99 protein-coding genes (1 of these 99 running past the window's edge) are annotated in these 115343 nt (G+C 63.7%); 25 read left to right on the forward strand and 74 right to left on the reverse strand.

Annotated features, from left to right (window positions below; all coding sequences use genetic code 11):
• Positions 1-484: 484 nt before the first annotated feature.
• The 5 genes from groL to HMPREF1023_RS05455 all read right to left on the reverse strand — a co-directional run bounded on the left by groL (position 485) and on the right by HMPREF1023_RS05455 (position 6453).
• Entirely contained in the window at positions 485-2122 is a 1638-nt protein-coding gene (gene groL / locus HMPREF1023_RS05435) for a chaperonin GroEL (protein WP_009305183.1), read from the reverse strand.
• A 177-nt stretch (positions 2123-2299) separates the two neighbouring features.
• The gene (gene groES, locus HMPREF1023_RS05440; protein ID WP_009305184.1) at positions 2300-2587 is read right to left on the reverse strand and encodes a co-chaperone GroES; all 288 of its coding nucleotides are present in this window, start codon (positions 2585-2587) and stop codon (positions 2300-2302) included.
• 266 nt (positions 2588-2853) lie between these two features.
• Positions 2854-3540 carry a response regulator transcription factor gene (locus HMPREF1023_RS05445; protein WP_009305185.1) on the reverse strand — a complete coding sequence of 229 codons (687 nt, stop codon included), beginning with the start codon at positions 3538-3540 and terminating at the stop codon, positions 2854-2856.
• On the reverse strand, positions 3541-4782 hold the full coding sequence (locus tag HMPREF1023_RS05450; RefSeq protein WP_114516499.1) for a sensor histidine kinase: 1242 nt from the start codon (positions 4780-4782) through the stop codon (positions 3541-3543). It lies immediately after the preceding gene.
• Positions 4783-4869: 87 nt separating this feature from the next.
• Positions 4870-6453, reverse strand: coding sequence for a helix-turn-helix transcriptional regulator (locus HMPREF1023_RS05455; RefSeq protein WP_050784811.1), 1584 nt, complete (start codon positions 6451-6453; stop codon positions 4870-4872).
• 178 nt (positions 6454-6631) lie between these two features.
• Here HMPREF1023_RS05455 and HMPREF1023_RS05460 point away from each other — a divergent pair, with 178 nt between their 5' ends.
• Positions 6632-8128, forward strand: coding sequence for an FAD-dependent oxidoreductase (locus HMPREF1023_RS05460; protein WP_009305188.1), 1497 nt, complete (start codon positions 6632-6634; stop codon positions 8126-8128).
• Positions 8129-8191: 63 nt separating this feature from the next.
• Here the strand turns inward: HMPREF1023_RS05460 and HMPREF1023_RS05465 are convergent, their stop codons facing one another.
• From HMPREF1023_RS05465 to HMPREF1023_RS05510, 10 genes are all read right to left on the reverse strand, one after another.
• A complete protein-coding gene (locus HMPREF1023_RS05465) occupies positions 8192-9823 on the reverse strand; it encodes an FAD-dependent oxidoreductase (protein ID WP_009305189.1) in 1632 nt (543 codons plus the stop codon).
• 204 nt (positions 9824-10027) lie between these two features.
• Positions 10028-11563, reverse strand: a complete 1536-nt coding sequence (locus tag HMPREF1023_RS05470; RefSeq protein ID WP_009305190.1) for an FAD-dependent oxidoreductase — start codon at positions 11561-11563, stop codon at positions 10028-10030.
• 159 nt (positions 11564-11722) lie between these two features.
• Positions 11723-12565, reverse strand: coding sequence for an NAD(+) synthase (gene nadE / locus HMPREF1023_RS05475; RefSeq protein ID WP_009305191.1), 843 nt, complete (start codon positions 12563-12565; stop codon positions 11723-11725).
• Between the two features lie 198 nt (positions 12566-12763).
• The gene (gene hypB, locus HMPREF1023_RS05480) at positions 12764-13414 is read right to left on the reverse strand and encodes a hydrogenase nickel incorporation protein HypB (RefSeq protein ID WP_009305192.1); all 651 of its coding nucleotides are present in this window, start codon (positions 13412-13414) and stop codon (positions 12764-12766) included.
• Between the two features lie 2 nt (positions 13415-13416).
• Positions 13417-13788 carry a hydrogenase maturation nickel metallochaperone HypA gene (hypA, locus tag HMPREF1023_RS05485; RefSeq protein ID WP_009305193.1) on the reverse strand — a complete coding sequence of 124 codons (372 nt, stop codon included), beginning with the start codon at positions 13786-13788 and terminating at the stop codon, positions 13417-13419.
• Positions 13789-13944: 156 nt separating this feature from the next.
• Positions 13945-14775 carry a twin-arginine translocase subunit TatC gene (gene tatC, locus HMPREF1023_RS05490; RefSeq protein WP_009305194.1) on the reverse strand — a complete coding sequence of 277 codons (831 nt, stop codon included), beginning with the start codon at positions 14773-14775 and terminating at the stop codon, positions 13945-13947.
• 3 nt (positions 14776-14778) lie between these two features.
• Positions 14779-15516 (reverse strand): twin-arginine translocase TatA/TatE family subunit, encoded by a 738-nt coding sequence (locus tag HMPREF1023_RS05495; RefSeq protein ID WP_009305195.1) that lies wholly within the window; start codon positions 15514-15516, stop codon positions 14779-14781.
• A gap of 198 nt (positions 15517-15714) precedes the next feature.
• Entirely contained in the window at positions 15715-15915 is a 201-nt protein-coding gene (locus HMPREF1023_RS05500) for a hypothetical protein (protein WP_009305196.1), read from the reverse strand.
• 3 nt (positions 15916-15918) lie between these two features.
• Positions 15919-17274, reverse strand: a complete 1356-nt coding sequence (locus tag HMPREF1023_RS05505) for an amidohydrolase family protein (protein WP_009305197.1) — start codon at positions 17272-17274, stop codon at positions 15919-15921.
• Between the two features lie 137 nt (positions 17275-17411).
• Positions 17412-19562 (reverse strand): UvrD-helicase domain-containing protein, encoded by a 2151-nt coding sequence (locus HMPREF1023_RS05510; RefSeq protein WP_009305198.1) that lies wholly within the window; start codon positions 19560-19562, stop codon positions 17412-17414.
• Between the two features lie 154 nt (positions 19563-19716).
• Between HMPREF1023_RS05510 and HMPREF1023_RS05515 the strand changes: the two genes are divergently transcribed.
• The 3 genes from HMPREF1023_RS05515 (at position 19717) to HMPREF1023_RS05525 (ending at position 21278) form a co-directional block, all read left to right on the forward strand.
• On the forward strand, positions 19717-20463 hold the full coding sequence (locus HMPREF1023_RS05515) for a class I SAM-dependent methyltransferase (protein ID WP_009305199.1): 747 nt from the start codon (positions 19717-19719) through the stop codon (positions 20461-20463).
• Positions 20464-20700: 237 nt separating this feature from the next.
• Positions 20701-20988, forward strand: a complete 288-nt coding sequence (locus HMPREF1023_RS05520) for a GMP synthase (protein WP_226844386.1) — start codon at positions 20701-20703, stop codon at positions 20986-20988.
• Complete coding sequence (locus HMPREF1023_RS05525; RefSeq protein WP_009305201.1) at positions 20976-21278, forward strand: hypothetical protein; 303 nt, start codon at positions 20976-20978, stop codon at positions 21276-21278. Before HMPREF1023_RS05520 ends, HMPREF1023_RS05525 begins: the two co-directional genes overlap by 13 nt.
• Positions 21279-21330: 52 nt before the next feature.
• On the opposite strand, the gene HMPREF1023_RS05530 is transcribed toward HMPREF1023_RS05525, so the two are convergent.
• Both HMPREF1023_RS05530 and HMPREF1023_RS05535 read right to left on the reverse strand, forming a co-directional pair.
• A complete protein-coding gene (locus HMPREF1023_RS05530) occupies positions 21331-21696 on the reverse strand; it encodes a hypothetical protein (RefSeq protein ID WP_009305202.1) in 366 nt (121 codons plus the stop codon).
• Positions 21693-22250 (reverse strand): helix-turn-helix transcriptional regulator, encoded by a 558-nt coding sequence (locus HMPREF1023_RS05535; protein ID WP_226844389.1) that lies wholly within the window; start codon positions 22248-22250, stop codon positions 21693-21695. Before HMPREF1023_RS05535 ends, HMPREF1023_RS05530 begins: the two co-directional genes overlap by 4 nt.
• A 610-nt stretch (positions 22251-22860) precedes the next feature.
• Between HMPREF1023_RS05535 and HMPREF1023_RS05540 the strand changes: the two genes are divergently transcribed.
• Positions 22861-24237 (forward strand): helix-turn-helix domain-containing protein, encoded by a 1377-nt coding sequence (locus HMPREF1023_RS05540; RefSeq protein WP_009305204.1) that lies wholly within the window; start codon positions 22861-22863, stop codon positions 24235-24237.
• An 80-nt stretch (positions 24238-24317) separates the two neighbouring features.
• Here the strand turns inward: HMPREF1023_RS05540 and HMPREF1023_RS05545 are convergent, their stop codons facing one another.
• From HMPREF1023_RS05545 to tsaE, 9 genes are all read right to left on the reverse strand, one after another.
• A complete protein-coding gene (locus tag HMPREF1023_RS05545; protein ID WP_009305205.1) occupies positions 24318-25025 on the reverse strand; it encodes a response regulator in 708 nt (235 codons plus the stop codon).
• A complete protein-coding gene (locus HMPREF1023_RS05550) occupies positions 25018-27798 on the reverse strand; it encodes a sensor histidine kinase KdpD (protein ID WP_009305206.1) in 2781 nt (926 codons plus the stop codon). The genes HMPREF1023_RS05545 and HMPREF1023_RS05550 overlap by 8 nt, the downstream gene beginning before the upstream one ends.
• Positions 27799-27829: 31 nt before the next feature.
• Positions 27830-28444 carry a K(+)-transporting ATPase subunit C gene (kdpC, locus tag HMPREF1023_RS05555; RefSeq protein WP_009305207.1) on the reverse strand — a complete coding sequence of 205 codons (615 nt, stop codon included), beginning with the start codon at positions 28442-28444 and terminating at the stop codon, positions 27830-27832.
• A gap of 17 nt (positions 28445-28461) precedes the next feature.
• Complete coding sequence (gene kdpB / locus HMPREF1023_RS05560) at positions 28462-30588, reverse strand: potassium-transporting ATPase subunit KdpB (RefSeq protein WP_009305208.1); 2127 nt, start codon at positions 30586-30588, stop codon at positions 28462-28464.
• 49 nt (positions 30589-30637) lie between these two features.
• Positions 30638-32413, reverse strand: a complete 1776-nt coding sequence (gene kdpA, locus HMPREF1023_RS05565; RefSeq protein WP_009305209.1) for a potassium-transporting ATPase subunit KdpA — start codon at positions 32411-32413, stop codon at positions 30638-30640.
• A 261-nt stretch (positions 32414-32674) separates the two neighbouring features.
• Positions 32675-32998: a type II toxin-antitoxin system HicB family antitoxin gene (locus HMPREF1023_RS05570; protein WP_009305210.1), complete on the reverse strand. Its 324-nt coding sequence runs from the start codon at positions 32996-32998 to the stop codon at positions 32675-32677.
• A 1-nt stretch (position 32999) separates the two neighbouring features.
• The gene (locus tag HMPREF1023_RS05575; RefSeq protein WP_035578820.1) at positions 33000-33248 is read right to left on the reverse strand and encodes a toxin HicA; all 249 of its coding nucleotides are present in this window, start codon (positions 33246-33248) and stop codon (positions 33000-33002) included.
• Between the two features lie 219 nt (positions 33249-33467).
• A complete protein-coding gene (tsaD, locus tag HMPREF1023_RS05580; protein ID WP_009305212.1) occupies positions 33468-36143 on the reverse strand; it encodes a tRNA (adenosine(37)-N6)-threonylcarbamoyltransferase complex transferase subunit TsaD in 2676 nt (891 codons plus the stop codon).
• Positions 36140-36634 carry a tRNA (adenosine(37)-N6)-threonylcarbamoyltransferase complex ATPase subunit type 1 TsaE gene (tsaE, locus tag HMPREF1023_RS05585; protein ID WP_009305213.1) on the reverse strand — a complete coding sequence of 165 codons (495 nt, stop codon included), beginning with the start codon at positions 36632-36634 and terminating at the stop codon, positions 36140-36142. The genes tsaD and tsaE overlap by 4 nt, the downstream gene beginning before the upstream one ends.
• Before the next feature lie 176 nt (positions 36635-36810).
• On the opposite strand from tsaE, the gene HMPREF1023_RS05590 reads away from it, so the two are divergent.
• Positions 36811-37887: a Xaa-Pro peptidase family protein gene (locus tag HMPREF1023_RS05590; RefSeq protein ID WP_009305214.1), complete on the forward strand. Its 1077-nt coding sequence runs from the start codon at positions 36811-36813 to the stop codon at positions 37885-37887.
• Between the two features lie 392 nt (positions 37888-38279).
• On the opposite strand, the gene HMPREF1023_RS05595 is transcribed toward HMPREF1023_RS05590, so the two are convergent.
• The 9 genes from HMPREF1023_RS05595 to HMPREF1023_RS05635 form a co-directional block, all read right to left on the reverse strand.
• Entirely contained in the window at positions 38280-38801 is a 522-nt protein-coding gene (locus tag HMPREF1023_RS05595; RefSeq protein WP_009305215.1) for a 4Fe-4S dicluster domain-containing protein, read from the reverse strand.
• The gene (locus tag HMPREF1023_RS05600; protein WP_009305216.1) at positions 38801-39427 is read right to left on the reverse strand and encodes a 4Fe-4S dicluster domain-containing protein; all 627 of its coding nucleotides are present in this window, start codon (positions 39425-39427) and stop codon (positions 38801-38803) included. The genes HMPREF1023_RS05595 and HMPREF1023_RS05600 overlap by 1 nt, the downstream gene beginning before the upstream one ends.
• Positions 39424-41850, reverse strand: coding sequence for a formate dehydrogenase subunit alpha (gene fdhF / locus HMPREF1023_RS05605; protein ID WP_009305217.1), 2427 nt, complete (start codon positions 41848-41850; stop codon positions 39424-39426). The genes HMPREF1023_RS05600 and fdhF overlap by 4 nt, the downstream gene beginning before the upstream one ends.
• Before the next feature lie 4 nt (positions 41851-41854).
• Complete coding sequence (locus HMPREF1023_RS05610) at positions 41855-42421, reverse strand: 4Fe-4S dicluster domain-containing protein (RefSeq protein WP_227111352.1); 567 nt, start codon at positions 42419-42421, stop codon at positions 41855-41857.
• Positions 42422-42499: 78 nt separating this feature from the next.
• Complete coding sequence (locus tag HMPREF1023_RS05615) at positions 42500-43369, reverse strand: bifunctional 5,10-methylenetetrahydrofolate dehydrogenase/5,10-methenyltetrahydrofolate cyclohydrolase (protein ID WP_009305220.1); 870 nt, start codon at positions 43367-43369, stop codon at positions 42500-42502.
• Positions 43370-43406: 37 nt separating this feature from the next.
• The gene (locus HMPREF1023_RS05620; RefSeq protein WP_009305221.1) at positions 43407-44018 is read right to left on the reverse strand and encodes a cyclodeaminase/cyclohydrolase family protein; all 612 of its coding nucleotides are present in this window, start codon (positions 44016-44018) and stop codon (positions 43407-43409) included.
• A 128-nt stretch (positions 44019-44146) separates the two neighbouring features.
• A complete protein-coding gene (locus HMPREF1023_RS05625) occupies positions 44147-44806 on the reverse strand; it encodes a hypothetical protein (protein ID WP_009305222.1) in 660 nt (219 codons plus the stop codon).
• Between the two features lie 244 nt (positions 44807-45050).
• The gene (locus tag HMPREF1023_RS05630; protein ID WP_009305223.1) at positions 45051-46718 is read right to left on the reverse strand and encodes a formate--tetrahydrofolate ligase; all 1668 of its coding nucleotides are present in this window, start codon (positions 46716-46718) and stop codon (positions 45051-45053) included.
• Positions 46719-47005: 287 nt separating this feature from the next.
• Positions 47006-47788, reverse strand: coding sequence for a type III pantothenate kinase (locus HMPREF1023_RS05635; protein WP_009305224.1), 783 nt, complete (start codon positions 47786-47788; stop codon positions 47006-47008).
• Between the two features lie 124 nt (positions 47789-47912).
• Between HMPREF1023_RS05635 and HMPREF1023_RS05640 the strand changes: the two genes are divergently transcribed.
• Positions 47913-48608, forward strand: a complete 696-nt coding sequence (locus HMPREF1023_RS05640) for a response regulator transcription factor (protein WP_009305225.1) — start codon at positions 47913-47915, stop codon at positions 48606-48608.
• A 230-nt stretch (positions 48609-48838) separates the two neighbouring features.
• A complete protein-coding gene (locus HMPREF1023_RS05645) occupies positions 48839-49636 on the forward strand; it encodes a cell wall metabolism sensor histidine kinase WalK (RefSeq protein ID WP_226844391.1) in 798 nt (265 codons plus the stop codon).
• A gap of 92 nt (positions 49637-49728) precedes the next feature.
• Here HMPREF1023_RS05645 and HMPREF1023_RS05650 read toward each other — a convergent pair whose 3' ends face one another.
• Complete coding sequence (locus HMPREF1023_RS05650) at positions 49729-50220, reverse strand: HsmA family protein (RefSeq protein WP_009305227.1); 492 nt, start codon at positions 50218-50220, stop codon at positions 49729-49731.
• A 191-nt stretch (positions 50221-50411) separates the two neighbouring features.
• Here HMPREF1023_RS05650 and HMPREF1023_RS05655 point away from each other — a divergent pair, with 191 nt between their 5' ends.
• The 3 genes from HMPREF1023_RS05655 to HMPREF1023_RS05665 are packed head-to-tail and all read left to right on the forward strand — an operon-like array spanning position 50412 to position 51636.
• On the forward strand, positions 50412-50990 hold the full coding sequence (locus HMPREF1023_RS05655; protein ID WP_009305228.1) for a TetR/AcrR family transcriptional regulator: 579 nt from the start codon (positions 50412-50414) through the stop codon (positions 50988-50990).
• A 30-nt stretch (positions 50991-51020) separates the two neighbouring features.
• Positions 51021-51308 (forward strand): nucleotidyltransferase family protein, encoded by a 288-nt coding sequence (locus HMPREF1023_RS05660; protein ID WP_009305229.1) that lies wholly within the window; start codon positions 51021-51023, stop codon positions 51306-51308.
• On the forward strand, positions 51298-51636 hold the full coding sequence (locus HMPREF1023_RS05665; protein ID WP_009305231.1) for a DUF86 domain-containing protein: 339 nt from the start codon (positions 51298-51300) through the stop codon (positions 51634-51636). Before HMPREF1023_RS05660 ends, HMPREF1023_RS05665 begins: the two co-directional genes overlap by 11 nt.
• Before the next feature lie 81 nt (positions 51637-51717).
• Here the strand turns inward: HMPREF1023_RS05665 and HMPREF1023_RS05670 are convergent, their stop codons facing one another.
• From HMPREF1023_RS05670 to rpoN, 4 genes are all read right to left on the reverse strand, one after another.
• Positions 51718-52635, reverse strand: a complete 918-nt coding sequence (locus HMPREF1023_RS05670; protein WP_009305233.1) for an electron transfer flavoprotein subunit alpha/FixB family protein — start codon at positions 52633-52635, stop codon at positions 51718-51720.
• 10 nt (positions 52636-52645) lie between these two features.
• On the reverse strand, positions 52646-53413 hold the full coding sequence (fixA, locus tag HMPREF1023_RS05675) for a putative electron transfer flavoprotein FixA (RefSeq protein ID WP_009305235.1): 768 nt from the start codon (positions 53411-53413) through the stop codon (positions 52646-52648).
• Between the two features lie 78 nt (positions 53414-53491).
• Positions 53492-55534, reverse strand: a complete 2043-nt coding sequence (locus HMPREF1023_RS05680) for a sigma-54-dependent Fis family transcriptional regulator (RefSeq protein ID WP_009305236.1) — start codon at positions 55532-55534, stop codon at positions 53492-53494.
• 30 nt (positions 55535-55564) lie between these two features.
• Positions 55565-56986, reverse strand: coding sequence for an RNA polymerase factor sigma-54 (gene rpoN / locus HMPREF1023_RS05685; RefSeq protein ID WP_009305237.1), 1422 nt, complete (start codon positions 56984-56986; stop codon positions 55565-55567).
• A gap of 196 nt (positions 56987-57182) precedes the next feature.
• Between rpoN and HMPREF1023_RS05690 the strand changes: the two genes are divergently transcribed.
• Complete coding sequence (locus HMPREF1023_RS05690; protein ID WP_009305238.1) at positions 57183-57611, forward strand: GNAT family N-acetyltransferase; 429 nt, start codon at positions 57183-57185, stop codon at positions 57609-57611.
• A gap of 49 nt (positions 57612-57660) precedes the next feature.
• Here the strand turns inward: HMPREF1023_RS05690 and HMPREF1023_RS05695 are convergent, their stop codons facing one another.
• The 7 genes from HMPREF1023_RS05695 to HMPREF1023_RS05725 form a co-directional block, all read right to left on the reverse strand.
• Positions 57661-58458: a TIGR03084 family metal-binding protein gene (locus tag HMPREF1023_RS05695; RefSeq protein WP_009305239.1), complete on the reverse strand. Its 798-nt coding sequence runs from the start codon at positions 58456-58458 to the stop codon at positions 57661-57663.
• 13 nt (positions 58459-58471) lie between these two features.
• Positions 58472-59647 carry an acyl-CoA dehydrogenase gene (locus HMPREF1023_RS05700; RefSeq protein WP_009305240.1) on the reverse strand — a complete coding sequence of 392 codons (1176 nt, stop codon included), beginning with the start codon at positions 59645-59647 and terminating at the stop codon, positions 58472-58474.
• Positions 59648-59674: 27 nt separating this feature from the next.
• Positions 59675-62263, reverse strand: coding sequence for an AMP-binding protein (locus tag HMPREF1023_RS05705; RefSeq protein WP_009305241.1), 2589 nt, complete (start codon positions 62261-62263; stop codon positions 59675-59677).
• Between the two features lie 21 nt (positions 62264-62284).
• The gene (locus HMPREF1023_RS05710) at positions 62285-63139 is read right to left on the reverse strand and encodes an enoyl-CoA hydratase/isomerase family protein (protein ID WP_009305242.1); all 855 of its coding nucleotides are present in this window, start codon (positions 63137-63139) and stop codon (positions 62285-62287) included.
• A 14-nt stretch (positions 63140-63153) separates the two neighbouring features.
• Positions 63154-65250 (reverse strand): FAD-dependent oxidoreductase, encoded by a 2097-nt coding sequence (locus HMPREF1023_RS05715; RefSeq protein WP_009305243.1) that lies wholly within the window; start codon positions 65248-65250, stop codon positions 63154-63156.
• Between the two features lie 103 nt (positions 65251-65353).
• The gene (locus tag HMPREF1023_RS05720) at positions 65354-66619 is read right to left on the reverse strand and encodes an MFS transporter (RefSeq protein WP_009305244.1); all 1266 of its coding nucleotides are present in this window, start codon (positions 66617-66619) and stop codon (positions 65354-65356) included.
• Between the two features lie 223 nt (positions 66620-66842).
• On the reverse strand, positions 66843-68084 hold the full coding sequence (locus tag HMPREF1023_RS05725; RefSeq protein ID WP_009305245.1) for a CaiB/BaiF CoA-transferase family protein: 1242 nt from the start codon (positions 68082-68084) through the stop codon (positions 66843-66845).
• A 130-nt stretch (positions 68085-68214) separates the two neighbouring features.
• On the opposite strand from HMPREF1023_RS05725, the gene HMPREF1023_RS05730 reads away from it, so the two are divergent.
• Entirely contained in the window at positions 68215-68976 is a 762-nt protein-coding gene (locus HMPREF1023_RS05730) for an Hsp70 family protein (RefSeq protein ID WP_009305246.1), read from the forward strand.
• A gap of 301 nt (positions 68977-69277) precedes the next feature.
• Here the strand turns inward: HMPREF1023_RS05730 and HMPREF1023_RS05735 are convergent, their stop codons facing one another.
• Positions 69278-70552 (reverse strand): MFS transporter, encoded by a 1275-nt coding sequence (locus tag HMPREF1023_RS05735; RefSeq protein ID WP_035578657.1) that lies wholly within the window; start codon positions 70550-70552, stop codon positions 69278-69280.
• Between the two features lie 152 nt (positions 70553-70704).
• Entirely contained in the window at positions 70705-71949 is a 1245-nt protein-coding gene (locus HMPREF1023_RS05740) for a CoA transferase (RefSeq protein ID WP_009305248.1), read from the reverse strand.
• Between the two features lie 259 nt (positions 71950-72208).
• On the opposite strand from HMPREF1023_RS05740, the gene HMPREF1023_RS05745 reads away from it, so the two are divergent.
• Together HMPREF1023_RS05745 and HMPREF1023_RS05750 are read left to right on the forward strand one after the other, a co-directional pair.
• A complete protein-coding gene (locus HMPREF1023_RS05745) occupies positions 72209-73015 on the forward strand; it encodes a gamma-glutamyl-gamma-aminobutyrate hydrolase family protein (RefSeq protein WP_009305249.1) in 807 nt (268 codons plus the stop codon).
• Positions 73016-73378: 363 nt separating this feature from the next.
• Entirely contained in the window at positions 73379-74491 is a 1113-nt protein-coding gene (locus HMPREF1023_RS05750) for a 3-oxoacyl-ACP synthase III family protein (RefSeq protein WP_009305250.1), read from the forward strand.
• Between the two features lie 113 nt (positions 74492-74604).
• Here the strand turns inward: HMPREF1023_RS05750 and HMPREF1023_RS05755 are convergent, their stop codons facing one another.
• Entirely contained in the window at positions 74605-75198 is a 594-nt protein-coding gene (locus HMPREF1023_RS05755; protein WP_009305251.1) for a biotin transporter BioY, read from the reverse strand.
• 124 nt (positions 75199-75322) lie between these two features.
• The gene (locus HMPREF1023_RS05760; RefSeq protein ID WP_009305252.1) at positions 75323-76831 is read right to left on the reverse strand and encodes an MATE family efflux transporter; all 1509 of its coding nucleotides are present in this window, start codon (positions 76829-76831) and stop codon (positions 75323-75325) included.
• 162 nt (positions 76832-76993) lie between these two features.
• On the opposite strand from HMPREF1023_RS05760, the gene HMPREF1023_RS05765 reads away from it, so the two are divergent.
• Positions 76994-77791: a MerR family transcriptional regulator gene (locus tag HMPREF1023_RS05765; RefSeq protein ID WP_009609047.1), complete on the forward strand. Its 798-nt coding sequence runs from the start codon at positions 76994-76996 to the stop codon at positions 77789-77791.
• 71 nt (positions 77792-77862) lie between these two features.
• Here the strand turns inward: HMPREF1023_RS05765 and HMPREF1023_RS05770 are convergent, their stop codons facing one another.
• The 7 genes from HMPREF1023_RS05770 to HMPREF1023_RS05800 all read right to left on the reverse strand — a co-directional run bounded on the left by HMPREF1023_RS05770 (position 77863) and on the right by HMPREF1023_RS05800 (position 86397).
• Positions 77863-78231 (reverse strand): cytochrome c3 family protein, encoded by a 369-nt coding sequence (locus HMPREF1023_RS05770; protein ID WP_009609084.1) that lies wholly within the window; start codon positions 78229-78231, stop codon positions 77863-77865.
• Entirely contained in the window at positions 78228-79958 is a 1731-nt protein-coding gene (locus tag HMPREF1023_RS05775) for an FAD-binding protein (protein WP_009305255.1), read from the reverse strand. The genes HMPREF1023_RS05770 and HMPREF1023_RS05775 overlap by 4 nt, the downstream gene beginning before the upstream one ends.
• 130 nt (positions 79959-80088) lie before the next feature.
• Positions 80089-81120 (reverse strand): biotin--[acetyl-CoA-carboxylase] ligase, encoded by a 1032-nt coding sequence (locus HMPREF1023_RS05780; RefSeq protein ID WP_255346933.1) that lies wholly within the window; start codon positions 81118-81120, stop codon positions 80089-80091.
• On the reverse strand, positions 81117-82424 hold the full coding sequence (gene folP, locus HMPREF1023_RS05785; protein WP_009305257.1) for a dihydropteroate synthase: 1308 nt from the start codon (positions 82422-82424) through the stop codon (positions 81117-81119). The genes HMPREF1023_RS05780 and folP overlap by 4 nt, the downstream gene beginning before the upstream one ends.
• Entirely contained in the window at positions 82421-84673 is a 2253-nt protein-coding gene (gene ftsH / locus HMPREF1023_RS05790; RefSeq protein WP_009609060.1) for an ATP-dependent zinc metalloprotease FtsH, read from the reverse strand. The genes folP and ftsH overlap by 4 nt, the downstream gene beginning before the upstream one ends.
• Positions 84674-84821: 148 nt before the next feature.
• Entirely contained in the window at positions 84822-85364 is a 543-nt protein-coding gene (gene hpt / locus HMPREF1023_RS05795) for a hypoxanthine phosphoribosyltransferase (RefSeq protein WP_009305259.1), read from the reverse strand.
• A 355-nt stretch (positions 85365-85719) separates the two neighbouring features.
• Complete coding sequence (locus HMPREF1023_RS05800; protein ID WP_009305260.1) at positions 85720-86397, reverse strand: nucleoside triphosphate pyrophosphatase; 678 nt, start codon at positions 86395-86397, stop codon at positions 85720-85722.
• A gap of 313 nt (positions 86398-86710) precedes the next feature.
• On the opposite strand from HMPREF1023_RS05800, the gene HMPREF1023_RS05805 reads away from it, so the two are divergent.
• Both HMPREF1023_RS05805 and HMPREF1023_RS05810 read left to right on the forward strand, forming a co-directional pair.
• Positions 86711-87094, forward strand: coding sequence for a helix-turn-helix domain-containing protein (locus HMPREF1023_RS05805; RefSeq protein WP_009305261.1), 384 nt, complete (start codon positions 86711-86713; stop codon positions 87092-87094).
• The gene (locus HMPREF1023_RS05810) at positions 87094-87708 is read left to right on the forward strand and encodes a zeta toxin family protein (RefSeq protein WP_009305262.1); all 615 of its coding nucleotides are present in this window, start codon (positions 87094-87096) and stop codon (positions 87706-87708) included. The genes HMPREF1023_RS05805 and HMPREF1023_RS05810 overlap by 1 nt, the downstream gene beginning before the upstream one ends.
• 6 nt (positions 87709-87714) lie before the next feature.
• On the opposite strand, the gene tilS is transcribed toward HMPREF1023_RS05810, so the two are convergent.
• Genes tilS through HMPREF1023_RS05830 form a run of 4 tightly spaced genes read right to left on the reverse strand, consistent with a single transcriptional unit; the run spans position 87715 to position 93428 of the window.
• Complete coding sequence (gene tilS / locus HMPREF1023_RS05815; RefSeq protein ID WP_009305263.1) at positions 87715-88830, reverse strand: tRNA lysidine(34) synthetase TilS; 1116 nt, start codon at positions 88828-88830, stop codon at positions 87715-87717.
• Complete coding sequence (locus tag HMPREF1023_RS05820; protein WP_009305264.1) at positions 88830-91487, reverse strand: EAL domain-containing protein; 2658 nt, start codon at positions 91485-91487, stop codon at positions 88830-88832. The genes tilS and HMPREF1023_RS05820 overlap by 1 nt, the downstream gene beginning before the upstream one ends.
• On the reverse strand, positions 91484-92800 hold the full coding sequence (rlmD, locus tag HMPREF1023_RS05825; RefSeq protein ID WP_050784812.1) for a 23S rRNA (uracil(1939)-C(5))-methyltransferase RlmD: 1317 nt from the start codon (positions 92798-92800) through the stop codon (positions 91484-91486). Before rlmD ends, HMPREF1023_RS05820 begins: the two co-directional genes overlap by 4 nt.
• Positions 92778-93428, reverse strand: a complete 651-nt coding sequence (locus tag HMPREF1023_RS05830) for a GntR family transcriptional regulator (protein ID WP_009305266.1) — start codon at positions 93426-93428, stop codon at positions 92778-92780. The genes rlmD and HMPREF1023_RS05830 overlap by 23 nt, the downstream gene beginning before the upstream one ends.
• A 377-nt stretch (positions 93429-93805) precedes the next feature.
• Here HMPREF1023_RS05830 and HMPREF1023_RS05835 point away from each other — a divergent pair, with 377 nt between their 5' ends.
• The 5 genes from HMPREF1023_RS05835 to HMPREF1023_RS05855 all read left to right on the forward strand — a co-directional run bounded on the left by HMPREF1023_RS05835 (position 93806) and on the right by HMPREF1023_RS05855 (position 98336).
• Positions 93806-94582, forward strand: a complete 777-nt coding sequence (locus HMPREF1023_RS05835; protein ID WP_009305267.1) for a dimethylarginine dimethylaminohydrolase family protein — start codon at positions 93806-93808, stop codon at positions 94580-94582.
• 300 nt (positions 94583-94882) lie between these two features.
• Positions 94883-96385 (forward strand): basic amino acid/polyamine antiporter, encoded by a 1503-nt coding sequence (locus HMPREF1023_RS05840; protein ID WP_009305268.1) that lies wholly within the window; start codon positions 94883-94885, stop codon positions 96383-96385.
• Between the two features lie 153 nt (positions 96386-96538).
• Complete coding sequence (locus HMPREF1023_RS05845; RefSeq protein ID WP_009305269.1) at positions 96539-96907, forward strand: phage holin family protein; 369 nt, start codon at positions 96539-96541, stop codon at positions 96905-96907.
• Positions 96908-97128: 221 nt separating this feature from the next.
• Positions 97129-97632 (forward strand): CidA/LrgA family protein, encoded by a 504-nt coding sequence (locus HMPREF1023_RS05850; protein WP_009305270.1) that lies wholly within the window; start codon positions 97129-97131, stop codon positions 97630-97632.
• A gap of 5 nt (positions 97633-97637) precedes the next feature.
• Positions 97638-98336: an LrgB family protein gene (locus HMPREF1023_RS05855; RefSeq protein ID WP_009305271.1), complete on the forward strand. Its 699-nt coding sequence runs from the start codon at positions 97638-97640 to the stop codon at positions 98334-98336.
• 571 nt (positions 98337-98907) lie between these two features.
• Here HMPREF1023_RS05855 and HMPREF1023_RS05860 read toward each other — a convergent pair.
• The 3 genes from HMPREF1023_RS05860 to HMPREF1023_RS05870 form a co-directional block, all read right to left on the reverse strand.
• Positions 98908-100080 (reverse strand): iron-containing alcohol dehydrogenase, encoded by a 1173-nt coding sequence (locus HMPREF1023_RS05860; RefSeq protein ID WP_009305272.1) that lies wholly within the window; start codon positions 100078-100080, stop codon positions 98908-98910.
• A gap of 109 nt (positions 100081-100189) precedes the next feature.
• Complete coding sequence (locus tag HMPREF1023_RS05865) at positions 100190-100984, reverse strand: ZIP family metal transporter (RefSeq protein ID WP_009305273.1); 795 nt, start codon at positions 100982-100984, stop codon at positions 100190-100192.
• 561 nt (positions 100985-101545) lie between these two features.
• A complete protein-coding gene (locus HMPREF1023_RS05870) occupies positions 101546-103297 on the reverse strand; it encodes an FAD-dependent oxidoreductase (RefSeq protein ID WP_009305274.1) in 1752 nt (583 codons plus the stop codon).
• A gap of 201 nt (positions 103298-103498) precedes the next feature.
• Between HMPREF1023_RS05870 and HMPREF1023_RS05875 the strand changes: the two genes are divergently transcribed.
• Positions 103499-104386 (forward strand): LysR family transcriptional regulator, encoded by an 888-nt coding sequence (locus HMPREF1023_RS05875; protein ID WP_009305275.1) that lies wholly within the window; start codon positions 103499-103501, stop codon positions 104384-104386.
• Positions 104387-104441: 55 nt separating this feature from the next.
• On the opposite strand, the gene HMPREF1023_RS05880 is transcribed toward HMPREF1023_RS05875, so the two are convergent.
• The 7 genes from HMPREF1023_RS05880 to HMPREF1023_RS05910 form a co-directional block, all read right to left on the reverse strand.
• The gene (locus tag HMPREF1023_RS05880; RefSeq protein WP_009305276.1) at positions 104442-104960 is read right to left on the reverse strand and encodes a ferritin; all 519 of its coding nucleotides are present in this window, start codon (positions 104958-104960) and stop codon (positions 104442-104444) included.
• 150 nt (positions 104961-105110) lie between these two features.
• Complete coding sequence (locus HMPREF1023_RS05885; protein ID WP_009305277.1) at positions 105111-106307, reverse strand: hypothetical protein; 1197 nt, start codon at positions 106305-106307, stop codon at positions 105111-105113.
• Positions 106308-106535: 228 nt separating this feature from the next.
• The gene (gene nrfD / locus HMPREF1023_RS05890; protein WP_009305278.1) at positions 106536-107429 is read right to left on the reverse strand and encodes an NrfD/PsrC family molybdoenzyme membrane anchor subunit; all 894 of its coding nucleotides are present in this window, start codon (positions 107427-107429) and stop codon (positions 106536-106538) included.
• Positions 107430-107435: 6 nt separating this feature from the next.
• Positions 107436-107978: a 4Fe-4S dicluster domain-containing protein gene (locus tag HMPREF1023_RS05895; protein WP_009305279.1), complete on the reverse strand. Its 543-nt coding sequence runs from the start codon at positions 107976-107978 to the stop codon at positions 107436-107438.
• Positions 107978-110179: a molybdopterin-dependent oxidoreductase gene (locus tag HMPREF1023_RS05900; protein WP_009305280.1), complete on the reverse strand. Its 2202-nt coding sequence runs from the start codon at positions 110177-110179 to the stop codon at positions 107978-107980. Before HMPREF1023_RS05900 ends, HMPREF1023_RS05895 begins: the two co-directional genes overlap by 1 nt.
• Positions 110180-110193: 14 nt before the next feature.
• Positions 110194-110928 carry a molecular chaperone TorD family protein gene (locus tag HMPREF1023_RS05905; protein WP_009305281.1) on the reverse strand — a complete coding sequence of 245 codons (735 nt, stop codon included), beginning with the start codon at positions 110926-110928 and terminating at the stop codon, positions 110194-110196.
• 80 nt (positions 110929-111008) lie between these two features.
• A complete protein-coding gene (locus HMPREF1023_RS05910; RefSeq protein ID WP_009305282.1) occupies positions 111009-111770 on the reverse strand; it encodes a ferredoxin-like protein in 762 nt (253 codons plus the stop codon).
• 382 nt (positions 111771-112152) lie between these two features.
• On the opposite strand from HMPREF1023_RS05910, the gene HMPREF1023_RS05915 reads away from it, so the two are divergent.
• Positions 112153-114282: an aldehyde ferredoxin oxidoreductase gene (locus HMPREF1023_RS05915; RefSeq protein WP_009305283.1), complete on the forward strand. Its 2130-nt coding sequence runs from the start codon at positions 112153-112155 to the stop codon at positions 114280-114282.
• A gap of 126 nt (positions 114283-114408) precedes the next feature.
• Here the strand turns inward: HMPREF1023_RS05915 and HMPREF1023_RS05920 are convergent, their stop codons facing one another.
• Positions 114409-115002, reverse strand: a complete 594-nt coding sequence (locus tag HMPREF1023_RS05920; protein WP_009305284.1) for an iron-sulfur cluster assembly scaffold protein — start codon at positions 115000-115002, stop codon at positions 114409-114411.
• A gap of 97 nt (positions 115003-115099) precedes the next feature.
• Positions 115100-115343: the 3' portion of a hypothetical protein gene (locus tag HMPREF1023_RS05925; RefSeq protein WP_009305285.1), read on the reverse strand. 755 nt of this gene lie beyond the right edge of the window; 244 of the gene's 999 nt are visible here — the last part of the coding sequence; the start codon falls outside the window, past its right edge — the gene reads right to left on this strand; its stop codon occupies positions 115100-115102.

Here is a 115343-nt window from a genome sequence, read left to right on the forward strand (position 1 = left end):
GGCGCCCCTCCCGGGGCCCCGTCGCTTTCGGTTCCACCCGAAGCGCAAGGAGATATATTACGCGTCCGTTGCCCCGCCGTCAAGAACTTTTTTCGAGATTCTCGGACTTTTTTTCCCGGCGCCTTCCGGCGCCGGGGGGCCGCGGGGCCCCGCCGCCGCCCTCCCCCTCTCCCGCGGAGAAGGCAGCCCGAGCATGTTACCCGCTTCCGGCCCCGGGCGCAAGGGGGCATTTTCGAAAAGCTCGGAAAAGCTCGCTCAGAACGGCCCGGGGCGAGAGGGCGTGCGGCGCGAGGAGGGCGCATCCCCGTGCCGGCGGCACGCTCCAGAAGGCGTGCGGGCGCCGTCTGGCCGACGATGCCGCGACCGTCCTGTTTTGGGCCGGGACGATCGCCCTCATTCCCTCATATACAGCAAAGCGGGACGACCGATGGTCGCCCCGCCTTCCGAGTTATGGTTGACGCTACACGTTACCGCAAGCCGCAGCTTACATCATGCCGCCCATGCCACCGCCGGCACCGGCCATAGCCGCCAGAGCCGCCGGATCCGGATCCTTCGGGATCTCGTTGATGGTGGCCTCGGTGATGAGGATGAGAGCCGCGACGGAGGCCGCAGACTGCAGAGCCGTGCGGGTGACCTTCACCGGGTCGTTGACGCCCATCTCGATCATGTTGCCGTACTCGCCGTTGGCGCAGTTCAGGCCTTCGCCCGTAGCCATGCCCTTGACGCGCTCGACTACGACGCTGCCCTCGAAGCCGGCGTTCTGCGCGATAGCGCGCATCGGAGCTTCGAGCGCCTTGCGGATGATGGCGACGCCGACCTCTTCGTCCTTGTCGGCCGCTTCCACCTTGTCGAGCGCGGGCAGAGCGCCCACCAGAGCCACGCCGCCGCCGGCGACGATGCCCTCTTCGACCGCCGCGCGGGTCGCCTGCAGGGCGTCCTCGATGCGGGACTTCTTCTCCTTGAGCTCGGACTCGGTCGCAGCGCCCACCTTGAGCACCGCCACGCCGCCGGACAGCTTCGCCAGGCGCTCCTGGAGCTTCTCGCGGTCGAAGTCGGAGTCGACGCGCTCGAGCTCGGCCTTGATCTGACCGATGCGATCGTCGATGGCCTTTTTGTCGCCGGCGCCGTCCACGATGAGGGCGGAGTCCTTCGTGACCTTGACCGTCTTGGCATGGCCCAGCATGTCGATGCGGGCGTCGGCCATGGTCATGCCGAAGTCCTTGTCGATGACCTGCGCGCCCGTGACGGCGGCGATGTCCTCGAGGATGCGCTTGCGGCGATCGCCGAAGCCGGGAGCCTTGATGGCGACGCAGTTGAACGTGCCGCGCAGCTTGTTCAGCAGGATGGTGGCCAGCGCTTCGCCCTCGACGTCCTCGGCAACGATGAACAGCGGACGACCGGACTTCATGATCTCCTCCAGCAGGGGCACCATGTCCTGGATGTTGGTGACCTTCTGGTCGGTGAGGAGGATGTAGGGATCGCTGAGGACGGCCTCCATCTTCTCCATGTCGGTGGCCATGTACGGCGAGATGTAGCCGCGCTCGTACTGCATGCCCTCGACGATGTCCATGTCGATGCCGAACGTCTGGCTCTCCTCGACGGAGATGGCGCCGTCCTTGCCCACGGCATCCATGGCCTCGGCGATCTTCTCGCCGATCTCGGCGTCGCCGGCGGAAATGGTGCCGACGTTCGCGATCTGCTCCTTGGTGGAGACGGGGGTGGCGTCGGCCTTGATGGCCTCGACCACGGCGTCGGTGGCCTTCTGGATGCCGCGACGGATGCCCAGGGCATCGGCGCCGGCGGTCACGTTGCGCAGGCCCTCGGACACGATGACGTCAGCCAGCAGCGTGGCCGTCGTGGTGCCGTCGCCGGCGACGTCGTTCGTCTTCACGGCCACTTCGCGAACCAGCTGGGCGCCCATGTTCTCGATGGGGTCCTCGAGCTCGACTTCCTTGGCCACGGTTACGCCGTCGTTCGTGATCAGCGGAGCACCGTAGGATTTCTCCAGCGCCACGTAACGGCCCTTGGGCCCGAGCGTCACCTTGACGGCGTCGGCCAGCTTGTTGACGCCGGCAGCAAGCGCGCTGCGCGCGTCGGCTTCGAACTTAATCTCTTTAGCCATATTGCTCATATCCTTTCAACCTGACGGCTTTTCGTGGCGGCCTCCTAGCCGCTCAGAACCCGGGAGCTTTCGCACACGGCCAATAAGGCCGCTTAGCTCAAGCACCCGGAACCTTCGTGGCTATGAGCCTCACCACGAAAACCCTGCTATTACCAACGTTGAATCAACCGGCGCCTTTTATGCAAACACAGCGTAGAGGTCGTCACCGCGGAGGATCAGCACGTCCTCGCCTTCGACGTTGATCTCGGTGCCGCCGAACTTGCCGTACACGACCTTGTCGCCGACCTTCACGGGAACGGGAACGAGGTTGCCGTCCTTGTCGAGCTTGCCCTCGCCCACGGCCAGAACGGTACCGCTCTGGGGCTTTTCCTTCGCCTCCGTCGCGAGGAACAGACCCGAAGCGGTGGTCTCCTCAGCCTCGTCCTGCTTGACGATAACGCGATCACCCAGAGGTTTCAAATTCATAACGTTGCCTTCCTTTCGTCCGACGTATGCACGAACCCGTTTGTCGCATGTTCGCTATTTAACCACTCAGCAGTGGTGACTGCTAGCACTCATCGGTAACGAGTGCTAAACACTGCGTTATCATAGCATCATCAACACTGAATGCAAGGGCATTCAAAGAAATCTGAGCGCTCGTGACTGAGATTTTGCGCAATCGTCAAACGATCATCACAATTTACTCGAGTCGCCGTTTGGCATGCGGCATCAGTTCGCTTGCCACCGAACGGCTACCGGATGCCTGGCCTTACGAGGCCGCCTTCGTAGGCTCGGACAACGAGCTGGGCGCGGTCGTGGGCATCGAGTTTCGCCATGATACGGGCCAGGTGCGTTTTCACCGTGGCGGGCGAGATGAACAGCTCGGAACCTATTTCGTCATTCGTGAAACCTCGCGCAACCAGGGCGAGGATCTCGCGCTCGCGGTCGGTAAGAGTGCGTAGACCGGCCGCAACGGCTGCAGCACCGCCGAGCGAAGCCGGCCGTGCAGCGACGAACGTCTCTATAAGGCGGCGCGTGATAGAGGGCTCGATGAGTGCATCGCCCTGGGCGACGACGCGCACCGCGGAAGCGATCTCGTCGGGCTCGGCATCTTTGAGCAAAAAGCCGCTGGCCCCGGCGGCCAAAGCATCGTACACGTATTCGTCCAGATCGAACGTCGTGAGGATGAGCACATGCACGTTTTCAAGCGCGGCATCGTCGCGGATGGCGCGCGTGGCCTCGATGCCGTTCATACGCGGCATCCGAATGTCCATGAGCACCACGTCGGGATGCAGCCGCGACGCCAGTTCCACCGCTTCATGGCCATCGCGCGCCTCGCCTACCACGTCGATGCCGTCGTACGACATCAGTATGAGCTTGAAACCGCTGCGGACGAGATCTTGATCGTCCGCCACCAGCACCCGCACGCGCTCTTCCACTTACGCCTCCGCTCCCTTCATCGGCAAGCAGGCAACCACGCGGAAGCCGCCGCCGGCTCGATCGCCCGCCGAAAACGTGCCGCCCAACAGGTGCACGCGCTCGGCCATGCCGGCAATGCCGTGCCCCTCTCCGTCGACAGCCTGGGGCAGCGCGCCCGATGCGGCCGCGGACGCCGAGAGCCCGCACCCGACGCCATCGTCTTCCACCACCAAGCGCGCCCGTCCGTCCTCGACGGCCAGGCGGATGAGCGCCTTGCGCGCACCAGCATGACGCACGATGTTCGTAGCAGCCTCGCGGGCGATGCCGAACAACGCCATGTCCACGTGGGCCGGCACGTCCGCACGACAGTAGGCGGCCGCGTCGAGCGTGGTTTCGATTCCGGCGTTTCCGAGGTAGGCACGCAAATCGTCCAACCGCTCGGTGCCGGACGTCGGCGACGTTTCGGCCGCGTCATCGCCGCAGCGCAGCACGCCGATCATGCTGCGAATGTCAGCGAGCGCGCCTTTCGCAGTGGTGCGCACGGCGGAGATAGCCTCCTTCGCCGCGGCGGGATCGCGATCGATCATGCGCTCGGCAGCCGCCGCCTGAATGCTGACCGCCGACAGCGAATGCGCCGTGATGTCGTGGACTTCGCGCGCGATGCGCACGCGCTCCTCCTCCACACGCCGAGCCGCCTCTTCCTCGCGGGTGCGCTCGGCTTCGGCAGCGCGATCCTCGGTGGCCTTTACGTAGGCGCGATGCGTTCGATACGCATAGCCAGCCAAGCCGGCGGCCACCGCGAGCACAATATTCTGGAAACGCGTGAACAGCACCATGTTGGCCGTGGCGGCATGGGCATCGGTGAACAGAAGGCCGGCCACCGCTAGAAGTACCGCCGCGACCGTCTCGACACGACCGCGCTCGCTGGCGATGGTGTACAGGGCGACCACCGGGCCCACGATGGTGAGCGAGAACCCGTTGAACGCGTTCTGCAAACCCAGAAACGACACGAGGCAGAACAGGAACACGGGCCACGGGAACCTACGGCGCACGACGAGCGGCAACGTGGTGACCGCCAGCGCTACGAACACCTGCACGTTAGGCACCACGTTCACCATGCCGAGATACTGGCGCAGCGCCAGATCGGGAATCACGATGGACGAAGCGGCCAACATGAGCTGCACGCAGCCGAACAGGAACGCCGCTGCCGTTACCGCGACATCGAACCCCCAATCCTTGGGACCCATCGGTCGGTTGTTCATCAGAAAGGTATCCATGACCCCATACTACGCGACCCGCCCGAGGCGCGCCATACCCCAGCCGATGTATGTTCGCCCGATGGCGACCTTTCAACGCTCCAGAAGGTCAAGCAGTTCCTGGCGCGTGTGCACGTCGAGCTTGGAATAGATGTTGCGCACATGGCTGCGCACCGTGTTCTCGGTGACGAACAGCGCGTCGGCGATGTACGCCTTCGTCCTGCCACGTGCAAGGTAGACGAGGATCTCGGCCTCACGCTCGGTCAAGCCCCCTTCCCGGGCGACGCTTGCACAGCACGCGTCAAGCGTCGAGTCGATCTCGGGCACCGAAACCGAATCGGTTCCAACCGCGCTCTCGTTCGGCGCATCGGCAGAAGCCTCTTCGGCGCGTCGTCGCTTGCGGTCGCGCGAGAAGAACACGAGCGCCATGCACAGAGCATACAGCACCACGACGATGATCACGAGATAGCGCATCGTATGCTCGGCCTCGTCGCCCGGACCGCCGCCGGCGACCCCGGCCGCGTACCCCGACAACAGCGTCACGGCCAGGCATACGCGCGCGACGCCCATGGCCACGCCCATCAGCACGTAGGGCGATACCTTGCGCGTCTGTGCCGCCTCGGCGATAAGATAGGTGATGAGCAGCGCGACGAAGTAGTAGCTGCCGAGCAACAGCATGGAGAACACCAGGTTGTAGCGCTCGCTGAGAAACGGCAGGAACACCAGCATGGCCGCGAGCACGGGCATGACCACACGCGATACCGTGGACACCTTGGGGATGCGATGCGCAACGAACACGATGAAGCAGAACACGACGATTGCGCCCACAATGGCCGCAGCCGACACAGCTCCCGAGCCCTCGAAATCGATGGATCCCGCCAGCATGAAGCTGTTGAGCAACCCGATGACGGCTTCCAGCACGAAAAACGCCACCAGCGAGTCGCCCAACTCCAAAAACGCATCGCGATACGCGCCCCATCGAGCCCGCAAGGAAGTTTTCGAAGAAAGCGCTTCGGCAGGTTCGGCGGATACCGTTTCGGCGATCGGCCGTTCGTTATGCGTTTCCACCTCGCAGGAAGCGGCCCGCAACCGACGGCGCACGAACCACGCGCACAGACCCGAAACGAGCAGCAAAACGCAGCTCGAACGCATCTGGACGTCTCCGGGCAACGGAGATAGCACCGAGGAAACCACCACGTTCAGCAACATGCCGAGCGCAATCTGCACCACGATGGAGCTGGGCCGGCTCGCCGAGAGCACCTCGATCCAGAACAGCGACAGCATGACGCTGCCCGCACCGTACAGCAAGCCGGGAACCAGCAGCGCTAGATCAGGCGGCAGCGACAAGACCACGCCCAGCAACGCAGCGAGGTTCCCCGCCAACAACAATGCCGTCGGCAGCACGTATGGCATGGTGTTCGCCTTGAGACGCCCCGTCCAGGCAAGGGTGACAGCGACGGCCGAGCACACGATGATGGAACATGCCACCACTACGTTGAAGAACAGATCGGGCACGAACATGAAGGGCGCCTTCACGAACGCGTATGCGGAGAGGTAGACGTTCGAATTCACGCCGCGATACAATCCGAAACCCAAAATGACCACGGCTGAGTATACAGCGGGATGAGCCCACGCGCGCGACGGCTGCTTTTGTCTGTTCCCTCCCGTTTCCCTCATAGGGGCATCATACCGGAAACGTCGGAAGCGCACGAAGCAAACATGCAGGATTCCGGCCTTCCACAGCAATTTAGTCCGAAACGGACGGTGACGATTCCCCAGATCGAACGTAGGGTGAACCAGTCGTCGCTCAACCGCGACGCAAAGGAGCCATCATGCGACAACAGGGAGGAACAGTATGGAATCAGCAATGAATCGCCGCAATTTCCTGAAGGCAGCCATCGCCTCGGGTGCGGTTATCGCCGCAGGCGGCGCACTGGCAGGATGCTCGCCGAACGGCGGCTCGACCGGCGGATCCGGCGAGGCCGAACAGGTGGTTGGCACCGCCCCCGTCTCGTTCAGCGAAGAAACCGACGTTCTCATTCTGGGCACGGGCATCGCCGGCATGTCGGCAGCCATGGATCCGGTCGAAGCCGGCCATAAAGTGATGCTCGTGGACAAGCTCGACCGCGTGGGCGGAGAGAGCTTCATCGCTTGCGGCGTCATGAACGTCGTTGGATCAAAAATGCAAAAAGACGCCGGCATCGAGGGCGACCCCGAGCAAATGTGGGAGAAGTTCCTGCCCGTGCTCGAGAAAAAGGGCGAGACCGATGACATGGACTACAAGCACAACGTCTACGTCTACCAAACCGAATGGGCGAACCGCGTGGCCGCCGACTACGGTTCGGTATTCCAGCCCATCACCGACTACATGAACACGGGCGCGCCCACGTCCATGCTGTTGCCCGGCAACGGCATCGGCGACATGCAGGCGGTGCTGACGCCGCTGCAGAAGGGCTTGGAGCAGAAAGGCGCCACGTACAAGCTGAACCTGCGCGCCACGAACTTCATCGTGGACGGAGAGGGAGCGCCCATCGGCGTGCGCTTCAACGACGAGAAGAACAACAAGACCGTCGATATCCGCGCAAAGAAGATCATCGTGGCCACGGGCGGTTTCTCCTGCAACCAGGAGATGGTGTCCACGTACTTGCCCAGCCAGGCTCGCTTGGGGCCGCTGACCGTGAACTCCATGGGCGAAGGCCACCAGCTGTGCAAGGCCATCGGCGGCGTGTACACCCACATGGACATGGAAGCGAACCGCATGAGCGACCTCGCTCAGGTGACGGTGTGGGGCTACTTCTCGCCGCAGGTCCAAGTAACCCCGCAGGGCCGCCGCTTCATCAAGGAGGATCAGAGCCACGACTCGCCCGACAAGGCCGTCGAGTTGGGCTTGGGCTTCTGGTGGACCATCTTCGACGATCAAGCCATCAACAGCAGCCAGAAATGGAACGTCGAGATGAACATGAAGAGCAACGCCGACCGCCTCGTGGGCCCGTGCAACTCGCTCGATGAGCTGGCGGCAGCGATGGATGTTCCGGCCGACACGCTGAAGGCCACGTTCGAGACCTACGACGCCATGGTGGCCGCAGGCGAGGACACCGAGTTCGGCAAGAAGCTGTTCCTGCAGTCGCTTTCCGCACCGTATTACGCGATGAAGCACTTCCCGTACCGCTACAAGACGCACGGCGGCATGAAGATCACGACCGACAGCCAGTTGACGGACAAGGACGGCAATCCCATCCCCAACGTCTACTGCGCCGGTTCGACCGTGGCCGATAGCGGCAGCGATCTCTCTCCGAACGCGGGCAGCGGCCTCATCTCCGGCAAAGCCGTAGTCGAAGCGCTGAAGGCGTAAAGCATCCTGCCCCCTCCCTCAACGCCGGAAGGCTCCCGCTCCGGGAGCCTTCCGGCGCATTCTCTACCGATCTAGATATTCCAACACGGCATTCGCCGCCTCGCGGCCGCTGTTCACTTGATGGCCGAACGCGACGCCCGGCATGTTGACGGTGTACACGTTGCGGTACAGCATATTGCCGTCGTTGCCGATGGCATAGAGACCCTCGATAGGGTTGCGGCGCCCGTCCAGCACGCGATGCCGCCCGTCGGTGGTGATGCCGCCAACCGAGAAGAAGTAGTTGTACGACAGTTTTGCCAGGTAGAACGGAGGCGTCTCGATGGGCACCATGAGGCCGGCCGCCTTGCCGAAGTCGCTGTCAGCCCCCTCTCCGCACAGTTCATTGTAGCAATCGACCGCAGCCTTGAGCGCATCGGCGTCGAGGTTGAATCTTCCGGCGAGATCGGCCAAGGAATCGCTCTGGTAGATGCTGCCTCCGCCGTTAGCCTTGATCGCGTCGTAGAAGGCTTTCTTCGCATCGTCGTTTTTACCGAAAAACCGATCGAAGATGGCCTGGTCGAAAACCACGTAATTCCCCTTGTTGCCCTTACCCGGAAGGCACTGCAACGCGAGGTTGTCGTTCGCGAGGTCCTCGCGCGTGTAGCGCCGGCACGCCTCGTTCACCCACAGCACGGGGCCGCCCGAGGCGATGCCGAAATAGCCGTAGAGCGGGTTTTCAGCCGCATCGTGGAAGTCGATGGGAGGAAAAGCCTCGATAGCGTACAGGATGGACTGAGCCGAATCGGCCATGAAGCTGCATGCGCCGTTGTCCATGGCTATGCGATAGCCGTCTCCTGCAGCGTTCGGCGAGCCCACGATGCGCATGCCATCGGTGTTCCAACCCTGCTCGGCGACGATCTCCTCGTTGCCGCCGAAGCCGCCGGTTGCGAGCACCACCGCCTTCGCGCTGTACCGCACCACGCCCTCGCCTCCGTCTGCGTAGGCGCCGATCACCCTGCCGTTCTTCATGACGAGGCCGTTCACTGCGGTTTTGAGATGCAGCTGCACGCTCAGCTCTTCGAGCCGCGCCTTCATCGGCTCAACGTATCCCACAGCCGCCTTTCCGTCTTTGAACCAGTGGAACGTGGGGAATAGGCCGACGCGATAGTCGTCCACCTTGCCGGAGTACATGACGCCCTGCTCTATGCACCAGGTGATGTTGTCGGCCGACTTGCTCACAAAATCGAGCCATACATCGCCGTTTTGGCGATGCTGACCGCGCGAGAGCTCGGCTTCCATTATATCGGCGGGCTGCATGTCGATGCCTTGCTCCAGCTGCAACGTGGAATTGACGGCGAACATGCCCTCGACGAAGTTCGCATTGCCGCCCACCTGGTTGCTCTTGTCCACAAGAATGAGATTCGTTCCGTTAAGAGCCGCCTGCACGGCGCACGCCAAGCCGCTGCCGCCTGCACCCACGATAAGCAGATCGGCGTCGTAGGTCTTGTCCACCTTGCTTGGCGCCTTGCTGACGGGCACCGCGCCCCCGTTCGCGCCAGAACCGGTTCCGCCGGCGCCGCCGGGGCCGGCGTCTTGCGGCGGCGCGCAGGCGTTCAGGCCGCCCACCATCGCCGCAGCTCCGGTAACGCACGCGCCCGCCAGGAACGCGCGACGGGATATGCCCGCACCACGTTCATCCTCGCTTTCCCCGAACATAGAAGTCCTTCCATCCGCGTCTACGGCCTCTCAAGCAGCACGGATGCGCGCCGCATGCGGCTTTAGTAGGTATGGGGACATTCTGTCATGAGTCTATAGAGACGCGGTATCCGCCGCTTTGCACCTTGGCAACCCGTCGGCAACGCAAAGCGACACCCTGGGACATTAGTCAAAACGAGAAAGAGGGACAGGGTTAACGTCTCTTTAGTCAGAAGCTTGCTTCGCAGCATCTTCGTCGTCGAGTGCGGCGGCGACCGCTTTGCCCGCCAGCATGCCGAACGCGCCGTTCGACGCGAGGCCTCCGATGCTTGACGCAGCTGCCGCACCGCAACAGTAGACGTTGGGAATGACGGCGCCGACGACGCTGAGCACCTGACCGGACTGATTTGTTTTCACGCCGCCGTTGGATCTGTACCGCTGCGGCAGCTGTTTAAGCGCGTAGTAGGGACCTTCCAACTCCTCCAAGAACAACGTGCGCCCGAAATCGCCGTCCTTGCCGTCTTTCACGAAGCCGTTGTAGCGGTCGAACGTGGCGTTCAGCACGTCCGGCGAAACGCCCATGCCCTCGGCAAGCTCGTCCAGGTCGTCGAACGGCCCGATAAGACGCTTTGCGTTCTTGCTGGCCACTTCCGCAACGCTGCGCGATTGGCTGCTCTCGGTCAGCTGCTTTCCGAACACCGTCCACCAGTAGCCGCGCTCCTCCGAGAAGCAGGCGCCCGCCGCAGCGTTCGCATCGTCCTCGCGCGCGAAACGCTTCCCCAGCGCATCCACGATGACCGTGGGGCCGAACAAGCCCCAGGCGGTCGCCTGCGGCAAGCTGCCGGTAAGCGGCGCAGCCTTGTCCATGTTCACCAGCTGGCCGCCCAAAAGCGCGCACAGCTGCTGACCCTCGCCCATGGAGGCGACGGTGTAGCACCCCACGCGCTCATAATCGGGCGTATGCTCATGCACGAGCGGCTGGCTGCTGGCGAACCCGCCTGTCGCGACAACGATGCGCCGAGCCCGCACGTCGAGCACCGATGCGCCCGACCCTGCATAGAAACGCATCCCGCACGCCGCGCCGTCCTCATCCAAAATGAACGCGACCGCCCGATGGCCCGTAGAAAACGTAGCGCCTTTCGCCGTGAGGGCGTCTCGCAGCGGCATCATAATGCTCTGCATGTCACCGAGGCCGTTCTTGGGCAGCATGATAGCCGCATTCACCTTGCCGTCCACGAAGGTTTTCGGATCGGCGAACTGCGCCCCGTAATCGGATGCCAGGCGATTCGCCCACTCGGTGGCCGCGAAGAACAGGGTCTTTGCGAAATCAAGATCATCGTCGCCTGCAGCGCTCAACTCCTTTTTGCGCGCCCCCCATGCCTCGTCAACCGTCGCATTCACGCCCGCATCCTGCTGCGCAGTCGTGCCGGCGATGCGCATAACGCCGTTCGACTCGTAGCTTTCGCCACCCAACAGATCAAGTTTCTCGACCACCATAACGGAACGCTTCGCCTCGAGCGGGTCCATGGCGGCAGACAACCCCGCCACCCCGCTGCCCACGATCAACACATCCACGTCAGCATCGAAGGCGATGGGCGGCTGCCCCATTACGCTTGATTGACCAGCGGTTTCGTTGGCTTTGTTCGTCGCCGCCAGAGGATTGTCCGGCAGCTTTCCCGCCTCGCATGCGCCGAGGGTTCCGCCCACGGCCAGCACCGCAGCGGACAAGCCTGCAAGTTTGAAGAACGAACGACGCTCCACGACGGACGACCTCCTTTGCGACGGAAACGGAAACGAACGGCCTCAGAGTATAGTGACGCGAAAACGTTTTGTCGTGAGGCGCCGACATGCCGTCACGCAATCTGCGCAATGGAGACTGCGAAACGAGCCCAGCGTGCCAAGGGAGGTGCCAAGGGGACGCTACTCGTAGAACGTGGCGTCGGGGCACGGGGGCTCCAAAGCTCGCTTGAATGCGGTCGCGCGCACCGTTCGCAGCACACGCTCGACGTCGGCCGCATCGAACCCTTCGGACACCAGCGCTGCGGCATCCAAGCCGCGATCCACATGCGCTTTCAACAATCGATCGAGCGTCGGGTAATCGATGCCCATGCTCTTCTCGTCTTCCTGGTCGGGTGAGAGCTCGGCGCTGGGCGGCTTTACGAACACATGCTCGGGAATAGGCGGAACCTCGCCGGCGATCTCCGCTTGTCGATTACGCCAGCGGGCGACGGCGAACACGTCGGTTTTGTACAGGCCGCCGATAGGAGCGAACGCGCCGGCCGTGTCGCCGTACAGCGTGGAATACCCCATCATGGCCTCGCTCTTGTTGCCCGTGTTCACCAGCATCCAGCCGTATGCGTTCGACAGCGCCATGAGGCACACCATGCGGCAGCGCGCTTGCGTGTTCTCGGCCGCCAGACCCGAGAGCTTGCCGCCGCACGCCTCGGCAAGCGCGGCCTCGAACGCCCGATACGGTTCCGCGATGGAGACGGTGCGCGTCCGGATTCCGAGGTTGCGAGCCAGATCGAGCGCATCGTCCACCGAGTGGTCGGTGGAGTACGGGCCCGGCATAAGCACGCCGTGCACGCGATCCGCGCCCAGCGCGTCCGCGCACATCACGGCGACCAAACTCGAGTCCATGCCGCCCGACAACCCGATGACGACGTCGGAGAACCCAGCGTCGTCCATGAAGCCTTTGAGCGCGTTCACGCAGAGACGATACCGTTCGCTATTCTCCACGACTCCCTCTTCCTCCATCATCATCTCGCAGATCCACCAATGTCAGCGAGAAGCGCCAAGGTGCCCGAGATCGCCCCGTTTCGCCAGCTGCGCCGCGCGAAGCGCAAGTCCCTTTAGGGAAGCGTGCTTTCGCACGTGAGGGAAAGCGGAAAAGGGGCGAGATCGGGCGCATTGGCGCTTCGCAGCGTCGACTTCGTTCCGACGGCTGACAAGCCGTCGGAACTAAACGGCGCGAATGCGGTTCGCCAGCCACTCGGCCCAGGCGTCCACGCCGTCGCCTTTCGTGGCGGCGATGGGGAAGATGGGGGCCTGCGGGTTGAGCTGCGTAACCGCCGCCTCGAAGGCCTCGCGGTCGAAGTTGAACACGGGCATGGTGTCCACCTTGTTGAGCACCACGGCCTCGGCGACCTGGAACACGCCGGGGTACTTGAGCGGCTTGTCGTCGCCCTCAGGTACCGACAAGATCATCACCTTGGCGTTCTCGCCCAAATCGAAGTCGGTGGGGCACACGAGGTTGCCCACGTTTTCCACGATGATGAGGTCGAGGCGCTCGAGGTCCAGCACGTCCACCGCGCGCTTTATCATGGCGCTTTCCAGGTGGCACGCTCCACCCGTGTTGATTTGCACGGCGGCGATGCCCTGCGCCTTGATCTTCTCGGCATCCACGCTGCTGGCGATGTCGCCCTCGATAACGGCGATGTTGAACTCGTCGCGCAGCGCGTCGATGGTGGCCAGGATGGTGGACGTCTTGCCCGAACCGGGGCTGGCAAGCAGGTCGAGCACGAACACGTGGTTCTCGGCGAAACGCTCGCGCAGTTCGGAGGCGATCGCATCGTTCTTCTGGAGGATAGGCTGCTTCAGATCGATTTGCATGGTTAGTCCTCGTTCTCCTCGTCATCGTCGGGAATGTCCACTTCGATGCTGTCGATTTGCAGTTCGCGACCGGCGATGAGCTCGGTGGCGAAGCTGCCGCATTCCGGGCACAGCATATGGAAACGATCGTGCTCGTATTCGGCACCGCATTCCAAGCAGCGACTTTTCGGCTTCACCATGGTGATTTGAAGCTCGGCGTCTTCGCAAAGCGTGCCTTCCGACAGAGCCTCGAACGCGAACATGAGCGCGTCTTCGATGGCCTCGGTCATCTCTCCAACCGACAGGCTCACCTTCAGCACGCGCGTCGCACCGGCCTGTTGCGCCGATGTCGTCACCGCATCCATCACGCCCGTCATGATTCCCAATTCGTGCATGGCGCTCCTTCGTGCCCGTTCCGCCTCTATCGTTCATGCTTATAGTAGCCCAAGAGTTATTCGCGCGTAGGTATCGATGCGTCAACGGCGCGAATGACTCCTAGAAAAAGCAAAAAGGCCCGTCGATCTCGACGGGCCTTCACCATCAGAATAAGGCTACTTCGATTTCTTGGCCTTCTTGATGCCGAGCTCGGCAGCGCGTTCCTCCGCCTCTTCCGCGTCAAGCTCCTCGTTCTGCTTCTTGATGCGGTTTCGCAGGACGACGCGGGCGATGAGCAAGCTGCCTTCGTACAGCACCAGCAACGCCGCGAACATGAGCAGCATGGTGATCGGCGAAGCGTCCGGCGTGGCCATGGCCGAGACGACCATGAGCACGACGTACACCGTGCGCCAGCTGCCGCGCAGCTTCTTGTACGGGACGATGTCGAAGATGACGAGGTAGAACACGATGAGCGGCAGCTCGAACGCAAAGCCGAAGCCCAGCTCGAACTTGATGATCATGTCGATATAGGTCGACGCTCGCGGCACCACTTCGCCCAGACCTGCAGCCTGATCCGTCAGCCACTGAAACGCGGGATCGAGAATAATGAGATAGCAGAAGATCGTGCCGAATATAAACAAGCTCACGGCCGCGGCAAACGTGGGAACGAACCACTTGCGCTCGCTCGGCTTGAGCGCCGGCAGAAAGAACGCAAGAATCTGCCATAGGATAACGGGAGAACAAGCAACGACCGAGGTCCAGATCGATATCTTGAAACGAGTCGCAAACGCCTCGAACGGATCGAGCACGATCGTGCCCGCCAACAAACCATCGGTACCCTCCGGCAGATACGGAGAAATCGGCTGAAGCAAGAACTGGCTGATAATAGGCGTTGCCATGTAGAACACGACCACGGCGATGGCAAGGCAAGCGATGATGCGCACCAGGCGCATGCGGAGCTCGCCCAGGTGATCGAATAGGGGCATTCGTGCCGGTCCGACGGGCATGGCTTACTCCCCCTTCTCGTTCTTGTTGGCCTTGGCGGCCGCTTCGGCGGCTGCCTTCCTGTTCGCCGCGCGCGTTGCAGCGGCCTTCTTCGCCGCGGCAGAGCGTGCGGCAGCCTTCTCGGCATCGGTCTTGGCCGTAGGCTTCGCAGCGCTCTTGGAAGCGGCGGCGGCTTTCGCAGCCGTCGGCTTGGTAGCCGGCTTCTTAGCGGCGGGTTTCGTGCCGTACAGCTCGTCGGGCGACGGCTTCGGCTTCGCGGCGGTCGACTCAGGCTTGGCGGCCGGCTTCGCAGTCTCCGCAGCCTTCGGCTCTTCCGGCTTGACGAACGATCCGTCGGGCTTGGCCACCGGCTTGGCAGCAGCGGCGGTCGCCGTAGCGGCTGCGGCCGTCGTCGCAGTCGTTTCGGCAGCACCGGCCTTCTCGGCTTCGGCGGCCTTCTTGGCTGCGCGCTCCTTGTCGTAGCGAGCCTTGCGCTCGGAGAAGCTTTCGGTCTTCTCCTCCTTGTCGTCTTTGCCGATCTCGCCGACCTTCGACAGCGCCTCCAGCGGGTTCTTGAACGGCTCATCGGACGTAGGGTCGTAGACCTCCGTCTTGAGCACCTTGTTCATTTCTTCCTGTGCGCTTCTGAACTTGTTGATAGCCTTGCCCAGCGTCTTAGCCATAGCAGGCAGCTTGTCGGGTCCGAAGATCAAAAACCCGAACAGCAGAATGAGGAATAGCTCGAATCCACCTATACCAAACAAAGCAAACCCCTTTGTGCGGTTACTCTACTCTCGACTCCGCGCCCCGTGCGCGGCAACGATTCATAGTATCACAAACACTCCCCGTCGACCCGAACGAGATAGCTCTACAGAAAAAGCATGACGGATTCTCACACGGGAAACGCGAAGGGCGTCCGCAAGCGGGAGACGCTGCGAACGCCCTTCGTCATCGGGCGGAAGCTAGGAGCCGTTCCCCAGGAAGGCGAGGGCTACGGTGGGGATGCCCAAAGCCAGCACGAGGATGACGCACACGACGATGGTGAATATCTTCTTCGTGCGCGCGGCCGCCTCGCGACGCTCCTTTTCCTTGCGCTCTCGCTCCTGAGCAGCGCGGATGCGCTCGCTTTTCTGCTGTGCCGTTAACTTCTGGTTCGTTCCCATAGATTACAACCTCAACTTACCGCGGATTTCGATGATGCGGGCGATGTTCCTGGCAACCTCGACGCCCACGTTCCATTTGTTCTTCTCGTACAGCGCGGTGCCGTTCACCATGGTCATGAGGATGTCGGCGCCGCTGCAGGTGTTGACCACGGCCGAAACCGGATCGGTGGTGGGCGTCTGATGCGATCCGGACAGATCGACCGCGATGATGTCGGCCAGCTTGCCTATTTCCAGGGAGCCGATCTTGTCGTCCAGCTTGAGCGCGCGAGCGCCGCCGATGGTGGCCATCTCCAGCATGGTGGCCGAATCCAGGAACTCGCCCACGTTCACCGCGCGCTGCACCAGCATACCGATGCGCATCTCGGTGAGCATGTCGGTGGAGTCGGTTGCGGCCGGCGAGTCGGTTCCCATGCCCAAGCGCAGACCTGCGCGCATGAACTCGTTGATGGGAGCCACGCCCATGCCCAGCTGCGCGTTGCAGCGCGGGCACACGGCCACGGCTACATCGTACTCTTTCAGCTTCTGCACGTCTTTGTCATCCACGTGCACGCAGTGGATGGCCAGCACGTTGTCGGACTCGAACGCGCCCCAGTTCAAAGCGTAGCGCACGGGCGTCGTGCCGGTGGGCAGCCACGGCGGGATCTCCACGAAGCCGCGCTTCTGGTCCATCGTGTGCACCGAGAACGGCGACGAGCCGTACTTGATGAAGTTGTACTCTTCGCGGTTGCCGGCCACGTGCATGGCGACAGGCACGTTCTCGCGCCGAGCGAATTCGGACACCTTCGAGAACATGGACGGATGGCAGGCATACATAGCCGCGGGAGCCACGCCGATGGTGATGCGGTCGCCGTCAACCTCTTCGCGCCAATGCATGATGTCGTTCTCGGCGATGCGCATGGCGTAGTCGACGCGGCGCTTGTCCATGGCGCCCACCTCGCGGTAGATGACGCTGCGCATGCCCAGCTTCTGCGTGGCGGTGCATGCAGCGCCGGTGGCAGTGATATCGGCGACGCAGGTAATGCCGCTGGACAGCGCTTCAAGACCCCCGAGGATAGCGGAGTCGTACCAGTCGCTCACGTCCATCTTTGCGCTTTTCTCCAACATGGACGTGACCCACGTGGTATAGGGCACATCGTGCACGATGCCGCGCATCACGGAGTTCTCGAGGTGCGTGTGCAGGTCGACGAGGCCCGGCATGATAGCCGCCTGGCCGAAATCGACCACTTCTTCGTCGGGATAGCGCAGCTTGAGCATCTCGGCCGTGCCGATGTCGCGGATGACGTTGTCGCGGACAAGCACCGCGCCCTTCTGAAACGGCTCGGACGTGATGGGAAGAATGTATTGTGCGCACAAAAGCATGTCTGTCCCGCCAATCTCTTAGAATAATCGCATGATGAGTATGATAGCATTCCCGACCCGCTCTTCGGGGAAAGCACACAGGGGAATCGGCAGGCGCATGGGCGGAGTCGCTTGCTCGCGCATTGCCGCCGCCCCCGCTACGCCCGCGCGGCCAGCAGCGGGGTAATCTCGCCTTGCGCGAGCAACGTGATGCCGCGGGTGGCACGGGAAACGGTGGTGTACAGGCGACGGCGCGACAGCGGGTCGTCGGGAAACGCGCGCTCGCTGGCGTCGGGGACGATGACGTGGTCGAACTCCAGTCCCTTCGCCAGCTTGAGTGGCACCAGCACTACGCCGCTGGCGGGCAGCGTGGCGGCCGCGTCGATGAGCGCGGGAGCCGCGTCCCCCAGCTTCTTCCGCAGCAGCTTGGCCTGATGCTTCTGCGGCACCACCACGGCAGTGAGGCCGTCGTCGCCGACCGCTTGAGCAAGAACGCGCCGCAACTCACGGTCGTAATCCTGCTCGCTTGCGCACGCGATGATCTCCGGCGCGGTGTCGGCGCGCTGGATGGACGAGATGCTCAGGCGCTCGTCATCGTCCAGCAGGCTGGCGAACAGCTGCGTGATCTCGGGGGTGGAGCGGTAGCTGGTCATGAGGCGGCACTCCTCCAGCGGGCCGCGCACCTCCCGGAACAGCGCGCGCACCTGGTCGAACGTGGCGGTGCCCGGAGCGATGGCCTGGTTCTGATCGCCCAGCAACAGGAAGTGCGCGCGCTTGAAGTAGCGCGCCAGCACGGCCAGCTGGGCCACCGTGTAGTCCTGCACCTCGTCGATCATCACGTACTTCGCATCTGCGTTGCCGAGGCCCGTCAGCGCCATCTTGAGGTACAGCCACTCGACCGGAACGAGGTTCTCCACGCCCAGAAGGCGCATGCCGATGCGGTCGATGCGCAGCCAGTCGTCGTTCTCGACGGCTCGGCGCGCGTCGGCGAACCGCAAATCGACGTACTGCTGCGCCACTTCGCGCACCTGGCTCTCGTCGTGCGGGTCGAACGTTTCGCGGAACAGCTCCACCTGCTGGTCGAGGGTAAGCATCGAGATCTCGTCGAGCACTTTGTCCGAGGCCGCCAGCTGCTTCAAGCGGCTGTCCAGACGCCGCAGCAGCTCCTCGCGCATGAGCGTGACCAGGTGGGGGCCAGCAGGGATGTTTCTGAACTTGGCCGCTACTTGGAGGATTTGTCCAACCGTGACCAGGCGCTCGCCGTTGCAGTGGATCTCCTTGAAATCATGCTGGTCGAACGAGAACGTCGCGCACGCTTCGTCGATGCGCTCGAACGCGTCCAGCGACGCAGGCGCCTGTCCGCCGGACCGTTCGGGCGGCATGAGGCCTCGCAGGAACTCATCCCACGTGAGGCATTCGGGATTGCGCTCCCCCAGGTCGGGAAGCACGCCTTCAATGTAGCGCTCGAACACCGGGTTCGGCGTGATGAGGAACACCTCGCTGGGATCGAGGCTCTCGCGCTGCTGGTAGAACAGATACGCGATGCGCTGCATGAGCACCGACGTCTTCCCGCTGCCGGCGATGCCGTTCACCAGCAAGGTGGGCGCGTCCGCGTGGCGGATGACCTGGTTCTGCTCTTTCTGGATGGTGGCGGTGATGGCCTGCATCTGCGCCGTGCGGCGCTTCGACAGCGACGCCAGCAGCATGGCGTCTTGGATGGCGACGGTCGTGTCGAAGTAGGCGTTCAGCCGATCGGCTTCGATGTCGAACTGGCGGCGCAGCTTGAGATCGACGCGGATGGTGCGGCCGTTGGCCTCGTAGGACGTGGGGCCGTTCTCCTGGTTGTAGTACACCTCGGCCACCGGCGAGCGCCAGTCCACCACAAGGCGGCGGTAGTTCTCGTCGGCGATGCCGGCGGTGCCGATGTAGAGCTCCTTCGGCTCCTGCCCAGGCTTCATCTGCAGAACCACCTTGGCGAAATAAGGTTGCTTGAGCAGCACCTGGATGCTGGTCAGCTTTTCCGCATCGACGGTTTGCGCCAGGTTGTACGCGTCGATGACGCGGTTCACCGTGGCGAAGTCGGCATAGGTTTCCATGGCGTCGGCGTAGCTGGCCAGGTTCACCGACAGCTCGTCGACCATGGCCAGCTTGTCGGCGGCCGCGTCTTTGCTGTTAGCCTCCATCTTCGCCAGCAGATCGCGACCCATGGTCTGCAGCTTGGCATAGGTTTCGGTCAGATGCTGCTGCTCTTCTTCGAATACGGGGTCGAATTCCTGATCGAGTTCGGGAGTTTCATGCTCGTGTTCCAAAGGTGCTCCTCAATCTCCTTCGTGGGCTCGGGAGATTATACGCTCGCCCTGCGGAAAAAAGGAGCCTGTTCTCGCCAGGTTCCTTTCCTGTATAATAAAGACGCGCCCGAGAGGCGCACCCTTCCAATCTTTCCTGATCAACGGAGCATCACCTGTGAGCATCGATACCGCTACCGGCAAGGAAGCGCCCGCGGACATCTCGTCCGAACGCGTGAAAGACATCTTCTCCACCATCGCGAAAAAATACGAGCGGTTCAACGCCGTCTCCAGCTTCGGCGCGTACAAGACATGGCTGGCGGGCATGATGCGCCAGGCGCCCATCGACGAGAACGCCGACGTGCTGGACATCGCAGGCGGCACCGGCGATGTGACGTTCACCGTGGCGCGCGCGAAGCATCCGCGCCATATCCAGTGCACCGATCTCGTGGACGAGATGCTGGACGTGGCCCGCATGCACTATGCGGACGGCAAGGCCGAGGGCGTACCGGTTGACTTCGAGGTGGTGGATGCACAGCATATCCCCTATGCCGACGAGTCGTACGACGCCATCACCATGGCGTACGGCATCCGCAACATGCCCGAGCGCGACCAGGCGCTTTCCGAAATGTTCCGCGTGCTCAAGCCCGGCGGAGCGCTGGTGTGCCTGGAGTTCTCAACGCCGCCGAACGCCGTATGGCGCGCGCTGTACGGCTTCTACCTCAAGCACCTCATCCCCTTCTGGGGCGGCCTGATCACGGGCGACCGCGAGGGCTTCGTGTACCTGTCGCGCTCCATCAAGGCCTTCCCTAACCAGCAAGGCCTGGCAGCCATGATGGAGAAAGCCGGGTTCGAGGATGTGACCTGGAAAAACTATACCGGCGGCATCGCCGCCGTCCACGTGGCGAAAAAGCCGAAGGCGTAGACGCGGAATCGCCGCAGGCTCCCCTATCAGGATTCCACCTCGGAAACAAGACTTACAAACAAATGTTCTGCTTGATAAAATGAACTCGTACACGAGCCAGTGCAAGCGCTGCGCATAAGCACAGTCCGAAGAGGCGAAGGTGTTTCCCTTCCGCCTGACGCAACGCTTGCAAGATCCTCGCAGCCAGGGAACGAGGGGGCCGACTTAGGAACTCGCGCCCGCAAGGTAGGAAGATATATGGCACGTATCATGCATGAACGCGTACCGCTTGCCGTAATCGAAGGAGGTGAGAACATGGCAGAATTTCAACCTGATCCGTTTTTAACGTCCCTTGGGATGTCGGTCGACCAGCAACGTGCATATGATGCGTACTGCGATGCGATTGTAGACGCCTCGGAAGCCGAGATGAAGCGCACGGGGGTTACGTACACCCTCGACGAGGTCTTCGAACATGCACACGAGGAAGTCGAGCGCCTTAAGCGTGAATATCCCCGAGAAGATTGGGGGCGGCCATGTTCCCAGTAAGAACCACCGCTCGCTTCGATGTGAACATTCGGCGGATAACGCAGAACTTGTACTTTTCAGGGATCGAAGATCCCGACCAAGGCTTGAAAACAAGTCTTGTCGCCGCGCTCGTCAATGTGCGCACGTTCCCGGAAGCCTATCCTCGCACGGGCAAGGCAAGGCGACGCTTCGTCTTCGAATTCCGTTCGATTCCCCACGTGGTATTGTACGCATTCGACGGCGAGCTGGTCGTGCTGCACGATATCCACTTCGCCCGTTCGGCGCAAACGGCACACTGGCTGAGCGAGTGATCGGACGCAGTGTTCCTTCACGGCTCTGCTCGCGGAGGAACACTGCGTGACTTTAACCGACGATCTCTGCGACGGACTTGATGTCGGCTATGCGGAACAGGCGCTGCGTGGCGCCCTTCGCGCCGAACGGGGCGGGACACTCGATGAGCACCCATTCGTCGTCGGAGTCGAGGATGATACCGCGTCCTTGCGTTGACGGAGACTCGTCAGCAAAAATGCGCCCTGGCGCCCAGAGAGTGAACGCACACGCGCAACCGTGCAACTTGCGAAGCTGGGAGGCGACGAACACGGCGTTCCCCTTCTGCTCGCGCTCGAAGCGATCGGATACGCTCTCTTTCGAGGAATCGTTTTTCTTGGGCAGCCTGCTCAAAACGAAGCCGAGCTGCACGATGACGATAACCAGCAAAAGCTCCGTCACGAGATCGCCTCCTCGCACGTTGCCGCATGCGGACTATCATCCTCGTTCGGCCAAGCCAGTACGCTGTCGATGATATCGATGTCGATAAGGCGCACTGCGGTTTCCTTCTTCGACCAGGGCGCACCGCCGCCCAGCTCGTGTTCGACGCGCAGCCAACCATCGCTGACATCGAGCACGCGCGCTTTCTCGGGCATCGAAACCGCTTTGAAGATGTCGATTTCATCATGCGTATACCGATAGCAGATGCGGCATTGCTTGCCTTCCAGATGGCGGAGCACATGCAGGTCACGCGGCTTTCCAGCGGCCTGATCGGGATCGGCCACTACCACTTCCACCTCGTCGGCCACCAGATCGTCCAGGCTCACGCCGCACAGACGGGCGAGATCGGCCGCCTTGTCGAGCGACGGAGCACCCTGATCGCATTCCCAATTGGAAACGGTCTGCCGCGTCACGCCCAGCGCGGACGCCACCTCCTGCTGGCTCATCCCCCGCTTCTTCCGCAGCTTCATAAGCTTCTCGCCCACCATGCGCTGTCCCTTTCCCAACGATTCCATCGTGCACTATTCTCGCTGATCAGGGACTTGCATTGAAGCAAATATTCCCGACATTTCGTCAAATTCGCTTGGCGGGACAAGCTCCTCGTCCCGTTTAATGGGCGGCATCACCATGCACATGACGAAAACCCGAGAATCCGACTCCCCGTTTAACGCATAATGCCGGATCGCGTTCTACGACCTCGCCTCCGGTGAAGGCATCGGCTGGAAAGATCCGCGCCGTCGCGTTCCCGACGCAGACGGGGGGGGGGCGTTCCCGCACGCCGACCCTTCCCTTGGCGAAAACACGTTCTGATGACGGTTTTGGTAGGGAAACCACCGGATCGGGTTCCCTTTCACCCGATCCGCGGAACGTTTTCCCAGTTCGAGAAACCTAAGCGGATGTCCGCAGGGGATTTTCTCTACCAAAACCGTCATCAGAACGTGTTTTGGTAGGAAGCTGGCGCGGCTCCGGGGGCGAGGAGCCTCTTCCGAGGATTATGCGCCAACCGGGGAGTCGGAATCGAGAAATCGAAAAGCGCCAAATCGCGCCAAATCGCGCCAAATCGCGCCAAATCGCGCCAAATGTTGTTATACTGAGTTTCCTCTGAATCACTCGGAAAGGGCGCCCATGGACGAAGCAGAATTGCGCAGCGACCTCGCAACCGGAGAGACCCCCTCCATCGAGTTCAAACGCTGCGGAAACTCGGTTGGAAGAGACACGTTCGAGACCATCTGCTCTTTCGCGAACAGCTTCGGGGGCAGCATCTACCTGGGAGTAGAAGACGATGGAAACGCAATCGGAATCCCCGAAGAGAATATCGTGCCCGTGAAAAGGAACGTGACCAACGTGGTTCACAATCCGAACGTTTTCGACCCGCCGGCCACCCTTGAGTTCGAAGACATCGTTTTCGAGGGCTCGTCGCTTGTTCGGATATGGATTCCTCCCAGTCCGTCGATCCACCGATACAAAGGGAGGATATTCGAGCGCATCGAGGACGCCGACGTTGTCGTGAGCACCGAAAGCCAGCTTACGGCTTTGTGCGTACGCAAGCAGAACATCTACACCGAGCAGCGGGTGTTCCCGTATGTGGAAGCAAGTGATTTGCGCATGGATTTGCTTCCCGCCATCCGAACGATGGCCACGGGAAAACGAACCCGACACCCTTGGAACGGCATGACCGACGAAGACCTCTTGCATTCGGCAGGGCTTTTCGGCAAGAACTTCGTCACGGGCGAAAAAGGATTCAACCTTGCAGCCGTCTTGTTGTTGGGCGATGCCGACGTCATTCGGTCGCTGTGCCCTTCCTATAAAACGGATGCCGTTGTCAGGATAAGCGACCAGGATCGATACGACGATCGCGTCATCGTCACAAGCAATCTGATAGAAGCCTTCGACCAACTCACCGGCTTTTGCACGAAACATCTGCCGGATCGGTTCCACCTTGAAGGCTCCGTTCGCGTGAGCCCTCGCGACATCATCGTTCGCGAGGTAATCTCGAACATGCTCGTGCATCGCGAATACACGAGCCCATTTCCTGCAAAACTCATCATCGACAATGAAAGGTTGCGCACGGAAAATGCAAGTCGCGCCCCTTTCATGGGTCGAATCACGCTGAGCGATTTCAATCCTATCCCAAAGAACCCCCTGATAGGCGCATTCTTCAACAACATCGGGCTGGCGGAAGAGCTGGGTTCCGGCACACGGAACCTGTACAAATACACCAAAGTCTACTCTGGGGCGGAACCGGTTCTCAACGAGGGGGCGATTTTCACAACGACGGTCCCCCTGCACGTCGAGAACGTCGAACCCGTCGCGGAGCGTCCTCACGATATGCTTTCTCTTGCAAGACAAATCGCCTTGGATCGTGGATATGCAACGGTTTCCGATCTCGAGCGCAAGGGAGTCGCCCGCAGAACCGCTCAGCGCGAACTGGCAGCACTCGCCCAACAGGGGACGCTGCAAGCGAAAGGAAACGGTCGGGCCCGAAAATATTTCCTGCCTTAAAACCCTATTCGACGATCGACCGAAAGAAGAAGAAGAAGAAGAGAGAGAGGAGGGGGGGGGGTCGTAAGCTCGAAGCGCTCCTATTCCACGCGCATCATGCGATACCCTACCCCTACGTGGGTTTGGATGTAGCGAGGGTTCGCAGGATCGGGCTCGATCTTCTTGCGAAGCGTGGCCATGAACACGCGAAGCGACGAGCGATCGGACGCGAGCATGGTGCCCCACACCTCTTTGAGCAGGTAGTTGTGCGTGAGCACCTTGCCGGTATTGCGCGCCAGCAGACAGAGGAGCTTGTATTCGAACGGCGTGAGGTGAATCTCCTCGTCGTCGCGCCACACGCTGCCTGCCGCATAATCGATGCGGAGGCTCCCGTTGCGGTAGACGGCTTCGTCCGCATCCCCCTTCATCGCTCGCTCCCGATCCAATCGGCGCAGCGCCACGCGCACGCGAGCCAGCAGCTCCTCGACCGAGAACGGTTTCACCAGGTAATCGTCCGCTCCGGCATCGAGCGCTTCCACTTTGTCGGCATCCTCCAAACGCGCCGATAGCACGATGACCGGCAGCGACGACCACCCGCGCAACGTGCGAATGACCTCCACCCCGTCCCCGTCGGGCAAACCGAGATCGAGGATAGCCAGATCGGGCGGCTGCGACGACAGTTCGAGCAGCGCCTGCGACGCCGTACGGGCTTCCCGGTACGCGTATCCGTGCAAATCGAGCGTGGTCGTCACAAGGCGCCGCACCGCCGCGTCGTCCTCTACCACCAGTATCCGGTACCCATCAGCCACGCGCTTCCTCCGTCGATCGCGCCACCACGTCCCCGGCCTCCACCGCTGCCAGCGTGAACGAGAACTCGCTACCGTGCGGGTTCACATTGCGCACGTCTAAAGTGCCGCCGTGCACTTCGACGATGGAACGGCATAGCGACAAGCCCAAGCCCATGCCGCGCTTGAAATCGCCGCTCTTTCCGCCCCGCCGGCCGGTGGAGCCATTGTAGAACATGTCGAAGATATGCTTGCGATCTTCCTCGGAAATGCCCGGGCCTTCGTCGGCAACCGCGATGCGCACCCGCGGACGATCGTGCTCCACGACCCGCCGCGCGCTCACGACTATGCGCCCGTCGGCCGGCGTGTACGATACCGCGTTGTTCACCAGGTTGATGATCACCTGCACGATCAAACGCGCATCCATGTCGGCCATAAGCAGCTCGTCTTCCAACTCCACGTCGACGCGGCGTCTCCCAGCGCGGCGATCGACGTGCTGGAGAGCCTCCCTCACGACATCCGCCACCAGCTCGGGCTGTTCGGCCAGCTGCAGCGTGCCGTTGTCGATACGCGTGATGGACAGCAGGTTCTCCACGAGCGTGACCAGCCAGCACGCGTCGTCGTGAATGTCGCGGTACAAGTGCTCCTTCTGCTGCGCCGACAGCGCGCCGCGATCGTGCAAAAGCATGTCCGCGTCGCCCGAAATGCTGGTCAACGGTGTACGCAGGTCGTGCGAGATGGTGCGCAGCAGATTCGCCCGCAGCGTTTCCTTCTCCATGCGCATCTCCATGCGCCGCCTATCCTCGGCGAAGACGATCTGCTCGGTAGTCTGACCGCATTCGTCCAGGATGGCCAGCAAAAGGTTCTTCTCGAAAGCCCCGAAGTCCTCCTCCCCGTCGATGTCGTCCATCGCGATGCCGGCTACTCCGAACACAGCGTCCTTCGAATGGATGGGCAGGTACAGGCATTGCGAATCGGCGAGCGTGTCGGTAGTGGCTCCGGCACGCTCGTTGTTCGCCGCAGACCATGCGGCGACCGCGGACTCTTCGGGCGATGCGAGCGCGCAGGCGCCGGCATCGCCGCCCAGCGTCCCAGGGACGTCGTGCACCACGGGCTTCGCAAGACGACCGTCGATGCCCAAGCGGTACATGACCACCGGGCGGTTCAGCAGCTTGATGACCTGCTCGGCCGCAAGCCGGAAGCACTCGTCCGCATTGCGGGCACCCTGCAGCTTTCGGCTGGATTCCAACAGCACTTCCATGCGATACGCACGGCGCGCGGTGCTCTCGGCCTGACGCTTCATGCGGATGGCCAGCGATGATGCAGCGAATGTGCCCACGAGCAGAAACGCGAAGATGATGGGATAGTTCAGCCCTACCGCATGAAGCGTGAACCGCGGGATGGTGAAAAAGAAGTTGTATGCAAACACGCTGCCCATCGACACGAACAGCGCATAGAAGAAGCCGTCGGCGCGCGTAGCGATGAGCAGGGCCACGATGAGGTAGAGCATGAGCACGACGGAACCGGCCAACCCAAGGGAATAGATGGCCAGTCCGATAGCCGTGGCGATGGCGACCGACGCGAGCGCACGCCAAACGTCAGCGCCTGTCAGGCGAAACCCTGTGGCTTCGGACAGCCGGCCATATTGCGCAGGCAAGTCCTTCGTCGGCACGACGTCGACCACGGCCCCATGCGCGAGCTTCATCAGCCGGCTCACCAGGCTCTCGCGCAGCAGGGAACGCACCGACAGGCCACCCGTGGCGTTGCCCACCACGATATGAGTCGCGCCGGCCGTCACCGCGTACTGCGCCAGCTGCTGGGCTATATCGTCACCGAACAGCGTGACTACGTGCGCACCCAGCTCTTCGGCCAGATCGATGTTGGCGCGCAGTCGTCCGCGCTGGTCGGAATCGAACTTCTTGCTCTGCGACGACTCGACCACCACCGCAGTGAGCGCCCCATGGTAGGACTCCGCCATATTCGCAGCGGCCCGGATGGCTTTCACGTTGCCCGTATTGTGCGTTACGTACACCAGCACGTCCTCGCCGGCCTCCACACGCGCGCCCGCCTCGGTGCATTCGGCCTTGCGCGTCAGCCGATCGGCCATGCGGCGCAGCGCGATCTCGCGCAACGCCGCCAGGTTCTTCCGGGAGAAGAAGTTGCCGAGCGCCGTGCGGGCGCGATCGGGAAGGTATATCTTTCCCGCCTCCAAGCGCTCGATCAGATCGTCTGGCTCGATATCGACGAGCTCGACCGATGCAGCCTGGTCGAAGATACGGTCGGGAATGCGCTCGGCTACGCTCACGTGCGTGATGGCGGCGATCTTGTCATTGAGCCCTTCGAGGTGCTGGACGTTCACGGTGGTGAACACGTTGATACCTGCGCGCAGCAGCTCCTCGACGTCCTGGTAGCGCTTCCGATGCCGGCAACCCGGGGCGTTCGTGTGGGCCAATTCGTCCACCAGCACGATCTGGGGATGGCGCGCCAGCACGGCGTCCAGGTCGAACTCGCGCAGAGAGATGCCTCTATGCTGAACCGTCGATGGGGAGATCTGCTCCAGTCCGTCGACAAGCGCCATCGTATCGGCCCGCGTGTGGGGTTCGACGTAACCGACGACCACGTCGAACCCCTTTTCCAGCACGGCGTGGGCCTCCTCGAGCATGGCGTAGGTCTTACCCACGCCCGCCGCATAGCCGAAGAATATCTTGAGCTTGCCGCGCGTATCGCCCTCGGCAGCCTCCTCCTCGACGATTTGCCGCAGGATCGCATCGGGGTCGCGCCTTGCTTCGTAGTCCATAATCACACTCGCAGTCGTATCGGTGCCGCCATCATAGCACGCCGTCGAGCATCAGGTTCACTTTCAGCACGTTCACGCGCGCATCCCCCAGAAAACCGAACTGGGGCTGCTCGGTGCATTGCTTGATGATGTCGCGGATCTCGGACGCGCTCTTGCCGGTTGTCCTCGCCAAACGGTCCACCTGGTATTCGGCGGCAGCCGGCGAGATGTGCGGATCGAACCCGCTGCCGGAGTTCGTCACGAGGTCGCTGGGGATGGGCTTGTTCCCCATCTCGGGATGAGCCGCGCGGATCTGCTCGACGCGATCCTGCACCGCCGTCGCGAACTCGTCGCCCGCAGGGCTGAGATTGGACGGGGCGTACCACAGCACGTCGTTTCCCTCGGCATCGGTGAACGTGCCCGTGCTGGGGTTCATGGCGCGGCCCCACAGGTGCTTCTCGTCGGTGAACCGCTGGCCCACCAGCTCGCTTCCGTACTTCGTTCCGTCGACTTCGATGATGGAGCCGTTCGCCTGGTGCGGAAAGAAAAGCTGCGCCAAACCCGTGCACGCCGCCGTGTAGATCACGCCGCACAGCACCGTGGTGACGAGGAAGAACAACGCCGCACTTCCCCAGGTCTTCGCTTGGTTTCCCAATTTGAACGTCATGATGGATCCTTTCCTTCCTACGCGACGCCCAGCGCCGTCAGGCCCATGTCCAGCAGTTTGATGGCGGCGAACGGCAAGACGATGCCGCCCAGGCCGTACACGGCCAGGTTGCGCTTGAGCAGGCTCTGGGACGTGGCCTCGCGGTACTTCACGCCTTTAAGAGCCAACGGGATGAGCGCCACGATGATGAGCGCGTTGTATATGACGGCCGCCAAGATGGCGGTGGTGGGGCTGGTCAGGCGCATGATGTTGAGCGCCTCGAGCGCGGGGTACAACGGCACGAACAACGCCGGGATGATGGCGAAGTACTTCGCCACGTCGTTGGCGATTGAGAACGTGGTCAGGCTGCCGCGCGTCATGAGCAGCTGTTTGCCGATGCGCACGATGTCGATGAGCTTCGTGGGGCTGGAATCGAGGTCCACCATGTTGCCGGCCTCTTTCGCCGCCTGGGTGCCGCTGTTCATGGCCACGGCCACATCGGCCTGCGCGAGCGCCGGCGCGTCGTTCGTGCCGTCGCCCGTCATGGCCACCATGTGGCCCTCGGCCTGATACTGCCGGATGGCGGCCAGCTTCGTCTCGGGCGTTGCCTCGGCGATGAAGTCGTCCACGCCGGCCTCGGCGGCGATGGCGGCGGCCGTCAGCGGGTTGTCGCCCGTGATCATGACGGTTTTGATGCCCATCGTGCGCAAGTCGGCGAAATTCTCCTTGATGCCCTGCTTGACGATGTCCTTCAGATAGACGACGCACAGAATACGATGATCGCGAGCAACAAGCAGCGGAGTGCCGCCTGCGCGCGAGACATGCTCAACCGCTGAGGCGCACTGAGCGCTGTACGTGCCGCCGCACGACTCCACATAACTCTTGACGGCATCGGCCGCCCCCTTCCGAATCTCGTGGCCCTCGAAGTCCACGCCGCTCATGCGCGTCTGCGCCGTGAACGGGATGGTCGTCATGCCCGACCCTTCCAGCACGCGGGCGCGGATGTCGAACAGCTCCTTCGCCAGCACCACGATGCTGCGACCCTCCGGCGTCTCGTCGGTGAGGCTTGCCAGTTGCGCCGCGTCGGCAACCTCGCGCTCGCTTGCGCCGTCGACCGGGATGAACTCGGCCGCCTGGCGGTTGCCCAGCGTGATGGTGCCCGTCTTGTCCAGCAGCAGCACGTCCACGTCGCCAGCCGCCTCCACGGCGCGGCCGCTCATGGCCAGCACGTTCGCCTGGTTGAGGCGGCTCATGCCTGCGATGCCGATGGCGCTCAGCAGCGCGCCGATGGTGGTAGGCGCCAAGCACACGAACAGCGCGACGAGCGAGGCGATGGTGGTGGGATTCGCGATGCCCTCCTGGCTGGCGCCGAACCCGCTGAACGCGAACAGCGACACGGACACGACCAAGAACACGATGGTCAGCGCGATGAGCAGGATCTCGAGCGCGATCTCGTTCGGCGTCTTCTTACGCGCGGCCGATTCCACCATGGCGATCATCTGGTCGAGGAAGCTGTGACCGGCATCGGCCGTCACGCGCACCACCAGCCAGTCGGACAGCACCGTGGTGCCCCCGGTGACGGCCGATCGATCGCCGCCGGCCTCGCGGATGACCGGGGCGGACTCGCCCGTGATGGCGCTTTCGTCAACCGACGCGGCTCCCATGACTATTTCGCCGTCGGCGGGAATCTGTTCGTTCGCCGTCACGAAGAACAGGTCCTTCTTCTTGAGGACGGCCGAACTCACCTCCTCGGCGTTGAGCCGGAAGAACTCGGCCGGGTCGTCCGCATGGGTGCCTTTGGCCACAAGGCCTTCGTTCAGCTTATGGGCGTCGATGTCGCGCTTCGCGGCGCGCAACGAGTCGGCTTGAGCCTTGCCGCGTCCCTCGGCGAGCGCCTCCGCGAAGTTCGCGAACAGCACCGTGAGCCACAGCACCGCCGATACGGCGAAGATGAAAGCGGGATGCGCATCGGCGACGCCGAACAGCGACAGCGCGAACAGGCCGAGCGTCAGGATAGCCGAAATATACACCATGAGCATGACCGGGTTCTTCGCCTGCTCGCGCGGCGTGAGCTTCGCGAACGAGTCGATCACGGCGCGCTTGGCCAACGCGCTCATCGACGCCTTGCGCCCGGCGCGCTTGCCACCTTGCGGGCTTGCGCCCATAGGAGTTTCGTTCATTGCAGTAGTCGTCATCTTTCTTTCGCCCGCCTTCCTAGAGCACCATCATCAGCTGTTCGGCCACGGGACCCAGCGCAAGCGCGGGGAACATCGTGAGCGCGCCGATCAGCAGCACCATGAGTACGAGCAGGAACACGAACAGCGCGTTGCTGGTGGACAGCGTGCCGGCGCTCGTCGCCACCTTGGGACGTACGGCCAGGCTGCCGGCCAGCACGCACACCGCCGCGATGGGGATGAAGCGGTTCGCCAACATCTCGAATCCCAGCACCAGGTTGATCAGAGGCGTGTTGCCGTTGAATCCCGCGAAGGCCGAACCGTTGTTGCCTCCTGCGGACGTGGCAGCGTACAGCACTTCCGAAAACCCGTGCACGCCGGGATTGTTCAGGCTGTTCGCCGTCGCCGGGTCGAGGCTCATGATGCCCGCGCCGACTAGGATGAGCAGCGGCGTGGTGATGCACAGGATCACGGCCATGCGCATCTCCTTCGGGCCGATTTTCTTGCCCAGGTACTCGGGCGTGCGGCCCACCATGAGCCCGGCGATGAACACCGTGAGGATGACGAAGCCCAGCATGCCGTACAAGCCGCAGCCGACGCCTCCGAACACCACCTCTCCCAGCGCCATCAACACGATGGGCACCATGCCGCCGATAGGCGTGAAGCTGTCGTGCATGGCGTTGACCGAACCGTTCGAGGCGGCCGTGGTGAACGCGGCCCACAGCGACGAGTCGGTCACGCCGAAGCGCGTCTCCTTGCCTTCCATGTTGCCGCCGGATTGCCCGCTGGCGCCCATGTACACCTGCCCGTCGGCCGCCAGCTGGGGCGTGCCCATCTGCTCGAACACCGCGATGGCCACGAGCGCGCCTACCAGCAAGATGAACATGGCCGCGAACACGGCGCGCCCCTGGCGGCGATCCATGACGAAGCGGCCGAAGCTGAACACGCACGCCACGGGGATGAGCAGCAGCGACAGGCATTGCACCAGGTTGGTGAGGGGCGTGGGGTTCTCGAGCGCGCTTGCGGAGTTCACGCCGTTGTAGCCGCCGCCGTTCGTGCCCAGCTGCTTGATGGCGACCTGGCTGGCCTGCGGGCCCATCGGCACCGTCGCCTGGTCGATGGTTTCCACGGCGGCCGGATCGTCGGCATCGACGATGCTGCCATCAGCGGTCACGCCGACCGGCTCCAGCAGCTGCACCGTCTCGTACTCGTTGAAATTCTGCGGCGAGCCCTGCTGCACGTCGATCATCGTCACCACAAGCGACAGCGGGATGAGCACGAACAGCACCGCGCGCGTCACATCGACCCAGAAGTTTCCGAGGCCCGGATTCCCTTCGCTCACGATGCCGCGGAACAGCGCGAACAAAACGCCCAAGCCCACGGCGGGCGTGACGAAGTTCTGCACCGTCAGGCCGATCGCCTGGGAGAAGTAGCTGAGCGCGCTCTCGCCGCTGTACGCCTGCCAGTTCGTGTTCGTGACGAAGCTGACGGCGGTGTTGAACGCGAGATCCCAGGACAGCCCGGGAAGCCCTTCGGGGTTGAACGGCAGCAGACCTTGCAGCATGAGAATGGCGAACAGCCCGACCAGGCAGATCGCCGAAAACGCGAACGCGCTCACAAGATAGCGCTTCCACCCCATGTCCTCGGACTTGTCTACGCGGATGCAGCGGTAGACCGCGTTCTCCACCGGAACCAGCACCCGCGAGAGCACGGTCTTCTGACCGGCCATGACCTTGTTGAGGTACGCGCTCAGCGGGATGGCCAAAGCCACCAGCAGCGCCAGGTACACGCCGTATTCGAACAGCTCGTCTATCACCGTTCGTCACCGCCCCTGAGAAGCTTGTAGAACAGGTAGAGCGCAAGGAAGATGCTCAACCCTCCTACGAAGCCTGCTACGAATTCCATCTCGATCCTTTCCTATCGGTCCTTTTGCGTGGCGGCGCATACGACAGCACCGCCACGAACCCAGCATAGGAAGAACCGCATGAGCACGGCGTAAAGATGGAGGGTGCGGGCGTTAAGATGAGGTTAAGACGGAGGTCGGCCGGAACGTCAGCACTGACCCGGAGAGGCGGTGCTACGCCAAGCGCGCCGCAACAAGGCGATTGAGGGACACTCGCTCCTCTGCGGCCTCCATCGCAAGCCTACGATGGAGTTCGGGAGGGATGCGCACTTGGAACTTCCCAGAGTACGCCCGGCTCGCAATCGGGGCGGGCGCGGCTTCTCCCAAGGCTTCCATATCGGCAACGGCTTCGACGGCAAGCGACCGAATGCCGTCGAACGCCTTTTCGGGCGTGTCCGCAAGCCACGAAAGCGAAGGCATCTCGGCAACCGTCCCGACGTATTCCCCATCCTCCTGTGACCACACGACCCGATACGCGTATCGATCTGCATCGTTCACGTCACTGCACCTCCGATACCATGTCTATCGCTTTAAGGACCTGCCTTACCTGATAAGGCTTCGCTTTGCCGCGATCGTTCTGGATATTGATGCGCGGATCGCCGCTCCAAGGCGTACGGTACACGCGATGCGACGCCCCTTTCTGGCGCGGCTCGCCGAAATACGTCTCGCAAACGTACGCGAGATCCGAGAAAGCGACGTTGCAGGGATTTTGCCGCATCGCCCCGACGATGCGCTCCAATCTACTCATGAATAGTATCACTATCGATACCATACAACAAGATGCGCAGACGAGCCATGCGTGACCCCTTCCCTCCGTGGCGCTTCGGACCGAAGGGTGCAGCAAAGCACAACGCCGTTTTTCCTTACCCTCTCAGTATAAAGAAAAACGAACTTATGTTCTAGTATTGACTTTGTTCAGCCTCTTGTTCAACGAGTACGCATAAGGGCGTAGCGACGCCTCGACTCGTCAGTACGGCTCGTCGAGGTTGGCGTGGGCTTGGGCGTCGGCTTCCAGGGTGAAGAACTTGCCCTGGTTGTGGCGGTCGAGGGCCACCAGCGCGATCATGCCGGCGTTGTCGCCGCAAGCGCTCAAGGGCGGCAGGGTGAGGCGCACGTGCAGACGCTCGCACAGCTGCTCGTACGCGTCGCGCAGCGCGGGGTTCGCAGCCACGCCGCCGCCGAGGCAGAACGTGCGCGCGCCCGTCTGCTCGAGCGCCATTTCGGCCTTCTTCACCTGCACGTCCACCACCGCCTGCTGGAAACTGGCGCAGATGTTCGGCACGTTCAGCTCGCGGCCGGCGGCGCGTTCGTTGTTGATATAGGTGACCACCGCGGTTTTCAGACCCGACAACGAGAAGCGCAGGTCGCCCGAGTGCATCATGGCACGCGGGAACGGGATGGCGTTCGGGTCGCCCTTGGCCGCCTCGCGCGAGATGACGGGACCGCCCGGATAGCCCAGGCCCAGCGCCTTCGCCACCTTGTCGAACGCCTCGCCCACCGCGTCGTCGATGGTAGCGCCCAGCGTTTCGTAGTCGCCCCAGCCCTTCATATGCACGAGCAGCGTGTTGCCGCCCGACACGAGCGACACCACCGCGGGCGGCTGGAAATCGGGCGCGCCGATCTTGTTCGCGTACAGGTGGCCTTCCAGATGGTTCACGCCGATGAACGGCTTGCCGGCCGCCCACGCGGCGCCCTTCGCGAACGCAACGCCCACCACGAGCGCACCCACGAGCCCCGGCGCGTACGTCACGGCAATGGAATCCAGATCGCGCCAGGTCAGACGTTCGATGCCCAGCGCGGAAGCAGCCACGTCGAAGCACTCGTCGCACACGCCGCAGATAGCCTCGATGTGCTTGCGGCTAGCGATCTCGGGCACCACGCCGCCGAAGCGCGCATGGAAGTCGATCTGCGAGGCCACGACGTCGGCGATAAGCGTGCCGTTGCCGTCGACGATGGCGGCCGCCGTCTCGTCGCAGGACGATTCGATGGCGAGGATGAGGGGGCGGCGTTCGGATGTTTCGCGTGAAACATCCGTTTGCACTTCGTCACGGAGGGAGCGGGCATCGTCGCTGGCAGCGCCCACCACCAGCTCCATGCCGGCCACATCGTGCCTGGCCAACGGCAGAGGGCCCTCCATGATGACGGCGTCCTCGCCGTCGGAGTAGTAACGCGGGCGCACACCCAGCGAACGGAAGCCGAGCGCGGCGTACAACTCCTGCGCACCGACATTCCCCGCCCGCACCTCGAGCGAGCAACGGGACGCGCCCAGGTCGCGCGCATCGGCCGCCACGTGCGCCAACAGCTCGCGCGCGATGCCGCGTCGCCGCATGGCCGGGTCGACGCCCACCTTGAGGATCTGCACCTGCCCGTCGACGATCCACCCGCCGGCGTAACCCGCAAGCGCTTCCCCTTCGTAAGCTGCCCACCACACGCGGTCGGCGCGGGGGAGTTCGTCGGCCACGAGCGCTTCGCTCCAAGCGTCTGATCCCATGACTAGGGACTCCAACGTCGCGACAGCGCCTGCATGGGCGGCATCGAGCGGCTTGTACGTGATGCCATGCTCGTCGGGCTGTGCGTTCAGGATGGCGGTATCGTGCATGGTCGCGCGCTGGTCGGCCCGCTTCGCCACGTCCTGCACGCCGGTCGCAAGGTTCTTCGGATCGTTCTTCGCCAGGCGGATGCGCTCGTTCTCCTCCGCATCCGATAGGCGCGTGTACACCGGCAGCGCGAACGCAGGGTCATGGCGACGCGCATCGAGCGGGTCGGCCTCGCCCGCCCGCCACGCCGCCTGCAGCGCCAGCAACAGCCCGCGACCCGTCGGCATCCACAACTCGGCAGGCAGCGCCGCCCCGCAGCCCTCAAATAACTCCCCATATTTCTTCAGCGCATCGCCGCAAAGAAGACGTGCGGAAACCTGCGGCCACGCGTCCCCCTCGGCAGGGTCGGCGTCTGCGATGGCGCCCACCAAGCGAGTCTCCCCTTCGGGGACTTGCTCCGCTTCGCTCCGCGGCGCCGCGCCCGTCGAGCCGAAACGTCCTGCGGACGTTTCGTGCGAGCCAGGACTGTCCGAGCGACTGGGCACCGTCGCAGACGCCGACCCGGACAGGTCGCCCTCAGCAGCAAGTTCCCGCGCGGCGTCTTCGGCCTTCACCACGCGGTCGGCCTCCAACCGCTCGATGCCCGTATCGTTCAGCAGATAGCGCACCGGGTACACTTCCTTGCGCATGGCGTCGGCCACCACGGACAGCGGCCCGCGCTCGCCCGCCGCCCATGCGTTCCACGCCACCGCATCAAGCGACGATACGCCAACCAGCGGCACCTCGAGTGCTGACGCGATGCCCTTCGCCGTAGCCATCGCGATGCGCACGCCCGTGAACGATCCCGGGCCGCGGCCCACCGCCACGCACGCGATGTCCTCGCGTGCCACGCCGTGTTCGGCCAACGCTGCGTCGATGCGGGGCAGCAGCTGGGTGTTCGACGCGCGTCGAGCCTCGGCTTCCACGGAAGCCGTCAACTCGATCATACGCGACGACGCATGCAGCACGCCCAACCCGATAGCGATGATTTCGTTGGCAGTATCGAAGGCGAGCACGTACCGTGCCCGCTCGGACGCCCCTTCGGGACGCAAATTCATGTCGCTCACGCAGTTCCTCCCGCGCACTTCATCAGCCGCGATTTCGAATCCTTCGCCCACACGAACAGCAACCGACGTGCACGGTCGCCGTAAGCGTGGGTCCGCACGGAGCGGTTGCCCTCGTCGTCCACCCTGATGGATATCTCCAGATAACCGTACGGAAGCGCCTCAGGGAACTTCTCACCCCACTCGACGAACGACGCGCCGTCGCCGTCGATGGTCTCGTAATAGCCGATGTCCTCGAGCTCGTCCGCCTCTTCGAGTCGGTACAGATCGAAGTGGTACAACGGCAGCGAGCCGGCAGGGTACGTCAGCAAGATGTTGAACGTGGGGCTGGTCACCTGGTCGCGCACGCCGAGCCCTGCCGCCACGCCCTGCACGAACTGCGTCTTGCCCGCACCTAGATCGCCCGACAGCACGATGACGTCGCCCGCCTGCAAGTAGGGCGCAAGCGTGGCCGCCAGCTGTTTCGTCGCCTCGGACGAGGTGGTTTTGCGCATGTATGTAAGTCCGTTTGCCATGCTTCGTATCATACGCTAAACGCGCCTGCGCGAACCAGCCCTCCCGAATATCCCCGCATTCGAGGGAAGATGCGCCGCGCGTAGCGCTCGATGAGCTATCATCGCAGCAAACAAACCCGTCCGACCTTGTCGGCGACAACGTAAGGAGCCACGCCATGTACGAACAGCGCATCAAAACCGTGAGGCGCAACCTCGCGAACCGAGGTCTCGAGCAGATGCTCGTATGCGATCCCCGTTCCATCCACTATCTCACCGGAGCGTTCATCGAGCCGGGCGAGCGCTTCCTCGGGCTGATCGTCGGATCGGACGCTCGACCCACCCTCGTGCTGAATGCGCTGTTCGCCGCGCCGGCCGACGCCGCCTGCACCGTGCGCTCGTTCACCGACACCGACGATCCGCTGGCCATCGTCGAAGGGCTGTGCGATGCCGACAAGCCGCTGGGCTGCGACAAGAACCTGCCTGCCCGCTTCCTGCTGCCGCTCATGGAGCGCGGCGCGGCGAGCGGCTTCGTGCTGGCCTCTGATGCGGTAGACGACGCGCGCGCCATCAAGGACGATACCGAGCGCGAGCTTATGCGCGCCGCCAGCGCCGCGAACGATGCCGCCATGGACCGTTTCCGCCGGCTCGTGCACGAGGGCGTCACCGAGGCCGACGTGGCCGGCCAGCTGGAGGCGATCTACCGCGAACTGGGCGCGCAGGGCCACTCGTTCACCCCCATCGTCAGCTTCGGCGCGAACGCGGCCGATCCGCACCACGAGCCCGACGACACGCCGCTGGCCAGCGGTGACGTGGTCCTGTTCGACGTGGGTTGCCGCAAGGGCGAGTACTGCTCCGACATGACGCGCACCTTCGTGTTCGGCGAGCCCAGCGAAAAACTGCGCGAGGTGCACGACACCGTGCGGCGCGCGAACGAGGCGGCGCGCAAGCTGGTAGCTCCCGGCGTGCGCTTCTGCGACATCGACGCCGCAGCTCGCTCAATCATCGAAGAGGCGGGCTACGGCTCCTACTTCACGCATCGCCTGGGACACCAGATCGGCCTCGACGTGCACGAGCCCGGCGACGTGTCGGCCGCGCACGACGCGCCGGTGCAAGCGGGCATGGTGTTCTCCATCGAGCCGGGCATCTACCTGCCCGGCGAGTTCGGCGTGCGCATCGAGGACCTCGTGCTGGTCACCGAAGACGGCTGCGAAGTGCTCAACAGCTACCCCCGCGAGCTGGTTTCGATCGGCTAGCGCAAAGAAGTCACCGGGGTGGTTTCTCCAACGCGAATGCGGGCGTTTCGCATGAAACGCCCGCGAGTTGCTTGCCGGTTGCAGGTTAATATTAGCCGAAAAGTCATGGACAAAACGGGGCACTTTTCAGTATTCTCTGCCTAGGATGAAGCCAACGAAAGCTTTCTCACCTGGCATTTCTTCGAATTGTCTTGACCAAGCACTCCGATTCGCTGCTGAAAACTACCGAAAAGCGGCATGTTTTGTCCATGATGATTTTCATCATATATATGAATGGCGAAGCTTGCAGCTCCTTTGACGCCGAGCGCCGGCTAACAGGGCTACGCTCAGATGCAGGGAATGAAGGCACCCACACCGCGTCAGAGGCTGGGTGCTTGCGTTGATTTGGGAGGTTATCCGCGCTTCATGCCGCTTCTCCTGGCGGCGGCTTTCGCATCGTGCAGGCGCTTGCAGTCGGGGCAGATGGACGTGAGCGCGCGAGCGCGAGCGGCATCGGCGTGCTCCTCCTGCTCGAGCAGCTCGTTCGCGAACGCCACCTCCTTGTTCGTTGCGTAGTAACGGCCGCACGACTCGCACTCGGCCAACGCGAACAGGCAGCGCTTGGGCGGCTCCGGGTCGTCGGCGAACTCCGCGCCCTCGATGAGGCCCATCGCGCCGGTGGGGCACACGGGCACGCAGCGACCGCACTGCGTGCAATCGTACAGGTCGAGCGTCCACACCAGCAGGCCTTCGTCCTCGTCGATGAAGATGCGGATAGCGCCCGCATCGCATGCCACCGCGCAGGCTGCGCAAGCGATGCAGCGCTCGAAGTCGTGGCGAGGCTTTCCTTTGACCGGCTCGTGGACGCGGCGCGCCGACGAAGCGGGCCGTCCCGCCGAGATGGCGTTCGGCACGCGCGGCTTGATCGTCCCCATCAGGCATCCCCTTCCCTGTCGAACAACGCATCGACCCGAACGGCCAGGTCAGCTCCCAAAGCGCCGCGCATGGCGATGTCGGTCATCTCGATGGCCTCGATGCGTCGCGTGCGACCCAAAGCCTCCAGCATGCCCTCGTCCACCAGCGCGAGCGCCTTCGTAGGGCAGGCCTCCACGCAACGCGGGCCGTTCGGCGACTTCGCGCACAGGTCGCACATCACCACCGACGTGTAGGCGCCCGTCTCCTTCTGGCGCAGCAACCCGGCCGAGCGCGCCGACGAAGCGCGGCTGTACGGCGCCGCCTTGACGTGCGCGGTCGAGGGCGCCGACGGGTACACCGCCCCGAACGGGCACACGAGCGCGCACAGCAAACACCCTGTGCAGCGGCTTTCGTCCACGTGCAGGCGATCGCGCTCCTGTACGATGGCGCCCTCGGGGCACACCGTCATGCAAGGCGCGCCTTCGCACTGATGGCACGTCACGGCGGCCGACACCGTGCGCGTCTTCACGAGCGAGATGCGCGAGGCGGGCCGCAGGGCGCGGCGGCGATGGCTTTCCGTGCAGGTGACGCGGCAGGCGCTGCAGCCGATGCACCGCGACGGGTCGGATACGACGAAGCGGTTCATACGAGCGTCTCTTCCTCGCCGTTCGCGTACAGCGCGCGGCCCGCCACCTCGGCCTCGTGCGGCGCGAACGCGCGGGGCGGCTCGGCGGCGGCAACCGATGGGACGCCTGCTGCCCCCGAAACTCCTCCTGCTAACGCCGCGCGGGATCCTTCGACTCCGGCGGCTTCGCCGCCTTCGGTCGCTCCGCCCGGAACGGCGGGAACGACATCGGCCACTTCGCTCGAAGCGGCCGAAATCTCGGTCTCGGGCTGCGGGTTTTGCCGGTCGGCCTCGGCTGCCAGCTGCGCCTTCAGCTCGGCGTAGCGCTCCACAAGGTACGTTTCGGCCCACGCCTGATCGGGAATGGCCTCCACCTGGCAGGCGCTGTACTTGTCTTCGGGCGTGCCCGATTCGCCGTCGGTGGCGTGCAGGGTCAGCTCGTTGCACTTGCCGATCCACCACTGGTAGGTCATGTACACGGCGCCGTCGTTGATGCGCTCGTCCACCGCCGCGCGCGCCAGCACCTTGCCACGGCGCGACGCGACCCACACGAGCTGCTCCTCGTCGATACCGCGCGCGTCGGCGTCGACCGGGCTGATGCTCACGTAGCCCGGCTCGTCGGCCAGCGCTGCCAGCGCTTTGCAGTTGCCGGTCATCGAACGGCACGAGTAGTGACCCACCTCGCGCACCGTGCACAGCACGAGCGGATAGCGCTCGTCGGGCTGCTCGGTGGGCGGACGCCACGCAGCCGCCTCGAGGCGACCCTTTCCGTCGGGCGTGGTGAAGATGCCGCCCGCGAACAGCTCGGCCGTGCCGTGGTTGTCGGGATCGTCCGCGGCCTCGGCGAAGATGGGCCACTGAGCGTAGCCCGTGCCGGCCATCTTCTCGTACGTCGCACCGGCGAACTGGGGGCACAGGCTGCGCACTTCGTCCCAGATTTCCTGGGTGTCGCGGTAGTGCATTGGATAGCCCATGCGCGTGGACAGGTCGGCGAAAATCTGCCAGTCGTGGCGGCACTCGCCCTTCGGCGGCAGCGCGGCGGTGGTGCGCTGGAACGAGCGGTCCGACGCGGTGTACACGGCGTCGTGCTCGGCCCACGACGTGGCGGGCAGCACCACGTCGGCCAGCGCCGTGGTCTGGGTCATGAAGATGTCCTGGCTGATCAGCAGGTCGAGGCCTTCCAGCGTGGCGCGCATCTGCGCCGTGTCGGGCTCGGTTTGCAGCGGGTCTTCACCGAAGTTGTAGAACGCGCGGATCGTGCCCTCGGCCACGCCGTGCGGCAGGTCGGTGAGTTTGAAACCCTCCTTGAGCGACAGGCGTTCCTCGTCGACACCCCAGGCCGCTGCGAACTTCGCGCGCACCGCAGGGTCGCTCACGCGCTGGTAGCCGGGATACAGGCTGGGCCACATGCCCATGTCGCAGCTGCCTTGCACGTTGTTCTGGCCGCGCACCGGCGCAAGCCCGCTCGCATGCGTGCCGATATGCCCGGTGATCATGGCCAACGCCGCGATGGCGCGCACGGTCTGCACGCCTTGCGCCTGCTGTGTCACGCCCATCCCCCAGCCGATGACAGCCGTATCGGCGTTGGCGTAGCGGCGCGCCGCCTGGCGGATGGTTTCGGACGGAAGACCCGTGACCTCTTCCACATCCTCGGGCGCGTAGTCCTGCACGACCTCCCACCAGACATCGAAGCCCGTCGTGTGCTCGTCGATGAAATCCCAGTCGGCAAGCTCCTCGTCGATGATCGCATACGCGAACGCGTTCAGCAACGCCAGGTTCGACCCGTTCTTCAGCGGCAGGTACATATCCGCGATGCGTGCCGACTCGATGACGCGCGGATCGCACACGATGAGATCGGCCCCGCGCTCCTTCGCGTTCACGATGCGGCGCGCCACTATTGGATGGCTGGCCGCCGGGTTGTAGCCGAACAGCAAGATGCAGTCCGTCTCCTCCAACGTGGGGATGCTCACGCTCATGGCACCCGATCCGACGACTTCCATGAGCCCGATGACGCTGGCCGCATGACAGGTGCGCGCGCAGTTGTCGATGTTGTTCGTGCCCAGACAGGCTCGCGTGAACTTCTGCATCACGTAGTTGGCCTCGTTACCCGCGCCGCGCGACGAACCGGTGAGCATCACGGATTCCGCACCATGCTCCTCAATTATGGCGCGGAGCCGCTCGGCCGTGAAATCGAGCGCCTCGTCCCAGGTGACGCGCTCGAGCGGCGCGCCTTTCGTGCGGCGGATCATAGGATGGTAGATGCGCGGCGTGAGGATTTTCGTGTCGTTGACGAAATCGTAGCCGTACATGCCCTTCAGGCACAGCTCGCCTTCATTCGTGATACCGGGAAGGCCTTCCGCATCGATGACCTGGCCGTTTTCCACCACGAGGTTCATCTTGCAACCGGCGCCGCAGTACGGGCACACCGCCATATGCTTTTCCATGAGCCTACTCCCCCTCGTCCAGAGCCGCGTTGAGCTTCATGCTGGCGAACGACGCGGACGCTCGCGCCGCCGCCTTGCGCTTGTTCTGCCGCGCGCGCTCCATGAACTGCGCATCGATGAGCCGCAGCGCCTTGGTGGGACACGCCGCCGCGCACGCCGGGCCGCCGGCGCGATCGAGGCACAGGTCGCACTTCACCACGGTCGATTTCGTGCGCTTGCGCTTCTTCGCGCGAGCCCGCGCGCGGGCGCCCTTGTCATCCTGAGCGGAAGCCGCCGCAGCCTCGGTGCCGGACGCGGCTTCCGGTTCGGGCGGCAGCTTTTCGGTTACGATTTCCACCGCGCCGTACGGGCAGGCCAGCACGCAGTTGCGACAGCCGATGCACTTGTCCGGATGCACGCCCACATGCTCGTCGTCGGTGAACAGGCACCCCGTGGGGCACGCGTCCACGCACGGGGCCTCGGCGCAATGGTGGCAGCCGACAGGCGCCGAGATGGTGCGCGTAGTGACCAGCGTAAGACGCGGAACGGCCACGTCGTTCGGCACATCGTGGCGATGAAAACACGCAGCCATGCACGTCTTACAGCCGATGCAGGTAGCAGGATCGGCAATGACGAACTTGCGGCCCATCGGGGAAGAGGCTCGCACCGTCTAGCGCCTCCCGGTGCGCGCGGCCAGCGCCGCTTCGGCAGCGGCCACCGTATGCGCCATCGTCACCGACGTGGTGACCGTGCCGATGCCGCCCGGCACCGGCGTGATGGCCGCCACCACCGGCTCGACCTCGGCGAAGTCCACGTCGCCGCACAGGTTTCCCTGCGTGTCGAAGTTGATGCCCACGTCAAGTACCGTCTGACCCGGGCCGAAGAACTGTGCGCCGAACGTCCGAGCGCGACCGGTGGCGCAGATGACCACGTCGGCCGAACGCATGATGTCGGCTAGGTTCTCGGTCTTGCTGTGACAGATGGTCACGCTAGCGTTGCGGCGTAGCAGCATCATGGACACGGGCTTGCCCACGACGAGGCTGCGTCCCACCACCACGACGTGCTTGCCCTGGAGCGGCACCTGGTAATGATCGAGCAGCTGAATGCACGCGGCCGCCGTCGCGGGCGGGTAGCCCGCGTGGCCGTCGGTGAACACCGAGGCCAGCGATGCCAGCGTGATGCCGTCGATATCCTTCTTCGGATCGAGCAGCTCGCACACGTGCGACTCGTCCACGAACGACGGCAGCGGCCGGAACAACAGGCAGCCGTGCACGTTTTCGTCGCGGTTCACCTCGTGGATTGCCGCCTCTATGGCCGCTTGGGGGGCGAACTCGTCCAACTCGTACGGCCTGATGGCGATGCCGAGCGATTCGGCACGTTTACGGGCCGTGCGTTCGTAGGACAGGTCGTCGGGACGCTGGCCCACGCGCACGAGCGCGAGCGCGGGCACGACCTTCGCGCGGCCGAGCGCCTCGATGCGCGCGCGTAGATCGAGCGCCATGCTGTCGACAACGGGCTTCCCCTTCAGTAGCTCAGCCATGTCTGCCTTTCTGGTTCGCGTCGTGAAACTGGCGATGTTACCGTATCGCGTCCATGGTGTAGGCGAGAATTCCGTCGGCGCGCTCGTTCGCCTCGGCGATGAGCCGATCGGCTTCGGCGCGATAGCGATCGGCGCGCGCTTCGTCGTCCATCGAGGCCGCGTTGATGTAGACGTTCATGCTGGCCGCCACCACGGCCGCCTGCGCCAGCACTGCCGCCGCGCCCGCGTCCGAAACGGCCAGCTTGCTGCCGTTATGCGCGAGAAAGTCGGCATGGTCGATGACCTCGGCGCACGTACGCATGATGATCAGCGGCACGTCGCACGCGGGTCCCAGCGCCAGCTGCAGCGCCGCCTGCTTCGCCGCCGCCTCCTCGGGCGTGGCCTTCGGCATGCGGTACGACGCAGCCAGAGGCTCGAACGCCTGCGCGTCCGACTCGATGAGCGCGAGCAGCTTGTTCCGCAGAAGCGCGAGCCGTTCGAGGGTTGCGCGCACGTCGTCTTCCACCGCTGCGTACGTCTTCTTGCCCACGGTCAGATTGCCCACCATGGACGCGAGCGCGGATGCCACGGCTCCCACGTAGGATGCCGCGCCGCCCCCGCCGGGCGTGGGAGCCGCGCTCGCCAGTTCGTCGATAAAGGTGGTGTCCAAGAAGATCCTCCTCGTCGCCGCGCTTATTGGTACCTGCATGATACGACAAGCCGACCGAAACGCGCGGAATCCTGAGATAATCCGCACGCTTCGGTCGGCAACCACCGCTTGGACGGTCAGCCCTCTTGCTACACGCTAAACGGAACGGGATCCTGATGCTCGGGGAAATCGATTTGGGAGATCATCTCCGATGTGATTCCAACCGATTCCAGCGTTACCGTTTCAGGTGCGGGAGGAGGCTCGGGAGGTTCGCCGGGAAAGGAAGGGCCCGGGTCGAAGACTTCTACGGCTTCACTCGAATGAGGCGTCACGTACAGCGCGCCGGAAGAATCGCAAGGCTGCAAGAGCGCACAGGTGCCAGGATCGCTCAGCATGTTCTGAACAACCTCGAGCCCGACGTTCGACATGGTGGTACCACCAGTAACGGCACCGGGATCGCACTTATAGATCCCGAACAACGCCACCACCTTGCCGTTGGAGTAGACCGCGTATCCTTCGTTCTCATCGCGCACTACGTCTCCGTTTTGGCGCGCGCTATACATTGGGATTACCTGGCTGAGCGCGAGGTTGTCGAAGTCGATGTCATCTGCGAATTGCAGCGCGCCCGTATAGACCTCGCCACTTTTCACTTGGGACATGTGCATCTTCGCAATATCCAGAACTTCCTGCTGCTTGAAGAACTTCTTTACCGGATTGTCCGAAAGCGCAATGCCGACAAGGACGACCGCGAGAAAGAGGGCGAAAGCGACCGCAAAGACCGCTTTCGCACCGTTGCTAACAGGTTTCATATCCTTCGACCCCTTTCACGGATCTAGCGCGAAACAGACGCGGATCTAGCGCGAATTCTCAGGGAGGGAACCAGGGAGAAGCTGAGATAGCAAAGCCCGGGCGTGAACCCGGGCTCCCACATTAACCTGCGCCGCCCGAAGGGGATTGTGTAGCGTCCTAGTCTCACATCCTGGGCACCGCCGGTAGGCGTAGCATACGACAGGAGCGCCCCCGATTTCAACCGAAATCGGGGGCGCTCCAAGCTTAGAACAGGCCGGAGATCTTGCCGGTTTCGTCGACGTCAATGCGCTCGGCGGCGGGCACCTTCGGCAGGCCCGGCATGGTCATGATGTCGCCGGTCAGCGCCACCACGAAGCCGGCGCCGGCCGACACCTTCGCGTTGCGCACCGTGATGCGGAAGCCGCGCGGCGCGCCCAGCTTCTTCTGATCGTCCGAGAAGCTGTACTGCGTCTTCGCCATGCACACCGGCATGCCGCCGAAGCCCAGGTCCTCGAGCTTCTTGAGCTCGGCCATGGCCTTCGGCTCGAAGTCCACGCCGTCGGCATGGTACACGCGCGTGGCGATGGCCTCGATCTTCTCGGCCAGCGACAGGTCGTCGTCGTAGGCGAACTGGAAGTCGTTCGGCTCTTCGCACAGGCGCACCACTTCGTCGGCCAGGGCCAGTCCGCCCTCGCCGCCGTTCGCCCACACCTCGGACAGGGCCACGTTCACGCCCAGCTCGCGGCACTTGTCCTCCACCAGCTTGAGCTCGGCCTCCGTGTCCGTGGGGAAGCGGTTGATGGCCACGACGCACGGCAGCTGGTACACCTTCGTGATGTTCTCCACGTGCTGCAGCAGGTTCGGCAGGCCCGCCTCCAACGCCTCGAGGTTCTCGTCGTTGAGATCGGCCTTCGCCACGCCGCCGTGGTTCTTCAGCGCGCGCACCGTGGCCACGACGACCACCGCGTCTGGGTTGAGGCCCGCGAGGCGGCACTTGATGTCGAGGAACTTCTCCGCGCCCAAGTCGGCGCCGAAGCCGGCCTCCGTCACGCAGTAGTCGCCCAGCGCCATGGCCATGCGCGTGGCCATGATGGAGTTGCAGCCGTGCGCGATGTTGGCGAAGGGGCCGCCGTGCACGAACGCCGGCGTGCCTTCCAGCGTCTGCACGAGGTTCGGCTTGAGGGCGTCCTTCAGCAGCGCGGCCATGGCGCCCTGCGCCTTGAGGTCGCCGGCCGTGACGGGCTTGTCGTCGCGCGTGTAGCCCACGACGATGCGGGCCAGGCGCTCTTTGAGGTCGGTGATGGAGGTGGACAGGCAGAAGATGGCCATGATCTCGCTGGCCACCGTGATGTCGAAGCCGTCCTCGCGCGGCACGCCGTGGGCCTTGCCGCCCATGCCGTCCACCACGTTGCGCAGCTGGCGGTCGTTCATGTCAACCACGCGCTTCCAGGTGATCTTGCGCACGTCGATGCCCAGCTCGTTGCCCTGCTGGATGTGGTTGTCCAGCATGGCGGCCAGGAGGTTGTTGGCGGCGCCGATGGCGTGGAAGTCGCCGGTGAAGTGCAGGTTGATGTCCTCCATAGGGATGACCTGGGCGTATCCGCCGCCTGCAGCGCCGCCCTTCACGCCGAACACGGGGCCCAGGCTGGGCTCGCGCAGCGCGACGACCACGTTCTTGCCCTGGCGAGCCAGCGCGTCGGCCAAGCCCACCGTCGTGGTGGTCTTGCCCTCGCCGGCGGGCGTCGGGTTGATGGCCGTCACCAGGATGAGCTTGCCGGGCGCGTGCTCCTCGTCGGTGAGCAGGTTGTAGTCCACCTTCGCCTTGTTCGTACCGTACAGCTCGAGATACGACTCCGGCACGCCCGCCTTCTCGGCGATCGCGCTGATGTGCTGGGGTTTCGTCGCCTGGGCAATTTCAATGTCGCTCAACACGTCGGGCCCTTCCTTTCGTTCCCGCCCGCTCATTGCAGACGGCGCGGCTTTTCTGATAGAAGCATTCTACCCGCCGAACGCAACGGGAACGAGAAGCATTCCTCCAACAGCGCAAGAAAGCCAACGTTGCGGCAAATAGGCCGCGACGCATGAAGCTCCGTCGGGCCACATCGAACCCGCCGTCGCACCGAACCCTACGAGACGACCCCGCGTCAATGATGGTCTGAAGCAGCTGCGTCGGCGAAACGGCTCGGCGCGAAACAGGGTAGGGCAACGCATCGCGCGCCTTAAACGCTGGCGGCGCCTTCCTGCGCTTCGTACACGAGACGCAATCCCTCGAGGGTCAACTCGGGGTTGATGGCGGTGATGGTCTGCGACTGGGCCGCCACGCGCGAGGCCAGGCCGCCCGTCGCCACCACAGGCGTCTCGTAGCCCAGCTGGGCGAAGATGCGGCGGATGATGCCGTCCACGCGGTCGGCCTCGCCGTACACGATGCCCGCCTGGATGGCCTCTTCCGTGTTGTGCCCGATGGCGGTATGAGGGTCGACCAGGTCGATGGCCCCCAGCTTCGTGGCGTGCGAGAACAGCGCGGAGGCCGACGTTTCCACGCCTGGCGCGATAACGCCGCCGATGAAGCGCCCGTCCGCGTCGACGACTTCCATATTGGTGGCCGTGCCGAAATCCACCACGATCACGGGGGCGCCGTACAGCGCCTTCGCGGCCACGGCGTCGGCCACGCGGTCGGCCCCGATTTCATGAGGGTTGGGATAGTCGGCCTCGAACAGCGAGCCCGCCGTTTCGGCCGAGCACACGAGCGCGTCCTTCCCGATCATGCGATACGCGGCCGCGCACCATGCCATGGTGAGCGCGGGCACCACCGAGGCCAGCGCCACGCCGCGAACATCATCGAGCTTCAAGCCCTCGGACGCCAGCAACGGCACCAGTTTCACACGGAGCTCGTCGGAGGTATGGCTTTTGTTCGTGGCCACACGCCACCGATATTGCAGGCTCCCGTCCTGGTAGATCCCCACTACGGTTTGCGTATTTCCCACGTCGATGGCAAGTAACATGTTCCTGACAGTCTCCCTCGGTCGCACCCCGAATGCTTATAGTTGCTCTCGACATTATAACAACCCGCCCACGCGCATCTGTCAGGCACCGGCAACGGGAGTCCATCTGATAGAAAGGCAACACATGAACGACACCCCGCATCGCATTCTCGTTGTTGACGACGAGCCCTCTATTACCGAATTCGTCAGTTACGCCCTCAAGAAGGAGGGGTTCTTCACCGACGTGGTGGACAACGGCGAAGACGCGCTGGCGTTGGCCACGAAGAACTCGTACGATCTGTTCGTGCTCGACATCATGCTGCCCGGCATGGACGGCTACGAGCTGTGCCGCCGCCTGCGCTCGAAGACGACCGTCCCCGTGTTGTTCCTGTCGGCTCGCGACACCGAGCTGGACAAGGTGGTGGGCCTGGAAATCGGCGGCGATGACTACTTGGCGAAGCCCTTCGGCGTGCGAGAGCTCATCGCACGCGTCCGCGCCCTGCTGCGCCGCGGATCGGGCGGCGACTTCCCCGGCGCTAACCACGCCGTCACCGCCAGCGGTATCACGCTTGACGAGGACGCCCACACGGCGTCGGGCGCGAACGGCGAGATCGACCTCACACCGCGCGAGTTCGAGTTGCTTGCCAGCCTCATGAAGAACGCCGGCAAGGTGGTTTCGCGCGAAGATCTGCTGCGCGACGCCTGGGGTTGGGAATACTTGACGGAAACCAAGACCGTCGACACCCACATCAAGCGTCTGCGTGATAAGATTGAGTCCGCCGGGTACGATCCCGGCTTGGTGGAAACGGTTCGCGGCTACGGATACAGGTTCAAGCAATAAAAAGACTGCAAACATACTTCTCGCTGCTGGCAACGCTGCTTTCGCTTCTCGCCGGCGCGGTTCTGGTTCTGATTTGCTTCCTCGCCTTCGACACTCCGTCGAAGGCGTTTTTGCTGCTTGCTCCCGTCGGTCTTGTGGTGTTCACGTTCAGCCTTATTATCGGACATTTCATATCTGAACCGCTACGCCTCTTGGCAAAGAAAACCGCCGCCTATCGCACGGGAACCGATGTGCCGTTCGAACCCGACGGCCGCCTGTACGAGGCCGACCAACTGTCGGCCGATTTCAAGGCGCTCGTGCAGACCACGAAGTCGCAGCAGCACGACCTGGTGCTGAAGGAGCGCCGCCAAGCAGCATTCATCAGCGATGTGGCGCACGAGCTGCGCACCCCGCTCACTGCCATCCGCGGCAACGCCGAGATGCTGGAAGATCCGGATCTACCGCCCGAGCTGCACGAGAAGTTCTGCTCGATCATCATCGCCGAAAGCGAGCGCCTGAGCCGTCTTACCCACGACTTGCTGACGCTGCAGCGCATCGACGACAACGCCATGCCCATGGAGCTATCGCGCGTGAACCTGCGCGAGCTGGCCACCGGCGTGCTCGACGCCCTGGAGCCCATTCTGCGCGACCGCCATGCGAACACCGAGATCGTCGGCGAGGCGCCCGACGTGCTGGGCGACCCCGATCGCCTCAAGCAGGCCGTGACGAACCTCGTGGAGAACGCGAGCCGCTTCATCGAACCGGACGGCCACATCACCATCGAGCTGTTCGGCCTGAAGGGCAACTCCATCCTGGCCGTGAAGGACGACGGCACCGGGTTCGGCGACATCGACCCCCAGCTGCTGTTCGACCGCTTCTACCGCACCGATGCGTCACGAAGCCGAGGCACGGGCGGCACGGGGCTGGGGCTGGCCATCGTGAAATCGGTGGTGGAATCGCACGATGGCACGGTGGAAGCCATCAACCTGCCTGATGGAGGGGCGTGCTTCATCATCGCGCTACCGTCCATCCTGCCCGGCGAACGCTAGCATCCTCAAACACGCAAATCCGGGATCGCCCGATCGCGATCCCGGATTTGATAGCGAGCGCGCATGCCGCTCGCGACTCTGAAAGCCAACGCCTAGTGCGCGGCGGTATGCGCATGACCCTTCCCGCCGCGGAACAGCACGAACGCCAGCACGGCAACCACCACGACGCTGGTGCCGATGGCGCACACCGCCTGCAGATGGATCATCGGGATACCCACCAGCATGCCGATGATGTACGGGACGAGCCACGCAAGCCACACGAACGTGCTGAACGTGTGGAATCGATGCATCCCCCGCTCGTTATGACGCACGTACGTGACCGTGGCCCAAACGGCATGCACGAGCATCAGCACGATAGCAAGCAGACCGGTGACCGCGTGGATCCCGAATCCTCCTGCGGACGATTGCTGCGCGATGTTCGACATGATCATCGTGCCGGTGGTATCGCACACGAGGCCGCCCCAAAACAGCAGCACATGGCGCAGCGACAACGTTCCCGAACGACGCTCCCCGAACACTCCGAAGGTGTACAGAACCAGCGCGCAGGTGATGGCGACACTCGCCACGATCAATTCGATGCTCATCGTTGCGCTCCTTTCTTCTTTGCTAATATGAACTAAGTTCATTAATGAACAACGTTCATATTAGAGAGGCCTGCGCTCGGAGGCAATGACGGACGAAAATCAACCACCATTTCTTCACGAGCTACGCATGAGTCTTCCTCTACAATGAGGGAAACGACCGGATCCCGAGCTTCCGCACGCGGGAGGTGCGCATGGGCAACAAACCCGTCATCAGCAAACAGCAGATCCTCGACACCGCCTTCGCGATTGCCAGCGAATCGGGTCTTTCCGGGCTGAGCATCCGCGAGGTCGCGCGCGCATGCAATGTAGCCGTGGGCACCGTGTACAACTCCTACCCCACCAAATACGACCTGGTCAACGACGTGGTAGGACGATTCTGGAACGAAGCGCTGGCCGACAGCATGCCCGGAGCCATTGCCGGCGATGACTTCATCGGCTTCTGCGAGGGGCTTGCGCTCCAGCTGTCGGGAGCGCTGGCGAGGTTCCGCGACGACTGGCTGACGGAAGTCGCCGCGCTCGACGCGAAGGGCTTGGCATCGGCGCGCAAGCGCGAGGAGGCGTGCTTCGCGCACATCCGCCGCGGCCTCGTGGTGGCGCTCGAACGCGATCCGAACGTGGCGCACGACCGCCTGCTGGGAGCGCTGGCCCCCGAACCGCTGTGCGCGTTCGTGTGGGACAGCATGCTCTCGTCCATCAAACGAAGCGATCCCCGATGCGAAACCCTGTTCACCCTCCTGCGCCGCACGCTGTACGAGCCCCCATTCGCATGAGATAATGCAACAATACGAAAGGAGGCCAACATGCTCGATATAGCCACCATCTCCGAAAGCGTGAACAATGCCGCGCATGAATTTCCGATCAAAAGGGTCGACCTTTTCGGATCGTATGCGGAAGAACGTCAGACCGAAAAAAGCGACGTCGATCTATTAATCGAATTCACCTCGATAGCCGTTTCGCTCCTCCTGCTTGCATCGCTGCGCGATCGGCTGGAGAAGGATCTTGGCACATCGGTCGACATCGTGCATGCGCCCATTCCCGATGGCTCTATATTGGATGTGGGAAAAACGGTAACGCTCTATGAACAATAGAGATCGAACCGTCGTCGGCAAAGTGCTCGACGAAATAGCCATCGCCGAATCGCTCATGCAGAACGAGGATCTCGCTTCATTCCTCGAAGATGAGAAGCTCAAGCGTGCCGTATGCATGACGGTTATCAACATAGGGGAACTCGTTAAAAATCTTACCGAGAGCTTTCGCCTTATACACGCCCAGGTGCCCTGGAAAGCCATTGCCGGCTTTCGCGACATAGCTGCGCACAAGTATCAAACGTTGCGCATGGAAGACGTATACGCAACCGTCTCGGACGACTTTCCGTCGCTTCGCACGATGCTAGAAGCCATACTGGAAAACGAATAGCGATCACATTCAGTCCCCTGCCATCCCGGGAAAAGGACGACAGGGGACCACTTTCGCTACAATGGGAGGCTAACGGGTCGTTTAGAGAGCTGCGAGCACGGGGAGCACTTTCTCCAGGTCGGCTACGAGGCCGAGGTCGCAGTGCTTCATGAGCGGAGCGTTCTTGTCCTTGTTGACGGCCACCACGAACTGCGATTCCGCCATGCCCACGGTGTGCTGCACCTGGCCCGACACGCCGAGGCCGATGTACACGTCGGGCTTCACGACGGCACCCGAAACGCCCAGGTAGCGACTGTGCGCCATCCAACCCTCGCCCTCGGCGATGGGGCGCGTGCAAGCCGTCTCGCCGCCGATGCGCGCCGCGTACTCCTGCGCCTTGCCTAGGTTCTGCTTGTTCTGGATGCCGCGGCCCACGCACACCACGACCTTCGCGGAGCCGAGGTCGACCACCTCCTCCTGCTTCTCCTGGCGCCCGACCAGCTTGATGGGACCGGGCTCGATCGACGCCGCCGCGCGCTCCACCGTGCCGGCAGCCGGCGCTTCGTCGATCTCGAACACGCCGGAGCCCACGAGCACGATCGCCATCCCCCGCGCATGCTCGACGCGCTCGGCCGCACCGCCGTACGCCATGTGCGCCGCCTCGACGCCCTCGTCGTCAAGCTTCACGCGCGACGCGTCGGTGACCACCGGCACGCCCAGACGCACGGCAAGGCGGCCCGCCACGCACTGCGTGCGCTTCGACATGCGCGCCAGGATCAACGTCGGCTGCTCGGCTTGGACGACCTCCTGGAACGCGGGAACGCAGTCCTCGTACAGCGCACCCTCGGGAACGGCGCCGACGTGCATCACGCGCGCACCCCACGCCGCGATGCGCTGCGCGTCGACCTCGTCGCCGGCCCACAGCGCAACCGGCCTCCCTCCCAGCGCCCGCGCCCCGCTGCACAGCTCCTCGTACGCTTCCGCCGTGTCGGCGAACACCGCAATCGTCTTATCGCTCATGGATGCCTCCTTACAGCCGCTCGCGCACGCGTGCCGCGAACGCCTGGATCGTCTCGTCGTCATCGCCTTCGAGGATCTCGCACGCGCGATCGCGCTGCTCGGGCGCAAGCGTGCTCACCACGTCGATGGCCTCGTCAAAGCCGTCGAAGCCCACATCTTCGAAGGAAAGAACGCGCGAGGGCTTCTTGCCCGCGCCCAGGATGTCCTTCATCGAGGGGATGCGCGGGGTGTTCATGTCGGCGACCACCGACAGCACGGCCGGAAGCGGCACGTCGAGGCGCTCGACCACCGCGCCCACCGTGCGCTCGACATGCGCGACGCCGTCGTCGAGCTCGATGGAGCTGACGGCGTTGACGGTAGGAAGCCCCAGCAGCTCGCCCAGCTGCACGCCTACCTGCTGCGCATAGCGGTCGGCCGACCCCTCGCCGCACAGCACCAGGCTCACGTCGTCCAGCTGCTTGACGGCCGCTGCGAGCACCCGCGCCGTCACCGCCGATCCGGCCTCGGGCAGCGACGCGTCTTTCACCGCCACGTTCTCGTGCGGCCCGCGCGCGAGGATGGCTTTCTTCAACTTCGAGTCCTCCACCGGATCGCCCCCGGCGGTCAGGCTGACAAGCGACGCGCCGGAAGCCGACGCCAGCTGCGCGCCGGCTTCCACGGCGTTGAGGTCGTAATCGCCGATTTTGAGCGCAGCGCGCTCGAACGACAGCGTGCGATCGGCCTGCACGACCGCGTCCTGCTCGTCGGGCACGATCTTGTAGCACACAACGATGTTCATGAATCACTCCTTTTGCTTCTCGGGAATGCGGTTCCGCACCTTCGAAAAGCAAAAAGCGTGCCAGCCTGCCCAAGCGCTCTAGAACGCGTCGTCCATGCTTTCAAGCACCACGCGAACGCGCAGGTGAAGGCGGTTGAGCAGCTCGGAGAGCTCCTCGTGCGTCAATCCGAGCTGCCGCCCCACCGCCGCGAGGTCGCCTTCGTGCTGCGCGAGCAGCGCCTGCACGAGATGGCGCTCCTCCGACACCGCATCGTCCTCGACGCCCTCCCGCATCGCCCCCGCATCCTGCTGCACGGCCACGGCGGCGTGTGCCACCGGGCCGTCCGGCATGGCGTTCGCCGCGTTCGCGATATGAGGCGGCAGCGAGTCCGCGGCGACGTTGGCGCCCTGGCCCTGCATGATCAGGCAGCGCTCAACGATGTTGCGCAGTTCGCGCACGTTGCCCGGCCAGCTGTAAGCCTGCAGCGCCTCGATGGTTTCGGCGGGGAAGGGCGTGCACGGCACCTCGAGCACCGAGGAAAGCTGCCCGTTGAAATAATCCACCAGCGGCGGGATGTCGGCGGAGCGCCGCCGCAGCTGAGGCAGGCGGATCTCCACGAGGCTCAAACGGTAGTACAGGTCGCTGCGGAACTTCTTCTCGGAGATCAGGCGCTCGATGTTCTGGTTCGTCGCGGCGATCACGCGCACGTCGAGCGTCTTCGCGGTATTCGATCCCAGCTTCGTGACGCTCTGCTCTTGCAGCACGCGCAGCAGGCTCACCTGCATGTCAACCGGCATCTCGCCGATCTCGTCGAGGAACAGCGTGCCGCCGTCCGCGAACTCGAACTTCCCCACCGCGCCCGTCTCGCGCGCCCCGGTGAACGCCCCGCCCTCGTAGCCGAACAGCTCGGTGGCCAGCAGGTCGCGCGGCAGGGCGCCGCAGTTGATGGCCACGAACTCGCCGGTGCGTCCGCTGCGACGATGCAGCGCGCGGGCCACCACTTCCTTGCCGGTGCCCGTCTCGCCCAACAGCAGCACGTTCGTCTTGATGGGCGCGACCTTCTGCACCATGCGGTCGATCTTCTTCCATTCTTCGGTTTCCCCGATATAATCCACCTTATCGCCGGTCGGCATGACTGCGGCATCGCTGCGACGCCCGGTCGCGCTGCGGGCGTTGCGCTCGGCTTCGTTGCCGTCTTCGAATACGAGCATGACGAACGGCTCCTGCCCTTCGATCTCCACCCTGCCGCGCCTCACGAGGTTGAGCTCGTGCACCGCGCGCGAGCGTCCCTTCTTGAATCGCACGGGCAGCGGCGCTTCCAACTTCTCCGGCAGATCGAGCACGTCCTGCACGGAGAAGTCCTTCCCCAGATAGGCGCCGAGCGATTGTGAGCCGTACGAATACTGCTCCCAGCCCGGGCAATACGCGCGCATGCCCGCGTTGCCGCCCAGGATGCGGCCGTTGGAGTCGATCAGCAACACCGGATGCTCGTAGGCCAGCATAAGCGGCTTGAAGAAGTCGACCGTCGACAGCAAAGCGCCCGCCTTCGCGCCGGCGCGATGCAAGTCGTTCGTCAACGAAACGCCGATACGGCACAGCTGAAGGGCGCTTTGCGGCAATACGGCAAACGGGCTGTTGATGTTCATCGCGCCGTAGTACTTCCCTGCGCCATCGAGGTAGGGCACTGACACGCCCGAGTACGTTTGCACGATGGCGCGATAGTGCTCGAACCCGTCGACGCGCACCGGCTTCTTCTCGTAGGCGACTAGAGTGGCGTTTCCGGTGCCCACCTCCTCTTCGCGCGTGAACGTGCCGAACGTGCGCGGGTACACCGCCAAAGGCGACAGAAGCTCGAACACGAAGTTCTCGCCGTCCATCAACGACACGTTGCAGCCCAGCATTTCCTTCAGGAACTTCATCACCGGCACCGTCGATTTGAGCGATGCCGCAAAACGTTGCCGCTTCTCTTCCAGCAGAGCAAGGTTCTGCTCGGTGAAATCGCTCGACCACGGGTTCACGCCGGCGGCGCGGCATCGAAGCCACGAGCGAGCTATTTCGGGACGCACCTTGTCTTCGAGTATGGCGCCCGTGCTGACGAACGTCTTCCAGGCCTCTATCGCGTGTTCTTTTCGATACACCACGTACGCTCCCCTCCGTTTCGATCGAGTACCTTACCGCCTTCGTTGCGACTGCCGGCCTATGCCCAGCGCCTCGCGGTACTTCGCCACGGTCCGCCGTTTGATGTCCACGCCTTCGCCGTTCAGGATGGCGGTGATCGTCGCATCGCTCAAAGGCGTGCGGCGATCCTCCTGGGCTACCAGGTCTTTGATGCGGTCTTTGATGGCCAGCGACGACAGCGCATGGCGCCGCTCCTCGGCGGAGCAGGCGACCGAGCTTGAGAAGAAGTGCTTGAGCGGAAATACGCCCCACGGGGTGAGAGCGTACTTGTCCTGCACCGTGCGGCTGATGGTGGACACGTGCACGCCCAGCGCATCGGCGGCTTGCTGCATGGTGAGCGGACGCATCCGCGCCTCACCGCCCATGAAGAAATCGTATTGGACCTCGGCTAGAAACACGCCGAACCGATGGAGCGTCTGGCGCCGCTGGTCGATGTTCGCCAGCGCCGCATCCGCCTCGGCGCGCTTCTCGTGCAACCACTCCCGCGCCTCGTCGTCCATGCCCCCGCGCTGCGCCATGCGGTCGTAGGCTCCGTTGAGCACCAGCGTTTCCGACAGCTCGCCGGTAACCTGCACCGAGAAGGCCGTGCCATCGCGCCTGATGGTGATGTCGGGGATGACGTACACGGTGCCCTTGCGCTGCGAGAAAGACGAGCCCGGGCGAGGATCGAGTGTGCAGATGACCTCGCGGATGGCGGCCAGGTCGTCGATGGTCAAATGGTAGGCGCGCATGAGTTTCGTCGTGCGGTTTTCGGCGAGGTCGTCCAGCCCGGTGCGCAGCATGTCGCGAATAACGTCCGCATAGGGAAGGCCGTCGTCGATTTGCAACGCAAGGCATTCGGCCAGATCGCGCGCGCCCACGCCGCGAGGCGACAGCTGCTGCACGAGCTCGAGCAGCCGCTGGCCGTCCTCTATCGAGCGCCCTGCTTCGGCGCAGAGCGCATGCATGCTGCCGGAAAAGTACCCGTCGTCGTCGATGTTCTCGATGAGGGCGTCAAGCAGAGCGCGATCCTCTTCGCCGACGCGCGCGCCCGTCAGCTGCATGCGCACATGGCTGTGCAGCGTTTCCGTTTGAGAGCACTCGTCGCGCAGACGGGCCAGGTCGAACCCGCGGGCATCCCAAGCGATCGCCGACGGCGGGCGCGTATCGAACCCTTCGGCAGCCGTTTCGGCATCGGCCGAAGCGTCGCCGTCCTCGTCGGGCAGCTCCTCGAACGAGAGGGAGCCGTGATCGTAGTCGAAATCGAGCAAGGGGTTGCGCTCCACCAGGTCGCGGACGTACGCGTCCAAGCGCGCGACCGGCAGCGACAGCACCTCGAGGCCTTGGATGGCCGTGGGAGCGAAATGCTGCTTGGTCCGCACCGAGACGTTGGAGCGCGCCTCCATGCGCACGGCTTGGCTCGGATAATCCGACATGCAACCCCCTTGCTGCGACGCGCTTCGGCCGCTTCCCCTCGGCGGCTGCGCGATTTCACCGACGAGCGGTGCTGATGCTCTCATTTTAAGATGATTCCGTGAAATTTTCAACCAATTATGCGATATTATAAACTCTAGCACGATTTTTGCTAATTGTTTTACTAATCTATGGAGAAAGCTCAGGAAGGACCCCTTCATGACGTGCGATCCATCAACCCCCACCATACGCGAAGCTACCCAGCAGGACGCCGCCGCCATCGCGCGCCTGGCCGAAGACGCCGGCATGGGCACGCTCACCCCGCGCGGAACGTCGTACGTCGCGCTGGACGGGGACCGCATCGTCGGGTTCATCCGCATCGTCGAAGCCGAAGGCGATCGGTACGTCAGCCCCATCGTGGTGGACCCGCAGGCGCGCAGGCTGGGCGTGGGACGCGCGCTCATGCAAGACGCTCGGGCACGCTACGGCGCGCTGCTGTTCGTCGCACGCGGCCCGGCGGTTCCTTTCTACACGGCGCTGGGATGCGAGCAGGTGGAGCGCGAGCGCATCTCGCCCGACCTCGGCGAAGACTGCGACACCTGCCCCGATTTCGCCGCCTGCCGCCCCGTCCCCATGATCTACCGCTGAGCGTCCTGAGGGGGGGGTCGCCCCCCCTCAGGACGGTTTTGCGAACGACCTAGCGCGGGTTCTTCGCTTGCGGCGCGGGATCGGCGGGGCCGGCGTAGGTCTGCACGATGCCCGCGTAGGTGCGCGCCTCGTCGCCGACCACTTCGAGGCCGGTGTCCATCCAGTTGCGACGGCGGATGGCCACGAGCGCCCAGTCCTTCGCCGAGCCCTTGATGTAGTTCTGATCGTTCGGCTCGCCCTTCGTCCACAGCTCGCCCGACGGAAGCGTCAGCTCCAGGTACATCGGGATCTCGGGATCGAACGCGAGCCCGTTCACGTTGTACATGTTCGGACGGCCCTGCCAAGACAGGAACAGCGTGGACGTGATGCGCTCCTTGACCACAGGGTCGATGCCCAGCGCATCGTAGAGGTCGACGCTGTGCGCCCACAGCTCCATGAGGCGCGCCGACGCGAGCGAGCGCACGGACATGGGCGGGATGCCGGCCGCCCACGGCACGCGGCCCTTCGGGCCCAGCTCCAGGAAGGAAGCCGTCATGAGCGTGCGCTGCTCGCGCCACCAGTTCAGGATGTCGGCGCCGCTTTGGTCGCGAAACGCCATGACGTGGCAGTGCTCGTCCTGCTCGGATGCCGCATCGGCCACGGCGTTCACGCTCTCGCCGCGCCCGGCCAGCAGCTCCACCGCGCAGTAGTCGAAGAACGCGATGTGGCATATGACGTCCTTGAACGTCCAGGTGGTGCAGTACGACGCCATGCGGTTCCAGTCGTCCTCGGTGAAGTCCGCCACGAGGGCGTCGACCAGCGCCTGCTCGGCGATGAGGTCGTCCACGGGATTGAAGATTTCAGGCATGATGAAGTCCTTTCTATTCCTGGAATTGCTTCTGGATCGCTCGGCCGGCGATGTGGATCATGATCTCGTCGGTGCCGGCTCCGATGCGGTAGACGCGCTGGTCGCGCCACAGGCGCGAGATGCGGCAGTCCTTCGTGTAGCCGATGCCGCCCATCACCTGCAGCGCGGTGTCGCACACCTCGAAGGCGGCGCGGCCGCAGTACAGCTTCGCCACGGCGGAATCGATCTGCACCGACTCGCCGTTGTCGATCTTCCAGGCCGTCTTGTACACCCAGTTGCGCATGTTCTCGATCTTCAGGTACATGTCGGTGATGTGCTCTTGGATGAGCTGGTTCTTGCCGATGGGCTTGCCGAACTGGATGCGCTGGGTGGCGTAGCGCACCGCGTCCTCGAAGGCGCACTGGGCCGCGCCGAGCGATTGGGCGCATGCGATGAGGCGCTCCACCTCGAAGTTCACCATGGCCTGCATGAAGCCGTTGCCCTCGACGCCCACGAGGTCCTTCTCCTCCAGCTCCACGTCCTGCATGTGCAGCTCGCAGGTGTTGCCCATGTTCCAGCCGATCTTCTCCAACGGCTCGATGGAGATGCCCTGAGCCAGGTTGCCCTCGTCGTCGTGCAGCGGCACCCACCACATGGAGAAGCGGGAGCGGTTGGCGCGATCCTCGGGATCGTCGTCGGCATCGCGCGCCACGCATAGCATGTACTTGGAGTTCACGGCGTTCGTCATGAACGATTTGCTGCCGTTCAGGTACACCTTGCCGTCGCGGCGCTGGTACGTGCTGGCCAGCGACGAGCTGTCGGAGCCCGCGCCCGGCTCGGTGAAGCCCAGCACGAAACCGGGCTTGCCTGCCATGACCTCGGCGAAGCACTGCTCCTGCTGTTCGGGCGTGCCGTACTCCGTCATGTCCTTGAGCGCGCACAGGTTGCCGTACACGTAGATGGGCGCGCCGTTCTTGCAGATGCGCTCGGACACCAGCATGAGCGTGGTCACGTCCACCGGGGTGCCGCCGAACTTCTCGTCGACGCCCAGCATCTGGAAGCCGTTCTCCAGCAGCGCGTCGGTGAACTCCTGGGGCCACACGTGCTTCTCGTCGCACTCCTTGAAATACTGCTCGGTGCCATAGCGCTCCATGAGCTCGTCGACGCTGTCGAGCAGCAGCTGCTGCTCATCGGTCAAGCTGAAATCCATCTCGTCGTTCCTTTCCTTCGGTTCTCCCTAGCGTTGCTCCATGAAATACCGGTAGGCATCCCCGGCGCGCTCCCTGCGCACCCTGCCTTCGCCCATCAGATGGTCGAGGTGGGCCAGCGTTTCGCACACGACGATCCACCGCTGGATGATGGGTATCTCCTCCCAAGCGGCATGCGGAATGTTCCACGTGATGGACTTAGCAAGTTCCGTGCCAGTCATGCCGGGGCGCTCCTCGAGCTGCGCGGCGATCTCGTCGAGCCGCTGCCGATGATGCCGCTGCAGCCAGGCGATGCGCTCGGGCATGGCCTCGGCCTGGCGCCGCGGGTCGACGAACCCGTGCCCCATGCAGGCGAACTCCACGGGCAGCTGCGCCACCTTGTCCAAGCTGCGCAGGTAGTCGCCCAGGGAATCCGCCTCGCCGGGGAACGGCGCCATGTTGGGCGAGCTGTTCATCAGCAGGTGGTCGCCGTAGAACATGACCTTCTGATCGGGCAGGTACAGGCATTGGTGGCCCGGCGTGTGCCCCGGCGTGTCGACGGCGCGCATCCGGTAGCCGCCGTAGCGCAGCTCGTCCCCGTCGGCCAGGTTCGCGAAACGCTCCGGCATGGGCCACTCCACGCGCGGGATGAGGCTGGCGTCGGTGCGTTCCAGCTCGTCCAGCTCGTCCGGCGGAAACCCCTCGCACGAAAGCCGCGCCTTCACCGTGCCGCGATACGAGCTGGCACCGCGGCCGCGGAACAGCTCTTCGTCGCGCGCGCTCAGGTATACACGCGTGTCTTCGTGCGCGATGGCCGCGATCAGGCCCAGATGGTCGATGTGGAAGTGTGTGGCGAACACGTCGGTGCGCGCCATGTCAACGCGCAGATCCTGCAGCGCCGAGCGCAGCACCTCGTACGACGCCTCATGGCTGACGCCGGTATCGACCAGCAGGTTGCGCTCGTCGGTGGCGATGAGGTAGGCGTTCGTGTAGCCGATGGGCGTGCCGCCCGAGTAGGGCACCTGGATGAGGTAGATGTCGGGATCGCTGCGAAGCTTCTCGTGGTGGCGCGGCGCGGCCTGCTCCTTGCGCTCGTCGAAGTACGCCACGATATCCTGCTTGCGCACCTTGCCCGCGCTGTCGCGCTTCATGTCGTCCATGAACACCACGTAGCGGGGCTTCTTATAACTGGAAATATGGTTCTTGCAGTGCGTTTGCACCTCGGCGGCCGTGAGGTTCGAGCCCTCGCGCGGCTGGATGACGGCGGCCACGGCCTCCCCCATCACCGGGTCGCTCGTGCCGAACACGAGGCAGTCGTCGATGGCGGGGTGCGTGCGCAGCACGTTCTCCACCTCGGCGACGAACACGTTCTCGCCGCCCGATTTGATCATATCCTTCTTGCGCGACCGCACGTAGTAGTACCCATCCGCATCGCGCATCATGAGGTCGCCCGTGCGCAGCCAGCCGTCGGGCGTGAACGCCTCGTCGGTCAGGTCGGGCTGGCCGTAGTAGCCCTGCATCACCGACCGCGACCGGAACAGAGCCTCCCCCACTTCGCCGTCGGGCACCTCGTTGCCGTCCTCGTCCACCACCTTCATCTCCACGTGCTTCATCGGCCGCCCCACGCTCTCCAGCAGGGGCGAATCGGCCTCTAACATGGCCCGTGTGATCTTCAGGCTGCTGCCGGCGCCGCTTTCCGACTGTCCCCAGCCGTAGTTGAGCACCGCGTTGGGGAACTTGTCGTAGATGGCTTGGATGATGGGCTTCGTGGTGGCTCCGGCCGCGCTTTGCACGAGCCGCACCGAGCTGAGATCGCACTGGTCGATGGTGGGGCACCGCAGAAGGCGCAGGTACGTGGTAGGCGGCAGCAAGATCATGTACGTCACGCGGTAGAACTCGATGAAATGGAGGATCTGCTCGGCGTTGAACGCCTCGCAGATGACCAGCGTCGCCCCGGCCGCGAACGCGATGGTGAACCAGCTGTGGCCGCCGTGGTGCTCCAGCGGGCACTGGATGAGCACCACGTTGTCGGGATCGTCGCCGATGCCGTTGGAATCCATGATGGCGTCGAGCTCCACGAGGTCGGCTCCGTGGGTGCGTGCGGCTCCTTTCGGCAGGCCCGTGGAGCCGCCCGTGTACTGGATGCGCGACAATGCGTCGGGGTAGCGGAACAGCGGGGGCTCGGCGGTGCTGCGGCCGGCGCGCGCCCGCTCCAGATCGAGCGCGCCGGACACCTCCCCGCCTGCGCTGACCAGCGCCACGTCGGACGTGAACGATTGCGCCGCCTCGGCAACCGACGCGGCGAACTGGCTGGCGAACACGAGCACCTCGGCCCCGCTGGCATTCACCAGATAGGCGACCTCGCGCGGGATGAGCTTGTAGTTCAGCGGCACGGCCACCGCCCCGATCTTCTGGACAGCGTAGTACAGCTCAAGGAGCTCGGGGCAGTTCGGCAGCAGGTAGGCCACGCGATCGCCCGGCCGCACGCCCAAATCGCAGGTGAGCACGCCGGCCATCTGGTTGATGCGATCGTTCATGGCGCGGTAGGTGATCTCGCGTCCGTCGAACACGACGGCCGTTTTATCGGGATGCGCCCGAACGCTCGCCAAGAACGGTTCCGCTACGTTGTACTGGGCCATATCGTCTCACCTTCGCAGGGTTCAGCGGGCAAATTTCTCCATGGTGGCGGCGTACGCCTTCGTGGTCGTGCAGAACGGCGACGCCGTCGATTCGGCTTCCAGGCACGCTTCCAGGTTGCCGTCGGCCAGCGCGTTCATGATGTTCTTCGTAAGGTGGATGGACGCGTCGGGCATCCCCGCCAGCTGGCGCGCGAACCACAGCGTGTCGGCTTCGAGCGTTTCCGTCGGGAACACGCGGTTCACCACGCCCCAGTCGTACAGCTGGAGCGCGGGGATCTTGCCGCCGAAGAACAGCAGCTCCTTAGCGCGCTGCGGCCCCACCAGGTCGGGCAGCAGCTTCATCATGCCCATCTCGGGCACGATGCCGATCTGGCAGAACGCCGGCACGAACAGCGCGCGCTCGGACGCGCATACGAGGTCGGAGGCGCACACGAGCGCGAACGCCCCGCCCACGGCGTAGCCGTCCACCATCGCGACCACCGGCTTCGACATCGTGCGGATGGTGCGAACCACGGCCAAGTACCGGCGCAGCGTCTTGCGCGCGCCCTCGGGGCCCGGTTCGAGGGCGGGCCCCTGGTCGAGATCGCCGCCGCTCGAGAAATCGTCGCCCGCGCCGCGCAGCACCACCACGCGCACGCCGTCGTCGACGTCCGCCGCGCGCAGCAGCGCGTCCAGCTTGGTCATCATCTCGCCGGACAGGGCGTTCTTCTTGCGCGGCTGGTTCAGATAGACGACCTCGATGCCGCCTTCGAGACGCTCGGCGTACACGACGTCGCGCTCGGGAGCGCAGGCGAAGGACGCGTCGGATCCGACGGCTTCGGCTGCTTCGCTTGGGATGACGGGTCGATTGACGGGTCGTTCGGTTATGACACTCACTCGCGTTTCCTCTCCTACAGCGCGCATGCCGCGCGATAGCCCATCTTCGTCGCGTCGGCGATGCGCCCCGGCGTCTCGCAATCGCCCACGAGGTACACCTCGTCCACAAGCGGCTTGCACGCCTCGCCCAAATCGTGGTTCTCGGCAAGCCCCAGCGTGATGGCCACGGTCTTGGCGGGGATGAACAGCTCCATGTCGCCCTCCGGCGTGGTCTGCACGGCCCTCACGCCCTCCTCGGTGATGGCCGTGACGCGCGTGAGCGGGTACATCTCCACGTTCTCCGCCTGCTTGAAGCTGCTGATCAGCCCGAAACGATCGGACCCGCCCACGTCGAAGCCCACCTTCTTGCGCTCCTCGATGATGGCGGTGGTGCGGCCCGTCTCCATGCACAGGTGGCCGAACTCGCAGCCCGGCAGGCCGCCGCCGATGATGGCGACGTTGCGGCTGATGGGCCACGGCGACTTCTCGGTCATCGTGCGCGCGAACGACGGCGTGTAGTACATGCTGAGGAACAGCGACCCCGCGCCCCACATGAAGCTGTTGAACGCGCCCCTCTTCCCTGCGGGCTTATGGCCGTTGATCATCTCGAGGAAGTCGTGCGACGAGACGACGTTCTTGCCGTCGGCGCCCGGCACGTCCAACCCCAGGGGCTTGCCGCCCACGGCAACGATGGCCGCGTCGGGCTTGGCCTGCCGCACCGTTTCGGGCGTGACCTTCGTCTTGAGATGCACGGTGATCTGGGGATGCTGCTTCACCTGCGTGAGGAGGTAGTCCAGGTAGCGCTCGTGGTAGGGGCTGAAGATGCTGCTCATCTTCACGCACCCGCCGAGGCGCGGCCCTTCCTCGTAGAGGTCGACGGCGTGCCCGCGCTGCGCCGCGGTCAGCGCGGCGTTGATGCCCGCCGGGCCCGAGCCCACCACCATGACCTTCTTGCGCTTCGACGCCTGCGGGAACGCTTCATGGTCGAGCTCCTCGCCCAAACGCGGGTTGACGCCGCAGTAGTTGAGCGGCTTGCCCTGGCTCACCACGTCGTCCAGACAGCGGCAGCACACGATGCACAGGCGCATGTCGCAGGTGCGGTCTTCCATCACCTTGCGGGGCAGCGCCGGGTCGGCGATGCTGTAGCGCAGCCCGGCGACCACGTCCATCTTGCCGTCTTGGAGGTTCTGCTCCATCACGCGCGGATCGGTGTTGCGATACCCCTGCGCCACCGGTTTCTTCGCCACGGTCTTGATCTGCTGCGAGACGAACGTCCAGTGGCCGTCCTCGATGGCCTTCGTGGTGAGCGGCTCGCTGGTCTCGTGCCAGCCCACGGAAAGGTCGTGCAGGTCGCAGCCCGCTTCCTCCAGCATGGGGGCGATGCGCAGCGCATCCTCCATGGACAGGCCCGGACCCGCGGGGCTCTTGATGAAGTCGATGGGCGACCAGCGCACGACGATGGGGAACTTAGGTCCCACGACCTCGCGCACGCCGCGGATCACCTCGAGCGTCAGCTTCACGCGGTTCTCCAGGCTGCCGCCGTACTCGTCGGTGCGGTTGTTGGTGGCCAGCGCCATGAAGCGCGACAGGATGCCGCCCACGCCCGCCATGACCTCGATGGCGTCGAAGCCGGCTTCCTTGCACACGCGCGCCGCGTTGAAGTACTGCTGCTTGAACGCCTCGATCTGCTCGAGCGTCATGGCGCGAAAGCCGCCCATGAACTTGAGGATGGCGATGTCGGACGGGCCGTAGGGGCCTTCCGGCGTTTCGGCGTCGGGCTTCCAGTCGTGCACGTAGTACGGCTGCGCGCAGATGAGGCCGCCGTGCTTGTGCACCGGCTCGATCATGTAGCGCTGCAGGTCGGGGATGCAGCTTTCGTCGTAGCAGCTGGGAAGCTCGTGGATGTGATCGGGATCGATGTCGTTGCGCTTCCACGGGCAGATGGTCTGGATGATGAGGGCCGTCTGCCCTTCGGCGCGCTCCTCCAGGTAGTTCGCCAAACGCTGCGTGGGACGGTTGTCCTTGGTCACGTATCCCGCGCCCGGCGACATGGACGTGGTGATCATGCGGTTCTTCAAGGTGATGCCGTTCACCTGCAACGGCGATCCCAGGACGGGGTACTGCGTGCTCATGCGTTCGAATCCTCTCTTCGTTCGTGTAGATGCCGATGCAGCGTGCGGGCGCCGACAGGGGTGGCGGCGCCCACGTCGCGATCGTGGGTGACAGGTGCGATGCCTACTTTCCGCGGCGCTTCCAAGCTTTCTGCGACACCGCCAGCGTGACGGGAACCAGCACGACGGCCAGCACGTACATGCCGATGACCAGGATGAAGCACAGGTCGAACGAGCCCGTGGTGTCGTAGATCATGCCGTACACCAAGAACGATACGGCCGTTGCGATGAAGATGCCCGTGGATACCCAGCTGTAGATTTGCGAGTAGTTGAGCGATCCGAAGGCCGCGCGCGCCAGCATGGGCGCGATGACCGTGAGGCCCGCGTACCCGCCGCCGAACACCACCATGCCCGCGTAGAACAGGGCCACGTTCTCGCCCGCGATGTAGGCCAGCAGGATGCCGATGGCGCCGCACGATGCGGCGATGATGCCCGTGTACTTCACGCCGATCTTGTCGTTGAGCGCGCCCAGCACCAGCTTGAACACCACGCCGCCCACCATGATGATGGACACGGCCATGGCGCCTGCGCTCGCGCCCAGCGCACCGTGCGCGGCGAACGCGGGGATCTGCTGGAAGAAGGCGGCGCACATGACGAAGATGCAGGCCACGAGGATGAGCAGGTAGAGGCCGGGCGACTTGATGGCCTGCGCCACCGTGGCGCCCTCGTCGGGCTCGGGGGCTGCGGACTGGTTGGCCGCATCGTCTTGCTCTCCCGCGCCGAACGGAAGCAGGCCCATGACCGTGGGGCTCTTGCGCACGAACGCCACCGTCAGCACCACCGACAGCACGGTGGTCACGATGGACAGCGCCGCGCGCGCCGTCTGCCAGCCGAACTGGTTGATCAGCTCCTGGCCGATGGGGCTGGCAACGGCCGCCAAGATGGACAGCGTCGCCGCCGTGATGCTGATGGCCAAACCTGCGCTCTTCTTGAACCAGGCGTTGATCAGCACCGGAGCCGCCAGGTACATGTAGAACGCCGACGTCACGCCGTACACCACGCCGTAGAGGTTCCACTGCCACAGCTCGGTGGCGTAGGCGCTCGCCCACGATGCCAGGCCGAAGGCCGCCGAAACCGCCGCGAGGATCCAGCGCGGGTTGTACTTCTCCATCAGCTTGCCGGCTATCGGCGCGCACACGGCGGCCACCAGCGGCTGGATGGTGCGGTACATGGTGGTGTCGGTTTGCGTCCAGCCGAACTGGTCCATCACCGGAGCCACGAAAATGCCCGAGGTGTTGCCGATAATGCCGGTTGGGATGGAATAGAACCCGATGCACCCGATAACGACGAGCCAAGCCCACACGGCTCCTTTGGTACGCGCAGTGCCCATGTCCTCATCTCCTTGTCTCAAATCCCCTGAAACTTCCGATGAAAGACGTGGAGCAAATACCGTGCCAAGCTGACGCGATCATGGGATGGAACGAGACCGGGAAGGTGCCGCCTCGCTCGATGGGGCAAGGGGCGGGACTACCGTCTTATTCGATCGGCCGCTCGGAAAAGCGAAGGGACGGGGGACAAGACATCGATCCCCGTCCCTTTGTCCCGTTCCTCGTTTAGCCGAAGGGGCCGTTCTCCTTCTTGAGGAGCTGCTCGTCGTAGAGGCTGGCGACATCGTCGGGCGTGGCGCCCAGCTCTTCGAGGATGTCCTCGTTGTCGGCGCCGACCAGCGGCATGCCGCGCCAAATCTGCCCCGGGTTGTTCTTCATGCGCGGCACCACGTTCACGCCGCGGATCGACTCGTCGTCGTAGGAGTTCTTCCACTCGGTGAAGCTTTCGCGCGCCTGGTAGTGCGGGTCGCGCTCCGCCATCTCGTAGGTGTAGATGCGGCTGCACGGCACGCCGGCTTCCAGCATGAGCCGCTCGGCCTCCTCGGCGGTGTGCGATCCGAAGAACGCCTCCATCGCCTCCTCCAGCACGTTGCCCGCCTCGCTTCCGAACGAGATGACCGGCGTGCCCTCGGGGAACAGTTCGCTGCCGTACTCGAGGCCGAACAGCGGCAGCGCCGCGCGCACCACGCCGGGACCCAGGATGAGCGTGTAGATGGGCACGCCGTTCTGGCAGATGTACGTGCCGTAGCCGGCGCTCGACGTGCTGTGCGAACCCTCGCGCACAGGCAGCGCGCCCGTGTTCAGGTAGTTCAGCGCGTAGAAGCCCTCGCAGCGCAGCATGGCCTCGTACTGAGCCACGTCCACGCTGTCGCCCTTGCCCGTGCGCTGCGCGTTGATGTAGCCGGCCAACGCGCCGATGCTGGCCATGAAGCCCGCGTAGTAGTCCGACACCTGGGGAAACGCGAGCACCGGCAAGCGGTCGGGATACCCGTTCATTTCCATGAAGCACCCGTAGGCCTGGCCGATGCCGTCGAACGAGGCGCGCGACACGTACGCCGGGTCGCCCGTCTGGCCGAAGCCCGAGATGTGCGCGATGGTCAGCTTCGGGTTGACCTCCCACAGCGCCTCGTCGGTCATGCCCCACTTCGCCATCTGGCCGCCGCGGAAGCCGTCCACGAGGATGTCCGCCTGCTTCAGCAGCTCGAAGAACCAGGCGCGGCCCGCGCCGTCCTTCACGTTCATGCACAGCGAGCGCGTGTTGCGGCGCTCCATCTGCGTGCCCCAGCCCTGCAACGCTTGGTTCGTGGGGCGCGAGGTGTCGCGGCCGCGCGGGCTTTCCACGCCGATGACCTCGGCGCCCAGGTCGGCTAGCAGGCTGCAGGCGAACGGCCCGGCGATGGCCATGGTGAGGTTGACCACCTTCACCCCTTGCAGCGGACCGAACTTCGGGCAATCTTGAGCTTTCATACGGTTCCTCCTTCTCGACAGCGCCGCCTCCGGGCGACTGCAAGGTTCACCTGCAAATTTGATGCCAACATGGCATGATATTTGCGAGTGGTTGATCGAGACGTACCCGACCGATGCAGAAGGAGCCGTCATGGCGAACAAGGATTCCGACGTCTACAAGAACTTGGTGCGCATCGAAGAGCCGGAGGCGCGCATCCACGTCGATGCGCCCGACGGCGTCCTGCCTTTGGCGCTCAACGTGGAGCTGCCCGGCGGATACGTGTCCGAAGCGGTTCCCAGCGGCGTGCGCCTGCCTCATACCGCAACCGCTATGTTCTCCACGGCCGACTCGTTCCAGCTGGCCGCCGAGTTCCACATCCTCATGGGAAACCGTCCGCTCGCCTGCGACAACATCCCGCTGTGCCGCATCCGCGTGCGCAACATCAAGTGGAGCGGCGCAGGCGTGCCCCAAATCGAGCTTCGCTTCGATATCGACGAAGCGGGCATGCTGACCGTATCGGCCGCGAACCTCGACCGCAGCAACGCCGAGATCGTCGTGTTCACGGCCGGAGACGAAGTGGCCCATGACGACGTCCGGCGGGCGCTGGCCGACGCGGACGAGCATAAGGCCGACGACCAGGCCACGCGCGACCTCATCCAGAAGATGCTCGATTGCTACGCGCTCATCGGCGCGACGAACGACTATTACAGCGCGGCGAAGAAGAAGATGGGGCACGGCGCGAAAAGCGCGTACAAGCAGGCGCGCAAGCGCCTGGAACAGGCCCTGAGCGTGGACGTGGCCGATGCGACCGACGACACGACGACCGAGTTGCACGCCGCCGAAGCCGCCTTCCGCGACCAGCGCCAGCAGATCCTCCCCCTCTACAAGCAGGTCATGGACTGGTACCGGTAAGGCGTCCGGCGCCTCATAAATCGGGCATGCGAGAACGTCCTGGAAGGGAATCCCATTCCAGGACGTTTTTCCAATTGTGAGACTTGAGGGTTTTTCGTTGTGAGACTTGAGGACTTTTCATTGTGAGACTTGAGGGTTTCGCATCATCCTAAGCAAGCCCAGCGGAAGCATTGTCGCCCCAAAAACACAGAATTGTCGACGAAACCGTGTTTTTGGGGCGACAATGTTCGCTACACGCCCCCGCAACGCAAGCGGGCCGCCCGAGGGCGGCCCGCTGTGCGATTCGCGTTTGCGGTCGAGCTTACTTCTTCGCCCAGGAGCGACGGCCCATGGGGACGATCACGAGCGAGCAGATGAGCGTCACCACGTAGAAGCCGATGATGAGGTAGAAGCAGCCGGCGAACGATCCGGTGATGTCGAAGATCTGCGCGTAGATGAGCGCCGAGAAGCCGGAGAACACGTTGAGGCCGGTGGCCACCATCGAGAAGATGTTGGCGTAGTCCTTCTGGCCGAACGCCTGGCGGCACGCCATGGGCGGCACGATGTTGAGCGCGGCGAAGCCGATGCCGAACAGGAACACGCCCACGTAGAACATCATGGCGTTATCGACGCTGAACAGCACGATGGCGATGCCGGCGGCGCCGAAGATGCTGGCGACCACGCCGGAGACGCGGGCGCCCGTATGGTCGCACAGCCACCCCAGACCGAACTTGCCGAACAGCTGGCCGATCATGCACACGGTCACGCCCATGGCGCCCACGGCCGCGCCCAGCGCGCCGGTGGAAGCGTAGGACGAGAACTGCTGCATCATGCCGGCGGCGATGACGAAGAAGCCCGCCATGACGATGAGCAGCCACAGCGCCGGGTTCTTGCGAGCCTGCGCGGCCGTAGCGCCTTCGTCAGCAGCGACGTCGATGACGGACTTGGCCTCGGACTTCGCGGACGCAACCTCGGCGGCGCCGTAGCCCCAGGGCAGCACGCCCATCTTCTCGGGAGACTCGCGCAGCAGCGCGGCGGTCAGCACGACGGACGCGATGAGCGCGATCAAGCTGATGATGATACGGGCGGTATGCCAGCCATAGCCGCTGATCCAGCCCTGGATGACCGGGCTCATGAACGCGCCCAGCAGCGATGCGCACACGCCGATGACGCCGATGACGGTGCCGTTGCTCTTAGCGAACCAACGGTTGATGAACGTCGGCGTGGCGATGTACATCCAGAACGCGGCGGACGCGCCGTACAGCACGCCGTACACGTTCCACTGCCACGGCTCGGTAAACCAAGCGCAGGCAAGCGATGCCAAGCCGAAAACGGCGGCCGCGGCGGTCATCACCCAGCGAGGGTTGAACTTGGAAATGAGCTTGCCGGCGAACGGCGTGCAGATGGCCGCCACCCACGGCTGGATGGACATGTACAGCGTCGCGTCGGTGCGCGACCAGCCGAACTCTTCCATGACGGGCGATGCGAACAAACCGGCCTGGTTCGCCACGACGCCCAAGGGGATGGCGTAGAAGGCTACGCAGGCGATGGCGATCGCCCATGCGTAGTTGCTGCCCTTCATTGTTTCAGTTCCCATAGTGCCTCCTTTGTTTTACCTGAGAATCCCCAACGCCATAGCGATATGCAAAATCCGTGCCATCGTTAGGGCGCCAGAGGGTTCCCCTCTCTTTTCTCGCGGCGGCACGGCCCCTGCTCGAACGCGCCGGGACCGCGCCGTCCGCCGTCGAGCTACTCGCCCTTGCGCAGCACCCCCTTCTCGTACAGCAGCTCGATCTCCTTTTCCGAATAGCCGAATTCCTCGAGCACGTCCTGCGTGTCGGCGTCGTACTTCGCCCCTCCGCGCACGATCTTGCCGGGATGCTTCTTGAAGCGCGGGATCATGTTCACCTGCTTGACCGTCTTCTGCGTGATCTCGTCGTAGCAGTCGACGAACACCTCGCGCGCCTGGTAATGCGGGTCGTTCAGCATCATCTCGTAGGTCATATGGGGGCTCACCGCCACGCCCATCTGGCCGAAGATGCGGTTGACCTCCTCAACCGTGTGCTTCTCGCACCAGCTGTCCAGCGCGGCGCGGAACTTCGCAGCGCGGTCGGGCAGCGGCTCGTCCAGGCTCTTGCAGCCGGGCTTGCGCGTGATGGAGGGGTAGGTACCCAGCGGCTGGAAGTCGGGATCGTCGGCGAACCCGAAGAACTCGACGAGCTTCTTCACCGGGCCGGCGCCGCCCACGGCTACCTGGCAGTAGCCGTCCTTGCACTTCTGCGCGCCGGCGCACGCGCCCACGAGGTCTTCGTTGCCGATGCGCATGGGCTGTATGCCGTGGTTGATGCCGTCGGACAGCGTGGCGCCCTGCAGGCGCACGAGCGCCTCGAACTGGCAGCAGTCGATGGACTCGCCTTCGCCCGTCTCGCGCGCGCGGATGACAGCGGCAAGCGTGGCCCAAGCACCCATGAGACCGGTCATGAAGTCGCCGGTGAAGGGCTTCGTCACGCTGGGCGGGCTGTCGGGGAAGCCGTTGAGGTTCGAATAGCCCGAGAACGCCTGGCCGATGGGGTCGAACGACGCCTTGCGCACGTAGTCCGGGTCGCCCCAGTTGCCGAAACCGGAAATATGCAAGATGACCAGCGCAGGGTTCGCCTCCCACAGCACCTCGTCGGTAAGGCCCCACTTCTCCCAGGTACCGCCCTTCGACGACTCCACCAGCACGTCGGCCCACTTCACCATCTGCAGCAGGATCTCCTTGCCCTCGGGCGAGGGGATGTTCAGCGTGATCATGCGCTGGTTGCGACGGTCGACCGACCATGCGTCGCCGTACATGCGGTACATGTCGGGCGCCACCGTGCTTTCCAGCTCGATGACGTCGGCGCCTTGCTCGGCGAACAGCTCGCAGACGAACGGCGCCGCGATGACCGCGCCGGCGTTGAGCACCTTCAAGTTCTGCAAGTTGCCGAACTTGGGGCGATCCGATGACTTCATATGCGTTCCTCCTTGTGTCCTGATCCCGTATCGTGCGTCGTCCGCGCGGGGCGGGGCGACAACCGTCTCTGGCCTTCGACTTAGCAACTAGCGTGCCAATCTTTCGCTGCCGCTGTTCTCTTCTTACGCCGCCGGCATCCCGCTATCCTCGCCCCCTACCCTTTGCTTTTACTTTTGTGGATTCCTCGCGCGTCGACTCTCGACGGGACGCTTTTTCGTATGCTGCTGGCAGGAAGACGACGACCGGAGGGCGAGCGACATGATCATCGGCATCACCACCACGTACGTTGAAGAGGAGCAGAAGGACGAGATCGTCCCCGTCGAGCGCGTGACGGTGGAATACGTGCGACGAGTGGCCGCCGCCGGCGCCGTGCCCGTGCTGCTGCCGCCCGTGGAGGGCGGCGCGGATGCGAACCGTCGAGCGGCGCGCGAACTGGTAGAACGCCTGGACGGCCTGGTGCTGGCCGGCGGCGGGGACCTCAACCCGGCGACGTACGGCGACGAAGCGCGCCTGGCCGAAACCGTGAACGTGTTCGATGGACGCGATGCCCTGGAGCTGGAGTTGGCGCGCCTTGCCCACGAGCGCGATCTGCCCACGCTGGGCATCTGCCGCGGCATGCAGGTGCTCAACGTGGCGCTGGGCGGCGCGCTGTACCAGGACGTGCACGCCTGCGGGCTCACCGACGCGGCGCATCAGCAGAAGCCTCCCTACGACGTCGTGCGCCAGCGTGTCGACATCGCGCCGGGCAGCGTGCTGGACCGGGTGCTGTGCGACGGCGCGGGCGAGGGCATGGTACCAGGCTGCAAGACGGGATGGCCCGCATCGCTCGAAACGAGCTGGGAGGGCATCGCGCCTGCGCCGCATTCGCTGCTGGTGAACACGATGCACCACCAGGCGATCGCCTGCGTGGCCGACCCGCTGCAGGTGAGCGCGGTCAGCGGCGACGGTCTGGTCGAGGGTTTGGAGGACCCATCGCGGCGCTTCTACCTCGGCGTGCAGTGGCATCCTGAGTACCTCGACGACAACGCCCCGCTGTTCGAAGCCCTGGTTGCCGCCGCGAAGTAGCACGCCCGCTCGGCCTCTTGATAGGGCGAGCGAAAAAGTGGGCGCAAAGGGGCAGCCATGACAATTTCTTCGAAGCTTTCGAACGTCTTGCACTGAGGCATCGACAATACGATCGCTATATGCCCAGGTCGGAAAATCTTGGGACCATTACTGCATGAGTTTGCCATGGATAACATTGTCATGGGTACCGGTTCGCGCCCACGTCGGCGCACCGCCCATCCATGCTTGGCACGCATCGCCCGCCCTTTGTGAAGGTCGCTTGGGTTTCGCACACGGGATGGCGGGCGCTTGCTATAATCCATTTAGTTTGATTATCAAAGCATTGAAGGCGCGCCTCGAAAGCGCGGCCAAGGACGGAGCAGCATGGGCAGCACGATCATCGGATGCGGAAAGTCCCTCCCGAAGCTGGAAGTGGCCAACGACGAGCTGAAAGCGCTCGTCGACACGAACGACGAATGGATCAGCACGCGCACGGGCATCAGATCGCGCCACGTTGCCGTCGAGGAAACCGCTACCGATCTGGCCGAAGCCGCTGCCCGCCAAGCGCTGGGTCTTGCCGACGGCGGCTGGCGCGAGGGCGACGAGGCCATCGACCCCGCTTCCATCGACCTCGTCATCTACGCCACCATCACGCCCGACGTGCTGGTGCCTTCGGCCGCCGGGCTGCTGCGCCGCCGCCTTGGTCTCGAGAACGCCATTGCGTTCGACCTGAACGCCGCCTGCACGGGCTTCGTGTACGGCCTGACCGTGGCCGAGTGCATGATGGCCGGTTCGACCGCCGGAGCGCCCGGTGCCGCGGGCCGCAACCCCGTTCGCCGCGCGCTCGTGGTGGGAGCCGAGCGCCTGACGCGCGTGACGGGCTGGAGCGACCGCAACACCTGCGTGCTGTTCGGCGACGGCGCTGGCGCGGCGGTGCTGGAGTGGAACGAGAACCGACCTGGCATCATGAGCAGCTTCATCACGAACGCCGACGACGACACGAACGCGCTCACCTGCTCGTTTGCCTACGACGCCCCGTTGCCGTTCGACATCGACGGCGCGTCGCCCGAAGCCCCCGAAGACGCATCGCTCTCCCGTATCGATGCCGAGCTGGGCATTACCGAATTCGTCGACGCGGGCGAACCGCGCCAGGTATTGCGCATGGACGGCCCCAAGGTGTTCAAGTTCGCCGCCGAGGCCATGACCACGGCCGTGCACGAGGCGCTCGACCGCGCAAACCTCACGCTGGATGACGTCGCCTGCATCGTGCCCCACCAGGCGAACGAGCGCATCATCAAGTACGCCGCCAAGAAGCTGGGGCGCCCGATGGATTTCTTCCAGCTGTCCATCGACCACACTGGCAACACGTCGGCCGCCAGCCTGCCTATGGCTCTATGCGACGCGTACAACGCCGGCCGCATCAGGCGCGGCGACAAGGTGGTGCTCGTCGCATTCGGCGGCGGCTTCACCTCCGGCGCGGTGCTGCTGGAAGCGTAAATCAGCAAGCGAGCATGGCAGAGGGATGAGATATCGACCACGTCCCTCTGCCATCGATCACCAAACGAAACGGGCGCCCGAAGGCGCCCGTTTCGTTTGGTGATCGATGTTTCCTACCGCTTGGGCAGAGCTCGAAGCACAGCGCGAGCGCATAGCACAGCGGCCACCGCCTTCAGCAAGTCGGGCACGGCGAAGGGCGCGATGGTCACCATGAAAGCTGCCGCCAAATCGACGCCTACCACAGCAGCGTACTGGAAGCATCCGCACACGTACGTCACGATGATGAACGCCAAGCAGGCCACCATGTCGACCACGATCGCCATCGGACCCGAAACCCCCTTCTCGCCTATCGCACGCCTCAGACCCTCGCGAACGAGCAGCGCAACCGCCGCAGCCAGCAGAAATCCCCACAGGTATCCGCCCGTCGGTCCCATCAACATGCCGATACCGCCGCGCATGCCTGAGAACATCGGCAAACCGATAGCTCCTAGCGCCAGGTAGCCGGCGATAGAAGCCATGCACTGCTTCGGCGTGAGCACCATAATTGCGAACATGACCGCGAACATCTGCAGCGTCAGCATCACCGGCCCGATCGGGATGGACACCCATGCGGACACGCCCAAAAGGGCGATAGTCAACGCGACGAACGCGATCGAGCGCGTGCGCGATGTCCCCATAGAACCCTGTTTCACCTTGTTTGCTTCCATGCTCCGCTCCTCTTCCAGGACGATCCTTCGTTTTCAGCAGCCTCGCACTATAAGCAAACCCCGCAGTTTTGTGAACCGCGGGGTTTAAGCAAGGGTGACAATCTGGATGCGCGATACGAGCGGCTTAGAACTTCGCTTTCAGTTCTCCGCTCTCGAGCTTCTTCAAGCGTCCCATCTCTAAGACGATGAACACCACCGTGGTGAAGATGGCCAGGAAGTCGGCCGCGGGGGTGGCGAAGTACAGCGCGTCGAGGCTGACGAACTGCGGGAACCAGCTGGGCAGCACCATCGGCAGCACGATGAGCAGCGGCACCAGGAACAGTATCTGGCGCGTCAGCGACAAGAAGATGGACTTGAGCGGCTGCCCGGTTGCCTGGAAGTAATTCGAGCCCACGATCTGGAAGCCGATGAAGGGCAGCATGAGCAGTTGCACCTTGAGGGCGAACACCGTGAAGTCGCGCAGCGATTCGTTCGTGATGCCGAAGAACCCGACGATTTGCTCGGGGAATAGATGCACGAGCGCCCACAGCGCCAAACCGATGCCCGTCGCCCCGAAGATGCCGTACCATAGCGTCTTCTTCACGCGCTCGAACAGGTGCGCGCCGTAGTTGAAGCCCAGCAGCGGTTGGATGGCGATGGACACGCCGATCAGCGGCAGCACCGCGAACATGGCCACGCGCTGCACCACGCCGATAGACGCGAGCGCCCCCTCGGCCCCCAGCGGGCTCATGGCGCCGTACATGTTCAGCAGATTGTTCAGCACGAAGTTCACCACGGCCATGCCCGCCTGTACGGCGAAGCTGGCCAGACCCAGCGACAGAATCAGCCGCACCGTGCGCAGATGCAGCGGCAGGTAGTGCAGATGCAGCTTCATGGGCACGTTCTTCGTAACGATGAAGTACCACAGCACCGTGGCGCACGAGATGGCCTGGCCGCACACCGTGGCCAGCGCGCTGCCCTGCACGCCCCAGCCCAGCACCATGACGAACAGGAAGTTGAACACCGTGCACGATACCGCGCCGATGATCATGGTGCCCAGCGCGCGGTTCGGTGCGCCGGCCGTACGGATGAAGTTGTTCACGCCCATGCCGATGCACTGGAACACGAAGCCCAGCGAGATGATCTGGATGAACGAGCGAGCGTACTCCCAATCCTCCGCCGTGGCGCCCGACACGCCGAGCAGCGCATTGACGCAGGCGGGAATATGCATGAGCACGGCCACGATCACCGCGAACACGAGAGACAAGCACACCGTGTTGCCCAGGCTGCGCTCGGCCTCCACCCGGTTGCCCTCGCCCATGCGCAGCGCCGCCAGCGCGTTGCCGCCGTTGCCCACGAGCATGGCGATAGCCATGAACACCGTCATGATGGGCATGGCCACCGTGGCGGTGGCAAGGCCGATCTCTCCCATGGCCTGCCCCAGGAAGACGGAGTCGATGACGTTGTACGCACCGTTGACCAGCATGCCCAGGATAGAAGGGATGGCGAATTCCACGATAAGCCGCGGAATGGACGCCGTACCCATGCGGCTGACTTTATCGTCGCGGCCCGTGCGCTTCGGATCTTTGCCGATCGGCGCTCCGGCACGTTCTTCACTGAGGTCGAGAGAGGGGTTCGTTGCTTCTGATTCCATGAGTTCGCCGCTGCCTTTCGAGCTTCTCCAATTTCGAGGAACGGCACATTGTAACCCATCTTTTCGCCGCCGCACAGCCTGGAAATCGGATACACCGTAAAGCCGCACCGCGTATGCTATATTGGAGCAACATCGCCACGTTACATGGAGAACAGGGGAAGCATGTACCGGATGAAGGAATTCTCGGCCATGACAGGCCTGCCGCAATCGAAGATCCGTTTCTACGAGAAGCACGGCTTGATTCTCTCGGATCGTCAGGAAAACGGTTACCGAGTATTCACCCCCGAAGATGCCTTCAAATCAAACGCATTTCGTGTGCTGCTGCAATACGGGTTCAGCATCGATGAAGCGGTCGCTATGCTCGACGCGAAACAAGGCACAGAAGAGTTCGAGCGGTCACTGCTGCATCAACAAGAAAAGCTCATGCACGAAGCCGACCTGATCGCGTACCGACTAAGACGGCTTGAAAGCACCCTTGGCGCGATACAGTCTGAACCTGGTTTAGAGTTCGAACTGGTGGATGCCGCCGATCAGGTGTACATCAACTCTTCATACGGACGAGACTTCCATGTCTCGCTCGAGCACGAGAAAACGATCTCGCAGTATTACAACCTTCTGAGCATCACCAGCTGTGCACGCATCATCAAGCGAGACGACCTGCTGGACAACCGCCCAACGGTCAACCCCGACTATGTCATGACCATGCCCGAACACGAGAGCTACCGCCTTGACGAAGGGGCGCGAAAGCAGGTAAAGCGCCTCTGCTTGGGAAAATGCATTCGCTTTAGAAGACAAGCGACCCGAACGGAAAGCGTGCAGAAGGAAACGTTCACGAGCCTGTTCGAACACCTCGACAGCCACGGTTATCGAGTGAGGAACGACATCATCCTCTTCCCCTCCTTCCTCAATCTCGACGGATTCGGAAGCGACATCGAAACTCTGTACGTGCCCGTCAGCTGAAGTGCATAAGGAAAGGGCTTCGGCGCAGCGAACGCGACGAAGCCCTTCAAGGGAGGGAAAGAACCGCGTTGCTAGTACAGCACCTCTTCGTCAGGCGCGTACACATGGCAGTTCTCGCAGTAGTTGAACGTGATCTCTTTGTCCTTCTCGTGGCAGTTCACGCATGCATTGTAGCCGCCGTGCAGGGAATCATGCGGATTCCAATCACCCAGGTCAGCAGTGCGCTCGGCAAGCGCTTCGTAGCTACCGCCATGGCAGCTGAGACACTGCTCGTCGGAAACGTAGGCGCCCGCCTCGCTCGACACCGTTTGGGTCTTCGTACCCTCGCTCGACCCGGAATCGGCCTGTTGCGGCGCACAACCCGCTATCGCGAACACCGCCACCAACGCAACCGCCACGAGGGCAATCATAATGTCCAGACGCAAGGTAGACCGACTCATGCCTGGCCTCCTTTCAACATATGCTCTACCGCCACGTAGCCGAACGTCGCCGCACGACCCACCGACGTGCCGGGAATATGGCGCGGGTAGTTGCCTGCGTAGAAGTTGCCCGACACGTTGCCCGTGGCATAGAGTCCTTCAATAACCTTGCCGTCCTTGTCCAGCACCTGGGTGTCGCCGTTGATGGTGAGGCCGCCCACCGTGGCAAGGATGACGCTGTTCGTGACCAAGGCATAGTACGTCTCACCCGTGAAAGGCTTGTTGTTGCCCGTGTAACGGTAGTAGTCGGGGTCGCGCTCCAAGCCGTCCTCGAAGAAGCTGTTGTAGCGCGCCACCGTTTCCTCAAGGGCGGCGGCGTCGATGCCCGCCTTAGACGCTAGCTCGCCCAAGGACGAAGCGCGGAACAGATGGCCCTTGGCCTCGTCGCGCTCAAGCTGTTTCTCGGCGCTCGGCTCCTTCTCCAACGCAGAGGCGATCATAGCCTGGTCGAAGATATGGAAACACTGATGGCCGCGGCGCTTCTGCACGTTGATGGCGTTCGACATGTACTGGCGCGCTTGGTTCTCGTTCACAAAGCGCTTGCCCTCTTCGGTGACGATGATCGAGTAGTTCATAGCGCCGGGGAAGTACACGCGCTTCTCGACGAACGTGGACGGGGTGGCGTTGCTGAAGTTCATGACCGGATGCGGCAATGAGTCCATGTCCGCGCCGATACTGAGGCCCATCATGTGGCCGTCGCCTGTGGTTCCCCAGCTGGGATTCCACCACACAGAGGACTCGTAGTCTTCAGGGCGCACCCACGCTTGCATCATCTCAGGGTTCGCGTCGTAGCCGCCCGTGGCCAGCAACACGCCCTTGGATGCGTTGATGCGCACGTATCCGTCGCCGTTCTTAGCGATGCAGCCGATCACACGACCGCCGTCTTCGCGGATGAGCTGCACGGCGGGCATCTCATAGCGAATCTCCAGGTTGTCGTAGGTTTCGGCAACCGCGCGCAGCTCCTTGCACACGTACAGGCCGAACAGCCACGTAGTGCTGACACCCTCGGGCATCTTGAAGTTGACGTAGCTGTCGATGACGGGGAAACCGTTGTAGTTCGGCGCCTGGTCGAACTTGTACAGCTGCCAACCCGAACCACCCTTGTCGAGCATATCCTGCCAGAAATCGGCTACTTCGCCCGACCGGTTCACGTACGTTTCGATGGAGCAGGGGTCGACGCGCCAATCCGCAGCACGGTAGATCTCATCGCGCAGCTGAGCAGGATCGATATCAATCCCCTGCTCCTTTTGGAACTTCGCGCCCACCGCGCCGAAACTCTCCCACGCCGAGCGTCCCTCGGTCATCTTCTCCAACGTGATGACCTTCGCGCCCTCCTCGGCCGCCTTCAAACTGCCCATCAGCCCGCCGATGCCGGCGCCGATGATGAGAACCTCGCACTCCTCGGTAGAGCTGATCTCAGATTCGGCGATATCACGATCCTCGAACGCGATCGGCCCGCGCGGACCGGGAAAATCAGCCTTGCGCAGAGGGCACAGCGACGCATCGTCACCCAGAGCCTTGGAATACTCGTTGCCTGAATCCGTCGCCTCCGTTGATTGCGCATCGGCAGCCCCGTCGTCCGCAAACGCCTTGCCTGCTCCGGGAAACGCGAGCATGCCCGCTGCCGCAGCTCCGGTTAACCCCGCTCCTCTGAGAAAGTCTCGCCGTGACAATCTGGCTTGTTCCATCTCTCCTCCTTTACGTACGTTCCCTCTTGACGCCGCTCAGGGCGCAGGGACAACGGTAGACCCTGAACCATGTCGAGGGTCAAGCAGGAGATTCAAAGAGAACGACGGGCTTTTCGACAGAACGAGCGTGCTACACGAGGTGCGCTTCGCCGGAGGAGATTGCGGTTTCGATGCCGGATTCGCTACGCAGCACGAGACGGCCTTGAGCGTCGACGCCCACAACCGCCCCTTCCGCCAGCAGATTGTCCGCACGATCGACCATGCGAACGTTTTGTCCGTTCAAGCTGGAGTAGGCGTTGAACTCGTCCACAAGCGGTGCGAAGCCGTTGCGCCGCCATACACCGTACAGCGGCGCGAAGGCGGCGAGGAGCGCTTCGAGCACTGCTTCGACAGCGACGGCCGGCGCGGCAACGGAATCCGCGAGGTCGGCCACGTACGCAGGACGATTCTTGCCTCCCACGTCGGGGCGCTTGTCGGGCGGCAGTACGTTCACGCCCACGCCCACGCACACGCCGCCGCCGTGCGCCTCGAGCGAGATGCCGCAAAGCTTCGCGAAATCAGGCGCTCGGCCGTCTCGCGCACTGCAAGCATCGCCTTCGTTGGCACAAAATAACCGCTGTGCACGATTTTTCTGCCCTAATTCCTTCCCAGATTCGGAAAACCCCAGGTCGCGAATTTCGGTTGCTTCAGGAAATCGTGCATAGCGCGCCTTTTGTGCCAGCACCACATCGTTGGGCCATTTGATGCGCACGGCCTCCTCAGCCCGCGCGCCCGCCAGCGCAACGAGTGCGCGGCGCACCGCCATGCCCACAACCAGGCTCAACGTGGGAAGTTCGCGCGGCGCCACCTGGGGGCGCAACAACAGCGAGCAATACAGTCCGCCTTCCGGGCTGGTCCACGAACGACCCTGCCGGCCGTAGCCGGAAACCTGGAGAAGCGCGCGAACCACGAGGCCTTCCGGCTCTCCCGCCTCCAACGCGCGCTTGACTTCGTCGTTCGTCGATGCAACTTCCTCGTGCAGAGCGATGCGAAACGAGAAGCCGCTCGGCGAACCGCCTTCCCCCTCGTTGCCGAATCCAAATTCCGAAACACGCGCATCGCCTTTCCGGAGCGACGAAGAGCCGTCGACGCAAAACGAGGGCACAGAGCGCCCCTTGCTCACAGCCGCACGCTCTTCCCCACCGTAACCCCATCGACGCTAACCGGCACGTCATTGGCAAGCACGTGGCCAGGGAGCAGCTCCAACAGGGGCTGCACTACGAAATCGCGTTCCAGCAGGCGCGGATGCGGCAACGTGAGCACATCGGCGTCCACGACGTACAGCTGGTAGTCGAGGATATCGAGGTCGCACGTGCGCGGACCGTTCTGGATAGCGCGCACACGGCCCAGGCTGTTCTCCACGGCCTGCAGGTAGCCCAGAAGCTCTTTCGGCGGAATACCCGTGCGCAAAAGCACCACGGCGTTCACGAACGAATCTTGGTCGAGGTAGTAGGCCGGCTCGCTCTCGTAAAAGCTGGAGATGTCGACGATCTGCGAATCGGGCAGCGAGCACAGCTCGGTGATGGCCTGGTTGAGCATGGCGATCTTGCCCTCGCGCTCCTCGCCGGGCGAGGCCACCAGCGGGACGTTGCAGCCCATGCCGATGAGCGCATACGGCCGCAACCCCTCCAACGCCGCCACCGTCGCGGCCACGTTATGCGCGCGCACCACGCTGGCTCCCAGCTCGCAGGCCATGAGCGCCTCGGCAGCCGAAACCTCGTCGCGCGCAGAAGGTTCGTCGATGCCGTACGCCCAGCCCAAGAAGCTCTTGCGCGACACCGCCACCATCACCGGGTAGCCCAGACGCACGAACTCTTGGAAGTTGCGCACCAGTTCCAGTGTCTGCGACGGCGTCTTGCCGAAACCGGGGCCGGGGTCGATGCAGATGCGGTCGTGCGCTATGCCCACAGCCTCCAAAGCGGCAGCTTGGTCGCGCAGCCACTCGCGCACGTCGCCCACCACGTCGTCATACGAAGGCGCGTTCTGCATGGTCGAGGGGTCGCCCTGCATGTGCATGACCACCAGCCCGCAGTCGCTGTCGCGCACGACGTCCACCATGGCGGGGTCGCGGAAGCCGGACACGTCGTTCACGATGGCCGCGCCCGCTTCCAAGCACGCGCGCGCAACTTCGGCGTGGCGCGTATCGATGCTCACGCACACATCGCGCTGCGCCAATGCGCGCACCACCGGCAGCACGCGCGCCAGCTCCTCGTCCACGGACACCGGCGCGGCGCCGGGCCGCGTGGACTCGCCGCCCACATCGATTATGCGGGCTCCCTCCTCCGCCATGCGCTCGGCATGAGCCAGCGCGGCATCGAAACCGTCGTGCTGGCCTCCGTCGGAGAAGGAGTCGGGGGTAACGTTGAGAATGCCCATGACGATGGGCATTCTCGTATCGAACTCATAGGTTGCGCAGCGCCAGATCATCGTTCGGTGCCGTCGCCTTTCTGCTCAGGGGCTTGCGGAGCCGGAGCGTCGACAGGCGCCTCGTCCGACGTCGACGAAGCAGATGCGGGCGCATCGTCGCCGTCGCCCTCCGCAGGCTCGCGGTACGGCGGATTCGGATCCTGGTCGCCCGGCTCGACCGGCTCTTCCTTCCAGTTCGGATCGGCCAGATGCTCGTCGCGGGCGCGCGCGGCGGCCTCTTCGGCCTCCTTGCGGGCGTTGATCTCGTCCTCGTGCTTGAGATACTCATCCCACGTGTTGTCCAGCAGGGCAAGGCACGCCTCGCCTTCCACCGTCTCGCGCTCAAGCAGCACGTTGGCCATGAGATCCATCTGCTCGCGATGGCTTGCCAGGATCTCGTAGGCGCGGTCATGCGCGTCCTTCATGATGCGGGCGACCTCGTCATCGATGCGCTTCGCCGTCTCCTCCGAGTAGTCCTGCGTGTTGCCGTAGTCGCGGCCCAGGAACACTTCGTGGTTCGGCTGGCCGAACACCTGCGTGCCCAGCTCGGCGCTCATGCCGTACTGCGTGACGATGGCGCGGGCCATCTTCGTGGCGCGCTCGAGGTCGTTCGATGCGCCCGTGGTGATGTCGTCGCAGAAGATCTCCTCCGCCACGCGGCCGCCCATGAACACGGCCAGCTCGTCGCGCATCTCGCCGAGCGAGTTGAGCACCTTGTCCTCCTTGGGGATGGACAGCGTGTAGCCCAGCGCTCGGCCGCGCGAGATGATCGAGATCTTGTGCACGGGATCGGCGTGCGGAAGCAGGTGGCCGACCAAGGCGTGGCCGCTCTCGTGGTACGCGATGGTGTGCTTCGTCTGTTCGTCCAGCACGCGGCCCTTGCGCTCGGGCCCGGCGATGACGCGCTCCATGGACTCGGACACTTCCTGCTGCGTGATGATCTTCTTGCCGCGACGCGCGGTGAGCAGCGCCGACTCGTTCATGAGGTTGGCCAGGTCGGCACCCGTGAAGCCCGGCGTGAGCTTGGCCACCTTCGACAGGTCGACGTCGCTGCCGATGGGCTTGTCCTTCGAGTGCACCTGCAGGATCTTCTCGCGGCCCTTCACGTCGGGCGCGTCCACCACGATCTGGCGGTCGAAGCGGCCGGGGCGCAGCAGCGCCGGGTCCAGAACGTCGGCGCGGTTCGTAGCGGCGATCAGCACCACCGAGTCGTTGCTCTCGAAGCCGTCCATCTCCACCAGCAGCTGGTTCAGCGTCTGTTCGCGCTCGTCGTGGCCGCCGCCGAGGCCCGTGCCGCGCTGGCGGCCGACAGCGTCGATCTCGTCGATGAAGATAATGGCCGGGCTGGCATCCTTCGCCTGCTGGAACAAGTCGCGCACGCGAGACGCGCCCACGCCGACGAACATCTCGACGAAGTCGGAGCCGGAAATGCTGAAGAACGGCACGCCCGCCTCGCCGGCGACGGCGCGCGCGAGCAGGGTTTTACCAGTGCCCGGAGGGCCCACCAAGAGGCAGCCGCGCGGGATCTTCGCGCCCATGGACTGGTACTTCGCCGGGTTCGCCAAGAAGTCCTTGATCTCCTGCATCTCCTCGACGGCCTCGTCGACGCCGGCCACGTCGGAGAACTTCACGTCGGGGCGCTCCTCGATGGACTTCTTCGTCTTGGCCTTGCCGAAGCTCATCTGCGAGTTGTTCGCCTTCTGCATCTGGTTGAAGAAGAAGAACAGGATGAGGCCGATGATGATGAAGGGCAGCAGCGTGCCGAGCAGCTCCACGAACGGGCTGGGCAGCGCCACCTCGTACGGCACGTTGGGATGCGCCGCCATGAGGTCGCCGAGCGAGCCGCCGTAATAGGTGGACGTGAAGTTGCGCTCCACGCCCAGCGTGGCCCCGTTGATGTCGGTGGTGCCCACGCCGCCGAGCGCCTTGCCCGTCTCGGGGTTCTTCAGCGTGGCCATGCGCGCGTTGAGCGCCTGGAAGGCTTCGTTGAACGCATCGGCGCCCGTGGAACCCGCCGTGATAGCGGGATAGTACGAGCCCGACACCGTGTAGTCGCCGGCGTTGTACACCACCTTCGTCGCGCGATCCTGCTCGACGGCCTGCACGAACTCGGACGTGATCAGACGGTCGGTAGGCTTGGCGCCGGCAGACGACATGTTCAAGAACTGCTGGCCCACGAAGAAAGCCACCAGCATGAACAGGACTACCGATATGATGGTCGTCCTCGGGCTGGGTTGCTGGAACTGCGATTGTTTGTTTTGCTGTGCCATAGCGTTTAACTTTCCTTTTCTCACCGACTCGCGCTGCGAGACGGACAGACCCGCGTGCCCGCCCGTCATCGCATGCGGCCGATGCCGCATACCCTTAGCACGACGCGACTCGGCAACGCCGAACCGGTCGACCGCCAAGATAGCTTCGCTAGTAAATCTCCGGCTTCAAGATGCCGATGTAGGGCAGGTTGCGATACCGCTCCGCATAGTCCAACCCGTAGCCCACGATGAACTCATCGGGGCACTCGAAACCGATATATTTGCAATCGATCTTCGCCTGCGCAAGCGTCTTCTTCCGAAGAAGCGTGGCTACCTCGATGGAAGCCGGTTGACGCGACGACAGGTTTTTCAGCAAGTACGTCAGGGTAAGACCGGAGTCGAGGATGTCCTCGGCCACGATGACGTGACGCCCTTCGATTTGAGACGAGAGGTCTTTCAGGATACGCACCACGCCGGAGCTCTTGGCGCCGTTTCCGTACGACGAGATGGCCATGTAGTCCATTTCGAGCGGAAGCTCGATCTTGCGCGCCAGATCCGCCATGAAGATAGCGGCGCCGCGCAGAACCGAGATCAGGATGATGCCCTCGTCGGCAACGTCGGCGTAATCGCTCGTAATGGCTGCGCCTATCTCGCCTACGCGATCGGCGAGCTGCTTTTCGGTGAACAGGATCTCCGAAATGTCGTTGTGCACGTTCCTAACCTCTATCGTCGCATTTCGCTTCTGCTATCGCCCCTGATCAATCTGCGAGATCAATGGGCGAGAGCGTCACGCTTACCTTGAATTCAGCTAGTGTACCATTGCCTCTCCGGGAAAAGGAGACGATACGGTAACGCCAGCCTGCCTGTCACGATTTTTACATTTCGCAATGGGAACTGGGACGATAGGTTGAAAATGCCATAGGCTGGCGCAGCAAGTCAGCAAGGGCGGTTGCGGCGCGCGGGATCGTGGGGAGAGCGCAGGCGAAGCGCATTTCGATGTGCGAGCCCTCGACTCGACTGAGAGATCGGGCGGCGCAGCCGCCCAGCGTCGAGTCGTTCGCCGTCCGTCAGGACGCCGAACCCGCGAAGTCCGGGAACTCCTCCAGCAAACGACCTACGGGCAGGCCGATGACGGTGTCCATCGCGCCGTCGACGCGCGCCACCAGATCGGCTCCGGCCCCCTGCACGGCATAGGCGCCGGCCTTGTCGAACGACTCGCCCTTGCGCAGATAGTCGACGATCTCTTCGTCGGTCAGCTCGCGGAACGTCACAGCCGAGCGATCGACGAACGTGCGGAAGCCCAGCGAGATGTTCTCGGGCTCGGGCGCGGCCACCATCCATACGGATACAGCCGTCAGCACTTCATGCGTGCGACCCGACAGGCAGCGCAGCATACGCTTCGCGTCGGACAGGCTGACGGGCTTGCCGAATATCTCCCCTTCGCACACCACCATGGTGTCGGCGCCGATGACGGCGGCCATGCCTGTGTAGTCTTCGGCCAGCACCTCCTGCACCACGGCGCCGGCTTTGCGCTCGGCCAGCTTCTTGCACGCCTCGGGCGGATCGGCCAGGAGGTCGGGCTCCAAGGTCTCGTCCACCTCGGACGCGTGCACGACGAAGCGCACGCCGGCGTCTTCGAGCAGCTGCTTGCGACGCGGCGACGCGCTGGCCAGCACGATGTCGAGGGCGGGCATGGGCGTTTCGGCGGGCGCGGCCGCCGGTTGGGTGTTCTGTTCGTTATCCATGCGCGGTATTGTAGCGCAGCGGGCGCAAGCGTTGCACCAAGAGCACGCAGGTTCCACGCGAAGCGCCCAGACGCAAGCGCGGGCAACTCTGACCCCGACCGCAAACTCCTCCCCGATTCTCCCTGCTACACATCTCACCGAATTGTTTCACGTGAAACAATCGTCGCGATGCGCTGCGATAAGAGAACGCGCGTACGCGATATCGTTGAGAACGCATAAGCCGTCCCTCATCGAGTTCAATAATCATTGCGATATCGCAATGATTATTCTATACTCGGATCATATGCCGCTCGCGCAGAACCAAGGAGGTTGCATGCTGTCGGTCGTCGAAAGCGCCGAAATCCTACAGGTCACGCCAACGCGGGTGCGGGCGCTCATCGCACAAGGAGCATTGCCGGCGCAGAAAGTCGGACGCACGTGGACGCTCCGGGAGGAGGACGTGATGCAGCGTGCCGCAACCCGGCCGTCCGCAGGCCGTCCGCGCAAGGCGGACGTTCCGTCCCCTGCAGACGACAGCAAGCCGCACGCAGCAGCAAGCGAGCTCTATCGCGCATGCAAAGACCATCTGGCAGCGTGCCCGAGCGCTGCCGAGATAGCGGCGATCGACGACCCCGAGCAGGCCGCGTTCCGCATCGCCGTCGCCGACTTCTTCCTCCAACGCAAACAGTCGGAGCTCGTTCGCCAAGGGGTCTTCTGATGAGCGAGCAACCGTTCTACGTGGTGTTCGCCGGCGTGAACGGAGCAGGCAAATCCACCCTGTTCCGCAGCGATTTCTGGCACACGGGAGGGATGCCCGCCACCATGGCGCGCGTGAACCCCGACGAAATCCTCCGAGAGCAAGGCGGGGACTGGTCGAACGGCCAGGATCAAGTGGCCGCAGGCAGGATCGCGCTGCGCAGCGTGGACGAGCATCTGGCGGCACGACGCTCGTTCAATCAGGAAACAACGCTGGCCGGCCATCGAGCCCTGCGCACCATGGCCGAAGCACGCGAGAAGGGATACCGCGTGTTCCTGTTCTACATCGGCCTTGCAAACGAGGGCATAGCCCTGCAACGCATCGAACGCCGCGTGCAGGCGGGAGGTCACGATATAGATGAGGCGCTCGTTCGAAAACGGTACCGGGCGTCGCTCGCGAGTCTGAGCAAAGCGCTACCCTACTGCGAGGAGGCGCACGTATTGGACAACACCGTCGCGTTCAAGCGCATCGCCCTGTGGCACCGCAACACGCTCGCTTGGTGGGGCGCGTCGAAGTCAGTAGGAGCATGGCTTCCCGAAGCCATCGCCGACGAATCGCTTTGGAGACGATCGTAGCGCGACCTACCCGCGCTTTCGGCGGGCGCGGTAGGCGGACATGGGCTCTATGCGGGCGCCGCGCTTGTTCGCGCTGACGGCGAGGTCGCCTTGGATGTTGGCCACGTAGCCGCTGCGAGGCTTGCCGCCCGCCTCGTCGTCGAACGCGGCCAGCACGGCCTCCACCGAGGCCGTCTCCACGCGGGCGTCGCGACCCAGCATCAGCTGCAGCGCGCGCATCACGGCGCGCCGGCGCAGGGGCAACGGCTCGGCGCCGAATGCGGGCGCCAGCACGCAACCTGCGTCGTACTCGTCGCCGAGCGCTTCGACGTGGCCCGCCATCAGCCCATCCACCATATCCTCCAGCATATCGTCCTCGTCGGCGATGAGGTTCATCGTGCGGCCGAGCACCTCCAGAAGCTGCGGGTTGCGCTCCTTCGCGCGCGGGACGATCTCATGGCGCACGTAGGCCCGGAACCGGTCGGTGTGCGCGTTCGTCGCGTCCTCGCGCCATAAGCAACCCGCGTCGTCGCAGGCCACGGGCGCGCCGTCGCGTTCGCGCTCGGCGATGTAGGCGCGCAGCTCCTCGCGGCTCGCATCCAGCAGGGGGCGCACCACCGGCCCGTTGCGGTACTTCATGGCGCGGAACCCACCCGGCCCCGTGCCCACGATGGAGCGCATGTAGAAGCTCTCCACGCGATCGTCGGCCGTGTGCGCCGTCAGGATGCGTCCATCGGCAAGCGGTGTCGCCGCATGCAAGCAGAGGCTTTCGAGCGCTTCGTTGGCCGCCAGGTAACGCTCGCGCCTGGCCACCGCCTCCACGTTCTCGCCCGTGCGCTGCGCCTCTCCCGCTATGTCTATGTCGCACGAGAACAGCGGAACGTCCAGCAGCTCGGCCAACTGAGCGACGAAGCGAGCGTCCTCGTCGGCATCCTCGCCCCGAAGCCGGTGGTTGACGTGCAGCATGGCAAGCTGCCCCAGCGCCCCGCGTTCCCGCAACTCGCAGGCGATATACGCGAGCGCCGTCGAATCCGACCCGCCCGACACCATCAGCAGCGCCGGCGTATCGGCATCGGCCAAGCGGCGTGCCGAGAGCACCGCCGCCGCCCGATCGACCAGCGTTTCCGTTTGCACAGCAGCCATCATGCCCTCCCCTCCAAGAACCTCCGCTCGAACTCTTCTTCTGGCAGAGGACGACCGAACAGGAAGCCTTGGATATAATCGAGACCCATGCCGCCCACCACTTCGTATTCTTCGTTGGTCTCCACGCCTTCGAGGCACACGCTGATGCCCACGGCGTGGCACAATTCCACCACGAACTTGATGAACGTGGCATCGAACGTGCTCGTCTGGATATCGCGGATGAACGCGCGGTCGATTTTCACGATGTCGGCAGGCGACGTCTTCAACACGCCCAACGACGAGTAGCCCGTACCGAAATCGTCCATGGCCACGCGCACGCCTTGCATGCGCAGCTGATCGAACAGCTCATGAGTGACCTGGGCGTCGTCGGCGAAACGGCTTTCGGTCATCTCCACGACGAGGCTCTCAGGAGGCAGCTCCGCCTCTCGCAACGTATCCACGATAAGAGGAACCAGACCGTCCTCGTCAAGTTGGCGATACGACAGGTTCACGCTCATGGTAAACGAGGGGATCGCCTTCCTCCATCGTTTACAGGTGTCCACAGCATGTTGCAGAACCCACGTGCCCACAGGAACGATAAGACCGCTCTCTTCGAGCAGCGGGATAAACTCGAGCGGCGACAAGTCGCCATACTCGTCGCAACGCCAACGCGCAAGCGCCTCGGCTCCCACGACGCAACCCGTTGCAGCTTCCACCTGAGGCTGGTAGCACAGGCTGAATCCCTTGAAGCCGTTCTCCACGCTGCCCCGTAGCAGCTCCATCAGCTCGAGCTCGCGCACGCGCTCGGCCAGAATAGGCTGTGAGAAGTTTACGCAGCGCTTCTTCCCATGCCCTTTCGCGTGTTCCAACGCGTAATTGGCGTACTTCACGAGGCTCTCGTACGTTTCGGCATCGCCGGGATATTGCGCGATGCCGCCGGACAGCGTGCAATAGAACTTGCGGCCCTCATGATCGTGCTGTCGCTGAAACATACCGCCTAGCTGCGCGTATGCGCTGCGCAGCACGTCGACATCGTCATCGACGATCACGGCGAACTCGTCGCCGTCCAGACGGTACACGCGCGCGTCCTCGGGCAGCGAGCTTTGGATGCGCTGCGCCACAAACCGAATGACCTCATCGCCGAATGCACGGTCGTAGCGGTCGTTGATGTGCCGCAAGTCGTCGATGCCCAGCACCATGAGGCTGATCCGCGCGCTCTGCATCGTCTCCATACGACGACGCACATCGTCCTCGAACTCGAACTTGTTGAAAAGTCCGGTCAGCGGGTCGACCTTGCTCTTCTTTCCCAGGTTCGTGATGAACCCGGCGAACAGCAGCGGCTTTCCCTTCGCGTCGAGGATGAGCCGGCCGCGGCATCGCAGACGCACCCATTCGCCTTTGCGGTTGATGGCGCGATACTCCACCCAATGGCGCGTCGTGCGCGCATCGGCGACTTCCTGGTTCGATTCGAGGAACGCCTGCTTGTCGTCAGGATGCACCTTCGAACCCCACACGGCTGCCGCGTTTTCCACCACCTCGGAGGGAAGGTCGAACTCTTCCACCATAGCGCGCGGGTAGCGGAACACGCCGGTTCTCATGTTGCATACGTACAGATAATCGTCGGTGCTCTCGACCAGCGCGTCGTACAGCTTGCTTTCATCGTACGAGAACGAGCACGGATCGACCGACACCCCCCTGCCCGATCGCTCAGCGCTGATCAGGGCGTTGATGTTGCGATCTATATGAAAACGTCGCTTCTCCTCGTACATACGCCGGTCCGCCAAGGCCAGCACCTCGTACAACTCCAGCGGCGCTTCGGGGTCCGCCTCTGCGATGCCGAAGCAGAAACCCATCTCGTAGGGAGGCTCGGTGCGGCGCGGAGTCGCGGAGAGCGCAGCGCGTGCGCGCTCGATCTTGACGCGCGTGGAAGCCGCGTCGCCTAGGAATACGCACACGAACTCGTCGCCGCTCAAGCGGAACCCGTAATCGTTGGGACCGAATTCGCATCGTACGGCGTTCGCGGCCGAGCGGATCAGGTAATCTCCCTCGGCATGGCCATGAAGATCGTTCACATCCTTCAGCCGGTTGATGTCGTATAGAACGACGGACACCTGCTCGCCCTCGACCGCAGCCCGCGCAAGCGAGATGCCCAGCCGCTCCTTACCGGCTCGGCGCGACAGCATCCCGGTCAGTTCGTCGGTGTTCGCAGAAACGAGCGCCGTGATGTCCACCGACTGCTGCAAATGCACACGCGACCCGTCGACCCAGGTCACCAGGCTGTCGTAGTTGCGGTACGTGCGCCCCGTCATGGGGCTTTCCTCGTCCCACTCCACCAATGGAACTTCGTCGCCGCAGCTTAGAAGCTCGTCAACCGGGCAGAAGGCGCATCGCTCGGTCAAGCCGCGCTGCAGCACCTGCCAGCACACCTTGCCCTCCGGATCCTCCACGCCGTAATCGTGCTTCATGAACCCGTTCATATAAAGAATGCGATCCGTCTTCGGATCAGTCACGTAGATGCTCGTGCGCATGCCTTCGAGAACCGTATCGAACACGAAGCTGCGCAGATCGGTGGAGCCGCCATGGCTCCCGTCGACCGCGAGCGGCGCGTCGTGCCGCATCCTCGGAACCGCTTCGTCAGGCTCATCGTTCGACGACTGACGAATATCGCAATCGCTCATCGGTCGCTCCTTTCAAAGAAGCCCTCGACGCGCTCCACCAGCGCGATCGTCTCGATGTGATCCGTATGAGGGAACATGTCGACCGGCTGCACCGTGCGAACGGCATAGCCGCGCTGGCGCAAAAAGGCCAGGTCGCGCACCTGCGTAGTCGGGTTGCACGAGATGTAGACGATGCGCCGGGGCGCCAGCGTCACTGCGGCCGCGAGGAACTCCTCGCTCGACCCGGCGCGCGGCGGATCCATCAGCAGCACGTCCACAGCATCGCCTGCGGCGGCGCGCTCGCGCATGAACGCCCCTGCATCGCCCACCGCGAACCGAGCGTTCTCCACGCCGTTGTGCTTCGCGTTCTCGCGCGCGTCGCGCACGGCCGACGCCACCGTGTCCACGCCGATCACCTGGCGCGCGCCGCGCTTGGCGGCCACCAGACCAATGGTGCCGGTGCCGCAGTAGGCGTCGATGGCCGTTTCAGAGCCGGTGAAGCCGGCCAGGTCGATGGCGCGCTCGTACAGCACCTCGGTCTGCACGGCGTTCACCTGGTAGAACGACTGCGACGAGATGCGAAAGCTCAGCCCGCACAGCTTGTCCAGGATGAAGCCCGGACCGTACAGCGTCTGCTCGCGCTCGCCGAGAATTACGTTGGTCTGGCGCTCGTTCACGTTCTGCACGACCGACGTGATGCGAGGGCAGCGGCGCACCAGCTCTCGGCAAAACGCGCGCGATGCGGGGAAAGCGCGGCCGTTCGTGACCAGCGTGACCAGGATCTCGCCGCTGGTATGTCCCACGCGCACCACGGCGTGGCGCAGGAAGCCCGTGCCGGAATCCTCGCGGTACGGCTCGAGACCGAAGCGCGGCATGAGGTCGCGGACCGTGCGGATGATGCGCTTGGCCTCTTCGTTCTCGATGAGACAGCCGTCGGTGGGGACGATGCGGTGCGATCCGGCCGCGTACATGCCGCAGAGGATCTCGCGGCGCGGCTTCTGGGCGCGCTTGCCGTCGCGGCCGCCGCGCGCGTCGCGCCCCTTCCCCGCCCGAGCGTTCGCGGAGCCTTGCAGCTTGCGGCCGGGCGCGTAGGGGGACACCACCTTGTTGCGATAGCAGTACGGCTCATCCATGCCCAGGATGGGCCGCAACGCGGACGCGTCGGCCACGTCGGCGAACAGCTCGGCCACACGCGTGTCCTTGCTTGCGAGCTGCTGCGCGTACGGAACGCCCACGTGCTGGCAGGCGCCGCACTCGCGCTCGACGGGACAGACGGGCGATTTCTGCGTGGAACGCTGCGCGGGTTGGGCGCTACCAGACGAGGAACTTGGCATTGTCGATGCTCCAATGTACGTCGCGAATAAACCGTTGCAGCTCTTCGCCGTCGCGCAGCTCGAAGAGCCTGACGATTTCCGCATGCTCTTCGTTGGCCTTGCGCAGCAGGCCGTCCAGCTCGTCGGCGCCCACGTTGGCGTACTCCCGTTTCATGAAGTAGCGGTTCATCTGGTGAATCAGCCCTATCAGACGGGTGTTGCCGCACTTGCGCACATAGCAGTCGTGGAAGTCGTGCTGCAGGTCGTCGTATTTCTTGTAGAGGCCCTTCTCGATGGCCAGCTGCATGGAACCGTGCAAAAACTGCAGCTGCGCGATGTCGTCGTCGGTCATGTCGCCCACGGCCAACAGCGCGGCGCGGCCGTCCAGCGGGCCGATGATCTCCACGATTTCGCGGGCGCTGTCCTCCGTCACACGCTTGACGTAGAAGCCCTTGCGCGGCACGTTCTCCAAGTAACCGTCGGCGGCCAGCTGGATGAGCGCCTCGCGCACGGGCGTGCGGCTGACGCCGAGCGCATCGCATATCTGCTGCTCGCTGATCTTGTGATCGTCGGCCAAAGTCCCGCCGTCGATCAGGTCGACGATGTGGTTGTATACATGGTCTTTGAGGGAACGGTATTCGTTCGTCATTTCATCCGCCTGTCGTACGGCCTTCGTGTATGCCAATATACCACAAGCACTACGGCGCATTCGCGCGCTTGCCCCGCATGTACGGAGGTTCTGCCGCATTCGCGCTCGCATTCCGACACGCATCATCGCCCGAAAAACACGCCTCAGCGGCTGGAGCGTGTTTTTCGGGCGATGATGCGCTCTGCGCACGCACCCCGCATCGCGCCCGAGGGAATTCGAGGGCTGACGCGCCCCTCGCCGTCGCCGAATGAGACCCACCATCCCCTTTTCAACAACTCCGAAAAACTTCCCGTTTCCTCTTGATTGTATACAATATACAGAATACAATATGCGCCATAGGAAGCAAACGGAAATGATCTCTCACGAAAGGATCCGTCATGACCAAGTTCTCCAACGTCATCGTCCGCCGCCCCGCCAAGTCCATGGTCGAGGGCATCACCTCCGCGCCCGAACTCGGCAAGCCCGATTACGAGAAAGCCCTCAAGCAGCATGACGACTACATCGCGGCCCTCAAGGAGTGCGGCGTCGAAGTGACCGTCCTGCCCGCCCTCGAGCAGTTCCCCGACTCCTGCTTCGTCGAGGATCCCGCGGTCATCACGCGCTGCGGCGCCATCATCACGAACCCGGGCGCCGACAGCCGCAACGGCGAGAAGGACGAGATCGAGCCTGCCGTGCGCCAGTTCTTCGACGACGAGCACGTGAAGCGCATCGTGAGCCCGGGCACGCTGGACGGCGGCGACGTCATGATGGTGGGCGACCACTTCTACGTGGGCCAGTCCGCCCGCACGAACGAAGAGGGCATTCGCCAGTTCTGCGAGATCCTGCAAGGCTGGGGCCTCGAGGGTTCCGAAGTGAAGCTGGAGAAGGTCCTGCACCTGAAGACCGGCGTGAACTACCTGGAGGACGGCAACATGCTGGTGTCCGGCGAGTTCGTGACGAAGCCCGACTTCGAGCAGTACAACCGCATCGAGATCCCCGAGGACGAGGCGTACGCCGCGAACTGCATCTGGGTGAACGGCACCGTCATCGTGCCCGAGGGCTATCCCACCGTGCTGAAGGCCGTGCAAGACGCCGGCTACGAGACGATCACCGTCGATACGTCCGAGTACCGCAAGCTGGACGGCGGCCTGAGCTGCCTGTCGCTGCGCTTCTAACCTGGGGGCTGTTTGTGGCGGCCGCCTAGCCGTTCAGAACCTGGGGGCTTTCGCACCCGGCCCCCGACCGCTCGGCCGGGAAAAGCGCTAGCGAACAATTCACTGGATTGTTCGCTAGCTCAAACCCCCAGAACCTTCACGGCTATCCGACTCGTCACAAACAGCTCGTCTCCTCCGTTCTTACATCGCCGCATACGGCGCGCTGCGGCACTTGCCCGGCGCGCCGTTGCATTTCCGACGCTCGCACCTTGCCGTGCCCTGCGTCAGCATTCCCTTCGACCCCCAGATAAAGGAGGGGCTATGTCGAACGCTGCCTCTGAAACCCTCGACGGGAGCCTCGCCGCCAGCGCAGGAGCCTCCCGCGACAAAGGTCAGATCATCGACCCGAACGGCCTCGATCTGTTCCGCCTCACCATGATGGTGATCACGGCCAGCATCTGCGGAGGCATCTTCGCGCTGGCCGGCGACATGGCCGCCGGAGGCGCCAGCACCGGCGCCGTACTCATCAGCTGGGCCATCTGCTTCGTGGGCGTGTTCTCGCTCATGATGTGCTTCAACGGGCTGTCGCAGGCCCGCCCCGATCTCACCGGCGGCATCTACGCCTACGCGGCGGCAGGATTCGGCGACTTCGTCGGGTTCAACTCCGCATGGGGTTACTGGGTGTCGGCGTGCCTGTCGAACGTGTCGTTCGCCATCCTGCTGTTCTCGGCGCTGGGGTACTTCTTCCATCCGTTCGAAAGCGGCAACAACCTGCTGTCGTGCGTGTGCGCGTCGGCGTTTCTGTGGCTGCTCGTGTGGCTCGTGTCGCGCGGCGTGAAGGAAGCGGCCGGCATCAACGTCATCGTCACCATCGCGAAGCTCGTGCCGCTTTCGCTGTTCGTGCTGTCCATCGCGCTGCTGGGCAAGTTCGACCCCGCCATCTTCATGGAGAACTTCTGGGGCGAAGCGGGCGGGCCCGACCTTGGCACGCAAATCGTGTCCACCATGATCGCGCTCGTGTGGGTGTTCACCGGCATCGAAGGCGCCGTGGTCATCTCGGGTCGCGCGAAATACGCCCGCGACGTGGGCCGCGCCACGGTCATCGGCTTCATCTCGGTGTTCGTACTGTACCTCATCATCTCGCTGGAGAGCATGGGCGTCATGCCGCGCGCGCAGATGGCCGAGCTGGCCACCCCGTCGATGGCGGGCATCCTCGAACATGCCATCGGGTCTGTCGGCGCGAGCATCGTGAACCTCGGCGTGGTGCTGTCGCTTCTGGGCGCGATGCTGGGTTACGTGATCATCGCCGCCGAGACGCCGTTCGAAGCCGCGCGCCAGGGCGTGTTCCCGAAGTCGTTCGCGCGCACGAACAAGAACGGCGCGCCCATCGTCACCGTGCTCATCTCGGCCGGCATCACGCAGCTGTTCCTGATCGTGTCGGTGTTCTCGTCGTCCACGTACCAATTCTTCTACGCGTGCGCCGTGTCCACCATCCTCATCCCCTACGTGTGCTCGGCGGCCTACTACATGAAGATCGCCTGGAAGCGCGAGCACCTGACGCCCGAGCAGGTGAAGAAAGCCCGCGTGTTCGGCACCGTCGGCTTCGTGTACACGGTGTTCCTCGTGTGGGCGGCCGGGCTGGTGGGAATCATGATCACCACTATCCTGTTCGCTCCCGGCATCATCGTATATGCCATGGGCCAGCGCGAACGCGGCGAGAAGATACTGCCAAACATGGCGGACAAGGCGATAGCCGCCGTCATCGTGGTGCTCATGGCGGTATCGATCGCCCTCATGGCCACCGGGACGATACAGGTGCTGTAGCTCCCACTGCGCCGCCTGCTCGCTCGCGCAGGCGGCGCATACGCGCGGGTCGGCGCCGTTCGTTGGGTTACGGCTCCATGACCGATGTTTTCCGTCTCGCTTTCAGCGTGCTACAGTGATACGGATATATCGTCGCACGTCAAGGAGCGTCCCATGAACTTCATCATCCGCTGGCTCGTCACCGCTATCGCCGTGGGCGTTGCGGTGTGGATCGTTCCGGGCATGGATCTGCTCGGCGGCACCGACGCGTGGGTGGGCATCGCCATCTTCGGCTTGATCCTGTCGCTGATCAACATCAGCATCAAGCCCATCATGCAGGTGCTCAGCCTTCCCATCAGCGTGATCACGCTGGGCATCTTCTACCTGGTGGTGAACACGCTCATGCTGTACATCGCGGCATGGCTGGCCAACGGGATCTTCCAAGTGGGACTGGTCATCGACTCGTTCGGCAGCGCGTTCGTGGCCTCCATCGTCATCAGCATCGTATCGGCGCTGGTGAACGCATTGGTAGGCAAGGACTAGCATCCGGATCGCAACCACCTGCAAGCGGCACCGTCGGTTTCGGCAGTGCCGCTTTCTTTGGTTCGAGAGCGCTCCGAAACGATCGGAAGGGTCGTTTGCGTGAATTCTGAGCGCAGATCGCACGCAAACACGACAACCGCCGTACAATGGGCGCGGCAAAAATTGGGCAGGCGCACAAGCAAAGCGGCGCGTGCGCCCGCATACACGTGAGGATTGGAATCGTGAAACAGCAGACCGACGCCGTCTCAGGCGTCTCCGGGTGCGCGTCCGCACCTGCTCATGGCGATGTCTCTTGGCGCGCGAAAGCAGGACGGGCGGGCAAGCGAGGAGCGCGCTTCGCCGCGCAGCTCGCCCTGGTGGTTGCCGTGTACGGTGCGGGATGCGCGATCGCAAGCGTGCTTCCTGTCCGACTTCCGGGCAACATCGTGGGCATGGTGCTGCTGTTGGTACTGCTGGGCACGGGTCTGCTGAAAGCGCGGCATGTGGGCGACGCCTGCGACTGTCTGCTGGACAACATGTCGCTGTTCTTCATTCCCGCCGGCGTGGCCATCATGGGCTGCGTCTCCCTTTTGGAGGGCAACGCGCTGAAGTTCGCGCTCGTATGCGTAATCACCACGGTGATCGTGTTCTTGGCCACGTCGTACACGGTGATGCTCGTGTCTCGGCTGACGGCGAAGCGCGTCGATGCGACAGGCGTCGCCCGCGTCGCCGACGAGGAGGCGTAGGCGCGATGGACGGCATAGCGCAACTCGCACTGACACTCGCAGTGGGAACCGTCGCCTCGTTCGCAGTGTTCAAGCTTTCCGTGCTGCTGTACGAGCGCGTGAAGTCGCCGCTGCTCAATCCCTTGCTGGTTACCGTCGCGTTCATCATCGCAGCGCTCGTGGCGCTGCGCATCCCCCTGGATTCCTACGAGCAGAGCGTGCAACTCATCTCGTTTCTGTTAGGACCGGCCACCGTGGCGCTGGCATACTCGGTGTACCGGCAGCGCCAGACGCTCAAGGAGCACTTCGTTCCCATCTTCGCGGGCTGCCTTGTAGGCTCGGTGGTGTCCATGGCTAGCGCCTATGCACTATGCAAGCTGCTGGGGCTCGACGATGCGCTGGCGCTGTCGTTCATCCCGAAGTCGGTGACCACGCCCATCGCCATTGCGGTATCGCAGCAGCTGGGCGGCATCACGTCCATCACGGTGGCCGCCGTCATCGTCACCGGCATCCTGGGCGCCATCACCGCGCCGCTCATGGCGCGTCTGTTCCGCGTGCGCGACGGCATCGCCAAGGGCGTGGCCATCGGAACGTGCAGCCACGCGGTGGGAACGACGAAAGCCCTCGAGATGGGCGAGCTCGAAGGCGCCATGAGCGGCGTCTCCATCGCCGTGTCAGGTCTGCTGACCACCGCCATCGTCATCGTCGCAAGCTGTTTTCTATAGGAAGACGCCACCTCTCCGCGGCAGGCGGCACGAATGCTTCGCGTGAGACGCCCTTTCGTTTTCGCAGATGAACGCCTCGCTTGCGAACTTTGCGCGCAACCGCTTCGTATATGAGCTAGCCTCGCATCGCATTCGCGTGGAAACCGCGTCGGAAACGCCGGCGAGAAACGTGGAATCCGCGTGGCAAGCGCGTCGGACGCGCGCGAGATCGAGGAAGATCCGCGCTGGATGCGCGCCATCTGCGCATGATACGCGGTCGCTATACTAAGAGGTACGAAGCGCAGAGGCGGCGCGGCACCACACCCCTTTCCACCAGATGCTCCCGAGCGAGGGACCGCACGGAGGGAGGTGGACGCCATGACCGTTTTGGCCTTGATAGCGGCGATCCTTGAGTTCGCTTCCAGCTTGCTGGGTTTTTTGACCGCAATAGTGGAGCGGCTCCCGATCCGCAAGGACAAGGAGCCGTAAGAAAAGTAGCCAAACCGCCGAAGCGATTCGAGAGCCGTGGGGAGTTAGAGCTCCCTGCGGCTCGCCTCTATTATACGAACGGGCGGCGCAAAAGCAAGCGCCGTTACAACGCGATCCTATAGATCTCGCGGGCATCGTCCATGGTGAGCTTCTTGAAGCTGCCGAAGGGCTCGCCCTTGTTCTCTTTGAGCGTAGGGATGAGCTTCTCGATGTCGTCTTCCTCCACGTCGAGCTCCGCGAGCGTGATAGGCATGCCGAGCGAGGCGAAGAACGAGCGCGTCTCGTCGATGGCCGACAGCGCGTCGGCGTTCACGTCGCCCGTAGGCGCCAGTCCGAACACCTCGCGACCGTAGTAGGCGAAGCGCGCCGGGTTCGCATCGTAGACGAACTCCATCCAGGCCGGGAACATGACGGCCAGGCCTGCGCCGTGCGTGATCTCGGGATAGAGGGCCGACAATTCGTGCTCCAGGCCGTGCGTCGCCCAGTCCTCGTGACGGCCGACGCCGGCGAGGCCCTGGTGGCACAACATGCCGGCCCACATCACGTTCGCGCGCGCATCGTAGTTCTCAGGATCCACCATGACGCGCGGCGCCTCGGCGCGCACCGTCTTCATAAGCGACAGGCACAGGTTGTCCGTCACCGGCACCGCGCCCACGTCGTCGAAGAAGCGCTCCAGCAGATGGCAGAACATGTCGGTAAGGCCCGCAGCTGTTTGGAACGGGGGCAGCGTGAACGTGAGCTCAGGATTCATGAACGCGAGCTTCGGACGCTGGGCGTTGTTCGCGTAGCCCGATTTCATCTGCAATGCGTCGTTCGACACCACCGTGTTCTTCGACGCCTCGCTGCCGGCAGCCGGGATGGTGAGCACCACGGCGATGGGCAGCACGTCGTCCGTCAGCCGCTTCGTCTCGAAGAAATCCCACACGTCCCCGTCGTAGTGCGCGCCCACGGCGATGGCCTTCGCCGAGTCGATGACCGAGCCGCCGCCCACGGCCAGCACCCAGTCGACATCGTGTTCCTTGCACAGCGCGATGCCTTCGCGAGCAAGCGTGATCTCGGGGTTCGGACGCACGCCGCCCAGCTCCACGTGCTTGATGCCCTGTGCATCCAACGATGCCTTCACGCGGTCGATCAGGCCGCTTTTCACGGCGCTCTGGCCGCCGAAGTGCAGCAGCACCGTACGCGCACCGCGCTCGGCCAGCTTGCTTCCCACCTGCTCTTCAGCGCCCTTTCCGAACACGAAGTGGGTCGGCGACACGAATTCGAAGTTCTCCATAGACGTTCCTTTCCGCCATGCGTTCACGTCATGTTGATTGTTCGTGGTGCAACGTATCACATAGTACTACCAGCAGCGTCTCCAAGAAAGAGCATCCTGCACCGCGCCTCTAGCCCAGCGCCACGTCCAGGATCATCATGACCAGGAAGCCGGCCATCACGCCCAGCGTGCCGGCGTTGGAGTGCTCGCCCAGATGCGCCTCGGGGATAAGCTCCTCCACCACAACGTACATCATGGCACCGGCTGAGAACGCCAGCATCCACGGCATGTACGGCGAGATGAGCCCGGCGAACAGCACCACGAGGATGCCGAACACCGGCTCAGCCAAACCCGACAGCGCTCCCAATGCGAACGCCTTCGGTGCGCTCATGCCCTCCTGCAGCATGGGCAGCGCCACTGCTGCGCCCTCGGGCACGTTCTGGATACCGATGCCGATAGCCAGCGCCACGGCCATGCCGAACATGGCGGGGTCGCCGCCGTTCTGGGCAGCCATGGCGAACAGTAGGCCAACGCTCATGCCTTCGGGGATATTATGCAACGTGACGGCCGTGAACAGGAGCGTGGGACGATCCCATTTGCTGGGCAGGCCCTCGGGCTTGCTCTCGCCCGGATGCAGGTGCGGCAACAGCTGGTGCAGCACCATGAGGAACGCCACGCCGATGGCGAATCCACCCGCAGCGGGAATCCACCCGACCTGCCCCGCTTCCTCCGCGCGCTCGATGGCGGGAATCAGCAACGACCACACAGACGCCGCTATCATTACGCCAGCCGCGAATCCTAGGAATATCCGCTGAAACACCATGCTGTTGCGCTTGCGAAACAGAAAAACCGACGCAGCGCCCAACGTGGTCATCAAGAAGGTGAAGCCGGTCCCGCCGGCAGCCCACAGCAAAGCAGTTTGCATGCTTGCTCCTATCGTATTCACTCGTTCGTGCTCATCGGCGCGTCGCACGGAATCGGGGAAACCGACGGCATCGCGCGGAGCCGTGTCCTTGTATCAATCCACAGTGTACGACAATAATCGATCACGCAGGCGATGCTTTCCCTCAGCGTCAACTTGAAGCTGCCAGCGCACGGGACCCCATCATCGCCCGAAAAACACGCCTCAGCGCGTGGAGCGTGTTTTTCGGGCGATGATGGGGGGCTTGCAGCGGAGCCCCCCCCCGACGCAACGAGGCCGGGGATGCTCCCCGGCCTCATCGAAAGGAATACCGACAGTACCGCTTGGCTGAAAGCCTACTAGCCCACCGCTCACACGATGTTCGTAGCAATACCTCACGAGACTGTTTACTTGGCGAAGATAGTCTTTATTCGTTCGTATTGCGATTTTTTTATCAACTGTCGGACAACGCCGATTGTACGCTCTTTTGTTCGGTTTGCGAACCCTCAGAAGCGTTTTTGTGCAGGTGAACAACCAAATCGTTGCCAATCGTCACCGCGTTGTCACGCCTCCGTTTCTGGTCGGCTACGCAAACTTCCCGGCCGCAAGGTCACGCCCGAGCAGATACCCGAACGTGAGGCAGTTGATGCCGTAGCTGTTGCCCGGTATAGCGAAGTTGTACGTGTTGGCGTACATATCGCCCACCATAGCGCCGACGTTGAACAAGCCGGGGATGGGCTGGTCGTTCTCGTCGCACACCTCCATGTCCTTGCTCGTTCGCAGACCGCCCATAACAGTCATGAACATCGCGTAGTTCTGCGCCGCGTAGAAGGGGCCCGCCTCGTCTATCTTCACGAGGAAGTCGGGATTCTTGTAGAAGTCCTCGTCCACGCCCTTGTCGCACAGCTCGTTGTAGCGCGCGACCACCTCTTTGAGCTTCGCAGCGTCCAAGCCCAACTGCTTAGCCAGATCGTCCAACGTGTCGGCCTTGAAGTACGCTCCCGTCTCCACACCTGCGTCCCACATGGCCACCAACTCGTCGGGAGTAAGCGGGGGCAAGGTGTAATCCATGCCGAACGAATACCACTCGTGCCCCTTGTCCAGGATGGCTTGCGGATAATTCGCCGTCCAGATGCCATACGCTACGTTGCCCGGCTGAGACAACAGGTGATTCGAGCTGTAAGGCGCCGAAATATCCTCGCGCTGGTAACGCTCGGTGTTCATGTTCACATTCAAACCCATGTGGAAGCCGCACGGCTCGTGGCTGCCGCCCCAGGCGCCCTGCATCATGGGCGCGTTCGGATACGCATGCTGCCACGCCGCACCAACCCACAGGCCCATCTTCTGACCGTCGCCGCCGTAGATGCCGGTGAGGTTGAAGCTGGTGTTGTAGTCGATCTCTCCCTGCTCGTAACCCACTAGCGGCAGCACCATCGGGCAGTACGCGGCCAGCATCTCCTTGTCGTTGGAGAAGTCGCCCGTGGCCAGCACCACAGCCTGCTTCGCGACGAACTTCACATAGCTGCCGTCGGCCATCTTCGAAGCGATAACGCCCGTCACGCGGCCCTTGTTGTCGTCCTCCCGGATGAGCTGCTCGGCCTTCGTGTCGTAGATAATCTCCACGCCCAGCTTCTGCGCCTTTGCTTCGAGCGCCTCCACGGCGCCCTGCTGGCCCGTCGACACCATGGCGCTGTTGCCCTCGGTGGAGAAGGCGTGCGCGTAGTTCGGCCCCAGGTCGAACGTGTTGTCGCGCTCCATGATGACCTGCAGGCCGCTCTCGCGGGCGATGTCGATCATCCAGTTCATAGCCTCTTCGGACTCGTTATAGCCGCGCATCCACTTCTGCTGGTCGACGGCGAACGAGGCGGCACGCATCTCGTGATAGTAGAACGGCACTGGATCGAACGGCTCGATGCCCAGCTCTTCCATCACCTTCGAGTTCTTCGCGTAGTTCGAGCCGCCGCGAGAGATAGGAGCGCTGGCCGCCGAGAACAGCGTCACCTTCGCGCCCTGCTCGGCCGCCGACACAGCCGTGGTGAAGCCGGACATGCCGCCGCCCACCACGATGATGTCGTTCTCCACCGTCTCGGTGATCTGATCATCGGGAACGGGCTCAGGCGGAATCATGAACGACCACTTCGGCATGCCGTCGGTCAGCTTGAGCACCGCGTCGGACGAGTTGATCGCGCCGTCCATTGCGGGCGATGCAGCCTTCGCCTCGTCGGTCGCGCCGCCGCTGGGCGTGCAGCCCACGATGCCCGCTGCCGCTGCTCCGGCCGCACCCACCGCTCCGAACTTCAGAAAATCACGACGCGAGAATCTTTGTTGCTTTCCCATGATGTGCTCCCTCCTGGTTAGATACCTGCCCCTTGCAGGCATCCCCATCTTACGTACCGAGCCGCATCGCAAGAAAGCAGCTTCGAGTTGCCCACCCGCAACTGTTTTCTGCTTGCGCTCCGATCATGATCGGAGGTATCAAGAAGGCGTCGGCATGCGCTATGCTGGGAGCCGACACGAAACGGCTTCTGGGAGGGGACCGTGGATATTCGGCAACTGGATTACTTCATCGTCGTGGCACAGCTGGGGAGTTTCACCAAGGCGGCCGACGAGCTTTTTCTGTCGCGCCAGGCGCTCAGCAAGGCCGTGCGCAACCTTGAGCACGAACTGGGGCAACCGCTACTGGCGAATCGCGACAACCATCTGGAGCTGACGGATGCCGGGCGCACGCTGCTCGACGATGCCGCTCCGGTTGTGGAAGCTTTCAAACAGCTGGAGCGCCGCCACGTCGGCTGCGTCGGCGCCCCTGCGCTGCGCCGAACGCTTTCGGTGGCCATGGCGCACGGCACGGCGCTCTCCATGCCTGATCGAGCCATCGACGCATTTCGGGAAGAGCATCCCGACATCGTGTTGTCGGTGGAGGAGGTGACCACGGAAACAGCCATCGACATGGTGCGCACGGGCGAATCCGACATCAGCCTCGTGGGATCGGCTCCGCAGTACCTCGAGGAATTCGACCCCATGCTGGTGGTGGAGACGGGCGTGTACGCGTTCGTCCCCGAAGACAACCCGCTCTCCGCGCGCAAAGAGCTGGAGCTGAGCGACCTCGACGGGCAGCCGTTCGTGACGTTCGGCAAGCGAAACCACCTGCACCGCTACTTCGTCGAGGCGTGCGAGGCGGCAGGCGCGCATCCAGATATCCTCATGACCACGTCCGACGCCGAACTACTCGTCCGAAGCGCCACGCAACAGCATGCGCTGTATTTCGGGTTTCCACCCCACGTGCTCAACGACCCGAAGGAGGGGTGCGCACTCGTGCGCATCGCCGTGCCGCATGCCAGTGCGTTCGGTACCTACGGCATAAAACGCAAAGGAGCGCCACTCTCGTCGTCGGCACGGCTTTTCTGGCAGTACCTGGGTTCGCTGTAAACGAAAAAACGCCCCCGCATGGGCGGGGGCGCGATAGCTCGGAGACGCTTGCGGCCTATTCCGCAGCAGCCAGCGGGGACGGCACGGAGTACACGCGCGCGGCGTTCTCCTGATCGAGGTCGTACAAGGCCTTCGCATCGGAGCCGAACAGCTTCATGCGGGTGATCATCTTGTCGGCGTTGTCCTCTTCCTCCTGCTGCTCCTCGATGAACCAGTCGAGGAACTTCATGGTGCGGTAGTCCTTCACCTCGGCAGCGGCGGCGTAGATGTCGTTGATGAGGCTGGTCACGTACTTCTCGTGCTCGAGCGCGGCCTCCAACGGCTCCAGGAACGTGGTGAATTCCTTGTCGGGCTGATCGATGGCCAGCAGCTTCACCTTGCAACCGTTCTCGTGCAGGTAGTTGCGGAAGATAAGAGCATGGTCGCGTTCTTCCTTGGCCTGGATCTCGTACCAGTTGGCAAAGCCCTCGAGACCCTCCTCCTCGTAGTAGTCGGCGAAGGACAGATACAGATACGAAGAGTACAGCTCCTTGTTGATCTGATCGTTCAGCAATTCGTACACGCGTGCGTCCATGAGCATCTCCTTCTTGGGTCGTACGGGGGTGCAAACAGGTTGGGCACCCCGTTTCATCTGCGTATATGATAAACCTCATAAGGCTTTCCGACGAGGTTCGCGCGCACGCTCGCGCCAAATCAACACAGCGGCCAACCGGATGCCAGATGCTTATTCGACCTCTTCGGCCAAGTCGAGCAGCTCGCCCTCTTCGCTCGCCCTCCGCGCGGGTTCGCCCGCCGCATGGAGCCGCCCTATGGCCGCCACCACCTCGCTCAGCACTACAGCCACGATGTAGATCGACAGGACGCTCGACCACAGCAACTGGGCGTGAGCGCCGAACAGCTGAAATACGGTCATGCCGACCGCCACGCTGGCCGCACAGCTTGCGCAAAACGCAGCGAACACTTTGGAGAATCCCACGTCGGAACTCTTCGCCATCCACAACAGAACCACGAGGCCCAGCACATTCATCAACGCCACGCCCAAATAGGAGATGGTAGAGAACAGCATCAGCCCCGACAAGGCGCCGGTAGCGTTGGCGATCGGGCACACAAGCATGAGAGCCGCTGCAACGGGAAGCGCTATACGGTAGAACGCTTGAAGAATGCCGCCTCGCGCGCGGTACGCGTGCGCAACTACCCACCATACCACTATGGCTAGCAGCAGATACGCCATCGGCTTGTACGCGACGTCCCCGGACTCGACACCGATCCGATCGGACCATAGCGTCAAACCGATCGTGAAGAAGTTGAACATGAGGCCGGCAACCGCCGCCCATCCCTTCTGCATGACTTCGCGCATGGTTTCGAGCGGCTTTACCGCGACGACGCTGCGCAAGCCGGCCTTGATTTCGTCGGCCTGCACGATCTGGCTCGCCAGCAAGGGCAGCGCCCCGCACGATACCAAGACGAGCATTCCAAGGCAGAACAGAAACGGCGTGCCGGCATGCGACACCACGAACCACCAGCACGAGGCCGCCAGGAATGCCAGCATCGTGTTGAGCAGTGCCCCTTGGTAGGAAAACAGACGATAGTAGCGACCCCATTGACGCAGCAGGCAGGTCAGGCCGAAGCCCAGGAACAAACCAGCACCCGCAGCGCTCACCGGAGTAGGCAAAACCTGGTAGAGCAGCGCGCACAACACGCCCGCGATCGATGCGAGCAACCCTACGCCGATGGACCAGCGTCGCTTCTCGCCGTCGTGCGCCGAGACGAACACGACGACACACAACGCCACCACGCCCGCAAGGAAAGAATGGATGAACAGATCCGCCGCCCCTTCGAGCGCATAGGCGCCCAGCAGCAGATTGTCGGCATGCAGGCATAGCGCGAATCCGGCAAGAACGCAGGACAGCGCCAAGCCCATGGGCGACCACTCGCGAGCATATTTCGTGATACCGTTGATCAGATTACCTTTCCATGAAGCGATCTATTATAGTGCAAAAGCACGTAAACGCAGGTAACAGATACCAGATCGGCCGCGTGAGAAGTCCTTGATCCCAGCGTTGCGCAGCGGAAACGCTCGGCAGCCCGCAAACGCACGCGCGCCGCCCCGGAGGAGCGGCGCGCGGAACATCAGGCTGGGCGATGCCCGTTACAACATGGGCACCACCATGGTCAGCGGCAGGGCCGCGACCACCACCAGGTAGCGCAGCAGGAAGCCGCCCACCAGCACGCCCGCGTCGGACGCGGCGCTGATCCAGTGAGCTTTGCGGCTCTCCTCGAACTCCTTCGGGCTGAAGAACAGAAGCCACGTCTCCAGCGCTGTGGGCAGCACGAGGCCGATGAGCACGAGCCCGATCCAGAACAGCGGCGCGTATCCGCCGACCAGCAGCGACATCACCGAGTTCCAGCCGGCCGTGGAATTCGTGCACGTGATGAACATGAGCGCAGCGATCAGCACAAGCTCGATGACGGGCAGGCAGAAGTGGAACTTCTTGAGCACGCCCACGCGGTTGAACTCGTCAGCGTGCCTGAAGATGCCGATGAGCAGCACCGACGCCGCACCGGTGGACATGGCCGACACGAGGAACAGGATGGGCAGCAGCGCGTTGTTCCACAGCGGGAACGTCTTGCACACGCCCAGCAGGGCGCCCGTGTACATGGCCACGGCCACGCCGAACACCACGCCGGCGATATCGAGCCACACCGGCACGCGCTTCTTCATGAAGTCGAGGACCACCACGACCAGCGATATCACCGTGAAGCCGCCGAGGAACACGACGCCCCAGGTCATGACCGATCCGAAGTTCGTCAGCAGCAGGGCGAAGCGCAGCGGGTTCATGAGGCCCGCCTTCGCATCGAACATCAGCAAGCACAGGCCGATGATCACCACGATAGGCGCCACCAGATGCCCGATCTTGCGCATCGACACGGCCTCGGGATGTCGCCACCCCAGAAAAGCCGAGGTCACGAACGCGCCGCCGCCGAGACCGGCGAGGAACAGATACCATGCGATGATGGCACCCCAAATAGGTTCAAACGTCATCGTTCATCACCTCACGTAAAATACTTTGGACTTGGTCAGGTCGCCCGCGATAGGCTGCGCGTTCGTCGCGACGATCTCCTTCGAGATGTCGCTGTCCGGGTCGTCCAGATCGCCGAACATACGCGCCCCCGTCAGGCAAGCCTCCACGCACGAGCACATCTTCGTGCCCGTCGTCTCGGCCGACACCGTGCAGAAGCGGCACTTGTCCACCGCGCCCGTCTCCTCGTTGCGCACGCGCACCTGGTAGGGGCACGCCGCCATGCAGTACAAACAGCCGATGCAGCGGCCGTGGTCCACGCCCACGATGCCGTCCGCGCCGATATAGGCGGCGCCGGTGGGGCACACCGCCACGCAGGGGGCGTCCTCGCAGTGCATGCACTGCAAAGGCACCGTCTCCACGCGCACGTTGGGATACGTTCCCACCTCGTGCTCCTCGTAACGGATGAAGTCCTCGGTGGGCAACAGGTTGTTCTGGCGCTGGCAGGCCACGCGGCAGGCGTAGCAGCCGATGCACTTCTTCGTGTTGATGAGCATTCCGTAGCGAGCCATTACGCACCTGCCTTCTTAACGTTGACGACCGTCTCCTGCGTGCAGGCCGACCCGTAGCCCGGCTCCATGCGGAAGGGAACGTAGTCCATCTGGCGCAGGCCCACCTCGTAGGCGGTGTGCTGGTCGGGCGACGAGCAACCGTAGTGGCTGGGCATGTACAACGCCGTCGGGTTGATGCGCTGCGTGACCTTCACGCGCACGCGACCCGTGTGCTGGCCGTTGGACACCTCCACCTCGTCGCCGTCGGCGATGCCGCGGCGGGCAGCCGTGTCGGCGTTCATCCACACGCGCGTGAGGTCGTAGTCCTTCGTGATCTGCATGAGGTCCTCGATGTTGGCCGTCTGGGTGTGGCTGTGGATGGCCTGCTTGCCGCCGATCAAGCGCAGCTCGTCGCCCATGGGCATGACAGCCGGTTCGACCCACACCGGATAGGGCGACAGCCCCGCCTTCTCGCACGCCTCGCTGGCGAACTGCACCTTCTCGGTGGGCGTCTTCCACTTCGGCGTGGAGCCGTAGGAGAACTCCTTTTCGGGGAAGTGCGCCGTGCCCGTCTTCTTCAGCGCTTCCAGCGACAGCCCCACGGTTTGGAGCTGAGCGTCGGCCAGCTCGTCCACGCTGAACTGGAAGTACTCGCCCACGCCGCACGCCTCGGCCAGCTCGGAGAAGATCTGGTCCACCGGACGCGTGTTGGGATGCACCTTCTCCAGCACCTGGTCGCGCAGCGCGACAGCCGGCACCTTGCCACCGATGAACTCCGGCAGCTCGAGGCGCTCGAGGTAGCTGGTATCGGGCAGCACGTAGTCGGCCAGCAGGGCCGTTTCGGACATCTGCACGTCCACGACCACCATGAGGTCCAGCTGCGACAGCGCGTCAGCCAAGTACGCCGTGTTCGAATAACCGGCGGCCATGTTCGAGTTGTAGAAGAACATGCCCTTGATGTCGCCGTTCTTGGCCTGCTCGGCGGCGAAGAGGTTCGTGCCCATGCTGGTCAGCGCCAGCGGGTACTCCTCGGTGCCGGCGATCTTGTTCTCGGGCTTCGGCACGCTGGGGAACTTCTCCTTGTCCACATCGCCCGCAGACACGCTGGGCGTGAAGATGGCGCCGCCCTCCTGGTTCCAGCAGCCCAGCAGCGTGTTGAACAGGCATACTGCGCGCGCCGTCTCGCCGGAGTTCGCGTACGAGCAGCCGAACGCGCCGCGCCAGCTGGGCTCGATGGACGCCGCGGGGGCCGCTTCGGCGAACTCCACAGCCAAACGCGCGATAGTGGTTGCGGGGATGCCGGTGATCTTCTCGGCCCATTCGGGCGTGCAGTCGGCCAGCGACGCGGCCCAATCCTCGAAACCCACCGCGTTATCGGCCACATACTGCTTGTCGTACAGGCCGCGCGTCACCAGCACGTTCGACATGGCCAGCAGGAAGGCCAGGTCGGTACCGGGGTTGATAGGCACCCATTCGTCGGCGAACGCGATGGAGTTGTTGCAGCGCGGATCCACCAGCACGATATGCGCGCCGTTTTCGTGGGCGCGCTGCAGCTCTGCCACCGAACTGGGGCGAATGGCGTCGGCGTAGCTGCGGCCGATGAACATCGTCATCTTGGAGTTCTCCATGTCGGACGCATAGCTGGCCGCGCCGATGGCCTGGGTGAAGCCGCTTTCCTTCGACAGATTGCAGGCAGCGCCGTGCGTGTACACGTTCGCCGAGCCCAGCGCGTTCATGAAGCGCTTCGTGTAGTACTTGCCCGACGGACGCGGATCCTGCACCATGGCAAGCGCCTGCGGCCCCTTGTCGGCGATGATGGCCTTCACCTTCTCGGCGATCTCGCTGTAGGCCTGATCCCACGAGATGGCCTCGAATGCGCCCTTGTCGTTCTTCTTGAGCGGATCGGTGAGGCGGTCCTTCGAATAGGCGATCTGGGAATAGCCGTAGCCACGGGCGCAGAGCTTGCCCTGGGCGTACGGATGGTCCTCGTCGCCGATAAGCTTCGTCAGGCGCCCGTCGACGACGTACGCCGTGAAACCGCATTTGCTCGAGCAGGCGTTGCACAGCGAATGGACGGTCTTGGTTTCTCCCCCTTGGGCCCCGTCATCAGCGTGCGCCTGCTCCCAAGCGTCGAAGCTCACATAGCCGGCCGCCGCCGTGAGCGCGACCGCTCCGGCGCTGCCAGCCAGGAAGCTCCGCCTGGTTATAGCGTGTTCTGACATAGCTGCTTCCTCTCTTATATGCATGCATGTAAACGATTGCGTTCGGCACGCGCATCCGCGTCGATCCCTTGCTCGCCAGCACCCGACGTCAACGCCAGATGCTCCCGCATGCCCACGAGCACGTCGACCAGCCCGATGTAGAACCGGGCGTCGTCGGCAAGCTCCAGCAGGCGCATGCGATACGCGGTGAGCCACGAGAACCGCTCCAAAACGAATTGGCGGGCGGCATCTCGCATCCCCGACCGCAGCAGCACGGCTGCAAGGTCGAGCTCGAGCGCAAGATGATCCGGGCACGCCGAAAATTCCGGCGGCACCCGCATGCCCATGCGCTCCACGAGATCGCGCATATAGCGCGCCGAATCTCCCTGGTACATGCCCTCGGCTTTCGAGAACGGAGACGGCAGCGACCCGTTCGACCACGTCGTGTACAACGACTCTGCCGGCACTGCCGATTCCGGCAGCCCTCCCGTGAAGTGGCGTGCGGCGAACAGCCGCTTCTCGTCGTACGTCGGCGGCGTGAACAGCGCCTTCACCTCGCCGGCGGAAAGGAACTCCTGAAGCGGGCAGCGGCTGCGGACGCGGGCTATCGGGCTGGTCGGCTCGCCGAGCGCGTCGTCGTCCTGCAAGCCGCGCCGAGCGGCGTCAAGAAAATCCGACCAGAGCGGGCCGTCTATCAGCTGCTTCCACTCGTCTTGCCCGACGGGCGCGAAACACATCGACAGCACCGTGAACATCTCGTCGTATTCCATGGCTTTTGCCTCCTTTCCGCATCTCTTCGGATCGGCCGCGCTTTCAGCGGGCCGAAACCGGACATGTCCAGCGATCACGCCTACGCTTGCACGAGGGTCGTCGTCCTCACGACGCCCTGGTCGATGACCTTCTGCGCGATATCCTCCCAATCGATGAACTTGATGGCGCCGTTCGGGCACTGCTCGGCGCAGCGTCCGCACGAAATGCACTTCGTGGATACGCCGGTCTCGCTGTCGACGCGCGGCATGTTCCACGGGCACGCCTGGCTGCACATGCCGCAGCCGATGCACTTCTTCGTGTCCACCGTGCGCGCACCGGACTCTTCGTCGGCGTAGATCGCGTGGACCGGGCAGTAGTTCATGCATGCCGGGTCGGCGCACTGCTTGCAGTGCTCGACAGTGAACTCGCAGTTATCGTAGATGCCGTCCTTGGTATCGACGCTGGCACCGAAGTTGTAGTTCGGCCACACGCGCACGCGGGCTATGTGCTGGCACACGCGACCGTCGTTCTTCAGCGTGCACATCATCTCGCATCGCTGGCAGCCCGAGCAGCGGGCACGGTCGGTCACGATCATCTTCGTGGGCGTGGTGCGTATCTCGATGCGCCCCGAAGCGATCGAGGCCGACGTGACGCCCCACGACGCCAGCACGCCGCCGACCACGAGGCCGGCAACGCCGCAGCCGGCCATTGCCAGCACCGTGCGGCGCGTAAAGGTTTTCTGCTTGGGCTCCTCTTCGGGCCCGGCGCTCTGAGGCGCGGGCGCGGATGCGTTCGTCTCCGGCGCAGCGGCCGGGAAGCTCGTATCCTCGGAGGTGTTCTGGTTCAGATTGGAATCTGACATAGCCTAGTGCTCCCTCCCTCACATAGGTACGGTGAGTGTCGTTTTCCTCGTCCCGTCGTCGCGCGAGTGTTCGATGCCCCTTTTAGGGGAACCGCCCCGAATGGAACGTTCGCGGCGACGGCTTGCGCTCGATATCGCTCCGCGCGCAGCCCCACACAACGCACGAAAGTATAGGATGGCCCCGTGCACGGCCCCTCCCCTCTTTGAGGTACTTTTTACCGCTGATCGGCTAGTTCCTCAAAATACCCTCAAAGAGGGGATGCCTCGTCCGCCTCTGTCGGCATACTGGCGAACGACGATTGTTGTCAGCACTCGCATCGCCCACGCAGGTTCCCACACAACACCGAACCTCAGTAATCTATCCAAGATTTGGAGATGCAACATGGCTGACGAAACATCGTATGGATGGGCCGGTAAGATCCTCCGCGTCAATCTGAGCACGGGCTCGATCACGACGCAGCCGACCGACCCCTACAAGGAGTACATCGGCGGCATGGGCTTGGCCAACAAGATCATGTACGACGAAGTGCCCGCCGGCACCGACCCCTTCTCCCCCGAGAACAAGCTCATCTTCGCCGTAGGACCGCTGACGGCTTCCGGCGTGCCCCTGGCCGGCCGCACCACCATCTGCTCGCTGTCCACGTTCACGAAGGACCACCTCGTGGTGGACGCCCACTGCGGCGGCATGATCGGCGCGAAGATCAAGCTGGCCGGCTGGGACGCCGTGGTTCTGGAGGGTGCATCCGACCACCCCGTATACCTCAACATCGTCGACGACAAGGTGGAGATCAAGGACGCCGGCTTCGTGTGGGGCATGGGCACCCGTGAGACCACCGAGATGCTGTGCCGCAAGGAAGGCGTCGAGGCGTGCGTGGCCGCCATCGGCCCCGCCGGCGAGAACCTGCTTCCGTACGCGTGCATCATCAACGCGCGCAACCACTCCGCCGGCGCCGGCACGGGCTCGGTGATGGGATCGAAGAACGTCAAGGCGCTGGTGGTGCAGGGCAACGGCAGCGTGAACGTGAAGGACCCGCAAGCCGTAGCCGACCTGTCCGACTACATGCTGCGCGAGGTCATCGGCTCCAACAACAACCACGTGGTTCCGCAGACGCAGCAGGAATGGGCCGAATTCTACGACAAGGGATCCCGCTGGTCCGCCCGTAGCGGTCTGACCTGGGGTATGGCCGAAGACGGACCCATCGACACGGGCGAGCCGAAGCCGGGCGAGCTGAACACGGTGGGCTATCGCTGCATGAAGTCGGTGTACGACCTGGGCGAGGTGGCCGAGAAGTACACCATCAAGATGGACGGCTGCCACGGCTGCCCCATCCACTGCTACTCCGACCTGCGCACCGAGCGCACCGGAGAACTGGGCGGCAAGACCACGTCGGGAAACACCTGCGCGGCCAACTTCCCGTTCAAGTACATGGAGGGCATCCTCAAGACGGGCATCGCCGAGGACAGCGAGTCGGGCATTGTATGGAACACGCTGATCGGCACCACCATTGACGAGCTGGGACTGTGGTGCAACTACGCGCAGCTGTGGCGCGACCTGGCGCACTGCATCAAGGCTGGCGTGTTCGACCGCGTACTTCCCGAAGAGGAGAAGGCGAAGTACGACTGGCAGCGCATCTACAACGACGACCCCACCATCATGGTGGAGCTGCTGAACGACATCGCCCAGAACGACTCCGAGATCGCCCACATCGCCTACGGCCCGTACCACTGGACCGAGCGCTGGGATGACAAGGGCTGGTTCGATCAGCAGCCCAGCCAGCTGATCAACTACCGCGGCTGGCCCGTGCACCACGCCATCGAGTGCTTCGGCCAGGTAGGCGGCGTGTACAACATGATGTTCAACCGCGACGATATGATCCACTCCGCCGTGAATTTCCAGGGCTGCGGCCTGCCTTTCGAGCTGAAGCAGGAAATCGCCGAAGAGGTGTGGGGCGGCAAGGACGCCATCGACCAGAACAAGAACTACACGCCCATGAACGAACGCAAGGCGAACTTCGCCTGGTGGAGCGTGGTCACCGACGTGCTGCACGACTCGCTGACGCTGTGCAACTGGACGTGGCCCATGACCATGAGCCCCACGAAGGCGCGCAACTACCGCGGCGACCTGGACCTAGAGGCCAAGTTCTTCAAGGCCGTCACCGGCGAGGACGTGACCACCGACGACCTGTACCAGGCCGGCGCCAGAATCATGACGCTGCAGCGCGCCAACACCGTGCGCGGCATGACGAAGGAAGACGGCACCAGGGGCGAGAACGACATGCGCAACGTCCATGATGTGATGTGCGCCTGGACGTTCGATATCGACCCGGACAAGAAGCCCTTCACCGAGGGCACCATCAAGATGGACCGCGACGACTTCCAAACCGCCCTGGGCATGGTGTACGACACGTTCGGCTGGGATCACGAGAAGGGCTGCCCGACGGCCGCCTGCCTCGACCAGTACGGCATGGCCGACGTTAAGGAAGAGCTGGACAGCCTGGGTCTGCTGCCGTAGAGCAATCCTCCGCAGGGCCGCAACCCCTCCGCGGCTTTCGCCCCCCTACCAGAACGCCCCCGGATGCAGCATCCGGGGGCGTTCTCGATTGAGCGGGAAAGGCGGCCGAAGAATACGACGACAGCCCTACGCTTCGGCCATCTTCAACTCCACTCTCGTGGATCTCAAAGAACAGTGCTCGCAGATCATGCAGGGGACGCTCAGGGAGTTGCAGGGGACGACCGCGTCAAGCTCTTCGAGGGAGGCCCCTTGGCGAACGAGATAATCGCCGATGAGGGCACGGACGGCCTCGATGGCGAAATGGATAGTGTACACCTTGTCCACGGGAACCCCGTCGAGCGCCGTCTTCACGTCGTCGGTCGTGATGGCCAGCGCCTCGTCGAACGTACATCCTTCGAGCATGGAGCACACCACGCTGGCGCACCCCGTGACGGCCAGGCAGCCGCGCGTCTTGAAGCCGGCGCGCACGAACGTCCGCGTGTCGTGGTCGATCACGGCGAACAGGCGCAGCGCCACCTCTCCGCGCTTCGACTTGCCCACCATGCTCTGGGCGTTGAACCCTTCGGGGGCGCCGCCGTTGCGGAAGTTCGCAACCACGGACAGCAGCGTGTCGGAGTAGCCCGTCACGCCGTCCTCGATCTCGGTTTGGTACACGTCGGCCGTGCGCAGCACATGGCGGTCCTGCACCTCGCGGTACACGTTGCGCGCTTCGTCTTCCATGGAGAACCTCTCTTTCTAGCAAGATCCTGCAACTCCGCGCCTGCAGCGCTTCGCTCAGGACGACTAATGCAAGTACGCCGAACGGGCGCGATAGCGTTTACAGAAACATGTCGCGCTCGACGGAGTTCCACTCTGCGAGCGACTTGGCGTAGGCGGGCGTCAGGTACTCGGTGGAGAAGTAGTACACGTCGCCGTTCGACGCAGCGACGGTATCGAGGTCCGGATAGGCGCCGCTGTCGCGCACGGTGCGCCACAACTCGTCGATTTCATCGGCCGACAGGTTGAACGGCTCGTTGGACAGCGACGACGCCTCCATGGGGCGCGGGTACTTCCGCGATTCG

Origin of the sequence: Eggerthella sp. 1_3_56FAA (assembly GCF_000185625.1) — a bacterium.
GTDB lineage: Bacteria > Actinomycetota > Coriobacteriia > Coriobacteriales > Eggerthellaceae > Eggerthella > Eggerthella lenta.

Bases quoted from the DNA above. Each gene is read 5' to 3' on its own strand.
- groL (WP_009305183.1), bottom strand. From the start codon at position 2,122: ATGGCTAAAGAGATTAAGTTCGAAGCCGACGCGCGCAGCGCGCTTGCT.
- groES (WP_009305184.1), bottom strand. From the start codon at position 2,587: ATGAATTTGAAACCTCTGGGTGATCGCGTTATCGTCAAGCAGGACGAG.
- HMPREF1023_RS05450 (WP_114516499.1), bottom strand. From the start codon at position 4,782: ATGAACAACCGACCGATGGGTCCCAAGGATTGGGGGTTCGATGTCGCG.
- HMPREF1023_RS05455 (WP_050784811.1), bottom strand. From the start codon at position 6,453: ATGAGGGAAACGGGAGGGAACAGACAAAAGCAGCCGTCGCGCGCGTGG.
- HMPREF1023_RS05460 (WP_009305188.1), top strand. From the start codon at position 6,632: ATGGAATCAGCAATGAATCGCCGCAATTTCCTGAAGGCAGCCATCGCC.
- HMPREF1023_RS05465 (WP_009305189.1), bottom strand. From the start codon at position 9,823: ATGTTCGGGGAAAGCGAGGATGAACGTGGTGCGGGCATATCCCGTCGC.
- nadE (WP_009305191.1), bottom strand. From the start codon at position 12,565: ATGATGATGGAGGAAGAGGGAGTCGTGGAGAATAGCGAACGGTATCGT.
- hypB (WP_009305192.1), bottom strand. From the start codon at position 13,414: ATGCAAATCGATCTGAAGCAGCCTATCCTCCAGAAGAACGATGCGATC.
- hypA (WP_009305193.1), bottom strand. From the start codon at position 13,788: ATGCACGAATTGGGAATCATGACGGGCGTGATGGATGCGGTGACGACA.
- tatC (WP_009305194.1), bottom strand. From the start codon at position 14,775: ATGCCCGTCGGACCGGCACGAATGCCCCTATTCGATCACCTGGGCGAG.
- HMPREF1023_RS05500 (WP_009305196.1), bottom strand. From the start codon at position 15,915: ATGGGAACGAACCAGAAGTTAACGGCACAGCAGAAAAGCGAGCGCATC.
- HMPREF1023_RS05505 (WP_009305197.1), bottom strand. From the start codon at position 17,274: ATGCTTTTGTGCGCACAATACATTCTTCCCATCACGTCCGAGCCGTTT.
- HMPREF1023_RS05520 (WP_226844386.1), top strand. From the start codon at position 20,701: ATGGCACGTATCATGCATGAACGCGTACCGCTTGCCGTAATCGAAGGA.
- HMPREF1023_RS05525 (WP_009305201.1), top strand. From the start codon at position 20,976: ATGTTCCCAGTAAGAACCACCGCTCGCTTCGATGTGAACATTCGGCGG.
- HMPREF1023_RS05535 (WP_226844389.1), bottom strand. From the start codon at position 22,250: ATGGAATCGTTGGGAAAGGGACAGCGCATGGTGGGCGAGAAGCTTATG.
- HMPREF1023_RS05540 (WP_009305204.1), top strand. From the start codon at position 22,861: ATGGACGAAGCAGAATTGCGCAGCGACCTCGCAACCGGAGAGACCCCC.
- HMPREF1023_RS05550 (WP_009305206.1), bottom strand. From the start codon at position 27,798: ATGGACTACGAAGCAAGGCGCGACCCCGATGCGATCCTGCGGCAAATC.
- kdpC (WP_009305207.1), bottom strand. From the start codon at position 28,444: ATGACGTTCAAATTGGGAAACCAAGCGAAGACCTGGGGAAGTGCGGCG.
- kdpB (WP_009305208.1), bottom strand. From the start codon at position 30,588: ATGGGCGCAAGCCCGCAAGGTGGCAAGCGCGCCGGGCGCAAGGCGTCG.
- HMPREF1023_RS05575 (WP_035578820.1), bottom strand. From the start codon at position 33,248: ATGAGTAGATTGGAGCGCATCGTCGGGGCGATGCGGCAAAATCCCTGC.
- tsaE (WP_009305213.1), bottom strand. From the start codon at position 36,634: ATGCGCAAAACCACCTCGTCCGAGGCGACGAAACAGCTGGCGGCCACG.
- HMPREF1023_RS05590 (WP_009305214.1), top strand. From the start codon at position 36,811: ATGTACGAACAGCGCATCAAAACCGTGAGGCGCAACCTCGCGAACCGA.
- HMPREF1023_RS05595 (WP_009305215.1), bottom strand. From the start codon at position 38,801: ATGGGGACGATCAAGCCGCGCGTGCCGAACGCCATCTCGGCGGGACGG.
- HMPREF1023_RS05600 (WP_009305216.1), bottom strand. From the start codon at position 39,427: ATGAACCGCTTCGTCGTATCCGACCCGTCGCGGTGCATCGGCTGCAGC.
- fdhF (WP_009305217.1), bottom strand. From the start codon at position 41,850: ATGGAAAAGCATATGGCGGTGTGCCCGTACTGCGGCGCCGGTTGCAAG.
- HMPREF1023_RS05610 (WP_227111352.1), bottom strand. From the start codon at position 42,421: ATGGCTGCGTGTTTTCATCGCCACGATGTGCCGAACGACGTGGCCGTT.
- HMPREF1023_RS05615 (WP_009305220.1), bottom strand. From the start codon at position 43,369: ATGGCTGAGCTACTGAAGGGGAAGCCCGTTGTCGACAGCATGGCGCTC.
- HMPREF1023_RS05625 (WP_009305222.1), bottom strand. From the start codon at position 44,806: ATGAAACCTGTTAGCAACGGTGCGAAAGCGGTCTTTGCGGTCGCTTTC.
- HMPREF1023_RS05635 (WP_009305224.1), bottom strand. From the start codon at position 47,788: ATGTTACTTGCCATCGACGTGGGAAATACGCAAACCGTAGTGGGGATC.
- HMPREF1023_RS05640 (WP_009305225.1), top strand. From the start codon at position 47,913: ATGAACGACACCCCGCATCGCATTCTCGTTGTTGACGACGAGCCCTCT.
- HMPREF1023_RS05650 (WP_009305227.1), bottom strand. From the start codon at position 50,220: ATGAGCATCGAATTGATCGTGGCGAGTGTCGCCATCACCTGCGCGCTG.
- HMPREF1023_RS05655 (WP_009305228.1), top strand. From the start codon at position 50,412: ATGGGCAACAAACCCGTCATCAGCAAACAGCAGATCCTCGACACCGCC.
- HMPREF1023_RS05660 (WP_009305229.1), top strand. From the start codon at position 51,021: ATGCTCGATATAGCCACCATCTCCGAAAGCGTGAACAATGCCGCGCAT.
- HMPREF1023_RS05665 (WP_009305231.1), top strand. From the start codon at position 51,298: ATGAACAATAGAGATCGAACCGTCGTCGGCAAAGTGCTCGACGAAATA.
- HMPREF1023_RS05670 (WP_009305233.1), bottom strand. From the start codon at position 52,635: ATGAGCGATAAGACGATTGCGGTGTTCGCCGACACGGCGGAAGCGTAC.
- fixA (WP_009305235.1), bottom strand. From the start codon at position 53,413: ATGAACATCGTTGTGTGCTACAAGATCGTGCCCGACGAGCAGGACGCG.
- rpoN (WP_009305237.1), bottom strand. From the start codon at position 56,986: ATGTCGGATTATCCGAGCCAAGCCGTGCGCATGGAGGCGCGCTCCAAC.
- HMPREF1023_RS05690 (WP_009305238.1), top strand. From the start codon at position 57,183: ATGACGTGCGATCCATCAACCCCCACCATACGCGAAGCTACCCAGCAG.
- HMPREF1023_RS05695 (WP_009305239.1), bottom strand. From the start codon at position 58,458: ATGCCTGAAATCTTCAATCCCGTGGACGACCTCATCGCCGAGCAGGCG.
- HMPREF1023_RS05700 (WP_009305240.1), bottom strand. From the start codon at position 59,647: ATGGATTTCAGCTTGACCGATGAGCAGCAGCTGCTGCTCGACAGCGTC.
- HMPREF1023_RS05705 (WP_009305241.1), bottom strand. From the start codon at position 62,263: ATGGCCCAGTACAACGTAGCGGAACCGTTCTTGGCGAGCGTTCGGGCG.
- HMPREF1023_RS05715 (WP_009305243.1), bottom strand. From the start codon at position 65,250: ATGAGCACGCAGTACCCCGTCCTGGGATCGCCGTTGCAGGTGAACGGC.
- HMPREF1023_RS05720 (WP_009305244.1), bottom strand. From the start codon at position 66,619: ATGGGCACTGCGCGTACCAAAGGAGCCGTGTGGGCTTGGCTCGTCGTT.
- HMPREF1023_RS05725 (WP_009305245.1), bottom strand. From the start codon at position 68,084: ATGAAAGCTCAAGATTGCCCGAAGTTCGGTCCGCTGCAAGGGGTGAAG.
- HMPREF1023_RS05730 (WP_009305246.1), top strand. From the start codon at position 68,215: ATGGCGAACAAGGATTCCGACGTCTACAAGAACTTGGTGCGCATCGAA.
- HMPREF1023_RS05735 (WP_035578657.1), bottom strand. From the start codon at position 70,552: ATGGGAACTGAAACAATGAAGGGCAGCAACTACGCATGGGCGATCGCC.
- HMPREF1023_RS05740 (WP_009305248.1), bottom strand. From the start codon at position 71,949: ATGAAGTCATCGGATCGCCCCAAGTTCGGCAACTTGCAGAACTTGAAG.
- HMPREF1023_RS05745 (WP_009305249.1), top strand. From the start codon at position 72,209: ATGATCATCGGCATCACCACCACGTACGTTGAAGAGGAGCAGAAGGAC.
- HMPREF1023_RS05750 (WP_009305250.1), top strand. From the start codon at position 73,379: ATGGGCAGCACGATCATCGGATGCGGAAAGTCCCTCCCGAAGCTGGAA.
- HMPREF1023_RS05755 (WP_009305251.1), bottom strand. From the start codon at position 75,198: ATGGAAGCAAACAAGGTGAAACAGGGTTCTATGGGGACATCGCGCACG.
- HMPREF1023_RS05760 (WP_009305252.1), bottom strand. From the start codon at position 76,831: ATGGAATCAGAAGCAACGAACCCCTCTCTCGACCTCAGTGAAGAACGT.
- HMPREF1023_RS05765 (WP_009609047.1), top strand. From the start codon at position 76,994: ATGTACCGGATGAAGGAATTCTCGGCCATGACAGGCCTGCCGCAATCG.
- HMPREF1023_RS05770 (WP_009609084.1), bottom strand. From the start codon at position 78,231: ATGAGTCGGTCTACCTTGCGTCTGGACATTATGATTGCCCTCGTGGCG.
- HMPREF1023_RS05775 (WP_009305255.1), bottom strand. From the start codon at position 79,958: ATGGAACAAGCCAGATTGTCACGGCGAGACTTTCTCAGAGGAGCGGGG.
- folP (WP_009305257.1), bottom strand. From the start codon at position 82,424: ATGATCTGGCGCTGCGCAACCTATGAGTTCGATACGAGAATGCCCATC.
- ftsH (WP_009609060.1), bottom strand. From the start codon at position 84,673: ATGGCACAGCAAAACAAACAATCGCAGTTCCAGCAACCCAGCCCGAGG.
- HMPREF1023_RS05800 (WP_009305260.1), bottom strand. From the start codon at position 86,397: ATGGATAACGAACAGAACACCCAACCGGCGGCCGCGCCCGCCGAAACG.
- HMPREF1023_RS05805 (WP_009305261.1), top strand. From the start codon at position 86,711: ATGCTGTCGGTCGTCGAAAGCGCCGAAATCCTACAGGTCACGCCAACG.
- HMPREF1023_RS05810 (WP_009305262.1), top strand. From the start codon at position 87,094: ATGAGCGAGCAACCGTTCTACGTGGTGTTCGCCGGCGTGAACGGAGCA.
- tilS (WP_009305263.1), bottom strand. From the start codon at position 88,830: ATGGCTGCTGTGCAAACGGAAACGCTGGTCGATCGGGCGGCGGCGGTG.
- HMPREF1023_RS05820 (WP_009305264.1), bottom strand. From the start codon at position 91,487: ATGAGCGATTGCGATATTCGTCAGTCGTCGAACGATGAGCCTGACGAA.
- rlmD (WP_050784812.1), bottom strand. From the start codon at position 92,800: ATGCCAAGTTCCTCGTCTGGTAGCGCCCAACCCGCGCAGCGTTCCACG.
- HMPREF1023_RS05830 (WP_009305266.1), bottom strand. From the start codon at position 93,428: ATGACGAACGAATACCGTTCCCTCAAAGACCATGTATACAACCACATC.
- HMPREF1023_RS05835 (WP_009305267.1), top strand. From the start codon at position 93,806: ATGACCAAGTTCTCCAACGTCATCGTCCGCCGCCCCGCCAAGTCCATG.
- HMPREF1023_RS05840 (WP_009305268.1), top strand. From the start codon at position 94,883: ATGTCGAACGCTGCCTCTGAAACCCTCGACGGGAGCCTCGCCGCCAGC.
- HMPREF1023_RS05845 (WP_009305269.1), top strand. From the start codon at position 96,539: ATGAACTTCATCATCCGCTGGCTCGTCACCGCTATCGCCGTGGGCGTT.
- HMPREF1023_RS05855 (WP_009305271.1), top strand. From the start codon at position 97,638: ATGGACGGCATAGCGCAACTCGCACTGACACTCGCAGTGGGAACCGTC.
- HMPREF1023_RS05860 (WP_009305272.1), bottom strand. From the start codon at position 100,080: ATGGAGAACTTCGAATTCGTGTCGCCGACCCACTTCGTGTTCGGAAAG.
- HMPREF1023_RS05865 (WP_009305273.1), bottom strand. From the start codon at position 100,984: ATGCAAACTGCTTTGCTGTGGGCTGCCGGCGGGACCGGCTTCACCTTC.
- HMPREF1023_RS05870 (WP_009305274.1), bottom strand. From the start codon at position 103,297: ATGGGAAAGCAACAAAGATTCTCGCGTCGTGATTTTCTGAAGTTCGGA.
- HMPREF1023_RS05880 (WP_009305276.1), bottom strand. From the start codon at position 104,960: ATGGACGCACGCGTGTACGAATTGCTGAACGATCAGATCAACAAGGAG.
- HMPREF1023_RS05885 (WP_009305277.1), bottom strand. From the start codon at position 106,307: ATGGGCTTGGCGCTGTCCTGCGTTCTTGCCGGATTCGCGCTATGCCTG.
- nrfD (WP_009305278.1), bottom strand. From the start codon at position 107,429: ATGACGTTTGAACCTATTTGGGGTGCCATCATCGCATGGTATCTGTTC.
- HMPREF1023_RS05895 (WP_009305279.1), bottom strand. From the start codon at position 107,978: ATGGCTCGCTACGGAATGCTCATCAACACGAAGAAGTGCATCGGCTGC.
- HMPREF1023_RS05900 (WP_009305280.1), bottom strand. From the start codon at position 110,179: ATGTCAGAACACGCTATAACCAGGCGGAGCTTCCTGGCTGGCAGCGCC.
- HMPREF1023_RS05905 (WP_009305281.1), bottom strand. From the start codon at position 110,928: ATGGAATACGACGAGATGTTCACGGTGCTGTCGATGTGTTTCGCGCCC.
- HMPREF1023_RS05910 (WP_009305282.1), bottom strand. From the start codon at position 111,770: ATGTCAGATTCCAATCTGAACCAGAACACCTCCGAGGATACGAGCTTC.
- HMPREF1023_RS05915 (WP_009305283.1), top strand. From the start codon at position 112,153: ATGGCTGACGAAACATCGTATGGATGGGCCGGTAAGATCCTCCGCGTC.
- HMPREF1023_RS05920 (WP_009305284.1), bottom strand. From the start codon at position 115,002: ATGGAAGACGAAGCGCGCAACGTGTACCGCGAGGTGCAGGACCGCCAT.